The following is a 114,731-nucleotide window of genomic DNA, read 5'->3' on the forward strand; positions in this document are numbered from 1 at the left end:
TAGGAGCGGCTGCCCGGCGCATTGCCGTGCGGGTCGCCCAGGCTGGCCACGTCCACGCCCATCAGTTTGAGCTTGGTGCTCATGTCGGCGCCCTTGAACGTGGCTTCGCCCTCTTCCTGGAGCACATGGCGCGCCGCGATGCGGGCCATCTCGTAGCCTGGCGCCACCAGGCCGAAGACCAGGCCGCCCCACAGCGCGCATTCGCCGATCGCGTAAATATCCGGGTCGGACGTGACGCAGCTGTCGTCTATGGCGATGCCGCCGCGCGGTCCCACCTCCAGGCCGCAGGCGCGCGCCAGTTCATCGCGCGGGCGGATGCCGGCCGAAAAGACGATCATGTCCGCTTCCAGGTGGCTGCCGTCGGCGAACTGCATGCGGTGCGTGGCCGATTCGCCGTCGACGATGGCCAGGGTGTTCTTTTGCGTGTGCACGGTCACGCCCAGCTCTTCGATCTTGCGGCGCAGGACGCGCGCGCCGCCTTCGTCGACCTGCACGGCCATCAGGCGCGGCGCGAATTCCACCACGTGGGTGTCGAGCTTCAAATCGCGCAAGGCTTTCGCGCATTCAAGGCCCAGCAATCCCCCGCCGATCACCACGCCCGTGGTGGACTTGGCGCCCCAGGCCAGCATGGCTTCCAGGTCTTCGATGGTGCGGTAGACGAAGCAGCCTTCTCTATCCTTGCCCGGCAGCGGCGGCACGAACGGCGTCGAGCCGGTGGCAAACACCAGCTTGTCGTAGGCCAGCACTTCACCGGTGCTGGCCGTGACGGTTTTCGCCACGCGGTCGATGGACACGGCGCGCGCATTGAGCTTCAACACAACGTTGCCCTTGTCGAAGAAGCCGGGCGCCACCAGGGACAGGTCTTCCGCCGATTTGCCGCTGAAAAATTCGGACAAATGCACCCTGTCGTAGGCGGGGCGCGGCTCTTCGCACAAGACCGTCACGGACAGGCGCGTGTTGTTTTCCAGCGCCAGCCGTTCAAGGAATTTGTGTCCGACCATGCCATGGCCAAGGACGACGATGTTCAAGGTGTGGTTCATGCTTGTCTCCTCAGGCCGCGGCCATGTTCGGTTCGGCCGCTGCACGGGTAAAGCGCACGGCGATGGCGCACAGGGCCGAGATCACCACCAGCGCACTGAGAATGATCAATGTCTGGCGGATGTCGCCCGTGCCCTTCATCAGGAAACCGGCCGCCACGGCGCCCACGTTGCCGCCGGCGCCGATGATGCCGGCCACGCCGCCCAGGGCTTTACTGTCGATGAAAGGCACCAGCGCGTAGGTCGCGCCGCACGCCATGTGAGTGAACAGGCCGAAGACCAGCATGGCGATGACGGCCCAGGTGACGCTATCGACCTTGGCAAACCACAGCAGGCCCACGCCTTCGCCGATCATCAGCATGAACAGCAGGGTGACGCGGCTGTTCAGGTTGCCGCGCAGGGCCAATTTATCCGACATCCAGCCGCCCAAGGCGCGGGCAAACAGGGCCAGCAAGCCGAAGCTGCCGGCGGCCAGGCCGGCCGATTTCAATGACAGGCCGAAATGGTCGACGTAGTACACGGCGGCGATATTGTGGATGAAGATTTCGATGCCGAAGCAGGCGCCGTAGGTGACGAACAGCAGCCAGACGCGGTAATTGGAACTGGCCGCCTTGAAGCTGTCCCAGCCCCCCTTTTTACCACCCTCGATGGCGGTGCCTGCGGCGCGCAAGTCCGAGTAATTGCCTTCAGGGCAATCCTGCGTATAGCGCCAGTAGAGAACGGCCATCACCAGCATCAGCACGCCCGGCACCAGCAGGGCCATGCGCCAGCCCAGCGATTCGGACACGCCCAGCATCACTACGGCGCCCAGCAGCAGCGGCATCAGCGCCTGCGCCGCACCGCCGCCCGCATTGCCCCAGCCGGCTGCCGCCGCGTTGGCCGTGCCGACAACACGCGGGGCGAACATCACGGAGGTGTGATATTGCGTGATGACAAAGCTGGCGCCGACGGCGCCGATGCCCAGGCGGAAGAACAGAAAGCTTTCATAGCTTTGCGAAGCGGCCACGCCCAGCACGGGAATGGCGCCCAGCAGCAGCAAGCCCGTGTAGGTCTTGCGTGGGCCGTAGCGGTCGCACAAGGGCCCGACGATCAGGCGCACGAGGATGGTGATGGCGACGGCCGCGATATTGATGTTCGCCACTTGCGCCAAGGAAAGACCAAACTCGCCCTTGATGACCGGCATCAGGGGAGCGCAGGCGAACCAGGCGAAGAAACACACGAAAAATGCCATCCACGTCAGGTGGAATGCGCGCATGGGTGGCGTGGCGAGGGAGAAGAGCGCGATGCGCGTTGCTTTTTGGCTGGCCATATAGGTTCCCGAAGTATCCCGAAAATAACAAAAATGCAAACAAAAACGGCGCCCGCCCCCGCCGATGAAAAATCAGCCTGGGCGGACGCCGTTGTCCATGTGGTCCGTCGTTGGACCGTTGTGCGTTTATTCAGGGGATCGCCGTTGATCCGTACCTCTTGTGTAGCAAGCGCCGTGCCAGCTTGCCGCACGGGCAGACGCCCTTATCGATACGAGGTTTGCGCCAGATCATGGCCAATCACGGTGCAAGCACGCCACTTGCTGGTGCATGCGGGAACCAGTACGTGGCATTTCTTGTCTAAACCACATCTGAAGCAGTAGCGGGAGGCCACGATGGTCAAGACACTGCGACGACGACGCTTAAGGCCACCTTGGCCGCCATGGCTGGCATGTGCGTACGCCGGGCTGTTGCTGATGGCGTGGAGCAACACTGCCGCCGCGCAAGAGCCGAAGGAGCACAGCGAACTCGATGCCACCGTCGTCGCGCCCTTTCACGCCGCGCGCGGCGAGCGGGTCACGCAGGCGCGCACATTTGTTGTACGGCTCACCTATCCCGACGAGGGGCGCAGCCATGCCGTGCGCTGGAGCCTGACCCTGTCCGGCCCGGGGCCGCAAGGCGCGGTGCTGCGGCGCTGGTCGGGCACGGAACAGGTGGGGGCTGACGGCAAAAGCGTGAACTTGCCCTGGGATGGCCGCGCCGACGCCGATGCGCGCGAACGGCGCGTGCTGGCGCCGGAAGGCTTGTACGAACTGCGCCTGCTGGCCGTGGCCGATGCCGGCACGCCGCAGCAAGCGCAGGTGGAACAGCAATGGCCCGTCCAGGTGAAGCGTGGCGCCAGCACGGCGCCCAGGGTGAGCGCCTTCCAGGCCGGTCTGCAACAACTGCCCAGTCTGGAAGGCCAGCCCGCCTACCGCATCGTCTACGCCAACCTGCATAGCCAGACGCGCCACAGCGATGGCGGCGCGGCGCTCGACGCCTGCCGTGGCGCGCAAGACCCGCAAACGGCGCCCTTCGGCCCCATCGATGCCTATAAATATGCGCAAGAACACGGACTCGACGCCCTGCTGACATCCGAGCACAACCACATGTACGACGGTTCCGACGGTACCAACGCCGCTGCCACTGCCGCCGAAGCGACAGCCCTGTACCAGACGGGCCTGGCCGAAGCGGCCGCGTATTCGGCCGCCCACCCCGGCTTTCTGGCCCTGTACGGCATGGAATGGGGCGTCATCAACAAGGGCGGCCACCTGAACATTTTCAATAGCGAGCAATTGCTGGGCTGGGAAAGAAATGCCAGCGGCGAATTACTGGCCGACGTGGAAACGCCGAAGGGCGATTACGCTGGCCTGTACAGCTTGATGCGCGAACGGGGCTGGATCGGCCAGTTCAACCACCCGGCGCCAGCGGGCCAGTTTCTCGTCAACGGCCAGCCGCTCGGCTACACGCCGGACGGCGACGCGGCCATGGTGCTGTGCGAAGTCATGAATACGTCCGCGTTTTCCACGAATGACGAGGAAACGGAAAACCGGCGCAGCAATTACGAGGCAGCCTGCAACCGGGCCCTGGCGGCCGGCTACCACGTGGCTTTCAGCAGCAACCAGGACAACCACTGCGCCAACTGGGGCGCGGCGTATGGCAACCGCACGGCCGTGCTGGTGAGCAGTCCGGCCGCCGGCATGCCCGTGTCACGCGACGGTTTCCTCGACGCGCTGCGCGCGCGCCGCGTCTACGCCACCATGGACAAGCACGCGCAACTGCTGTTCACGGCGAATGGCAGGCTGATGGGCGAGCGCTTCGACAACCACGGCCCCCTGCGCCTGGCCACCCATTTCAGCAACAGCGCGGGACGGCAAGCGGCCGATGTCGCCATCTTCCACGGCGTACCGGGCGGCAACGGTTCCGTTACCCCCATCTCGGACCAGGCCGAGCTCACCGTCACGCCCGCGCCCGGCCCCCATTTCTATTACGCGCGCCTGACGCAGGACGATGGCAACATCGTCTGGTCGGCACCCGTGTGGGTCAATCAGTTGCCGTGATGGCGGCAGGGCGGGCGGCAGGGTGGGCGGCATTCTGGGCCATCAATTCGGCCACCCAGTCGATAAAGACGCGCAGTTTCTTGCTGACATGGCGGTTCGGCGGATAGGCGAGATAGAGCGGCATGGGATCGACCGTCCATGCCGGGAACAGCGGCAGCAGTTCGCCCCTGGCCACGTGCGCACGCGCCATATAATCGGGCAGCCACAGCACGCCCAGCCCCGCTACCCCGGCCGCCAGGTAGGCATTGCCGTCATCGATCGACAGCACGTACTGGCCATGGATCTTGACGCTCTGGCCCTCGCGGTGCATCACGTAGGGAAAGCCGTTGCCGCCGCGTCCCCAGCGAAAGCGCACGATGCGGTGCGCGCTGTCCTGCAAGTCCAGCGGATGCAAGGGCGTGCCCACCCGTTGCAGGTAGGCTGGCGCCGCATACACGCCCAGCGGCAAGTCGGCGAGCTTGCGCGCCATCAGCGACTGGTCGGTGATGGCACCACCGCGTATCACGCAATCGACATTGTCGGCGATCACGTCGACCATGCGGTCGCTGGCGCCCATGTCGAGCACGATATCGGGATACAGCGCATGAAACCCGGGCAGCGCCGGCATCAGCAGCAAGGCGGCGAGCGGACTGGGCACGTCCACCCGCAACTGGCCCCGCGGCAAGGCGGCGGCGTGCGGCAAGCTCGTTTCGATTTCTTCCAGGGTATCGAGCACCTGCACGATGCGCTCGTAGTAGGCGACGCCATCGGCCGTCACATTGACCTTGCGCGTGGTGCGGTTCAGCAGTTTCAGGCGCAGCCGCGCCTCGAGCTGCTGCACCAGCTGCGTCACCGTAGTGCGGCTCATGTGCAAGGTCGCGGCCGCCCGTGTAAAACTGCCCGTCTCGACCACCCGCACGAACGCCTTCATCGCATCAAACCTGTCCATCCGCACCTCCGCCATTCGATTGTTTGGATTATACAAACAGTGCAGATGATTCTAGCCGCTTTATCAGCAGGCCGGCAGCAGATAAAGTGTTCTCCAGGCAGCAACTTCGCTGCATCAACAAAGGAAAGCTGATGAAACGCGACGTCGTATTCCCTCCGGGCCGCCAAGCCCTGTATGAACAGAACCGTTATTCGCCCGCCGTGCGCGCCAACGGCCTGCTGTTTATCTCCGGCCAGGTCGGCAGCCGCGAAGACGGCTCGCCCGAACCCGGACTCGAGGCCCAGATCCGGCGCGCCTTCGACAACCTGAACGCCATCCTGCAAGCCGCCGGCTGCACTTTCGACGACGTGCAGGACGTGACCATTTTTATCGTCGACCCGCAGGCTAACTTCCAGCGCATCTGGGATATCGTGCAGGCAGAGTATTGGGGCCAGGCGCCGCACCCGACGGTGACGGCCGTGGGCGTGACGTGGCTGTATGGTTTCCAGTTCGAAATCAAGGTGGTGGCAAAGTTGCCGGGCTAGCACACTGCATCCGGAAGCGTGCAGGGAAGTGGCAGCAGGCTTTCCCTCGCACGATTGCCCGCCGCAAGGTGCGCTGGCACTGATCTATGGCAACATTGCGCAACCGCCCCATGCCAGGAAACGGAATGAAACCAAAAGCGCTGATCATCGCCAATATTGAAGAATGCTTGCTGGAGCCGCTGAGCGCAGCGGGCTTCAAGTTCTCGCCTAGCCAGCTGACCTTCAAGCGCGCACAGGACGAATTCGTCCAGGCCATCCATTTCCAGGCCAACCGCCATAACGAAGAGGATGTCTGCGTGGCATTCTGGAGCCACTATCAGGTCTCGTCCAGATCCTGTACAAGCTGGCACAAGGCGCGTTACGGCTATGAACCTGTCAACAATATCGTTGGCGAGGTGGCGGACTGGAATATCAAAAACTGGCAATTCCCTGTCATCGATGGCAAACAGGACAAAGAACACCAGCTCGTCGATCCGGCCCATCGGGCAACAGTCATGGCCTGTCTGCGGGACAATCTGCTGCAGTTGGCGATTCCCTGGCTAGACCACCATTCCAACTGGGAAAATGCAGCCCTGGCCCTGGTCGAAGCGCATGACTCGCATGCCAGGGCCTGCGATTTTTATCTGATGGCCGGCAAGCAGGAACAAGCCTTGTTGGCCTTGAACGAAGGTATTGCCTACTGGGAAAGAAACCCCAAGGCATCTTATCCGCAAGAAAAAGAGGAAATCGCTTTGCGGATGGAGAAATACGCCTATGCTTGACATCACGTGCCCCTACGATGGCGACTGCGGGCGCCGCTTCGCCCCCAGCGCAATGGATGCCGCGGATGGCGCGTTTTTAACAACGGCCATCGCCAAAAAAATGACCTTCATGTTCCTGCACTGCCCCGCATGTGCAAGGATGTTCCAGTTCAATCCCGTCGCCTGGACGGCGCAGGCTTGCGAGGCCGTCGCGCCGAAGGCCGCCCGGCCAGCGAAGAAAAGCGGCAAGCAGCTGGAAAAATTGCTGGCAAGGGAAAAAGTGGCCCTGCCCCTGGCCTATCTCGAGCACCTGCGCAGTGGCAAGCCGCGTTCCGATGTGGCGGTTGTCAGCGATGAAGATCACTTCACGCTGTACAGCCTGGACGAGCTGTGTCAGGACGTCGATGTGGATGGAACAAACTATCTGGCAGTCCGGCAACTGGCAGGCTTTGCGCTGGCCCTGGCACAAGCGGCGGGAACGGATTCGAAGCAGGCGGCACCGTTCAGTCCTGCCGAGCTGGCCGCTTGCCTGGCCATCGGCGAGGAAGCCACGCGCATCCTGTTCATCGACAGCCGCGACAACGATACATTGTGGATTTATCACCTTGACGGCGGCGATGTCGACAGGACGCGGCTCACAGTGAGTGCATTGCTCGGGCCTGGCGCCCCTTGAGAGCGCAACACGCCGCAGATTCTGCGGCCTGACTCTATTCCAGCAAACAATATTTGAAAAACATGTTATTTTTAAAATAGTCGTTCACAGACACTGGTTCCCCGCAGCAATCCATGGCACCATGGATGCGCCGTTTTGCCTGCAACGCGGCCTCCATCGGACCAACCAGGAACCCTCTATGTCGTCATATCGCACTCTCGCCGGCAGCATGCTGCTCGGCCTGGCCGCAGCGGGCATTGCCCATGCGCAAGCTCCTTCCCCCGCCGCCGCCACTGCTCCGGCCGATCCCCATTTGTGGCTGGAAGAAGTCCTCGGCGACAAGCCGCTGGCCTGGGTCAGGCAGCACAACGCCGTCGCCACCAAAGAGCTGGAGGCCCAGCCCGGCTTCCCGGCCCTGCAGGCGCGCCTGAAAACCATCCTCAACTCAAAGGAACGCATTCCCTACGTCAGCAAGGAAGGCGAGTTTTACTACAACTTCTGGCGCGATGCCCAGCACGTGCGCGGCATCTGGCGCCGCACCACGCTGGCGCAGTATCAATTGGCCGAACCCGCATGGGAAACCGTGATCGACCTCGACCAGCTGGCCGCCGGCGAGAGTGAAAACTGGGTCTGGGGCGGCGCCTCCTGCCTGTATCCGAAAGGCGAACGCTGCCTCATTTCCCTGTCGCGCGGCGGCGGCGACGCCAAGGTGGTGCGCGAATACGACGTGGCCAAGCGCGCCTTTGTCGACGGCGGCTTCACCCTGCCCGAAGCGAAAGGCAGCGCCAGCTGGATCGACCAGGATACCCTGTTCGTCTCCACCGATTTCGGCCCCGGCTCGATGACCAGCTCCGGCTACCCGCGCATCATCAAGCAGTGGCAGCGCGGCACGCCGCTGGCGCAGGCGCAAACCTTGTACGAAGCCAAACCCGACGACCTGAGCGCCGGCGCCTACAAGGATTTCACGCCCGGCCACGAACACCAGTTCATCGAGCGGCAAATCGATTTCTATAGCGGCGAAATGTTCCTGCGCGACGGCGCCGAATTGAAAAAAGTGCCGAAACCGGACGACTCCACGGCCTTCACCGTGCGCGACCAGCTGGTCATCACCCTGCGCTCGGACTGGAAAGTGAACGGCAAGACCTATGCGCAAGGCTCCTTGCTGGCCACGGATTTCAAGGCCTTCATGCAGGGCAAGCAGGAACTGGAAGTGCTGTACGCGCCCACGGCCACGTCGTCGCTGGACAATGTCACGCCGACCAAGTCGGCCATCCTCGTGACCACGCTGGACAAAGTGAAAAACCGCCTGACGGAACTGCGCCACGTGAACGGCAAGTGGCAGCGCCGCGCCGTCGATGCGCCGAAGCTGGGCACCCTGGCCGTCAGCGCGCTCGATCCCGTCGACTCGGACCAGTACTTCCTGACGGTGACCGACTTCCTCAACCCGACCACCCTCTACCTGGCCACGGCGCAAAGCGACAAGCGCACGAAAATCAAGTCGCTGCCCGCCTACTACGACGCGGCGCCGTACAAGGTGGAGCAGTTCGAATCGACGTCGAAGGATGGCACGAAGGTGCCGTATTTCGCCATCATGGGCAAGAAGACCAAGTTCGACGGCAGCAACCCCACGGTGCTGTATGGCTATGGCGGCTTTGAAGTGTCGCTGAAACCGAGCTACAGCGGCACCACGGGCGTGGCGTGGCTGGAAAAAGGCGGCGTGTACGTGCTGGCGAATATCCGCGGCGGCGGTGAATTCGGTCCCCGCTGGCACCAGGCGGCGCTGAAGGAGAACCGCCAGCGCGCGTATGACGATTTCATCTCGGTGGCGCAAGACCTGATCAAGCGCAAGGTCACCAGCCCTCGCCACCTGGGCATCATGGGCGGCAGCAATGGCGGCCTGCTGACGGGCGCCGTGCTGGTGCAGCGTCCCGACCTGTTCAACGCCGTCGTCAGCCAGGTGCCGCTGCTCGACATGCGCCGCTATAACAAGATGCTGGCGGGCGCCTCGTGGATGGGAGAATACGGCGACCCGGACGTGGCGGAGCAATGGGCCTACATCAGCAAGTACTCGCCGTACCAGAACGTCTTCAAGGACAAGAAATATCCGCGCGTGCTGTTTACCACCTCGACGCGTGACGACCGGGTCCACCCCGGCCATGCGCGCAAGATGGTGGCGAAGATGGAAGAGCAAGGCCACGATGTGCTGTACTGGGAAAACACGGAAGGCGGCCATGCGGGCGCGGCCAATAACGACCAGCAGGCGCTGATGTGGGCGCTGACCTACACCTTCCTGCTGGAGCAACTGAAGTAAAGTGGTGGTGTCGGATTACGCGTTCACGCGCCTCGGCGGCCCCGCTAATCCGACCTGCCCGGCTACTTCGCCTGCGCGCTGGGGCGCTCGGCGATGCGGTCGCGGTAGGCCTGCAAGTTCTGCAAGCCTTCCGCGCCTGGCCGGTACTTCATCAGGCCGCGCGCGAATTCCAGCGCGCAGAAGGCCGTGATGTCGGCAATCGTAAACCGGTCGCCGGCGATGTACGGCTGCTGCGCCAGCACCTGGTCCAGCCATTGCGCCGTCTCGCGCAACTTGCCCGCCTGCGCCGTGGCGAAATCGGGAAACTGCGGGTTTTCCAGCGCCACCAAGGCCGGATGGCCATGGCGTACCCAGTTGGCGGCGGCGCTGAACAAATGCAATTCCACGCGGCGGTCGGCCATCTCGATAAACGCGCGCTCCTCGTAACCTTCGCCCATCAGGTTCGGCTGCGGCTGCAAGCCTTCCAGGTAAGTGCAGATGGCGCGCGTCTCGGTCAGCACGCGCCCGTCCGCCAACTCCAGCACCGGCACGCGGCCCAGCGGGTTTTTCGCCAGGAAAGCGGGATCGCGGTGCTGGCCCGCCATCAGGTCGAGCGCCACTTCCTCGATGCCGGTGATGCCCTTCTCGGCGATGAACATGGTGACGCGGCGCGGATTGGGCGTGCGGGGGCTGATGGTCAGTTTCATGTGCTTGGGTCTCGTCTCGTTATGGTGTTGGACTATCGGCTGCGGCACCAGCCTGTGGCAATGCAGCCAGGCGCCCATCATACCAGCGCACCGCCATGGTGCGGCATCCCTGGCGCGTTGACTTTGGCCCCGTTTCCACTTAGATTGCTGTACGGGAACGCTGGCTGTCAGTTCAGCGATGTCCCGCTACCGCCATCCACGCTCGCGGCCTACCCGGCTGGCGGGCGTTTTACCCATGAACGAAGGGCATACCATGCATCGCACACCGACTCCGCGTTTCCGCCGCAGCCAACTGGCCGCCGCCGTCCTGGCACTGACCGCCGTCACCGCCTTTACCACGGGCCACGCCGCCCCCGCCGCCAAATACGCCTCGGCCAGCCACGCCCTCGGCACCACCACGCAGCTGCCGCGCGGCGTCACGCCCTTGCACTATGCGCTGTCGATCACGCCGGATGCCGCCGCCTCCACCTTCAAGGGCGCAGCCGCCATCAAGGTCGCCGTCGACGCGCCGACCAGCAGCATCACCTTCAATGCCCTGAACCTGGCGTTTGCCGGCGCCGCCATCGAAGGCGCGGGCGGCAGCAAGCAGGTGATGCGCAAGATCGATATCGATGCGGACAAGCAGACGGCTACCGTGCATTTCGCCCAGCCGCTGGCCAAGGGCGAGTACCTGTTGCGCATCGACTACAGCGGCAAGATCGGCACGCAGGCCACGGGCCTGTTCTCGCTCGACTACGACACGCCGCAAGGACGCCAGCGCGCGCTGTACACGCAGTTCGAAAATTCGGACGCGCGCAGCATGCTGCCGTCGTGGGATGAACCGGACTACAAGGCCACCTTCGCGCTGGACGTGATCGTCCCGAGCAGCCAGATGGCCGTCGGCAACATGCCGGTCGCCAGCAGCGAAGACCTGGGCAATGGCACCAAGCACGTGCGCTTCGCCACCACGCCGCGCATGTCGACGTATCTGCTGTTCTTCGGCCTGGGCGACTTCGAGCGCGCCACGGCCATGAGCGACGGCACGGAAATAGGCGTCATCACGAAGAAGGGCGCGCTGGCGCAAAGCCGCTTCGCGCTCGACGAATCAGCCGCCCTGCTGCGCGAATACAACGATTATTTCGGCGTGCGCTACCCGCTGCCCAAGCTCGACAACATCGCCGCGCCGGGCCGCAGCCAGTTCTTCGGCGCCATGGAAAACTGGGGCGCCGTCTTCACCTTCGAATACGGCCTGCTGCTCGACCCGACCATCTCGACGCAGACCGACAAGGAAAACATCTACACCACCCTGTCGCATGAAATGGCGCACCAGTGGTTCGGCGACCTGGTCACCATGCGCTGGTGGGACGACCTGTGGCTCAACGAAGGCTTTGCGTCGTGGATGGAAAGCCGCACGACGGAGCGTTTACACCCCGAGTGGAACACGGCCCTGTCCAACGTCGGCGGGCGCGAATCGGCCATGAGCCAGGATGCGCTGCGCACCACGCACCCGGTGGTGCAGCGCATCGCCACCGTGGAACAAGCCAGCCAGGCCTTCGACGGCATCACCTATCAAAAAGGCGAAGCGGTGATCCGCATGCTCGAAGCGTATGTCGGCGCCGACACGTGGCGCACGGCCGTGCGCAACTACATGCGCAAGCATGCGTATGGCAATACGGTGTCGGACGACCTGTGGCGCGAAGTCGATGCGGCCGCCGGCAAGCCCGTCAGCGCCATCGCCCATGATTTCACCCTGCAGCCGGGCGTGCCGATGATCACCGTGAGCGACGCCGTATGCAGCAAGGGCAGTACGCGCGTGACCTTGACACAGACGGAGTTTTCCAAGGATCAGCCGGACAAGAAGCCGCTGTCGTGGAAAGTGCCGGTGATCGCCTCGACGGTCGGCAACGGCAAGCTGGCCAAGGTGGTGCTCAAGGATGGCAAGGCGACCCTGAACGTGCCCGGTTGCGGCGCCCTGCTGGTGAACGCGGGCCAGAGCGGCTACTACCGCACCCTGTACGCGCCAGCCGGCACGCGCGCGCTGGCGGGCAGCTTCGCGCGCCTGGCGCCGATCGACCAGCTGGGCTTGCTGGCAGACAGCCAGTCGCTGGGCATGGCGGGCTTGCAGGACCCGGCCGGCTTCCTGGAACTGGTGAAAGCCACGCCACTGTCGGCCGATCCGCAAGTGCTGGGCCGGGTGGCCGCTTCGCTGAACAGCCTGTATGAGCAGTACGCCGGCGATGCCGCGCGCCAGCAGGCTTTCGGCCGCTTCGCCATGGCGCGCCTGGCGCCGATGATGGCGCAGACGGGCTGGGAAGCGCGCGCCGGCGAAGCGTCGAGCGTGGCAACCCTGCGCGGGCGTCTGATTGCCATCCTCGGCGACATGGGCGAACCGGGCGTGATCGCGGAAGCGCGCCGCCGCTACGCAGCCAGCGAACAGGCAGGTGAGCAAAATCCGTCCGCCATGCCCGCGCCGCTGCGCCGCACCATCCTGGGCGTCGTGGCCCAGCATGCGGACGCCGCCACCTGGGAGCAGCTGCACGCCAAGGCGCAGCAGGAAAAGACGCCGCTGGTCAAGAACCAGCTGTACGACCTGCTGGCGTCGACCGACGATGCGGCCCTGGCGCAGCGCGCACTGGCGCTGGCGCTGACGGATGAACCGGGCGTGACCAACAGCCCCGCCATGATCTCGCGCGTGTCGCGCACGCATCCGGAACTGGCCTTCGACTTCGCGCTGGCGCACCTGGAGCAAGTCAATGCGCGCATCGACGCCAGCTCGCGCAGCCGCTACTTCCCGCGCCTGGCCGCCGGTTCGGCGCAGCCGGACATGATCGCCAAGCTGGAAGCGTATGCACAGGCCAACCTGCCGGCCGGCGCGCGCGGCGACGCCGACAGTTCCGTGGCCGGCATCAAGTACCGCATCAAGGTGCGCGCCGAGCGCCTGCCTGCCGTCGATGCGTGGCTGGCGAAGCAAACGGGTTGACAGGGGAGCAAACCAACCTCCCGGCGCCTGGCGTCGGGAGGAAGAAATCGCAGGCAAAAAAAAACCGGCTTCGCAAAGTGCGGTAGCCGGTTGAAACGCTGTATCAGAGCGCAGGGATAAAACGGAAAACACATGAAAAAGTGGAAATCGTGCCGGTCATTGAGGTGTCCGGCAACCTTGCGCCCGGGGTTTCCGTGCGCCATGTATCCACTATGCCAGTCCTTCCCTCGGGCAGGCTTAGGACTTCATTAAAGCCCCCGTATTTTCCCGCTTTTACCCCGCATGCCTTGCCATCGCAGCAATTTCACGCTGCGCCAGCCTGTCTGGTGCCGATGGTTGAGCTCACCGGCTAAGCTGTTGAGTCATGCCTGCATCCTATCGCTCCCGGAACGTAGTGACTTGCGCACCGCATGCTGTGTGCCAACGAAAGCATCATAACAGCGCCATATGACCGCCTTATGACGTAGCTCTAACATTGCACGCGCGCCGCTGCGTGGATCGCGTACCATTCCCCCATCGCCCTTGTTCCTGCCGCCCCATGTTCAGACTGCACCTTCGCACCGTTTTTCTGCTTGCCTGCGCCATGCTGGCCGCTTGCACGCCCTTGCCGCCCGCCCCTGCCCCGGCTTCCACTCCTGCCCCCCCTGCCGCCATGCCCGCGCCAGCGTGGCAGCGACAAGGCGTGCAGCTGCTGCACATCGCGCCCGAAGAATCGCTGCTGACCATCACCGTGCGCCGTGGCGGCGCGCTGGCGCGGCTCGGGCATGACCACGTGGTGGCCAGCCGCAGCCTGCAAGGCGTGGTGGCGCCCGCGCTGGGACGCGCGCAGTTCCGCTTCCGGCTCGACGCAATGAGCGTGGATGAAGCAAGCCTGCGCCAGGCCGCCGGCCTGACGACGGCGCCGTCGGCCGACGCCATCGCCGGCACGCGCCACAACATGCTGGTGCGCGTGCTCGAGGCGGAACGCTATCCGTGGGTGAGCATCGACGCCCGGCGCACGGGCGACAAGGAGGTGTTCGAGGCCGACATCACCCTGCATGGCGTGACACGCACGCTGCGGCTGCCGGTGCGCATCGAGCAAACGGTCGATGGCCGCCGCCTGCAGGCCAGCGGCAGCCTGCTATTAAAACAGAGCGACTTCGGCATCGTGCCCTTCGCCGTCCTGGGCGGCGCCATGGCCGTGCAGGATCAGATGGAGCTGGCTTTTCGCATTACCGCCCGGCAAGAGGTCAGCGCGCCAGGATCAGGCGCAAGCCCAGGCCGATGAAAATCGTGCCGGCCACCCGGTCGAGCCACAGGCCGGCGCGCGGGCGGCGGTTGAGCCACAGGCCGACGGCGCCGGAAAAGTAGCCGAGCAGGCCGAACAGCACGCAAGCCTGCGCCGTGAAGACCAGGCCCAGCTGCGCCGTCTGCCAGCTGGCATTGCCCTGGCCCGCGACGATAAACTGCGGCAGGAACGACAGGAAAAACAGCACGACTTTCGGATTGATACTGTTGGCAAACAATCCCTTGCCGAACAGGCGCAGCAAGGATTCGTCGGGCAAGGCCGCCGCGCCATCGACTCTGGCGCCGCCGCGGCTACGCAAGGCGCCGATGCCCAGCCACACCAGATATAGCCCGCCGGCCACTTTCAGCGCCGTAAATGCCGTGGGCGAGGCGGCCAGCAGGGCCGACACGCCGATGGTCGCCAGCACCGTGTGCGTGAGGCAGCCAAGGGCGCAGCCCAGGCCGAACGCCATGCCCTGGCGACGCCCGCGCGACATGCCCACGCCCAGCACCATCAGGTTGTCGGGACCGGGACTGGCGGTGATCAAAACGGCGGCGGCCAGGAAGGCCAGGAACTGGTCGGGACTGAGCATGAATATCTCACGGGCAAAGGCGCCATGATACCGGAGCGGACGCCATGCCGGCAGGACATGAAATTGCCGTATGTCACCGAGAGTCGATTAAAATGGGTACTCCACAGCAAACGGCGTTGCCGCCGGTTTCCGCGCGACCATCACCCAACCCATCGATGCCAGCCCACCCGCCCCTTTTGCGCCACCGCGCTTCCAGCTCCCGCGCCAGCGCCTGGCTATGCAGCTGGCCGCTGCTGATCGGCCTGCTGCTCGGCCTGCTGGGCCTGGCGGGCGCGGCGCAGGCGGATCCCTTACTCCTGAGCAAGCAAGGCATCCAGCATCTGGGTAACGGTGGACAACTGTTTCTCGCCGGCGGTGACGCCGCGCCTGCCGATGCGGCCGCCCTGCCCGCCTGGCTGGCGCGCCAGCGTCCAGCTGAACAGGTCGACCTGCTCGGCGGCGCCTACTGGCTGCATGCGCAGGTGCGCAACGACAGCAGCGAAGCGGCCTGGGTCATCGACCCGAACGATACCCTGATCGACCTGGTCGACCTGCACGTGTATGGCCCCGGACCGCACACGGCGCCGCGGACCTTGCTGACGGGCTACCAGCGCCCGCACGAGTATTTGTTGCACTACGGCAGGAACGTGCAGCTGGCGCCGGGCGCCACGTATGACATCCTGATCCGCTTTTCCAGCCCGTATTACGCGCGCGCGCCCCTGTTCGGCGTGAAAACGCAGCAGGACTACCGCAAGCTGGTGGGCAAGGAAAACTTCCTGATGGTGGCCTCGATCGGCGCCCTGTTGGCGCTGGGCCTGTTCAATTTTTTCATCTTTTCCATCACCCTGGAAAAAGCCTCGGCCTATTACGCGCTGTACGTGCTGACCTATGGCCTGGCCTGGGCCATGACTTTCCACGTCTTTGCCGACCTGTTCGACTGGCATAGGCTGCAGCTCCATTACGTGCCGTTTTTCCTGCTGCCCGTCTTCAGCACCCTGTTCTACATGCATTTTCTGCGCCTGCGCGACTACTCGCCCCTGCTGTACCGCATCAGCAAGGTCAACCTGGTGCTGCCCTTGCTGCTGCTGCCCAGCTGCTTCTTCGCCCTGTCGTATGCGCACACCCTGGCCACCATCGCCATCAGCATCTGGATGCTGCTGGCGCTCATCTGCGGCATCGTCGTCTGGTGCCGCGGCTATCAGCCGGCGCGCTTCTTCGTGCTGGCCTTCGTCGCCCTGATGCTGCCCGGCTTTCTGATCCTGCCGGCCAACCTGGGCCTGATGCCGGCCATGGTGGCCAACGCCCAGCTGGTCACCCTGCTCGGCGGCACGTTTGATGGCTTGCTGCTGGCCTTTGCCCTGGCCGACCAGATCCGATTGCTGCGCAACAACCTGGAACAGCGGGTGCAGGAACGCACCCTGGCGCTCACCCTCAGCAACGACGCCTTGCTGAAGGCCAAGGAGCACGCGGAAGTGGTCAGCCGCCACCGCATCGATTTTCTGTCCGCCATGAGCCACGACATCCGCACGCCGCTGGCTGGCGTGATCGGCATGCTGAAATTCGCCCTGCGCGACCAGTCCGTGCGTGGCCGCACGCAGGAATACCTGCGCATCGGCCTGCACAATGGCGTGTCGCTCCTGACCATCCTCAACGACATCCTCGATTTCTCGAAGATCGACGCGGGCAAGCTGACCCTGGAAACCGTGGACTTCGACTTGCTGGCGCTGATCGGCGACGCGGCCGGCATCGTGCAGGGCCAGGCCGACGCCAAGAGCCTGCTGCTGCGCCGCGAACTGGCGCTGGACCTGCCGCGCTACGTGCGCGCCGACCCGACGCGCCTGCGGCAGATCCTCATCAACCTGCTGGGGAACGCGCTGAAATTCACGGCCAATGGCGAAGTGCTGCTGGAAGTGCGGCGCGCCCGCACGCCGCCGCGCCACGACGGGCGCAGCGAGATCGAATTCATCATCAGCGATACGGGTACCGGTATCGACGCGGACACCTTGCCGCGCCTGTTCCAGAAATTCGAGCAGGCCGACCATTCCACCACGCGCCGCTACGGCGGCACGGGCCTGGGCCTGGCCATCTGCAAGGAACTGGTCGAACTGATGCAAGGCACGATCGGCGTGGAAAGCCGGGTCGGCATCGGCTCGCGCTTCCATTTCACCTTGCCGCTGACGCCCGCCAGCGCGCCGGCTGCCGACGCGCGCCGGCCGGCACGCCAGGCGCGCCACGCCTGCCGCCTGCGCATTCTGTGCGCCGAAGACGTGCGCACCAACCAGATCATCATCGGCACTCTGCTCGAAAGCATGGGGCATGCCGTGACCATCGTGGAAAACGGCGAGCAGGCGCTGCGCGCGCTGGGCACGGAACCCTACGATTGCGTGCTGATGGATGGCCGCATGCCGCTGATGGATGGCGAGCAGGCCGCGCGCCTGATCCGCGACGGCGGCAACGCGCAATTCCCCATTCCCGACGCGCACATCCCCATCCTCGCGCTGACGGCCAACGCCAGCGAACATGACCGGCAACGCTACCTGGCTTGCGGCATGGACGATTTCCTCAGCAAACCCGTCGACGAAGCGCTGCTGTTCGAAAAAATCGACGCCCTCATCGACCTGCTGCTGGCGCGCGGCCAAGCGCTGCCGCCGGCCGCGCCCGTCGAAGATGACGCCCTGGCGCGCCAGTTCGGTCTGGACGACGCCAACGACGAGCCGCCCGCACCGGCCGATCCCATGACGGCGCCCGTGCACATTCTGCCGCTGGCAGGCCTGTCGCCGCAGCACTTGCAGCGCATCGCGCAAGCGTTCCTGACGGAAGCGCCACGGCGCCTGGACCTGGCCTGCCACGCCGTACGCGATGGCAACGCCAGCGCCGCCGCTGCCGCCTTCCACGCCTTGAAGGGCAGCGCCGGCTACCTGAGCCGACCCACCCTGCACGGCCTGTGCCACCAGATGGAAACCCTGGCGTCGAACGGCCAGCTCGACAACGTGGAGCAGTTCCTGCCGCAGCTGCAGGCGGCACTCGACGTGGCGCGGCGCGACCTGGAAGCTCAGCCCGCCGGCTGAACCATCCAGCCCTGCGCTTGCAGCCACGCCAACAGCAGTTGCGGCCACGCGGCCGGCTCGCTGCCCGGCTTGCCCAGGCCCCAGCCATGGCCGCCGTGCTGGAACTGGTGCAGCTCGACGGGCACGCCCGCGCGGCGCAGGGCGGCGGCCATCAATGCACTGTTCTCGGGCGGCGACACGCTGTCGTCGAGCGCCTGCGCGATGAAGGTGGGCGGCGTGCGCGCATCGACGTGCAATTCCACCGACAAGGCGTCGCGCGCCGCCTGCGCGGGATGGGCGCCCAGCAGCTCTTTCTTCGCGTGCGTCGTGTCGAACGGACGCTGCATGGTCAGCACGGGGTACAGCAGCACGACGAAATCGGGCCGCGCGGAGACGCCATCCATCGCATCGACGGACGCATAGCGGGGGGCGTCCGGCAGGACGGCCGTCATGCCGGCCAGGTGCGCGCCGGCGGAAAAGCCCAGCATGCCGATGCGCGCCGGGTCGATGCCCCATTCGGCCGCGCGCGCACGGATCATGCGCATGGCCCGCTGGCCATCCTGGAATGGCGCGGCCACCCCACCGCCCTCCTGCGGCAAGCGGTACACGAGTTCAAACGCCGTGACGCCGTGCGCCTGCAGCCAGCCGGCGGCGGGGCCGCTCTCCTTGCCCGCCTCGATATGCGCATAGCCGCCGCCGCTGACCACGAGCATGGCGATACCGTTCGGCTGCGCCGGGCGGTGCGCGATCAGATACGGTTGTTCCACCTGCGTGATGGAGCCTTTGGCGCTGTCGCGCTGCGGCCCCGGCGCCGCGCCACCGGGCGGCGCGCCGGGCCAAAGCAGCATCGCGCTGGGTGGCGCGGCGCCCGCGTGCAGGTGGAGCAGGACCAGGCACACCAGCATCAGGCGTTTCATGCCTTGAAATCCGTCTCGCCCTGGATCACGGCCGGATAGCCCGTCATGGCGCGCGACGTCTGCATGCCCGCCATCACGGCCGCCTCGACGCAACCCGCGTTGAGGCCCGTCTTGATCCAGTCGCCCGTCAGGAACAGGTTGGAAAAGCCCGACTGGTCGGTGGCCAGCCGGTACTGGGTGCTGCCCACCACCGACATCACGTAACGCTCGGACGGGTCGACGTTGGCGCGCCAGTACTGGCTGTCGAAGCGCGCCGGGCCCGCCCCCTCCTTCGCGTCGACCAGCCATTGCCATGGAAACGCGCCCGGCGCGCCCGCCTCGGGCCACAGCGCGCCGATCTCGCGTTCCAGCTGGTGCAGCGCGCCCTGCTTCGCCCTGGCCGCGCAGCGGGCGGGGAAGTCCGTGTCGGTGACGGGCGGGTAGCTGTCGACGGGGAAGGCGCTGCAAAAATACGACACGTTTTTCGGTTCCAGCCCCGCCGGCCAGTCTTCGTGCGCCAGCAACTGGTCCATCGGCGCCCACGTGTCGTACGGCTCAGTAAAAGCCGACAGCACCGGCTGCTGGCCCTTGGGCTGCGTGGTCCAGCCCATCTGCGCCAGGTTCTTGTTGAGCCACACCTGATAGGCCTGCGTGGCCACGGTTTGTACCTTGTCGGCCGCCAGTTGCAGGGCCGGGCTTTGCGCCAGCAGTTGCGGGCACAGGGCTTGCAGCGAGCCGATGGAAATGCCGAACACCACCTTGTCGAAATCGACACCCTTCTTCAACACCGTGGCGGGCAGCGCGCGGCCGAACGCCTGCTGGTACTGCTGCGGCCAGCCGCTCCAGTACGATTCCAGGTTGACGTCCTGCGCCTGCAGCAGCGCGGCCTGGGCCGGTTCGATCTGCGCGTAATCGGGCGCGCTGGGCCAGCAAGCCAGGCCTTTCACGTCCACCAGCGGCGCGTAGCCGGCGGCCGGGTCCTTCAATTGCACCTGCTGCGTGATGCGGATGCTGGCTATGTCGCCCGCGCCCGGCACCAGTTCTTCCACGCGCTGGAAGAATTTGAATTCCACGCCCCTTTTCTTCAGCACTTCGTACAGCGGCGTAAAAATCGTGTCGCCCATGCCGGCCTGCATCTTGAACATGATGCCGCCCTTGTAGGCCAGGCCGATGCGCGCCATCGAGCGCAAGAGCGTCCCCGCCTCGATGTTCGGTTTCGAAAAATCGCCGCCTTCATAGGCGAAGACCAGGTCGTAAAAGCCGCGCACGGGCGCCGAGTTGACGCTGAACTGCTCGTCGCCGCCATGTTTTCGCAGCCAGGCGCGGAAATCGATGTCGTTGATGACGTCAAAGCCGTGCTTGAACACGCCATCCTCGAACATGCCTTTCATGACCGTGATGCCCAGGTCCAGGCAAATGAACAGGCGGCGCAATTCATCGTCGCCATCGATCAGGGCCCGGTAGCGCAGGCGCAGCCACGCGCGAATGCCGTTCAGGGTGCTGGCCAGCAGCTGGTGGCGCGCCTGGTCGTGGCGCGTGGAGTCGGGCGCCAGGTCAGCCACCAAGGCCGCCAGGGCGCCGACGGACAAGCCCACGTCCAGCCCCAGTTCATCGGCCTGCCCCACCACTTCATCGGCCAGGCGGCGCAGCCAGCCCGGCCACACGCCTTCGCCTTGCGAGGCACTGGCGCTGGCACTGGCACGCTCTATGCGCGCGTCGGCGTCCGCCACTTGCCGGATCTGGCGTATCCACTGTTCGATCCAGCCCACCATGGCGATGGCCATCTGCCACAGCGTGATGTCTTCGCCGCCCTCGCCCGGTTCGCCCGGCAAGGTGGGAAAGACGATGGACCAGTTGCGCCATTGTCCCTTGACGTCTTCCGACAAGGCTACGTAATCGTGCTGCTTGAAAGCGTCGCGCCAGGTGGCCAGCGGCGCGCCCGGCGGACGCTCCAGGCTCGCATACGCTTCCTTGATCATCTTGAAAGCGTTCGCGTAGAAGCCGAACCAGATGTGCAAGCCGTGCTCCTCGATGCGCTGGCCCACTTGCGCATTGCGCCCGCTGGCGCCCTTGCCGCCCAGGCGCCAGCCCAGCTGGTAGACGGTGATGGCATGCCTGTTTTGCCAGCCCGGCTGGTTCGTCAAGTAATACGCGGTGGTCATGGCCGCCACGCCGCCGCCGAGGATGGCGATCCTTTCCGGCGCGATGCGGGAATTGTCGACCAGTTCCTCGCCCGGCATGGCCGTGAAATCGAAGTTCACATTGAACGGCAAGATCGCCGCCTGCGGCCCCAGTTGCAAACCCAGGGTCTGGTCCAGCGGGAAGCTGTCGAACGCGTGCAAGGTACATTCGTATTCATAGCCGAGCAGGCGCGCGCTGTGCAGGCGGTTGATCTCGGCCGGCGCGGTCACCAGGGCCTGGTACACGGCTTTCACGCCCGCGCTGTCGGGGAATTGTTTGAGGAAAATCTGGTCGATGCGGGGCTTGCGCAGCAAGGACAGAATATCGGCCCAGCCAGCTTGGTCCATGTCGAAGAAATCGGGGATGGAGAGGAAAATCTGGAATGCCTGCTCGATGAGTTCCAGGAAACTGTTGATGGGTTTGTGCGGCCCCGTCTGCACGGTGGCGTTGACTTCCAGCAACGGGTGCAGCGCCAGTTTCGTTTCCGGCGAAAAATGCTGGAAGCCCTTGGCGGCCACGGAGCAGCGCAGCGGCTCGCTGCCGGCGGCGGGAATCTCGTAGTCGCACAGGTATTTCGGATAGCCAAACAGTTCGCGCCCGTTGATCAAGGCCATCGCGTCATCGACGAAAATATGGCACGGGTACCAATAGACATGCGCGAGCTTGCCCGCGTCATCCATCTGGCCGACCATGATCCAGGTGACGATGTCGACTTCCGTGATCCAGCCCTTGGCCTGGTCGACGGGATTGGCGGAGTCCGCATGGTTGACGCGCGTAAAGGTCAGCATCACATACGGCGACAGGGCTTTCAGGGTCATCTTGCTGCCCGCCACTTGGTTCAGGGTGGTATTCACGGTCGCTTGCAGTTTCGCCAGGTCGCCCCGGACGAAATAGCCGTACATTTCCGACTGTTTCAATTGCAGCGGCGCATGCATCATCACCGAACCGCCCTGATAGATATACGAAGGTCTTGCCGAAGGTGTCGCCGTCATTGCCCTGTCCCCTTTAAGTTTCAGTCAAACAAGATTTCTACAGTGTATTTGAGAAAGATCAATGAATGATATGAAATAAATTAAAGGATTTGCCAAGATGCATAGGCTCATCCGGAAAGCTGCCTGCGCACGTCGGCCGGGGCAAGTCCATGCCATCGGGTGTACGATGCAGCATCTTGAGCGTTACGAGCACCATGCCATGGCAATGATTACCACCGACTACGTTTCCACTTATTTAGGCAACCGTTTTTACCCCTTGCGCCCGCATATCGACAAGGTCGCCATCGAGGACATCGCCCACGGCCTCGCTTACCAGTGCCGCTTCAATGGACAGACGCAAGTGTTTTATTCGGTCGCCCAGCACAGCCTGATCGTCGCCGAACTGGTGCCGCCCCATTTGCGCCTGGCCGCCCTGCTGCACGACGCGGCCGAAGCCTACCTGGGCGACATGGTGAAACCCTTGAAAGTGCTGCTGCCGGAGTTTGCCGTGCTGGAAGACAAGGTCAGCGCCATCATCGCCGCCACGTACGGGCTGGATTTTTCCGATTACGCGCCCATCAAGCAGGCCGACCTGATTGCGCTGGCCACGGAAAAGCGCGACCTGATGCCGCACTCGGCCGAGCGCTGGGCTTACCTTGACGGCATCGCCCCCTTGCCCGGTATAATCGAAGCCATGGGTCCGGCCGAAGCCAAGCAGCGCTTCCTGCACGCCTTTGCCCGGTTGAGCGGACTTGGCCTCGCCGCATGAATGCTGGCACCTTGCCGCACGAACGGGCGCTAAGCCACGGTTTTTGCACGGCTTTTTTAGATATCCACAGCAACTGTGGATAAAGTTGTTGATAAGCCCCTCTTGACAAGCCGCAACACCAGTATTGATGCGGGTTTCAACAATTTGCTGATTTCACAGGCAATTTTTTACCCCAATGAAATCAATGACTTGCAATCATGAATTTGCGCTTAAGCAAACTTACTCTGCCACCATGAAAATATATTTTTCTGTGCATAAGCATTCCTGGCGACACGGCGTCTTGCTTGAACCGCATTGTTTTGACAAACCCCGCAGACTGGCATAGTGTGGAGTAGCGAGCACGATCAACGGTGGATAAACGCATGAATATGGATAGCGATAGCGCCGCCAAGGGGGCGGACGAACCGGACTGGCTGGTCGATGAGCCGCTGGAACGGACAGACGCGACGGCAGAGCCTGCCACCGCGGCGCCATGGCGCGTGCTGATCGTTGATGACGATGTCGACGTGCATGTGGTCACCAAGTTCGCCCTCAGCCAGGCCAGCTTCCAGGGGCGCCGGCTGAGCTTTTTGCACGCGTATTCAGGTGCCGAGGCCCTCAGCTTGCTGCGCGGCACGCCCGATATCGCTGTCGTGCTGCTCGATGTGATCATGGAAACCCAGGATGCCGGGCTGCAAGTGGCGCGCCAGGTCCGCGAAGAATTGCACAACAGCGCCGTGCGCATCATCCTGCGCACGGGCCAGCCCGGCCAGGCGCTCGAGCACCGCATCATCATCGACTACGACATCAACGATTTCTGGTGCAAGACCGACCTCACCACACGCAAGTTGTTTACCACCGTGATCGCCTCGCTGCGCACCTACGCCACCTTGCGCGAAGCGCAGCAGCAAGTCGCCGAACTGGCCGCCGCCCTGGCCCAGTGCGGCAACACGCCAGCGGCGCCAGCCGGCGGCACGCCCTGAGCATCGGCCGCTACTTTCAGTCATAAAAAACAAGAACACTGGATAGGCATACAGGCTTGCGGCATGCCCCATTTTGGCCCCTTTTTCCCGCCGATGGCGTGTGCTGAGCGGCGCCAATTTCCTAAGTGGCGGATTGTTAAGCGCTTTTTCAGATATCCACACGGACTGTGGATATCTTTGTGGATAAGGGCCTATTGACAGCCTTCAAAGCCACAGCCCATGCGGCTTTCAATAAACTGCCCAATCAAACAGCAAAAATAAAATCCATTAAAATCAAACACTTATAAACTCACACATAATCACGGGAAAATTATTTCGTCAATTTCGTTATCCCATCATTTGTGCATAACTGAGCCGTAATGATCAAACCGACAACACCAGGCTAACGCTACCGGCAACACAGTTGCCGTGCGGATATTCAATGCAGGCTCTGGCGGCGCTGCTCCGGGTGCAGCAGCACTCTCTCGATCAGTTCGGGGGCGACATTGTATGACTTCAGGTATTCCAGCGCGCACAAGGTGCTGAAGGCGGCCTGCACGGCAATGCCCAGATTGACGATATCGCACATCTTCTGGTCGACGCGCACATGGCGCACCACTGGTATGGCAGGCATATGCAGCGTTTCTGTGGAATGAGGCATGATGGACAACTCCTGCGAAGGGGACGGAGGGGGGAGACGGCGTAGCGGTGCGAACCGCGACAGCGCGAAATGGGACAGTGCTCGTGTTGCCGCTAAAAGTATTGCCGATAAACTCTCGATGTCAATGGCAGGGAAACATGAGCCACGGTTTTTTTCTTGCAGGCACAAGCGCTGCCGAAAGCGATGGACAAGCGCGAACGGCCACGGCGATAATCAGCTATGCCCTCACCCTCCTCCCTTCCGCCCGACCAGCCCCGTCCGCAACCCGCCTCGCTTGCCGACCTGTTCTTCTCGTTCACCTGGCTGGCCCTGCAAGGCTTTGGCGGCGTGCTGGCCGTGATCCAGCGCGAGATGGTCGAGCGCAAGCGCTGGCTGACGCAGGAAGAATTCCTGGAAGACTGGGCCGTGGCGCAAATCATGCCCGGGCCAAATGTCGTCAACCTGTCGCTGATGGTGGGCGGGCGCTATTTCGGCTTGAAGGGCGCGCTGACGGCGCTGGCCGGCATGCTGGCCGCGCCCCTCATCATCGTGCTGGTGCTGGGTGTGCTGTACACGCGCTTTGGCGACAATCCGCAGATGGCGGGCGCCTTGCGCGGCATGGCGGCCGTGTCGGCCGGCATGATCGCCGCCACGGGCGTGAAACTGGCGACCGCGCTGACCAAGCATCCGCTGCCCCTGTGGCTGACCTTGTCCATCACCGTGCTGGGCGTACTGATGGTGGCGATCTTGCGCTGGCCCCTGCTGTACATCCTGCTGGGCCTGGGCGGCATCGGCTGCCTGCTCACCTATCGAAAGCTGTCTCCATGAATCCGCCCTTGCAACTGGTGTTGAGCACGGGCGACTGGCTGAACCTGTTCGGCCACTACCTGATGCTGTCGCTGATGTCGATCGGCGGCGCAATTTCCACCACTTCCGAAATGCACCGTTTTCTCGTCGAGCAGCATGGCTGGCTGACGCAGGCGCAATTCAACGAGTCGATCGCCATCGCCCAGGCCGCGCCGGGCCCGAACGTGCTGTTCGTCGCCCTGATGGGCTGGAACGTGGGCATGAACGCGGGCAGCTACACGGCCGCCTACCTGGGCGTGTTCATCACCATGGTGGGCATCATGCTGCCCAGCACCACCCTCACCTACGTGGCAGCCCAATGGGGCTACCGCAACCGCGACCTGCTCCCCGTGCGCGCCTTCAAGCAAGGCATGGCGCCCATCGTCGTCGCGCTGCTGATTTCCACGGGCATGATACTGGGCGGCGCCAACCATGACCTCCGCACCGACTGGCCCCTGTGGAGCCTGTCCATCGTGGCTGGCCTGATCATCTGGCGCACGAAGATCCATTTGCTGTGGCTGCTGGCGGCAGGGGCCGTGCTAGGCTGGTTCCAGCTCGTCTGACCTTACACGGCCAGGTGCCGTTTTACCTCGTCACCATCCATCTGCGCCGCCGGTCCGCTGGCGACGACACTGCCGCGCGACAGCACGATGAATTCGTCGGCCAGCTCGCGGGCAAAGTCGAAATACTGTTCGCATAGCACGATGGCCATGTCGCCGCGCTGTTTCAACAAGGAAATGACGCGGCCAATATCCTTGATGACGGAGGGCTGGATGCCTTCCGTTGGCTCGTCGAAGATGATTAATTGCGGCTCGGCCAGCAGGGCGCGGGCGATGGCCAGCTGCTGCTGTTGTCCGCCGGACAAATCGCCGCCGCGCCGCTGCAGCATCTCTTTGAGCACCGGAAACAGTTCATACACATGGGGATCGATGCGCGACGCTTGCCTGCCCCGCTTGCTCGCCATACCCATCAGCAAGTTTTCCTCGACCGTGAGGCGCGCAAAGATGTCGCGCCCCTGCGGCACGTAAGCGATGCCCAGCTTGGCCCGCGCATGCGGCGCCAGCCTCGTGATGTCGCGACCCTGGAACACCACCGTGCCCTGCGCCACGGGCAGCACGCCCATCAGGCATTTCAGCAAGGTCGTCTTGCCCACGCCGTTACGCCCCAGCAAAGCCAGACACTCGCCCTTGCGCGCCGACAGATTGATGCCGCGCAAGGTGTGCGAGGAACCATAGTATTGATTCAATTGCTCGACTTCCAGCATATGTGTTCACCTTCCCAGATAGACTTCGATGACCCGCTCGTCGGCCTGCACTTCGTCCATGCGGCCCTGCGCCAGCACGGACCCTTCATGTAGCACGGTGACGATGCCTTGCTGGGCAATGTCCGTCACAAAACCCATGTCGTGCTCGACCACCATGATGGAATGCTTGCCGCGCAATTCATTGAGCAATTCCGCCGTGCGCGCCGTTTCCGCATCCGACATGCCGGCCACGGGTTCGTCCAATAGAATCAGCTGCGGCTCCTGCATCAAGAGCATGCCGATTTCCAGCCACTGCTTTTGCCCGTGCGACAGCAAGCCGGCCGGCCGCGCTTCCTGGCCGTTGAGGCGGATCAAGCGCAATATCGCCTCGATCTTGCCTGCCTGCTCCGACGTGAGGCGTGCAAACAGGGTGGGCGCCACGCGCTTGTCCGTCTTCATCGCCAGTTCCAGATTGTCGAACACCGTGTGCTGCTCGAACACGGTGGGGCGCTGGAACTTGCGGCCAATGCCAGCGTGGGCGATTTGCGCTTCCGTCATGGTGGCCAGATTCATGGTCTGGCCAAACCAGGCCGTACCGGACGTGGGCCGCGTCTTGCCGGTGATCACGTCCATCATCGTCGTCTTCCCCGCGCCGTTCGGGCCGATGATGCAGCGCAATTCACCGACGGAAATATCGAGACTGAGCTTGTTGATGGCCTTGAAGCCGTCAAACGATACGCTGATGTCTTCCAGGTACAAAATCGCGCCATGCGTCGTATCGACGCCCTCGCCTTTCACGCGCGCATACGTGGGGCCAGCTTCCGCGCTGGCCATGCCGGGCAACATGCGGATGCTCATGCGGCCTCCTCTGCCACGACGGCCGTTTTTTTGCGTTTGAGCTTGCTCAACACACCGAGCATGCCCTGCTGCATGAACAGGGTCACGACGATGAACAGCAGCCCCAGCGCGAACAACCACAGTTCCGGCAAGGCGGCCGTGAACCAGCTTTTCAAGCCATTGACGGTGAAGGCGCCCAGCATGGGACCGATCAGTGTGCCCCGTCCGCCGACGGCCACCCACACGACCATTTCGATGGAATTGGCCGGTGACATTTCGGACGGGTTGATAATGCCCACTTGCGGCACGTACAGGGCGCCGGCGATGCCGCACAGCACGGCCGACAAGGTCCAGACGAACAGCTTGAACCACAGCGGGTTGTAGCCGAGGAACATCAAGCGCGCTTCGCTGTCACGCACGCCCTGCAGCACCCGGCCCAGTTTCGAGCGGACGATGGCGCGCGCGCCGATCAAGGCGGCCAGCAGGAAGGCCAGGGTCAGCAGGAACAGCACGGCCCGGGTGGCGGGCGCCGTGATGCTATGGCCCAATATCGTCTTAAAATCCGTGAAACCGTTGTTGCCGCCAAAGCCTGTGTCATTGCGGAAGAACAAGAGCATGAAGGCATACGTCATCGCTTGCGTGATGATGGAAAAATACACGCCCTTGATGCGCGAGCGAAACGCAAAATAACCGAAGACAAACGCCAGCACGCCGGGCACCAGCACGACGAGCGCCATGCAATACCAGAAATGTTCCGTGAACGCCCAGTACCAAGGGTAGGTTTTCCAGTCGAGAAAGACCATGAAATCGGGCAAGCTGCTGTGGTACTGGCCCTGGTCGCCGATGGCGCGCATCAGATACATGCCGTGCGCATACGCGCCCAGCGCAAAGAACACGCCATGGCCCAGGGACAGGATGCCCGTGTAGCCCCAGACGAGGTCCAGCGCCAGCGCGGCCAGCGCGTAACACATGAACTTGCCCACCAGCGCCACCGTGTAGGCGGACACGTGCAGCGCATGCCCTTCGGCAAACGTCAGATTAAACATCGGCAATAGCGCTGCCAGCAGCGTGCAGGCGGCAATGGCCAGCCAGACGGGCCGCGTGAACAGGCCCTGCTTTATCGGATAGGAGGTAGTCATTCGACGCTGCGTCCCTTCATGGCAAACAGGCCCTGCGGCCGGCGCTGGATGAAAATGATGATGAACACGAGAATGGCGATCTTCGCCAGCACGGCGCCCGCCACCGGTTCGAGGAATTTGTTCACTTCACCCAGGCCCAGCGCGGCGATCACGGTGCCGGCCAGTTGGCCCACGCCACCGAGCACCACCACCATGAAGGAATCGACGATGTAGCTTTGGCCCAGGTCCGGTCCCACATTGCCCAGCTGCGACAAGGCCACGCCACCCAGGCCCGCGATGCCGGAACCGAGGCCGAAGGTCAGCATGTCGACCTTGCCCGTGGCCACGCCTACGCAATCGGCCATGCGGCGGTTTTGCGTGACGGCCCGCACGAACAGGCCCAGGCGTGTCTTGTTCAAAATCAGCCACACGGCCACCACGACAACGACGGCAAAGCCGATGATGGCCAGCCGGTTGTACGGCAGCACAAGGCCACCGAGCACGGTGACGCCGCCCGACATCCAGGCCGGATTGGCCACTTCCACGTTTTGCGCACCAAAGATCGTACGCACCGTCTGCATGAGGATCAGGCTGATGCCCCAGGTGGCCAGCAGGGTTTCCAGCGGCCGACCATATAGCCAGCGAATCACCGTGCGCTCGAGCGCCACGCCCACCAGCCCGGCAACGAGAAAAGCGGCCGGTAGTGCGGCCAGCAGGTACGCATCCTGCAAGCCAGGCAGGAAGTTGCGGAAAAACAGCTGGCACAGGTAGGTCGTGTAAGCGCCTATCATCAGCAGTTCGCCATGCGCCATATTGATGATGCCCATCAAGCCGAAGGTGATGGCCAGCCCCAAGGCGGCCAGCAGCAGCACGCTGCCCAGAGAGATGCCGTAAAACACATTGCCGGCGAATTCCATGCGCGCCACCCTGCCCTTGATCTGGCGCATGGTCTCGATGGCGGCCAGCTGCACGGCTTCGTCGGGCTCGCCCCCTTTGTCCAGCATGGCTTGCAGCACGGGCAGCAGCCGGGCATCGCTGCTGCCGGCCAGCGCCTGCACAGCTTGCTTGCGTGTGGCCGCATCGGGCGCATGCAGGTTGGCGCTGGCGATCAGCACTTGCAATATCTGTTTAATCTCAGCATCGTTTTCCTGCGCCAGCGCCTTGCGGATCAGGGGAAGCTGCGCGGGATCAACCGCCTTTTGCAAGGCCTGCGCGGCTGCCAGGCGCGTGGCCCGCTCCGGCGCCAGCAGCTGCAAGCCCGACAAGGCGCCCGCCACGGCCGAGCGCAAGCGGTTGTTGACCATCACGCCATCGATGCCGTCCGGCAACGGCACGTTCTTGCCGCTTGCCGGGTCATATGCCTGCTCGCCATCGACGATATACACCGTGCCGTCGGGTGCGGCATACAGGGCATCGCCCTGCAAGGCTTGCAGCACACGGTCGGCCTCGGGCGTGGCCAGGGCGGCGATCTGCGCGACGGCGGCGACCCTGGCATCGGGGTCGTCGCCGGCCAGCGGTTTGAGCAAGGATGGATCGATGGCGGCCTGGGCCATGGATGACAGGCACAGGCAGGCGAAGACCAGCAGCGATGTGAATAGCCTCATTGATATCCCGGAAAAGCGTTGATGGTCGGCACCACCGGACGCATTGCCCGATGGCGCTGGCGTGGCTCTTTACAGCTTTTGTTTGCCCTCATTGCCCTTGATGAACGGGCTCCACGGCTGGGCGCGTATCGGTTCCTTGGTTTTCCACACGACATTGAATTGCCCATCAGCCTTGATCTCGCCGATCATCACGGGCTTGTGCAGGTGGTGATTGGTCGTATCCATGGTCAGGGTGAAGCCCGACGGCGCCTTGACGCTCTGGCCGGCCATGGCGGCGATCACCTTGTCGGTATCGGTCGACTTGGCTTTTTCCACGGCTTGCGCCCACATGTGGATGCCGACATAGGTCGCTTCCATCGGGTCGTTCGTCACGACCGAACCCGCGTTCGGCAGCTTTTGCGCCACAGCATACGCTTTCCACTGCTTGATGAAGGCCGTATTCACGGGATTCTTGACGGACTCGAAATAATTCCACGCCGCCAAGTGGCCAAGCAAGGGCTTGGTATCGATGCCGCGCAACTCTTCCTCGCCCACGGAAAACGCGACGACGGGCACGTCCGTGGCTTTCAAGCCGGCATTACCCAGTTCCTTGTAGAACGGCACGTTCGAATCGCCATTGATGGTGGAAATGACGGCCGTCTTGCCGCCCGTGGAAAACTTCTTGATGTTGGCGACGATGGTTTGATAGTCGGCATGGCCGAACGGCGTGTAGACCTCGCTGATATCGCTATCCTTGACGCCCTTGCTTTTCAGGAAGGCGCGCAGGATCTTGTTGGTGGTGCGCGGATACACGTAATCCGTGCCCAGCAGCACGAAGCGCTTGGCGCCGCCGCCATCCTTGCTCATCAGGTATTCCACGGCGGGGATCGCCTGCTGGTTCGGTGCCGCGCCCGTATAAAACACATTCTTTTCCAGCTCCTCGCCCTCGTATTGCACCGGGTAAAACAGCAGGCTGTTGAGTTCCTTGAACACTGGCAAGACGGATTTACGGGACACGGAGGTCCAGCAGCCAAACACGACAGCTACCTTATCCTGTGCCACCAGTTGTCTCGCTTTTTCCGCGAACAAAGGCCAGTTCGATGCCGGATCGACGACGACGGCTTCCAGCTTCTTGCCCAGCACGCCGCCCTTGGCATTGATCTCGGCAATCGTCATCAAGGCTACATCTTTCAGCGACGTTTCGGAAATGGCCATGGTGCCCGACAGCGAGTGCAAAATGCCCACCTTGATGGTGTCGGCGGCCAAGGCTGCCTGCATATAAATGGACGTGGCTAGGGCCAGTGCGCCGGCGGCGGCCGCTTTCAGGATGATGCGTCGTGACATGGGGACTCCTGTGATAGGTTCGTGGGGTCAAAGCTGGGCATACGATGTTGTTAAAGCAGAATGCATGCCAGGGCTATACGCCAGCATGCCAGCTTACGACGCCACGATTTGGTGCAGCGGCGACTTTGTTGCACGAAAAAATGCCGGCTGCACAATGGTTGTGCGAACGGCGAACCTGCGTTCTAAATTGACGAAAATGAAAGACTAGAAGTTAAGTATTTGCAAGAATAGTTATCCGTGGGAAATTATCATATAATATATCCTTTAATGAAACTTCAGTGCGCAGTCCTTTATCTAGTTAACGATGAGATCGCGCCCCGGAACACACGCATGCAACCAGTTATCGATAAAGCCGTTCTGTCTGTTCAAAGTCTGCTGAGTCTTGAACAGCTCGAAGTCCCCAGCTACCAGCGCCCCTACAAATGGACACTAAAAAACATCAGCGAACTGTTTTCGGATATTGACAGTCATCGCGACAGATCCGCTTACCGCCTGGGATCTGTCGTCTTCCACCTGCGCCTGGCTGACGAACAGCATTGGCTCGATATTGTGGATGGCCAACAGCGTACGCTAACGCTCCTGCTGGCGATCAAGGCCATTATCGAGCGCAGACGTGGTGCATTGATAAGGCAAGACCTTAGGCAGACCCTTGGCGATCTCGAATACAAGGTCAATGCCTTCATGAAGCGCCAGCACTTTTCCAGCCTGATCTCCCAGCACAATCTGCGGCGCAATTTTCAGGAGCTACTGCGCCTGGTTGATCGCCCCGAATTCACCGAAGAACATATCGACTTTCTCCTCAATCGATGCGAAGTCGTAACCTTCGTGCTTACAGATGTATCGGAAGCCTTTCAATTTTTCGACTCACAGAATGCACGAGGGCGCGACTTGGCCCCACATGACCTGCTCAAGGCATATCATTTACGCGAGTTTGCGGAACATGAGGTGCCACTCAAGGCAGAGACCGTCGCTCACTGGGAAAACCTGCAAAGCGACAACCTTGCCACTTTATTTGCCACTTACCTGTTCCGGGTACGCCAATGGGCCGAGGGCAAATCGGCTCGCTATTTCGGCAAGGAAGAAGTTGATCTTTTCAAGGGCGTCAGCCTGCATCGGAAGGAGCTTCCTCCCTACGCGAAATCGCTGCAAATTGCGCACCATTTCGTGGATGAGTATAACCGTCAGTACCAGCGTCAGATTGACGGCCAGAAAGCGGAATTTCCCTTTCAACTGGATCAGATGATCATCAACGGACGACGTTTCTTTGAAATGGCAGAGCATTACCAGCGCATGGTATCTGCCATCGTCAAGGACGAGCATGCAGCCGATGAGGCGCATATTCTGGGCGAAAGGTTGAGTGAGCAGGCAAGCCGCATCATCAAGACACTCAACACCTATCAACGGCGCTATCGTACCGGAGACCAGTATGTACGTTCGATGTTTGACTGTGCTCTCATCTTCTATATCGACAAGTTTGGCGCCGAGGGCATCTCGGCTGCCATCGAAAAGTGCTTCATCTGGGCCTACCGCTGCCGTATCCGCCAGCAGGTCGTACAGCTAGCCACCATGGACAACTACATGCTGGAGTACAACCTGATACGAATTATCCGCGATGCCAGACACGCACGGGATCTGCTGTCTATGCCCTTGCAAACGCTCAATGCATCGCAAAACAAAAACAATCGCCATGGCGGCAAAGATAGTGAGGACGAGTTAATCGTCCTCTTCAGGGAGATGAATTATTATGAATGACAAGGCCGTACGACCCTTCCGTATCAAGGAACTGCTCAACAGCGGGGCCAGCTATCTGGTGCCTATGTATCAACGCAACTATGCGTGGGGCGAGGCAGAAGTCATGCAATTATTGCAGGACATACATGATTACCAGCAAAAAGCATCTGGCAACGAAACACCGCAGACCTACCATATTGGTACGTTGGTCGTATTTTCCCGGGAGCACGGTCGCTATGAAGTTATTGATGGCCAACAACGCTTTACAACATTTTCCCTGCTGGCAAATTGGCTGAGAAATCATGCTGCTTCGGCAGTGGACATGCATTGGTATGAACGCATCAATCTTGAATTCGAGAGCCGGCCTATATCGACCAAAACCTTTAACGCCCTATGGCAAGGGGTAACGCCGCACCAGATGCGCGGCGATGTATTCAACGAAGGATTGGTGAATGGCTACGAACTGATAGGCAAGGCACTTGATAACCTCAAACTGAGCGGTGAGCGCCTGACAGCCTTTTGCAGCTACTTGCTTGAGCATGTACAAATCAGCCGGATCGAGGTACCTGTAGATACCGATCTTAACCACTTCTTCGAAGTGATGAACAACCGAGGTGAACAGCTGGAAAAGCATGAAGTGGTGAAAGCCAGTTTGATGGAAGTTCTATACCGAATTACCGATAAAACCGTGCGTCTTAAAAGTATAAACGCCATGGCACACGTTTGGGATGCCTGTGCAAACATGGAGCGCTACGTACAATATGGTTTCACTCCAGAAGTGCGGCACGTCCTTTTTGGTCAAGACGATTGGGGGCAGTTGATACCTGAGAATTTCCAAGAACTGGTTGATCTGCTTGATTCCTGTGCGCAAAAGCAGCACAAAGAATCGAATCATGATAAAACGCAAGTCGACGCCAATGTCGAATCTCGATCCCTGTCCGAAATCCTGGAAGGCACAACGCTTGATGCAGGCTCGAAACAAGTTGAAGAGGCCGCAGGATCCGAGCGGTTCAATAGCGTTATCAATTTTTCAAATTTCTTGTTGCATGTCTTGAGGGTGATTACCCATGAACCCGGTGAAACAGAAGGTGTGCCTCTGGACGACAAGCAACTTATCGCACAATTCGAACTGAAAGTGCTGAAACAGGAAGACCCGATCACCGCGGCACAGTCCTTTGTTTATGCACTTTTAAAAGGCAAATTCCTGTTTGATCAGTGCATACTCAAGAGGGAATTTTCCCAAGGCAGTGACGGCTGGAGCCTGAAGCGGCTGCACTGGTACTCTGCCAAGAGCATCAGCTACATCAACAGTTTTGACGATGGCGAGGACGAGGACAAGCGTGAGGGAAGCAATCGGCAGATTCTGATGTTGCTATCTGCTTTCCATGTATCCTCGCCAACCCAGGTCTACAAGCACTGGCTTAATGGCGCCCTGCGCTATCTGTTCCTGGCCTACAAAAAGGATAGCCCGATATGCGCCAGCGAATACCTTGAGCATTTGGAGCAGCTTGCGCGACGCTTCGTCTTCTTGCGCTTTCTGCCCGAAGGAGAGGGACAATCTTATTACAGCATGATCTACGGCGAGGCCAGCCATCGATCAGTACTTGAGCACAACGCTCTGTCGCGCAACGAAGCACGGGAAATGCTGCGTTTTGGCGCCATCAAGAATAACTTGGTTTTTAACTTTATCGATTACCTGCTCTGGCGCCGTGACATTGGCAAAAATGAGGTAACAAGGCGCTTCGAATTCACGTTCCGTAGCTCTGTTGAACACCTATCTCCCCAACATCCGATGAACGGTTATGTGGTGATGCCAACGGCCTCTCTACACGCCTTTGGCAATCTATGCCTGATCAGTCACAGCAAGAACTCACGCTTGAGCAATTACCAACCCAAACAGAAATACGAACACTTCGAAGCAAGCATCAAGAATCATCAGATCGACAGCCTGAAGCTGTTGTCGATGCTCAATCTGATGAAAAAAAATGATTGTTGGACCCAAGAGGAAGTCAGCATGCATGAAGAGGAAATGTTGGATCTGCTATTTCCCCTGCATCCTCAGTAGGCTCTACGTCTGGCGCCGGCCACCACGCAGGCGGCGCCAGCCCTTGCGTCCCAGCGGGAACAGCAGCACGAAAGCGATCAGCCATGGCAGGATATAGGCCATGGCCGTGATGGCGTTGGCCACGCCTTCCGACAGATTTTCCGTGAAATTGCCCAGCGCGCGCTTGACGGGCCGCCAGAACGATTGCTTGCCTTCAGCACTGATGACGACGTTCAGCAAGTCCGTGTCTATGCGCTGCATCAACAGCGCATAGGCCGCCGTCGCCTGTTCCAGCTCCACTTGCACGGTGGCCAGTTCCTTGCTCACCTTGATCAGGGCATCGACGTTCGTGCCCGAACGCTTTTCCAGGTCTTGCAATTGCGCCTGGTATTGCTTGAGCATTTCCAGGCGTTTCTTGCTGTCGAGCACAGGGCGGCCCAGGTCTTCCACCTTGGTGCCCTGGCTGGTGACGTCGCCTTCGGCCGTGACCAGCGCGACGAGCTTCTTGATGCCGGCCGGCTTGGCGCGCATGCTGATGCGCGCATGCACATAGCGGCCGCTGTCGACGCTGGAATCGAGCAGCAGGCAGCCGTTTTCCGTGTCGGCCTTGCAGGCGGCGACCACCTTTTCATACAGGGGCCGCACTTGCGCCTCATTCGTATCGACGCTGACATTATGTTCATAGGCAAGAAACTCGCTGCCCTTTTCCTTGCCCTCAAGGCGCGCGGCGCTCGATTGCCCGCCGCTCTCGCCTTTGCTGCCGCAACCGGCCAGCAACATCAGGCCGATCAGGCCAATACAGATTTTTTTCATGATTTCTTTCTATGGATTATTTTTGCAGAGGCAACAATTCGATATCGGGCAAGTGCGCCGCCACGTCCTGCACCGTCACATGGCCGGTCAGGGACGCCACCACCTGCGGCAGCGGTTCCGCCCAGATTTCCGGCAAGTCGCGCTCCTCGGGCGCCAGCACGGGAAAGGCCAGCTGCTCGCGCGGCGGCGTGAAGGCGGCATCGACGCCGGGCTTGTTGCCACGCGCATCGATGCGGTACCAGCCGAAGTCCTGCAGATATACTGCGTTCAAGCCATGCAAGCAGAACGGCGGCCCCACTTCGCCGACGGCCAGGCGCTGGTAGCACAGGCCGGCAGGAATGCCGTTGGCGCGCAGCAGCGCGGCCAGCAAATGGCTCTTCGCATAACAGTATCCCGTGCCATGCTGCAAGACGTCGGAAGCGCGGCAAGTGACGGGATTGCGCTGGTAGTCCCAGCTGTGGGCAATCTCGTCGCGCACAAAGGCAAAGCAGCGGGCCGCAATGGCCGCGTCGCCCACCGCGCCTGCCGCCAATGCGGCTGCCCTGGCGCGCACGGCCGGATGGTCGCTGTCGATATACAGGCTGCTGGCTAGATATATGGAAAAGTCGGGGGAAAAGTCGGTAGACATGGCATCCAGGTCATGCAAAAAGATAATGCGCGATTCTAGTCGAAACAGCATGAAATCGAGCGTTTCCTTGCGCAGGAACAAAGAAAATCCACGCGTCAGGCTCTCTGCGCGGGGGGCGGCGACTTTGGCGCCGGCCCGGTAGCTGGTATCATGCGGGCAAACGCAACCGGCCACACAGACCCGGCACAAGCACTACCCTGCGAAGCGGCCCCGCCACTGGGCGCGCCGCCGACGCCACCCTACAGATCAGAGAAACGAGTTCCCTATGAGCACATCATCGTCCCACCCATCGTTCTGGCGCCGTGTCCCGCTGGCTTTCGGTGCCTTCTTCAGCACCCTGTCGGACGCCGCCTATGCGGCCCGCGTGGAAAAGCTGTCCCTGCCCGAGGCCGCTCCCGTCGCGCCAGTGGCACCTGCGCCAGCGCCCGTGCCGACGCCAGCCGCCGCACCCGTCATTTTGAAAGAAGCGACGCCCGATGCCGCCCTGCAATTGCTGGCCCTGCTGCAACGCGAAGCGCGATTGATCGACTTCACCCAGGAAAACCTGGGCAGCCATGCCGATGCCGACATCGGTGCTGCCGCCCGCGTCGTGCATGAAGGCTGCGCCAAGGTCATGCGCGAATACTTCACCATCGAGGCCGTGCGCCAGGAAGCCGAAGGCAGCCGCATCGTCCTGCAAGAGGGTTTTGACAGCGCGCAAGTACGCCTGACGGGCAACGTGGTCGGTTCGGCGCCATTTACGGGTACCCTCAGCCATCGCGGCTGGCGCGCCTCCAGCGTGCGCCTGCCGAAACTGAGCGAGCAGCACGACGCCGCCATTCTGGCACCGGCCGAGGTGGAACTGTGAACGATACAAGCAACCCAAGCCCGCGCTACGCCATCGGCATCGACCTGGGCACCACCCACAGCGCCCTGTCGTATGTGAACCTGGTCGAGAGCGACGGCGAGCAATCCAGCCACGGCGTGCTGAAAGTGCCGCAACTGTCAGCGCCGGGCACCGTCGAAGAATTGTCGCTGCTGCCATCGTTCGTCTACCTGCCGCACGCCGATGAAGTGGCGGCGGGCGACCTGGCCCTGCCCTGGGTCACCGAGGAAGCGCAAGCGCCGTTCGCCGTCGGCGAAATGGCCCGCAGCCGCGGCGCCACCACGCCGATCCGTCTGGTGTCGAGCGCGAAAAGCTGGTTGTGCCACCCGGGCGTGGACCGCCGCGCAGCCATCCTGCCGAACGACGCGCCGGCCGAAGTGGCGCGCATCTCGCCCATCACGGCCGCCACGCGCTACCTGACGCACTTGCGTCAGGCCTGGGACAACGCCCACCCGCAAGCGCCGTTCGCGCAGCAGGAAATCACCGTGACGATTCCCGCCTCGTTCGACCCGGCCGCGCGCGAGCTGACGATGGAAGCGGCGCAGGCGGCCGGCTACACCTCATTGACCTTGCTGGAAGAGCCGCAGGCGGCCCTGTACAGCTGGATCCAGACCAGCGAAGGCCGCTGGCGCAAGGAAGTCAAGCCAGGCGACATCATTTTAGTGGTCGACGTGGGCGGCGGCACCAGCGACTTTTCGCTGATCGCCGTGCTCGAGCGCGACGGCGTGCTGGAACCGCATCGCGTGGCAGTCGGTGAACACATCCTGCTCGGTGGCGACAATATGGACCTGGCGCTGGCCCACCTGGTGGCGCGCAAGCTGGCCGCCAACGGCACTCAGCTCGACGCCTGGCAAATGCGCGCGCTCACGTATGGCTGCCGCAGCGCCAAGGAAAGCCTGCTGGCCGACAGCGGCCTCGATGTGGCGCCGATCGTCGTGCCGAGCCGCGGCTCGAAATTGATCGGCGGCTCCATCCGCACGGAACTGACGCGCGCGGAAGTGTCCACCTTCATCCTCGACGGCTTCTTCCCGCAGGTGGAAGCATCGAGCCGCCCTGCCGTGCGCACGCGCGCGGGCCTGACGCAACTGGGCTTGCCGTATGCGCAGGACGCGGCCATCACGCGCCACCTGGCCGCGTTTTTGGGCCGGCAAGTGGCGGCCACCAGCGAGCTGGAAGGCTTCGCCGGTCGCCAGGCGGACGGCGCCAGCTTCTTGCACCCGACGGCCGTGCTGTTCAACGGCGGCGTCTTCAAGTCCGACTTGCTGGTCCAGCGCATCATGGCGACCGTCAACGACTGGCTATACATGGAAGGCGCGGAACCGGCGCGCATGCTGGCCGGGGCCGACCTGGACCTGGCCGTGGCGCGTGGCGCGGCCTATTACAGCTACGTGCGGCGCGGCCATGGCGTGCGCATCCGCGGCGGCACGGCCAGCTCCTTCTATGTCGCCATCGAATCGGCCATGCCGGCCATCCCCGGCATGGAACCGCCGATCCAGGCCCTGTGCGTGGCGCCGTTCGGCATGGAAGAAGGCAGCGAACTGGAACTGCCGGGCCAGCAATTCGGCCTCGTCGTGGGCGAGCCCGTGCACTTCCGCTTCTTTGCCTCGTCCACGCGCCGCAACGACCAGATCGGCGACTTGCTCGACTTCTGGGGCCCGGACGAATTGCAGGAACTGAGCGAAATCCAGGCGACCTTGTCCGCCGAAGGCCGGTCGGCCGGCGACGTGGTGCAGGTCAAGCTGCATGCGCGCGTGACGGAGGCGGGCACCCTGGAACTGCTGGCCGTGTCCCCTGACGGCGCCGAGCGCTGGAAAGTGGAATTCGACGTGCGCGGCACGCCGCAGCCATAAGCATGCGCGGCGCGAAGGTGCGGCCGGCCTTCCTGGTCGGCATCGACCTGGGCACCACCAACACGGTGGTGGCGTATGCGGCGGCTGGCGATGCGCAGGCGGAAATAAACCTGTTCCCCATCGAGCAGCTGGTCGCCCCCGGCGAAGTGGCTGCACGCCCGCTGCTGCCGTCCTTGCGCTACCACCCTGCCGCCGGCGAACTGGCGGCGGGCGACTTGCAGCTGCCGTGGCCGCAGCAGGACCCAGCGAGCGTCGACCATGCAGTACTGGGCGCCCTGGCGCGCCAGCTCGGCGCCCAGGTGCCGGGCCGGCTCGTCTCCAGCGCAAAGAGCTGGCTGTCGCATGCGAACGTGGACCGCCAGGCGCCCATCCTGCCGTGGGGTGCGGATGCCGACGTGGCCAAGGTGTCGCCCGTGGCGGCCAGCGCCAGCTACCTCGCGTATGTAGGCGCCGCGTGGAATCACCGCTTCCCCGATTCTCCGCTCGAAGAGCAGGAACTGGTGCTGACCATTCCCGCCTCGTTCGACGAGGGTGCGCGCGCACTCACCCTGGAAGCGGCCCGCATGGCGGGCTTGCCCACCTTGCGATTGGTGGAAGAACCGCAAGCGGCCTTCTACGATTTCCTGCAACGCCGGCGCGCCACCCTGCGCGACGACCTGGCCGACACGCGCCGCATTCTGGTATGCGACGTGGGTGGCGGCACCACGGATTTCAGCCTGATCGACGTGGCCTTCGATGGCAACGGCGAACCGCAGCTCACGCGCAGCAGCGTGGGCAACCATTTGATACTGGGCGGCGACAATATGGACCTGGCGCTGGCCCACCTGGTGGAAACGCGCATGGCCGCTGGCAGCGAAGGCGGCATGAAGCTATCGGCCGCGCGTTTGTCGCAGCTGATGGAACGCTGCCGCGCCGCCAAGGAATTGCTGCTGTCGCACGATGCGCCGGACAGCGCCACCGTCACCCTGCTGGGCGCGGGTTCGCGCCTGATTGGTGGCAGCCGGTCCGCCGACGTCACGCGCGAGGAAGTGACGGCCATGGTGGTCGACGGCTTCTTCCCGAAGGTGGAACTCACAGAGACAGCGAAAAAAGGCCGCGCCGGCATCGTCGAATTCGGCCTGCCGTATGCGCAGGACGCGGCCATCACGCGCCACCTGGCCAGCTTTCTGCAACAGCACCAAGGGGTACTGCCCGATACCCTGCTGCTCAATGGCGGCGTGTTCCGCGCCGACGCGCTGGCGCGCCGCCTGGCCGACACGCTCGCCCACTGGCGCGACGCTCCGCTCACCATTCTGCATAACGATAATCCCGACGTGGCCGTGGCCCGTGGCGCCGTCGCCTACGCGCTGGCCCGCCGTGGCCAGGCACCGCGCATCGGCGGCGGCTCGCCGCGCAGCTACTTCCTCGTGCTGGGCGAGGCGGGCAAGGACAAGCGCGCCGTCTGCATCCTGCCCCGTGGCAGCGCCAGCGGCGAAGAGATCCGCCTGACGGAGCGCCTGTTCGCGCTGCGCCTGGGCCGGCCCGTGCGCTTCCACCTGGCCACGTCCCTCTTTGAGGCGGGCACGCCGCCGCAACTGGGCGAAATCGTCGATCTGGATGCCGGAGAATACTTGCGCCTGCCGCCGCTGGCCAGCGTGCTGCAAGCGGAAAGCGGTGACAAGCGCGACATCACCGTGCAGCTGGTGACAGTCATGACGGAAGTGGGTACCCTGGAAGTGCATTGCGTGGCAGCAGCGGATGCCGGCCAGCGCTGGCTGCTGGAATTCCAGCTGCGAGGCGAAGAGGACGTAGCAAGCGAAACGTCCAGCGTATCACCACGCGTGAAAGAAGCCATCGAGAAAATCGAGCGCATCTTCGGCGGCAAGGCGCAAAAGGTCGAAACCAAGGAAGTGCGCCAGCTGCGCCAGCACCTGGAACGGGGGCTGGGCGGACGCGAAAGCTGGGACACGCCGCTCTTGCGCCAGCTGTTCGACGCCCTGCTACAACGCGCGCGTGGCCGGCGCCGCTCCGCCGAACATGAGCGGGTCTGGCTGAACCTGGCCGGCTACTGTTTGCGGCCCGGCTATGGCGACGCGCTCGACCCGTGGCGCATCGAGCAGCTGTGGGCCCTGTTCGACGCGGGCGTGCAGCACCACAAGGACAACCAGGTATGCGCCGAATGGTGGACCCTGTGGCGCCGCGTGGCCGGCGGCTTGAGCACGGAGCAGCAACTGCGCCTGCTCGACGACTTCGCCTTCAACCTGCAAGCCGATGCGGCCCAGCGCGGCAGCCGCCCCGTCACCCTCGTCAACGGCAGCGATGAAGACATGTTGCGCCTGGGCGCCTCGCTCGAGCGCATCCCCGGCGCCTACAAGGCCGAAGTGGGCGCCTGGCTGATCAAGCGTCTGCAGAAGGCTGATAAAAAGGGCGAAGTGGCGGACACGAATACCCTGTGGGCGCTGGCCAGGGTCGGCGCGCGCCAGCCCTTCCACGGCAGCGCGCATGAAGTGGTCGACAGCGCCACCGTGGCCGAATGGCTCACGATGCTGCTGGCGCTGGACTGGAAAAAGACGGAACCGGCGGCATTTGCCGCCACCCACCTGGCGCGCATGACGGGCGACCGTTCGCGCGACATCGACGACGCGCTGCGCGCCACCGTCCTCGCCCGCCTGAAAGCCGTCGGCGCCCCGCCCCTGTGGCAGGCGATGGTCAGCGAAGTGACGCAGCTGGACGAAGCGAATACCAAGCGCATGCTGGGCGAGGCGCTGCCGCCGGGGTTGAAGCTGATCGGGTAAACACCGTCCTTGATTATCAGATTACATGAATCTACAATGTAGATACATAGGAGGTCATATGGAACTATCGATCCAAAAATGGGGCAATAGCGCGGCCGTGCGCTTGCCAACGGAACTGCTGGGCATGCTGAAGGTGTCGCTGGGCGACAAGCTGGCGGTCGATGTGCGTCCGGACGGCGTATTCCTGAAAGCCAAGCGCCCTGCCTTCACGCTCGATGATCTGGTTGCCCAATGCGATGTCACGGCGCCAGAACCGGCCGACATGGCGGCATGGAGCCAGATCAAACCGGCTGGCCGCGAAGCATGGTAAAGCGCGTCCAGTTCGGCCGTGGCGATATCGTGATGGTCAATCTGGAGCCAACGGAAGGCCGTGAACAGCGCGATGCGTCCCGGCCAGCGCTGGTGCTTTCCACCAGCGCCTTCAACACGCTCGGCGTCGTGCTGGTCGCCCCCATCACGCAAGGCGGCGATTTTGCCCGCCACGCGGGCTTTGCCGCGTCATTGAGCGGCAGCGGCACGGCAACGCAGGGGGTGGCGCTGGTCAACCAGATCCGCATGCTCGACCTTGAAGCACGCGGCGCAAAGCGCATCGAAACCGCGCCTGAATTCGTCGTGGAAGACGCGCTGGCGCGCCTGCGCGCCATTACCGACTAAATTGACGCCAGTAGCATGTCGGATTACGCGCTTGCGCGCCTCGGCGGCCCCGCTAATCCGACCTACCCCTCGCTACGCGCCCCACGATACCGCGGCAAGCCATCGGCCAATCTCACCCACTCCAGTTGCGTGTCCGTATAGATATGGCTGTGCGGTGGCAGTTGTTCGGGGTCGTCCAGGCTGCTGGTGGTCAGGCCAACCTCGTCCAGGTCGCGCGCATCCTCGAACGTCAGCTGCGTGCCGCAGCGGGGGCAAAAACTACGCGTGCAGTGTTCGCTGGACGCGTATGGCGTGGCCTGTCCCCGCAGCCAGCGAAAGTTCGCCCGTGGCACACTGAACCAGGCGACAAACGGCGCGCCCGACGCGCGGCGGCACATCGAGCAATGGCAGGCCGTTTCATGGAAGGCGCCCGTGCCCGCTTCGTAGCGCACGTCGCCGCATAAACATCCTCCGCTCAACATGGCATCCTCCTGCAAATGAAAAAGGCGCCCAGTTTAGCGCCGCTGCGGCGCCACGGTTTGCGCTAGATCAGGGCGATGATCAACAGCAGCACCGCCAGCGGCGCCTGCACCAGCACGATGCCCGGATGCGTGCGGCGCAGCTGGGCCCACACGGACAGGCCCGGCACTTCCTCGTGCGGATGGTGGGCTTCGTCGCGCAGCGACATCGCGTGCAGGAACATGCCGGCGATCAGGGGGCCGGGATTGACCCACCAGCCCTGCTCGAGCAAGCCGCGCGACAGGTAAATGGCCAGCGCGCCGATGGCAAACGGCGAGGCCCACACCAGCGCCAGCATCAGGCGGATGCCATAGAATTCCGCCAGGGTGCCCATGCGGTGCAGGCGGCCGAAATCGTGGCCTTCCATGCGCTTGTCGATGGCCAGTTCGGCGCGGCCGTACAGGGTCCACAGACCGCCGAACAGGCAGCCCAGCAGCACGCCGATGACGATGTCGGCCACGAACACCGCATATTTGTTGACGTCGGCCGTGCCGATGCCCAGCGACGTGTGGGCGGCCGCATGCAGGTGCAGGCCGGCCTGCTCGCCTTCTGCCGTCGTGTAGCGGTCGCGCACGTCATACGTGCTGCCGATATACACGACGTTCTTGCGCAGCGCGCCGGCATCCACGCCAGCCTGGCCGTCGCTCAGTTTGACGCGCGTGCGCGTGGGGTTCAGGAATGCCGGCGCCACGGCGGCCGGGTGAAACGGCGCGGTAACGGCGTTCTGCTCGGCCGCCGCCTTGGCGTCGCCGCGGATGACGGGTTCGAACGCCCAGCGCGCCAATTCCTTTTCGCTGCCCGTGCGCCGCGCCAGCTGGCACACGCGGCCGGCCAGCGCCATCACTTCCTTTTGCTCGGACAAGGCGGCCGGCATGGGCTGCTTCTGCTCCTGCTCGTCGGCGCCATGCGCCAGCTCAAAGGCCACGGCCGCCAGCACGGGGCTTTTCAGCTCGATGCGCGTGACGGCGCCCATGCGTTCGCGGATCCGCGGGCTGGCAAAGTGGATGCCGGCCGCGCAGCGCGCGCGTATCCACGGCAGGTTCGCGTTGCGGTCCGATTGCTCGGGCAGGATCAGCACCAGTTGCCGGCCATTCGCGGCCAGCCGGTCAAGCAGGCGGTCCAGCGGCCGCTCGCCCGCCTTGTGCTGTTCATATACGGCCGGCGCCAGGTCCAGGTCGATGGCCAGCACCTTGCTGCCGCGCGCGGCGGCGCTGGCGATCAATTGCTCCAGGCGCGTGCGCTCCAGCGGTTCGCGCTCGTCGAAGACCTGTTCGAACGCGGGCTGGTCGATTTCGATGATGCCGGGCCGGTAGGCGGCGCCCGGGTCCTTGCCCCGGTCCAGCAGCCGCTCCTGCGCCGCGCTGGCCCGCAGCATGGCCGCATCGAGCCATTCGAGCACGTGAAAACCCTCCAGCGCCAGCATCAACGCGGCGATCAGGCTGGCGCCGATCACGTGGTGCAGCAGATGCGTGCCAGTCAGCTTGAAAGCCGAACCAAGCTGGGCGACCGGCCACAGCAGGCGCCGCCAGAGTGGCGGGCGCGGTTGATCCGGCTGACTGGTTTCCACGGTGCGTACTCCTTGCGTGCGGCGCATGAATTATCACCCAAACAACAAATGATGACGAAAGGATAGTGTATTGCAGTTGAGTCCGTTCCGCCGCACGGCTGGCAAGCTACTGCGGCTTGGCCAGCAGTAGCTTGCCCAGCGCTTCGAAGGCCGGCGTGGTGGTCGGGTCGTTGGCCGCGTTGGCCGCCGTCGGCGTGGAGGCGAAACGCACGATCACCATTTCCGCCTTCGGATCGATGTAGATGCGCTGGCCGTACACGCCGCGCGCCATGTAGGCGCCATGCTCGTTATGCGTGACCCACCACATGTCGCGGTAGCTCCAGCCCTTGAGCAAATCGTAGCCGCCCTTGGCGAACAGCTGCTTGTCGCCGCCACGGCGGATATCGTCGACGGCCGCCTTGGGCAGTATCTGCTGGCCGTTATAGCGGCCATCGTTGCGCAGCATTTCGCCGAAGCGCGCCAGGTCGCGCAAGCCCGCATTCAAGCCGCCGCCGGCAAACGGCGTGCCCGTCGAATCGACCGTCATGTAGGCATCCTGCTCGGCGCCCAGCTTTTGCCAGACATGCTCGGACAGGTATTCGTTGACGCTCTGCCCCGTGACGCGGGCGATGATCCAGCCCAGCACGTCGGAGTTGACCGTACGGTAGCCGAAGCCCTCGCCATGCCTGCCCTCGTGCCGCACCGTCTGCAGGTACTCGAAATAGCTGCGCGGTCCCGTGTAATCCTTCGGCTTGGGCAGCGGGCTGCCGGCCGCCGCGTGCTGCCACACTTCCGCTTTCGGGTCGGCGTAATCTTCGCTGAATTGCAGGCCCGTGGTCATGTCGAGCACCTGGCGCACGGTGGCGTCGCCAAACGCGGACTTCGCCAGCTCCGGCACGTACTCGGCCACTTTCTTGCCGGGATCGAGCTTGCCTTCGGCCACCAGGGCCGCGCCGATGGTGCCCATCACGGACTTCGTCACGGACATGGCGCCATGCTGGCCGCCCTCCTTCAACACGCCGAAATAGCGCTCATACACGATGCGGCCCCGGTGCAGCACGACGATGCCGTCCGTGTAATTGGCGCCCAGCGACTGCTCCCAGGTCATCGTCTCCTTCGCGCCCAGCGGGGTAAAGCGCAGGCTGTCGATATCGTTGCGCAGTGCGCGCGGCAAGGGCACGGGCGCTTTCAAGCCGCGCGCCACCGCCACCGTCGGCATCAACTGGCGGAAGTGCGACACGCTCCAGCGCAGCTGGGGGAAATTGAAATAGCTGCCATCGTCGAAGCGGATGATCTTATCGGCCGGCGGCGGCGCGCCCACCATCCATTGCAATGCAGCCGGGTCGCTGGCGGCGGCCGACAGCGGCGCCGTTGTCTCTGCCGCATGGGCGCCGGCGGCCAGCGCCAGGCAGGCGGCGGCCAGGGCCAGGCGACGGATGGGTGGCAATGTCTTCATGCATATCTCCTGTCATGGCTGACGCCGGCAACGGCGCTCGCTTCATGCGATGCATGCTAACAGAGAAACTTTTTATCTTGTCCTGCGGCATCCTATTGTGCGGGCCACGCGCTGAGACTAACGTCTCACGCGCGCGCCATGCTGCAGCGCAGGATGCGCGACCCGGCGCTTCGTGCTAAAAACGGGGCGACAAGCAAAACACCATAAAAACCAGATACCGAGACACTGGAGAGCACCATGCCCTACGTCCGCCAGACCAGCCATATCGACCGCGTGCGCGACCTGATCGCCGGTCGTATCGTCAATCCGGGGGCCGACACCGCCCGACTGGCCTCGTCCTACCGGCGCTCGCTGGACGACTACCGGCTCGATCCCGCCTCGACGACAGGGCCGCGCATCCTGACGGGCGCCGAACTGCGCGCCATCCAGCAGTCCGAGGAAGATTTTTTGCGCTCCACGGGCCAGTGCCTGCCGCGCCTGCACGCCATGGTGCGCGAAGCGGGCTACTGCGTCATCCTCGCCAATGCGCGCGGCGTGACGATCGACTACGTGGTCGACACGGACCAGCGCAAGGATTTCAAGAAGGCGGGCCTGTACCCCGGTTCGTGCTGGTCGGAAGAAGAGGAAGGCACATGCGGCATCGCCTCCGTGCTGCTCGACCATGAAGCCATCACCGTGCACAAGACGGACCATTTTCGCGCCGCGTTCACGGGCCTGACCTGCAGCGCGGCGCCGATTTTTTCGCCGCACGGCGACTTGATCGGCGTGCTCGATGCGTCGGCCTTGAACTCGCCCGACGCGCGCGACAGCCAGCGCCTGGTGAAACAACTGGTGCGGCAAGGCGCGACCCTGATCGAGGACGGTTTTTTTCTCAAATCCTACAGCCATTGCTGCATCCTGCTGGCGCACCGCAACCGCCACTTCGTGGAAGTGCAGCCGGAGATGCTGCTGGCCATCGACGAGCATGGCGACATCGTCGCCGCCAACCGCTGCGCGCGCGACGTCATCACGGGCCTGGATAGCCTGCCGCGTCCTGTCGGCGACGTGCTGGAAGTGCGCGCCGAGCGGCTGTTCGATGCACGCGCGGGACACAATCTGCTGTCCTTGCGGCTGGCCGGCGGCAGCACCTGGCTGCACGCCCGCGTGCGCGCGCCGCTGCGCCCGGCCAAGGCGCGTGCGCGCGCCACCCGTGAGGCGACCGTCGCGCCCAATGTGCTGGAATACACGGCGCCGGAACTGGCCGAACGCACGCGCATCGTCCACGCCATGAACGCCGCCAAATGGCGCCCGCTGCAGGCAGCCGCCATGCTCGGCATCTCGCGTGCCACCCTGTACCGGCGCCTCAAGCAGCTGCACATCGTGGCGCCGCACCGGCAATGATGCGCCAAACGCGCTGAGACTTCCGTCTCAATAGCCGTCATGCTGCGCTGCGCAATGCGGCGCCGGAACGCCAGTGTTACAACATCGTCAGCGGCAACACAGCCGCATCCCATCATAAAGTCAGCAGACTTGGAGGAGACACGATGCAAACCGATATCAACCCGCACGACCTGGCCGTGGCCGGCATCCTGGAGCAGCTCGAAGGCTGTCTTCGCGCCAGTGACGGCACGGGCGCCGCGCAACTGTTCGAACAGGACGGCTACTGGCGCGACCTGGTGCTGTTTACCTGGAACCTGAAAACGCTGGAGGGCCGCGAACAGATCGCCGCCATGCTGGCCGCCCAGCTGGGCGCCGTGCAGCCAGTCTCCATCCGCATCGCCGATGGTGAACATGCGGTGGAAGCGGGCGGCGTGCTGCAAAGCTGGATCACCGTGGAAACGAACGCGGCGCGCGGCGTGGGCTTCATCCGCATCCGCGACGGCAAGATATGGACCCTGCTCACCACCATGAGCGAATTGAAGTGTTTTGAGGAAGCCAAGGGCGGCCGGCGGCCCATGGGTGCGGAACACGGCGCGCGCACGAATCGCAGCAGCTGGCTGGAACAGCGCGAGCAGGAAGCGACGGAACTGGGCTATACGCGCCAGCCCTATTGCGTCATCATCGGCGGCGGCCAGGGCGGCATCGCGCTCGGCGCGCGGCTGCGCCAGCTGAACGTCCCCACCATCATCATCGAGAAAAATGCCCGCCCCGGCGACAGCTGGCGCAAGCGCTACAAATCCCTGTGCCTGCACGACCCCGTCTGGTACGACCACATGCCGTACATCCCCTTCCCCGACAACTGGCCCGTCTTCACGCCGAAGGACAAGGTCGGCGACTGGCTGGAAATGTACACCAAGGTGATGGAGCTCAATTACTGGGGCTCGACCTCATGCGAATCGGCCAGCTTTGACGCAGCCACCGGCGAGTGGACGGTGCAGGTGCTGCGCGAGGGCCAGCCCGTCACCCTAAAACCGAAGCAGCTGGTGCTGGCCACCGGCATGTCGGGCAAGGCCAACATGCCGAAGTTCAAGGGCATGGACGTGTTCCAGGGCGAGCAGCAGCATTCGTCGCAGCATCCGGGTCCGGACGCGTATGTGGGCAAGAAGGTGGTGGTGGTCGGCGCGAACAATTCCGCGCACGATATCTGCGCCGCCCTGTGGGAAGCAGGCGTGGACGTGACCATGGTGCAGCGCTCGTCGACGCACATCGTCAAGTCCGATTCCTTGATGGACCTGGCGCTGGGCGACCTGTACTCGGAACGGGCGCTGGCGGCCGGCATGACCACATACAAGGCCGACCTGACGTTCGCCTCGATTCCGTACAAGATATTGGCCGACTTCCAGAAGCCCGTCTTCAAGGCCATCCGCGAACGCGACGCCGATTTTTACGCGCGCCTGGAAGAACGGGGCTTCATGCTGGACTTTGGCGACGACGATTCCGGCCTGTTCATGAAATACCTGCGCCGCGGCTCCGGCTACTACATCGACGTGGGCGCCTCCGAGCTGGTCGCCGAGGGCAAGATCAAGCTGAAAAGCGGCGTCGGCGTGCAGGAACTGAAAAGCCACTCCATCGTGCTGTCGGACGGTACGGAACTGCCGGCCGACCTGGTGGTGTACGCCACCGGCTACGGCTCCATGAATGGCTGGGCGGCCGACCTGATCTCGCCGGAAGTGGCGAATAAAGTGGGCAAGGTGTGGGGATTGGGTTCGTCCACGACGAAAGACCCTGGCCCGTGGGAGGGCGAACAGCGCAATATGTGGAAGCCCACGCAGCAGCAGGCGCTGTGGTTCCACGGCGGTAATCTGCACCAGTCGCGCCACTATTCCCAGTACCTGTCGCTGCAGCTGAAGGCGCGCATGGAAGGGTTGAACACACCCGTGTATGGACAGCAGGAGGTGCATCACCTGGCGTGATGTCGACTACCTGGACGAAAAAAACGGCGGGCTATTTGCCCGCCGTTTTTTTCAGCTTCAACCCAAGAGCAAAAACTGGGGTCGGACCCTCAGGGTCCGACCCCGGCAGTGCAGATGTCGGGTTTAAAAATTACTGCTTGATCGCTTCGATCGCAAACGTCAACGTCACATCATCGCTGACCGCTGGCGCATATTTGCCGGCGTTGAATTCCGAGCGTTTGATCTTGGCCGTGGCGTTGGCGCCGCAAGCGTCTTTTTTCAGCATCGGGTGCGGTGCGCAGGTGAACGAGGTGACGGTCAGGGTGACTGGCTTGGTCACGCCTTTCAGGGTCAGGTTGCCGTCGACGGAGGCCAGCTTGTCGCCATCGAAATTGAACTTGGTCGACTTGTAGGTGGCGACCGGATACTTGGCCGTGTCGAGGAAGTCTTCGCCCTGGATGTGCGAGTTGAACAGGGTCGAACCCGTGTCGACGGACTTGGTGTCGATCAGCACTTCGACGGCGCCCGTCTTGGCGGCGCGGTCCAGGGTGACCTTGCCGGTGGTGTTATTGAAACGGCTTTGCTGCGTCGAGAAGCCCATGTGGGTGTACTCGAAACGGGGGAAAGTGTGGCTGCCATCGATGACATAGACTTCAGGCGCGGCAACAGCGGACAGCGAGAAGCCGGCGGCGGCGATAAAAGCGAGCAGTTTTTTCATTGTAGGTTCCTGATAGAAAGTGGAGGATGTCAAAACCGCAAGCAGCTGCAGGCGGTGGCGCATGCGGCTGATTGTCTGGCTTCAGTTGCAACAGATTATGCATGGCATGAAGATCGATGTAAAACGGAAAATATACCTAGTTAGCATCGATAAAATCGATAATAGCGGGCAATACGGTCCGCGACAGCGCCTTCTGCTGCCGATTATTGTCTGCATTGCCAAAAATATCCAGCGTTATCCAGCACCTCGAATATGACATCAGATGAGAATGATTCTTGTTATTATTTGATGGGCTTGCTATCATTGCCGGCTTTGATAACGAGGAAACGCGCGGTGCTTGAACGCTATTACCAGGAATTGCTGCGCTTGATTTCGCGCTCCACCGGCTGCCGCGACAAGGCGCAGGACGTGGTGCAGGAAGCCTACGCCCGCATCCTGGCGCGCGAACCGCTCGGCGGCGCACCTGCCCTGCACAGCGGCGCGGCGCCCGATAGCGGCCAGCGCGCGCTGCTGTACGTGACGGCAAAGAACATCGCCATCGACGAACAGCGCTTGCACCAGCGCCGCCCCCACGACGACATCGACACGCCCCATTTCCAGCTGCGCGCGCCACGCGCCGACGAACCCGAACAACGGCTGCACGACCGGCAAACCATGGAGCGCCTGCTGGCCATCATCGACGCCTTGCCGCCGCGCTGCCGCCAGGCGTTCGCACTGTACAAGTTCGATGGCCTGAGCCAGATCGAGATCGCCGCCCAGATGGGCATCTCCGTCAACATGGTGGAAAAACACATCATCAACGGCATGCTCGCCTGTAAAAAAGGCATGCCCGAGCGGGATACGCTATGAAACAGCGCATGACATCACAAGACACGACGGCCGACGACATCGATTTCCTGGCGGCGCAATGGCTGCTGCGCCACGACGCGGGCCTGGCCGCGCACGAACTGGCGGCGCTGGATGCATGGCTGGCCGCCGACGCGCGCCACCAGCAAGCCTGGCAGGCGCTGGCCCGCACCGATGCGCTGCTGGCCAGCCTGCCGGCGCAGCGCGTGGCGGCCTTCAGCCAGCCTGCCCCGGCGGCGGGCGCGCTGTCATCGCTGCTGCGGCGGCTGCGCCAGGCAGCCTCCTTCCCGCCACGCGGCGCGCTGGCCGGCGGCTGTCTGCTGCTGTGCGGCCTGCTGGCCTGGCCGCTGGCCAGTCATTGGCAGCAACCGGGCTTCCAGCACGATTACAGCACGGCGCGCGGCCAGTTCGCCACGCAAGTCCTGCCCGACGGCAGCCGCATCGAACTCGATAGCGGCAGCGCCGTCGACGTGGCCCTGTACCGCGACCGGCGCAGCGTGCGCCTGCTGCGCGGCCAGGCCATGTTCCATGTGCACGCCGACCCTGCGCGTCCGTTCCAGGTCATTGCGGGAGCGGCCACGGCGACGGTGCTGGGCACGCATTTTTCAGTGCGCCACGTGGGCGCGACGACACAGGTGAGCGTGGCGCAAGGCACGGTGCGCGTGGAAAGCGAAGCCGGCACACATGCCGAAGTGCTGCAGGCGGGCGACACGGTCACCGTCACGCCGCAGGGCGTGACGGCGCTGGCCAGGGTCAACGCGCAAGCGGTGGGCAACTGGCGTGCGGGGCGCCTCGATTTCGAGGACGCCACCCTGGCCGAAGCGCTGGCCGAATTCGAGCGCTATGGCGATACGGGCCTCGTGCTCGGCGATCCGGCCCTGGCCGGCCTGCGCCTGAACGGCAGCTTCGACGCGAAACTGCCGGCGCAATTTGCCGCCGCCCTGCCGCTGGCCTTGCCCGTGCGCGTGGTGCGCCGGGACGGCAAGCTGCATATCGTCGCCCGCTGATTTGTCCCCATGACGCGAAATAAAATTCATCCGCACGTCAGGGTAAATGAGACTCATTCGTTTTAACTATGAAGGACCACCACATCACCATAGGAAAAACCTGCATATGAATCCGCCGCGCCCTCCCCTGCACGCCCGCCTGTCTCCCCGCCTGTCCCCCCTCTTCCTGGCCATCGGCCTGGCCTTCGCCACGCCCGCCATGCATGCCGCCGCCGCGCCGGTGGCGCAGGTGGAATGGCAGATTCCCGCGCAGCCGCTGAACCGCGCGCTGAACGAGCTGGCGCGCCAGGCCGGCATGGTGCTGCTGGCCGACGCGCGCCTGACGCAGGGACGCCACAGCGCGCCGCTGCAAGGCCGGCACTCGCTGCCCGAGGCGCTGCGCCAGCTGCTGGCCGGCAGCGGCCTGCAAGCGCAGCTGCAAGGCGGCACGACCATCATCATCAGCGCGCCCGCGCCTGTCTCTGCCGGCGCGGTGCAGATCGGCACGCTGCGCGTGAATGGCCAGGGCGGCAGTGGCAGTTTCGAGGCGGACGACACGGATCCGGCCGACCTGCCCTACCTGACGCCGGCCGCCTCCGTGTACATCGGCCGCGAGCAGATCGAGCGCTTCCGCGGTACCTCGCCAGCCGACATCTTCAAGGGCGTGGCCGGCGTGCAGGTAGGCGACAGCCGCAACAGCGGCGCCGTCGACGTCAACGTGCGCGGCATGCAGGGCCAGGGCCGCGTGCCCGTGCTGATCGACGGCAGCCTGCAATCATCGACCGTCTACCGCGGCTACGCGGGCGTCGCCGACCGCAGCTACATCGACCCGGACCTGATCAGCGCCATCCGCATCGACAAGGGCCCGAACCTGTCGGCGCAAGGCGCGGGCGCCATCGGCGGCATGGTCAGCATGCAGACGCTGCGACCGGAAGACATTTTGCGACCAGGCCAGCGCACGGGCGTGCGCCTGCGCGGCGGCATCCAGGACAACAGCGTCTCGGCGCCCGCCGATTTCGGCAGCACGCCGCGCACGCAGCGCAACAAGCTGGACAACCCGCGTAGCGGTTTTGGCAGCATCGCCGTGGCCACGCGCCAGGACGACTACGACCTGGTGGCCGCCATCAGCCAGCGCAGCATCGGCAATTATTTTTCCGGCACACGGGGCTTCGAACGCTATCAAATGCTCAATGAATGGGGCGACGACAATGGCGTGACGCAGTTCTTCAAGAAGGGCGACGAAGTGCTGAACACGGCCAACCGCACCACCTCGGCCCTGCTGAAAGCCAGCCTGCGCCTGCCGCACGAACAGAAGCTGGAACTGGGCTACCGCTATTTCGACAGCAGCTATGGCGAAATCATGCCCTCGCAAATCTACCGCAACAGCACCGGCAGCATTCCCCAGTGGGATCCGAGCCAGGTGCGCACCAACGCGCTGACGGCGCGCTACGAGTGGAAACCGGAAGGCCAGCAGCTGATCGACCTGAAGGCCAACCTGTGGCTGACGGACATGCAGAGCAAGTCGCGCAACGGCGACATCTTCAGCAATCCGCTCGAAGGCAAGACCAATCCAGGCGACCATGAATGCAAGGAGTGCGTGGAAGTGCTGTACCTGGCGAAGAACCAGGCGCGCAGGGTCGGCGCCGACCTGACGAACACCTCGCGCTTCGCCACCGGCATGGGCGCGCTCAAGCTCGATTACGGCCTGTCCCTGCAGAACGAGGATATCGGCCCGGCCGACAGCGTGGCCATCCTCGATGACGACCTGAATGCCAACCACACCCTGCGCAACGGCAAGCGCCACGAGCAAAGCGTGTTCGCCTCGCTGCAGTGGCAGGCGCGCGACTGGCTGACGGTCGAGGCGGGCGGACGCTTCCAGCGCTTCGATTCGCGCGACCGCAACCGCCGCGCGGAACAGCAATACCAGCCGCAGGGCTGGCAATGGGTCACCATGTGGGACAAGGACGGCGGACAGCTCGGCGCGTCGAAGTGGTACCAGGATGCGCAGGGCCAGTTCACGGCGGCCACCAATCCCGCGCTGGTGGGCGGCATGGTGGAACGCTATGGCGAGGAACCAGCGCCGCTGGACGTCTCGCAGGTCGCCGACTGGAGCGGCAACGACTATGTCTTCCGCGACGCCATCCCCGGCCTGTTCACCTACAGCAAGCCGATCCGCCGCAAGGACCACGGTTTTGCGCCCACGTTTGCGCTGACGGCGCGCCTGTCCGACAGCGTCAGCGTGTTTTTGCGCGACGCGCGCGGCTTGCGCATGCCCAGCCTGTACGAGTCGACGATGGGTTTCTCGGCCACCTATTCCTCGCCCCTGAACGCCGAGCGCAGCCACAACCGCGAGATCGGCGTGAGCGTGGTCAAGGATGGCGTATGGAGCGCCGCCGACAAGCTGCGCCTGCGCGTGGCGTATTTCGACAACGTCACGCACGGCTACATCACGCGCCGTCCGATTCCCGACTTGCCGGCCCATGCGCAGAATTTCTCGATGGCCAATACCGACAAGTACAGCGTCTCGGGCGTCGAACTGCAGTCATCATATGACCGGGGTAGCGTGTTTGCCGACTTTTCCGGTACCTGGAACCGCAAGACCCTGATCTGCGACGCGGCCACGGCGGCCTATTTGCGCAAGGCCAGCAAGTGGCAATCGGAGATCTGGAACACGCCAGACTGCTCGCCCATCGGCTTTAGCAGCTCCTACGTGAGCAACCATATCCAGCCCAAGCTGAGCGCCAACCTGACCCTGGGCACGCGCTGGCTGCAGGAAAAACTCACCATCGGCACGCGCCTGACGCACGTCGGCCACCCGCTGGCGCGCCAGGACGACAAGGCCGTGTGGCAGTCGTGGACGGGCACCTCGCCGCAGGTGCTGACGCAGGCCTACACCCTGGCCGACCTGTTCGCCAGCTACAAGATCACGCCCAACGCCACCATCGACGTGGCGGTGGACAATCTGACGGACCGCTACTACCTCGATCCGCTGACCCTGAGCCTGATGCCGGGACCGGGCCGCACGGCGCGCGTCACGCTTGGCCTTCGTTTCTGATTTGATTCATCCTTATAATAGAGAGCAGATATTCCATGCATGCAGCAAGCGACACCACTTTGAACGCCGTTCCGACCAACGCGGCCCCGACCCGCAGCCAGCGCCTGAAAGCCGACACCATGGCCACCCACGAATTGCTGGACCAGCGCATCATGGCCAGCGCGCCGTTTTCCAGCCGCGAGAACTATGCGCGCTTTTTGCAGGCGCAGTACGCTTTCCTGCGCGACGTCGACGCGCTGTACGACAACGCGCAACTGGCCGCCCTGCTGCCGGACCTGGAACAGCGCCGTCGCTACGACAGCATCGCGGCCGACTTGCGCGACCTCGAGACAGCATTGCCGGCCGATGCGGCCACGCCGCCGTTCGACGCGGAACTGGACCTGGCCACGGCGCTGGGCTGGCTGTACGTGAGCGAAGGCTCGAAGCTGGGCGCGGCCATCCTGTATAAACTGGCCGGCAAAATCGGCCTCGATGAACACCATGGCGCGCGCCACCTGGCCGGCCATCCGGACGGACGCGCGCGCCACTGGCGCGAGTTTACCTCCGTGCTCGATACGGCCGTGCTTGACGATGCCGGTGAAGCGCGCGTGATCGATGGCGCGCGCGCCGCCTTCCTGCGCATGCATGGCCACGTGGAGGCGTGCGCCTGATGGAGGAGCCAGTCATCCAGGCAGTTGCGGAAGCGCATACGGCACGCCTGCGCCGCTGGGCGTGGACGGGCGCCGGCATGCTGATGGTGGCGCTGGGCGTGATCGGCGCCATGCTGCCCGTCATGCCAACGACGATCTTCCTGATCCTGGCGCTGGCCTGCTTCAGCCGCGCCTCGCCGCGCCTGGAGCACTGGCTGCTGCACCACCCGCGCTTCGGCGCGCCGCTGCGCCAATGGCGCGAACACCGCGCCGTGTCGCGCCGCGGCAAGGTCCTCGCTTGCCTGGGCATGGCCATCGGCTTTGTCGCCATGTGCCTCGGCCATCCGCCCTGGTGGGTCATCGCCCTCGTGGCAACGATGGAAATCGCCGTCATCATTTACCTGCTGCGCCGCCCGGAAGGCCCGGCGCCTGCGCCAGAAAAGACGCCGCCGGCGGACTGGCACAAGCCGCTGACCATCGCCACCGTCTTCGCCATGCATGGCGCCCTGCTGGGATGGGCGCTATACCACCGCGCGCCAGCGGCGCCCCTGCTGGCCATCGCGCCCGACTCAGCGCAGCCGGCCATGCTGTACTTGCCGGCGGCCGCCCCGCCCCGGCCTTTGGAGCAGAATCTTGCTGAACGGGTCAGCGCGGCCGCCGCGCCATCCGCCGCCATTGCCAAAAAGGCAGTGCCGGCAATCAGACGATTCGTGCTGCCGCAGCCCGATGCCGCGCCCATGGCGCCGCAAGCCGAGAGCATCGCGGCCGTTGCCGAGGTGCGCCATGCGCCCGTGATACCGGCACCGGCGGCGGCACCATCCATCGCGGCGGCGCCGCCCTCGCCTGCGCTGCCGCCCGCGCCGCAGGAGCTGCGCAGCGGCGTATCTAGCTGGGAAGGCAAGGTTTTGGCGCGCATGGAACGCTTCCGCCGCTATCCGACGGCGTCGCGCGCGAAGCGGGAACAGGGCGTGGTGTATCTGCGCTGCCGCATCGACCGCGATGGCCAGGTGCTGGCGGCCGCCATCGAGCGCAGTTCCGGTTCCGCAGCGCTGGATCAGGCCGCGCTCGACACTTTGCAACGGGCGGCGCCGCTGCCGCGCATTCCCAAGGAACGGCCGGACCCGCTGGAATTATCGATTCCCGTCGAATTTTCCATCGGCTGATCGCATAAAAACCGCGTTTACTCTCGCCAAACACCCATATAGACATTATTTGCATATTCAAAGCAAGATTCTGTCGTAGGAGTAATAACACGATCGGAGGTATACTACGCAACCGACGTAACAGGCCGGGCGATTTGGCCCCTGCAAGCGCGCCTGTCACGGTCCAATAAAAAAGGAAACACTGCATGACCACACCACACCGTACGCCGGTGATTCGCATCGATGGCGCAAACAAGACCTTCGCGCTGCCCAAAGGCGAACAATTCCACGCGGTCAAATCGGTCACGCTGGAAGTCTATCCCGGTGATATTTTCGGCCTGATCGGCAAGAGCGGCGCCGGCAAATCGACCTTGCTGCGCCTGATTAACCTGCTCGAACGTCCTGACAGCGGCACCATTACCGTGGCCGGGCGCGAACTGACGCGCCTGGGCAAGAGCGAATTGCGCGACGCGCGCCAGAACATCGGCATGATTTTCCAGCAGTTCAATCTGCTGCAAAACGCCAGCGTCTTCGACAACGTCGCCTTCCCCCTGAAAATCCATGGCACCACCAAGCGCGAGGACATCGCCGCCAGGGTCGAGGAATGCCTGGCGCTGGTGGGCCTGTCCGACAAGCTGCACAGCTACCCGGCGCAATTGTCCGGCGGGCAGAAGCAGCGCGTGGCAATCGCCCGCGCCCTGGCCAGCCACCCCGACGTGCTGCTGTGCGACGAGCCGACGTCCGCGCTGGACGCGGAAACGACGCGCGCCCTGCTCGACACCCTGCGCGACATCAATGCGCGCCTTGGCGTGACCATCGTCATCGTCAGCCATGAACTGTCGGTGCTGGGCGCCATCTGCAACAGGGTCGCCGTCGTGGAAAACGGCGCCATCGCCGAACAATTCGAGTTGAGCGACACGGCCACCCCGCGCAAGACGGCGCTGGGGCGCGAGCTGGCGTATTACGGCACCGAGGCGTTTGAAGCCACCGCATGGAAGGATGCAACACATGTTTGAAGAATCGATCAATAACGTCATCAAGCTGCTGCCGGAAATCTGGGTGGCGCTGGGCCAGACCATGACCATGCTGGGCATTGGACTGACGGCCGCCATCCTGATCGGCGGCCCGCTGGGCATCCTGCTGTTCCTCGTCTCGGAAGGCCAGTCGCTGGAAAACCGTCCGCTGTCGATGATCCTCGGCTGGCTGGTAAACACCGTGCGCAGCTTCCCCTTCATCATTTTGCTGGTCGCCCTGACGCCGTTTACGCGCATCATCGCGGGCACCTCGATCGGCCCGCTGGCCGCTGCCGTGCCGCTGTCGTTCGCCGCCATTCCCTACCTGGCGCGCCTGGTGGAACAGAATCTGCGCGAAGTGCCGCGCGGCGTGATAGAGGCGGCACACGCCATGGGCGCGTCCGAGATGCAAATCATCTTCCGCGTGCTGCTGGTGGAAGCGCGCTCCGGCCTGGTGCTGGCCCTGACCGTGCTGTCGATCAGCTTCCTGTCGTATTCGGCCGTGGCCGGCGTCGTGGGCGGCGGCGGCATCGGCGACCTGGCCATCCGCTACGGCTACTACCGCTTCGAGACGGACATCATGGTAGCCACCGTGGCCATCCTGATCGTGCTGGTGCAAACCATCCAGTTCGCCGGCACGCGCATCGCCAAGCGCCTCGACAAACGTTAATTCATCTTCAGTATTTCAGTACAAGGAAAAGCATGAACCATATTCGCCGCAACCTGCTCCTGGCCGCCGCCAGCCTGGCCTTCGCCACCGCCGCCCACGCCAAGGACCCGAAAGAACTCGTCATCGGCACCAGCTCCGGCCCGTATTCGGACCAGCTGAAGCTGGGCATCAAGCCCATCCTGGAAAAACAGGGCTACAAGGTCAAGATCGTCGAATTCAACGACTACGTGCAGCCGAACTACGCGCTGGCCGAAGGTTCGCTGGACGCCAACGTGTTCCAGCACATCGTGTATCTGACCAAGTTCGCCACCGATAACAAGCTGCCATTGAGCTCCCTGATCACCGTGCCGACCATGCCGATCGGCCTGTACGGCGGCAAGCAAAAGTCCCTGGCGGACGTGAAGAGCGGCGCCACCATCACCATGCCTAACGACCCCACCAACCAGGCGCGCGCGCTGGTCATGCTGGCCAAGATGGGCTGGATCAAACTGAAACCGAACGTCGACCCGCTGCGCGCCTCCGAACGCGACGTGCTGGACAACCCGAAGAAGCTGAAACTGGTGCCGCTGGAAGCGGCGCAGCTGCCACGTTCGCTGGCGGACGCCGACTACGCTTTCGTCAACGGTAACTTCGCCCTGGCCGCCGGCATGAAGCTGACGTCGGCCCTTAGCGTGGAAAAGATCTCGGACAGCTACATCAACCTGGTGGCCATCCGCACGGCCGACAAGGCCAAGCCATGGGTCAAGGACCTGGAAGCGGCCTATCGCTCGCGCGCCTTCCTCGACGCGACGAACAAGTATTTGGCCGGCTACGAAAAGACGGACTACCAGCTGGCGCTGGAAAAGACGCTGAAAAAATAAGACGGCGCATGGAATGCAAAAAGACGGCCAGGTTCACACCTGGCCGTCTTTTTTATTGTCCGCGCCGCGGGGGCGCAGTCGATCAATGCTTAGAAACGGTAGCCGACACCGACACCGATCAGGACAGGATCGATCTTGACTTCGCTGATCTTGGCGCCAGCAGCCAGTACGTCGCTGCGGATCTGCACTTTCTTGATGTCGAAGTTCAGCGACCAGTTTTTGTCCAGCTTGTAGTCGACGCCAGCTTGCAGCGAGACGCCCCAGCTGTCATGCTCCAGGCGGCCGGCGCCGCTCAGCAATTTCACGTCCGAGATATTCGTGTAGTTCACGCCGGCACCCACGTAAGGGCTGAACTGTTTTTCAGGCATGAAGTGGTATTGCAGCGACAGGGTCGGCGGCAAATGCTTGAAGCTGCCGATCTTCGTGCCGGACAGGGTGACGTCATGCTTTTGCGGATACGTCAGGATCAGCTCGGCAGCGATGTTCGGGGTGAAGAAATACGAAATATCAATTTCGGGAATCGTCTTGCTGCTGACATGTATCGTGTCCGATGCGCCAGCGCCAAAGACCGGCGTGGATTTGTTGGCCGGATCGATATGCACGGCGCGCGCACGGACCAGCCATGGGCTTTCCTGTGCCATTGCGTTGCCGGCGAATGCGCCGATGGCGGCCAGGACGATTGCTGCTGCAGTTGCGGACTTTTTCATTCTAGTTCCCTCTTTTTGTCGTTAAGTAACGCTGCGAAGTCTAAGAGTGCAGTGCAACAAAAACTTTGATCCACATCAAATAGTGCTAGATGGCATCATTAGAGGCATTTTTTCCTTTGCCCAGATCAAGAAAATGCGGCAATGCAGCGTGACCGCGTGCACGACTCCCATGTCGGCACGCCATGCTGACGCAAGTTGCCCGCCACGCAATCGCCACTTGCGCCGATGTCACTGGATTGCCACCGCCCTGCGCAGCATAATATTTCCACTTCGCACGCTACAAATGAGAATAGTAATGATTATCATTTGCGATATAATGAATGACCTCGCTAGGCGACTATAAAAAGGAATGGGAGACATGGATATATTGAGGGAACTGCGTGAATCGGGCTTGAAAGTGACCATCCCCCGCTTGCGGATTCTGCAGCTGTTTCAAGAAGGCACGATCAAGCACCTGAGTGCGGACGATGTCTACAAACTCTTGCTGGCCGAAAAAATCGACGTGGGCCTGGCCACCATCTACCGCGTGCTGATGCAGTTTGCCGAAGCGGGCATTCTGTTTCGCCGCCACTTCGAATCGGGCCACGCCGTCTTCGAGCTGAACGAAGGCCAGCACCACGACCATCTGGTCTGCACGGGTTGCGGCAAGGTCGATGAATTCGTCGACGAAGGCATCGAACTGCGCCAGAACGAGATCGCCGCCGAGCGGGGCTTCGTGCTGCACGAGCACGCGCTGTCGCTGTACGGCACCTGCGCCGAGTGCACTGCCAAAAAAGTGCCGCCGCGCAAGCCCTCCTGAGGCAGCGCGCAAGGTAGCGCCTGGCAAGCCACCTGCGCTACACTGCGTGCGCCGCAGTTCAACAAGGAAGAAGCATGTATATCGGAGAAATCGCCCGCCTGGCGGGCACCTCGCCCAAGGCCTTGCGCCACTATGAAGCGCTGGGCTTGCTTGGCGACGTGCGCCGTTCCGGCGCCTATCGCGTCTACACGCAGCAAGACCTGGCGCAAGTCAAATTGATACGCCAGGCGCAGGCCCTGGGCTTCCGCCTGGCCGAACTGCTGCCCATCCTGGCCGGCGACGATACCGACTGGGCCGCCCTGTCGCAGCACATCGCTGACAAGCGCGCACAGATACAGCAGGAGTTCGCCCGCCTGCGCCAGCTCGACGCGCAACTGGCCGACATCGACACGGAAATCCACGACTGCCTGGCGCAGCAGCGTCTGCAAAAGGCCGCTTGACTCTGTCACTAGGGGCAAGCTTTAGCATGCAAGCTCTTCTTTAACGGACAGCCTGCATCATGACCACGACGACACCCAAGCGCATTTTGATACTCCTCGGCCACCCGTCCAGCGACAGCTTTTGCGCCGCCCTGGCCGATGCCTATGCCGCCACGGCCCGCAGCGCAGGCCACACGGTGCGTGAGCTGCGCCTGGGCCAGCTGGACTTCGACCAGAACTTGCATGAAGGCTACCGCCAGGTGCAGCCGCTGGAAGCGGACTTGCTGGCCGCGCAGGAAGCCATCAGCTGGGCCGAACACCTGGTCTTCGCCTACCCGATCTGGTGGGGCGGCGCGCCGGCCCTGCTGAAAGGCTTCGTCGACCGCATCTTCCTGCCCGGCTTTGCCTTCAAGTATCGCCCGGGCAAGGCTTTCCCGGCGCAGCTGCTGAAAGGCCGCACGGCCCAGCTGCTGGTGGCGATGGATACGCCGCCCTGGTATTTCCGCTGGGTCTACCACATGCCCGGCATTCACCAGCTGCGCAAGACGACCCTGGAATTTTGCGGCGTCAAGCCCGTCAAGGTGGCCAGCTTTGGTCCCATGATCGATTCCACCGCAGCGCAGCGAGCGCGCTGGCTGGAACAGGCACAGGCGCTGGCCCGGCGCCTGTAAGTTGCTTGCCATGTAGCCATCATGCATACGGTTTTGACAAGCTGGTAATCAAGCCGTCACATTCCAAGGCTACCATGATGATATTGCCTGTTTGTCAGTCGCCTTGCTGTTGCGACAACAAGGGTCCGATCGTCATGTAAAGGTAGCCGCTGTGGAGTTCAACGCTTCTCGATTGCATCTTCCCCGTTATCGCACGTCCGTGGCGGCTGACCTGTGCATCCCCACGGAATCCGTGCAGGCCGACGCCAGCAATTTCGCCGTGCTGGAACTGTTCACGGAACGGCGCGACATGATGAGCTTGCCAGTCACGGAGCAGCAGAAGCCCATCGGCTTGATCAGCCGCAACATCTTCATGTCGCAAATGTCCAAGCCCTTTTATCACGAGGTGTACGGCAAGAAGAGCTGCATCGCCTTCATGGACAAGGAGCCGCTGATCGTCGACGGCGCCATGAGCATCGAAGACCTCACCTTCCGCGCCGTGGAAGCGGGCGAGAAGGCGCTGGCCGATGGCTTCATCATCACCGCCGATGGCGCGCTGGCCGGCGTGGGCTTCGGCTTGCAGCTGATGAACGTGGTGGCCACCATGCAGGCTGAAAAGAACCGGCAGATCATGCACAGCATCGATTACGCCAGCGTGATCCAGCGCGCCCTGCTGCGCACCTCCGATGCGGAACTGCGCGCCACCCTGCCCGACGCCCACCTGGAATGGCAGCCGCGCGACGTCGTCGGCGGCGACTTCTACTTCTTCGAACGCCATGCGGGCGGCTGGTTCGCCGCCATCGCCGACTGCACCGGCCACGGCGTGCCGGGCGCCTTCATGACCCTGATCGCCTCGTCGGCCCTGAGCCAGGCCTTGCGCGAACTGGGACCGCACGATCCGGCCGCCCTGATCGGCGCCGTCAGCCGCTCCATCAAAACCCTGCTGGGCCAGGACGGCGCCAGCAGCGGCGCGGCCACCGGCCACGCCGGCTCGAACGACGGCATGGATTGCGCCTTCCTGTGCTACGACACGGCCAGCGCCAGCCTGCGTTTCGCAGGGGCGAAACTGGCGCTGCACGTGGTCGCGCCGGGCGAGGACAGCGTGCGCGCCATCGACGGCGCGCGCATGGGCGTGGGCTATGTCGACACGCCGGCTGGCTACTGCTGGCACAACGAGACGCTGGCCATTCCCGCCGGCAGCCTGCTGTTCCTCACCACCGACGGCTTGCTCGACCAGATCGGCGGCGCGCGCGACATCGCCTACGGCAAGCGCCGCATGCGCGAGCAGCTGCTGGCGCGGCGCGACGCTCCCGCCGGCGACGTGGCGGCGGCCCTGCTGCAGGACAGCGCCGCGTGGCAGGGAGCGCAGCCGCGCCGCGACGACCTGACCTTTTTCTGTTTCCGCCTGTAGTTTTGGCGCCATCGCGCCACCTTATCAACAAGAAACCGGGTCACCGGCTAGCCAGGAGCACGGACGTGCTGTACGAAGAATTCAACGAGTTTTGGGATGTGGCACGCAAGCGCAACATCATCTTTTTTTACGTGGGCTATTTCTCGCAGCACGTGGTGAACGCCATTTCCGAAACCATCAAGGCGCGCCTCGATACGGCCGGCGCGGCCGGGCCCACGCGGCGGCGCATCTTTTCCTCGTTCATCGAAATGTCGCAAAACATCATGCATTATTCCGCCGACAGCCTGACGCCCGATGCGCAGCTGGACCAGCAGATGCGGCGCGGTTCATTCTGTATCGGCACGCGCGGCGACAGTTTTTTTCTGCTGTGCGCCAACCCCGTCTCGACGGACAACGTGGCGCAGATCCGCGCCCGCCTGGAACCGCTGCACACCATGACGATGGAAGAAATCCGCCTCGCCTACAAAAAGGCCTTGCGCGAGGAAGCGCCGGCCGACAGCAAGGGCGCGGGCCTGGGGTTTCTCACCATGGCGCGCGACGCCAGCGAGCCGCTGGAATTCGAATTCGTCCAGGATCCCCAGGAACCGGGCCACACCATCTTCTGCATCAAAGCCATCATTTGAAAGAGCCGACTCAGGAAAGCATATGCAATTACCGTCACCACTGTTCATCGCCGCGACCCCGAGTTCGCCCGAAATCGACTTCCGTTTCGAGCAGCACACCCTGTCGATCAAGGGCGAGTCGTATCCGGAAAACGCGGCCGCCTTCTATGGCCCGCTGATCGCCGCCGTGCGCGCCTACCTGGAAGGCTGCCGCGAGGCGGCCATCACCGTCAACGTCTCGCTGGCCTACTTCAACAGCTCCAGCACGAAGATGCTGTTTACCCTGTTCGACACCCTGAACCAGGCGGCCGTCGATGGCAACCAGGTGCGCCTGAACTGGTATCACGACGAGGATGACGACACCATCCTGGAATTCGGCCAGGAGCTGCAGCAGGACTTTACGGCGCTGGACTTCCGCGACCATCCCGTGCAGGGCAGCTAGGACATGCGCGCCGCCCTCTCCGAGGCTGGACTGGAGCCAGACCTGTTCACCGTGGAAGCGGCGGCCCTGGCTGCCGCGCGCCGCATGCACGCCGACGCCAGCGCGTCGGGCGCGGAACAGCGGCGCGTGCTCGGTGAACTGATCATCCACTACGAGCGGCTGATGCGCGAGACGCGGCGCCTGATCGGCCGCAGCGACCGCGCCGAGCGCGACATGCATCTGCTGAACCGCCAGTTGCAAACCCTGGCCGGCCAGCTCGAATACCGCGCCACGCACGACCCGCTGACGGGCGCCCTGAACCGCGGCGCCGTGATCGACCACGCCTCGCGCTGCCTGGCGCAGGGCGACATGGCGCTGATCGTGCTCGACATCGACCTGTTCAAGCAGGTCAACGACGACTTCGGCCATCCGGCCGGCGACGGCGTGATCCAGGCCGTGGTCGACTGCCTGAAAGGACTATTGGGACAGGAGACGGCCATCGGCCGGGTCGGCGGCGAAGAGTTTTCCGTCGTCTGGCCCACCTCCTCGCGCGACGACGCGGCGCAAGTGGCGCAGCGCATCTGCGAGACCGTCGGCCGCCAGCGCCATGCGGCGCCCATCACGCGCGCCATCACCGTCAGCGTGGGCCTGAGCTGGAACCGCGCCGGCACGCCATTCGAAACGGCCTATAGCCATGCCGACCAGGCCCTGTACCAGGCCAAGCGCGAAGGACGCAACTGCGTGCGCCAGTGGCTGGAAAGCTGAAGCGGGCCTCAGCGGATATGTTCGCGCGCCATGCTGCCGTCGCGGCGCATGGCCGCCGCGGCGCGCTGCATGGCCGCCACCTGCGCCTCGGGTAATTGCTTGTTGCAGGCGAGGTAAGTCTGCACGCGGTTAAAAGTCAGCAGCGGCACCACCTTGCCCTCCCACTCCTTGCCGACGAAAGGCTTGCTGCCCACCGCCAGGCCCACGGCCCACAGGTCGATGCGCCCGAGCAGCAGCTTTTGCGGATTGAGCCACTCCTGCGTCACGGGCGCCACGTTCATGCCGCGCTGGCGCAGGTAATCGTCGCGCGCGTCGCCGAGCACCGTGCCGATCACCAGGCCGCGCGCATCATCGAGCGTGCGCAGCGCCAGGTGCCGCTCGGCCAGGCCGTAGAGTATCCATTCCGCTTCGTTGAGGGGGCCGATCCAGCGAAATTGCGCTTCGCGCTCCTGCGTGCGGCTGGTGGAAAAGATGCAGGTATCAGGCTCGCGCAGCGCCTGCGCGTACGCGCGCTTCCACGGCAGCAGCTCGATGCGGTAGGAAAGACCGGCGCGCGCCATGATGTCGCGCACCTTGAGCGTTTCCCGTCCCACGACGACATTGCCTTCCATCATGCTCGACGGCGGCAAATGCTCGCCGACGATGCGCACGTCTACCGCCGCGGCCAGCGCCGGCATCAGCAGCGCCACTGCCAGCAGCCACGCCATGCTTGCTTGTTTCATGCTTGCTTTCATCTGCTACAGGGGATTGAAGCCGATGTTACCATCGGCTCACCCTGGCATCGCCGCATATTGCCAATTAAACCATATATTTTCCGCAGCGTGGCAACAGGCCAACGCCGGGAGAACGCCATGCGGAAGGGGATGGGAGAAATGTAACTGGCGGAAAACAGTAGGAGTCGAACCTACGGGAGAACGTCTGACGCCCTCCACCGGGTTTGAAGCCCGGCCACATCACCGGATGAGTGTGCTTTCCGCGGTGCCTGAGCTAGCTGCTGGGCAAGGCTGGCGTATAGGACCACAGCGCTTGCGGGCGTAATAGATGCCCATTGCCAACACGGCGAGTATAACCGACGCGGTCAAAGAATTCCAAGACCTGGATCGCCCGCTTGCGGCCCAGGCCGCTGGCGTCGCGGAAGGTGGCCGCGCCCACAGCGCCGGAACCGGGCGCCAGGCCCTCGTCCAGCTCCGTTTTTTCGGCCAGTGCTCTCACCAGTTGCGCCAGCTCGGCCAAGGCCGACGGATGGTAGAACAGGTCGTGCACGACCTGGCTGATCTGCCCTGCCTTGGCGAGTTTGCGTAACAGCTTGCGCGTCTCGTCCTCGGCCAGGCCGAAGCCGCGCGCCAGGTCGCGCGTCCACGGTGGATCGAAGCGCCCCTGCTCCAACGCGGCCAGCAAGGGTTCGGCCACTGCCTGCTCCTGCGGCGTCAGTTCCACGCTGTGCGCCGGCAAGTGCAGGCTGGCGCCGCGTGCGAGGATCTCGCCACGTGCCAGCAAGCCTTCGACCAGATGGCTCCACAAGGCGTCTTCCATCTCGGCGTCGACGATGCGTTTCAAACGCCACAGTTCCGGCCCCGCCTCGTCGGGCGCGCGCGCATGGAAGGTTTCCAATGCTGCCATCACGCGCGCCTCCAGCGCCAGCAACGCGGCCGGCGCCAGCAGCAGGGCGTCGCCACCGCGCAGGGCGATGCGCCGCGTGTCGGACGGCAGCGCCAGGGCGTCCGCCGGCAACAGGGACAGGCGCACCAGCAGCGATTCGCGCAGCCCCAGCGGACTTTGCGCCAGCAGGGCCGCATAGTCGCCGTGCGCGATGAACGCGGCCAGCGCATCGAGCCACGCCAGCCTGGCCGGACTGCGGCGCTTGCGCGCGGGGCCGAACGGATCGAGCACCATGCCGCCGCCCACCGTTTGCGTCGCTTGCGCATTGCGCACGACAAAGCGGTCGCCCGGCACGCCGTGCATCGGCGCGTCGAACACCAGCTGTACCCTGCCCGTCTGCCCCGGCGACAGGGTTTCGCCATCGAGCATGACGGCGCGCGCCAGCTGGTGCGCCGCACCCAGGTGCACGTGCAGCGGCGACCAGGCTTTCAGCTGCACGCCCGCGTCGGGCAGCAGGGTCAGTTCCACGTCGAGGCGTTCGGAGCACTGCGCCAGCGCGGGCGCGACGATCCAGTTGCCCCGCTCGATGCGCTCGCGGTCGATGCCGGCCAGGTTCAGCGCCAATCTCTGGCCCGCCATGCCCGTCCCGGCTGCGCGGTTCTGCGCATGGATGCTGCGCACGCGCGCCTGTGCATCGCCGGGCGCCAGCTGCAGCATGTCGCCCACCTGTACGCATCCCGCCAGCGCCGTGCCGGTGACGATGGTGCCCTGCCCCGACAAGGTGAACACGCGGTCCACGCCGAGGCGAAACAGGCGCCGCTCGTCACGCTGCGGCAGGCTGCGCGCCACCTGCGTCAGGTGCGCCAGCAAGGCGGCCACGCCCGCATCGTCGTCGCGATTGGCGGCGGTGGGAAAGATCGGACTGCCCGCCAGCGGCGTGCCAGCCAGCAGTGCTTCGATGTCCGCCTCCACCTGCGCCACGCGGGCGCCGTCGGCGCGGTCGATCTTGGTCAGCGCCACGGCGCCGCGCGTCACACCGAGCAGCTGCAAGATGGCCAGGTGTTCGTGCGTCTGCGGCATGATGCCGTCGTCGGCCGCCACCACGAGCAAGGCGAAATCGATGCCCGTCACGCCGGAAGCCATGGTGCGGATGAATTTTTCGTGACCGGGCACGTCGATCACACCCAGCACGGTGCCATCCGCCAGCGGCAGGTAGGCGTAGCCCAGTTCTATCGAAATGCCGCGCGCCTGCTCTTCCTTCAGGCGGTCCGTGTGCACGCCCGTCAGCGCACGCGTGAGGGTCGTCTTGCCATGGTCGATATGGCCCGCGGTGCCGACGATCATGCGGACAACTCGGCGAGCTGCGCGATGAAGGCCGTCTCGTGCGCCGCTTCCAGGCAGCGCAGATCGAGCCACAGGGTGTCTTGCCCGATGCGCCCGATCACGGGGCACGGCAAGGCGCGCAAACGCTGTTCCAGCACGCCCAGGGGATTGCTCAGACGCGAGCCAGGCGCGCTGCGGATGGCCAGGCCAAAGCTGGGCAGCTGGTCGACGGGCAAGGCGCCGCTGCCGATCTGGCTTTTCATCGCTTCGGCGGTGACCACATAGGCGGCACCAAGTACGCCTTGCAGCAGCGGCAGCACGGTTTGCGCCTGCGCGCGCATGGCGCAAGCGGGACGCGTCAGCAAACGCAAGGTGCTCAAACGTTCGGCCAGCAAGTCCGGCGCGCGGTACAGCTGCAGCACGGGCGCCAAGGCGGCCAGGGTCAGCTTGCCGACCCGCAGTGCGCGTTTCAATGGATTGCGCTTGATCTTCGCGATCAGATCGGCGCGCCCGACGATGACGCCGCATTGCGGACCACCCAGCAGCTTGTCGCCGCTGAAGGTCACCAGGTCGGCGCCCGCCTCGATGGTTTCGCGCACCGTCGTTTCATGCGGCAGCCCGTATTGCGCCAGGTCGACCAGGGTGCCGCTACCCAGGTCGACGGCCGTGGGAATGGCATGTTTTGCCGCCAGCGGCACCAGTTCGTCCAGCTCCACACTTTTCGTGAAACCGGTGATCGCGTAATTGCTGCAGTGGACCTTCATCAGCAGGCTGGTATGTTCATTGATCCCGTTCGCATAGTCGGCCAGGTGCGTGCGATTCGTGCTGCCCACTTCACGCAGCACGGCGCCCGCGCGCGTCATCACATCGGGGATGCGGAAGGCGCCGCCGATTTCCACCAGCTCGCCGCGCGAGACGACGACTTCCTTGTTCTGCGCCAGGGTGTTCAACATCAGCAGCACGGCGGCCGCATTGTTGTTGACGATGGTGGCCGCTTCGGCCCCCGTCAGCTCGCGCAGCAATTCCTCGACCAGGTCGTCGCGGTCGCCGCGCTTGCCCGTTTCCAGGTCGAATTCCAGATTCATCGGCCACTGCAGCGCTTCCACCACGGCTTGCACGGCCGTATCGGGCAGCAGTGCGCGGCCCAGGTTCGTGTGCAGCACGGTGCCCGTCAGGTTGAAGACGGCGCGCAGCTGCGAGCGCGATTGCGCCTGCAGCCGGTCGGCCACCTGCGCGACGATGGCGGCAATCGATGCGTCCTCCTCATCGAATTCACCAAACACTGCGCCCGCCAGCATGGCCGTGCGCAGTTCGGCCAGCACGGCGCGCGCGCAGGCCAGGGTCTGCACGCGGCCGTAGTGTGCTATCAGGGCCAGGCAAGCCGCGTCGCCCAGGATGCGGTCTACCGACGGCAGGCGCACGGTTTGCCCCGTCGTCATGACTGCTGGCCCTCGCTGTTTTCATTCTTTCCCAGCCACAGTAACGGATTGCCGCTGGCGCGCTGGTAACCCGCCTCACCCACCAGCAGGTCGAGCATCAGGCTGGCCAGGTCGTCGGCCAGCGGTTCGACGTTGTAATCGTGTTCCTGGTTGAAGACCTTGCGATACGTATGGCAATCGTCGCAGGTTTCCGCGCGCGCCACTTTTTTCGGATCGTTCGCCTTGTTGAGCAATTTGTCGTCCTTCGCCGTCACCGGGTCGAACGGCTTTGCGTCGGCCGCGTCCAGGCCCTGGTAGGCGATCTTGCCATTCTGTTCGCAGGTCGAGCACTTGACGCGCACCATATGCCATTCGCTTTCGCAAATGCCGCAGTGCAGGTAGCGGTAACCTTGCGACTGGCCGCCGATGCGGATCACGCTGGCGACGGGGTGCGAACCGCAGACGGGGCACAGGGTGCCCGTTTCCAGGTCCGGCACGCGCGCGGCGCGCAATTGGCTGGCCGACACCGACCACAAAATTTGCAGCGCGGCCGCGACGAACGGCGCATGCATGGGATTGAGGTTGTCGCCGTTTTCATCGAGCACGGCGTCGGCGCAGGCGTCCAGCGCTGGCGCGTCGAGCGCGCGCAATTGCGCCAGCACCTGCGTCAGGCCGCCCGACAGGGCCGGCTGGCTTGCGGCCGTGGTGGCCAGTTCATCGAGCAGGCTGGCGAAAATGTCGCGCCAGACGGGCGGACGGGCGCCGCTGACGGGCAGCACGGGCATGCGGTGCTGGATGGCGCGGCGCAGCGCGTCCGGGTCGGCGGCAGGCACGGCGCCGGGCGCCAGTTTTCCCACCACGACGGCTTGCGCATCGGCCAGCGCGGCCATCAGCACCAGGTAGCCCTGCATGCCCGCGTCGACGGGGATGCCCTTGATCTTACCCTGCGCCAGTTCGCGCAAGCGCAAGGCGCGCGCCGTAAACAGGCTGTCAGGCTGCGGCAGCAGCAGGCGCGGAATCGCGTTGTGATCCAGGCCTTCGATTTCGCCTGGCTGAAGAATGCGTTGTACCAATGGAGTTTTCCCATCAAAAAAGGCAAGGCAGAGCCAGCGGATTTGGCTGTGCTGTCAAAGTATTTTAATCGATAAAAAGAAAGGGGCCAGTCTTGGGGGACTGGCCCTGGCATACGAAAACGCCGGCGGCGGAGCATGTCGGCTTACGCGAAGCTAAGCCGACCTACCCTACTGCCTACTTTCTCGTATTACGCACCACCGATTCAAACCACTTCGGATGATGCTTGCGCGCCCAGCCATAGGTGACGGTGCCGCGCACCATGGCGCCGATCGAGCCCTTGACCCACAGGGCCGCATAAATGTGCACGATGATGGCGCAGATGATGGCGAACGCGCAACCGGCATGCAGCAAGGCGGCAAAGCGCACCACGTCGATCGGGAAATAGAACGCGAAATACGCGCGCCAGATCACGACGCCCGACAGCAGCAAGCCGATCATGCTGGCCAGCAGCACGAAGAACAGGATCTTCTGGCCGGCATTGTATTTGCCGATCTTTGGAAGCTTCTCTTCGCGGTTATTGAGCACGTCGTCCATCTGTTTCAGCCACTGCTTGTCACCGTCCTCGAACTTGTTGTGGTGCCAGAAGCGCACCACGAGGATCGCGAACGAGACGAACATCACCAGGCCGGCAAACGGATGCAAAATGCGCGTCCATTGCCCGCCGCCGAACAGATTCGCCAGCCACGCCATCGACGGATGGAACATGGCCAGACCGGACAGGGCCAGCATGACGAAGGTGATGGCGGTCACCCAGTGATTCGTGCGCTCGTTGGGGTTGTAGCGTTCGATCAAGGGATTGCCATCCTTGTCGCGCAGCTTGCCATCGTGAAGTTCACTATGCTTCATGCTGTTCCTCCCGGATGCGCTTGGCCTCTTCCAGCGCTTCGTGCTCTTCATCCTTGCTCACTTCGTTCGGACCGACACGCGTGTAGTGGAACAGGCCCGCCAGCGCCGTGGCAGCCATGCCGGCCACCGCCAGCGGCTTGGACCAGCCCTTCCAGAAGCCCACCATCGGGCTGATGCGCGGGCGTTCCGGCAAGTTCGAATACAGCTTCGGCTTGTCGGCATGGTGCAGCACGTACATCACGTGCGTGCCGCCCACGCCCAGCGGATCGTACAGGCCTGCGTTTTCGAAACCGCGCGACTTCAGGTCGACGATGCGCTCTTCCGCATGCACCTTCATGTCTTCCTTGGTGCCGAACACGATGGCGCCCGTCGGGCACGTTTTCACGCAGGCCGGTTCCTGGCCCACGGCGACGCGGTCCGAACAGAGCGTGCACTTGTAGGCGCGGTCGTCCTTTTTCGAAATGCGGGGCACGTCGAAAGGACAGCCGGCCACGCAGTAGCCGCAACCGATGCAGTTTTCCTGGTGGAAATCCACGATGCCGTTCGTGTACTGCACGATGGCGCCCGGCGCCGGACAGGCTTTCAGACAGCCCGGATCCTCGCAGTGCATGCAGCCATCCTTGCGGATCAGCCATTCGAGGTTGCCGTCGTTGTTTTCGTGTTCGGCAAAACGCATCACCGTCCACGATTGCGGCGTCAGGTCCGTCGGATTGTCATAGGTGCCATGGTTTTCGCCGACTTCGTCACGCAAGTCGTTCCATTCCATGCACGCCGTCTGGCAAGCCTTGCAGCCGATGCATTTCGACACATCGATCAGCTTGGCCACGGTGCCCGTCACCGGGCTGCGCGCTTGCGGCGGGGTCACCGTGGTCGCCGACAAGCGCCGGATATCTAAGGATTGCAGTGCCATTATTGAGCTCCCATCATGCTTTTTCCACCTTCACGAGGAAGGACTTGAATTCCGGCGTTTGCGAATTCGCATCCCCCACGCCCGGCGTCAGGGTATTGATCAGATACCCTGGCTTGGCCACGCCCGTAAAGCCCCAGTGCAGCGGCAGGCCCACGGTATGCACCTGCTTGCCCTCGATCGTCAACGCCTTGATGCGCTTGGTGACGACGGCCTTGGCGATGATGTGGCCCCGCTTGGAACTGACGCGCACTTCACCGCCGGCGACGACGCCGATGCTCTTGGCCAGCTCTTCGCCGATTTCAACGAATTGCTGCGGCTGGATGATGGCATTCAGGCGCGCATGCTTGGTCCAGTAATGGAAATGCTCGGTCAGGCGGTAGCTGGTCGCCACATGCGGATATTCCTCGTGCGTGCCGAACATTTTCCGGTCATCGGCGAACACGCGCGCGGCCGGATTGCTGGTCGCCTGCGGGTTTTTCGGATGCATGGGGTTGTAGCCCAGCGGATTTTCAAACGGCTCGTAATGCTCGGGGAACGGGCCTTCGGCCATGGCGCCGCGCGCAAAGAAGCGCGCCACGCCCTCGCCCAGCATGATGAACGGACCCATGCCGTTTTCCGGCGGTTCGTCGACCTTGAAGTCGGGAATATCGGCCCCGCTCCAGTTCGTGCCATTCCACTCGATGAGCTTGCGGGTCGGATCGAAAGGCTTGCCCTTCAAGTCGCATGAAGCGCGGTTGTACAGCACGCGGCGGTTCGCCGGCCACGCCCAGGCCCAGCCCAGCGTCTGGCCGATACCGGTCGGGTCGCTGTTGTCGCGCCGTCCCATCTGGTTGCCCGCCTGCGTCCAGCTGCCGGCGAAAATCCAGCAACCGCTGGTGGTCGTGCCGTCGTCGCGCAATTGCGCAAACGAGGCCAGCTGCTCGCCCTTTTTCACCAGCAGCTTGGTCGGATCCTTCAGATCGTACAAGTCAACCAGCGCCTTGCCGTTGAATTCGCGGGCGATTTCTTCCGGCTGCGGGTTATGCGGCTGCGCATAATTCCACGTCAGGTTGAGAATCGGATCGGGGAACTTGCCGCCCTCTTTCTGGTACATGCTGCGCATGCGCAGGAACAGGCCCGACATGATCTCCAGGTCGCTGCGCGCCTGGCCCGGCGGTTCGGCCGCCTGCCAGTGCCACTGCAGCACGCGCGAGGAACTCACGAGCGAACCGCGTTCTTCGGCGAAGCAGCTGGTCGGCAAGCGGAACACTTCCGTCATGATCTTGGTCGGATCGACTTCGTGATACTGCCCGTGCGCCTTCCAGAATTCGCCCGTTTCCACGGCCAGCGGATCCATGATGACGAGGAACTTCAGCTTCGACAGCGCTTCCGTGACCTTCTGCTTGTTCGGCGCGGACGCCAGCACGTTGAAGCCCTGGCAGATATAGCCCGTCATCTTGCCTTGGTGCATGTTCTCGATGGCTTGCATCAAGTCATACGGCTTGTCGAGCTTTGGCAGGTAGTCGAAGGCGTAGTTGTTTTCCGCCGTGGCGAAATCACCCCACCACGTCTTCATGAAGCTGACGTGGAATTTGCGGTAATTGCTCCAGTAGCTGAGCTGGTTCGGCCGCAGCGGCTTGGTGGCGCGCGCGGCGATATAGCCATCGAAATCCTGCTCGGCCTCGTTCGGCAAGGTCATATAACCCGGCAACAGATTCGACATCAGGCCCAGATCGGTCAAGCCCTGGATATTCGAGTGGCCGCGCAAGGCGTTCATGCCGCCGCCCGCGATGCCCATATTGCCCAGCAACAGTTGCACCATGGCGCCCGTGCGGATGGTTTGCGCACCCGTCGAGTGGTGCGTCCAGCCCAGCGCGTACAGGATGGTACCGGCGCGTCCCGGCACAGCGGTCGAAGCCAGGGCTTCCGCCACTTTGTGGAACTTGTCGGCCGACACGCCGCACGTACGTTCGACCATTTCGGTCGTGTAGCGCGCGTAGTGCTTCTTCATCATCTGGTAGACGCAGCGCGGGTGTTCCAGGGTCGGGTCGACCTTGGCATAGCCGTCTTCGCCGATCTCGTAATCCCAGGTGGCCTTGTTGGTGTACTTGCCTTTTTCCTTGTCGAAACCCGAGAACAGGCCATCTTCGAACGCATAGTCTTCGCGCACGATGAAGGGCATGTCCGTGTAGTTGCGCACGTACTCATGCTGGATCTTGTCGTTCGTCAGCAGATAATTGATGATCGCGCCGAGGAAGACGATGTCCGTGCCGGTACGCGTGGCGCAGTAGTAATCTGCCACGGATGCGGTACGGGTAAAACGCGGATCGACAACGATCAGCTTGGCCTTGTTATGCGCCTTCGCTTCCGTTACCCATTTGAATCCGCAAGGATGTGCTTCTGCTGCATTGCCGCCCATGACCAGGATCACGTCGGCATTCTTGATATCGACCCAATGATTCGTCATCGCGCCACGGCCAAACGTCGGGGCAAGACCTGCCACCGTCGGTCCGTGTCATACACGCGCCTGATTATCAAAGGTCAGCATCCCCATGCTGCGCACTGTCTTGTGGGTCAGATACCCGACCTCGTTGCTGCCGGCGGACGCGGCAAGCATGCCGGTGGAGAGCCAGCGGTTGACGGTCTTGCCGTCGGCATTCTTTTCGATCAGGTTGGCGTCACGGTCATCCTTCATCAGGCGCGCGATCTTGTCGAGCGCCACATCCCAGGAAATCGGTTGCCATTCCGTGCCGCCCGGCGCGCGGTACTCGGGCACTTTCAGGCGGTTCGGGCTGTGGATGAAGTCGACCAGGCTGGCGCCTTTCGGGCACAGGGTGCCGCGGTTCACCGGGTGATCGGCATCGCCTTCCACGTGGATGATGCTGGAGACGGCGTTTTTCGCGCCATCGCCCAGTCCATACAGCAGGACGCCGCATCCTACCGAACAGTAGGGACAGGTATTGCGTGTCTCGGTCGTGCGAGACAGCTTGTATTGCCGCACTTCCGCCATCGCCTGGCCCGGTGCGAAACCGAGCAGGGCGAGGCTGGAACCAGCAATGGTCGCGCCAGTTACCCGAAGGAACTGGCGCCTGGACATCTGAACCATATTCAGGCCTCTATGATGTGAGTAAATAAAAAGTCATACGGCGTCGTGGTCGTGTCATATCACTAAGATATAAGCACCATGCCTGTGCCGTATGACACTATTTTACCCCTCAAACTCAGTCAAGGCTCAGTCCGCCCTAAAAAATTGCACATAGTCAACATTATTTTATCGGTACCGAACAGTTCCTCTAATCAATACGAGCCTGCCCGGCGCAGCGCCCGTCCATGAAAAAAACCCGCTCGCGAGCGGGTTGTGAGGAGTGACAAAAATTACAGACTGTAGCGCAAGGTCAGCGCCACATTGCGCGGCGCGCCCGGCAAGCTCAGGTTCGGGCTGGAACCGTGGCCCGACACGATGTAGCGCGTGTCGCCGATATTGTTGATGTTCAGCTGCACTTCATAGCGGCCTGTGCGGTATGCGGCCATGGCGTCGGCCGTCACGTAGCCGGGCAAGACCACCGTGTTGCCGGCATTGGCGAAACGGCTGCCGACGGCATTCGCGCCGCCGCCCACGGTGAAGCCGTGGCCCAGGTCTTTCGTCAGCCACAGATTGGCCATGTTGCGTGCCGTCAGGGTGGCGCGCTTGCCTTTGACGTCAACGGAGCCAGCCGCACTCACGCTCGTGTCCTTGGCGATGGAGTCCGTGATGGTGGCGTCCAGGTAAGCGTAGCCGGCCATCATTTTCCAGCCATCGTGCAAGTCCGCGTTGAAGGTCAGTTCCAGGCCATCCGTGCGCTGCGTGCCGATGGGAATGATGCGGTTCGTGATCGGTTCGCTGCTCTTGATATTGTCGCGCTCCAGGCGGAACAGCGACACGGTGGCGTTGGCGCGGCCGCCCCACAGATCGTACTTGGCGCCCACTTCCGTGTTGCGCGTGGTTTCCGGCGCCAGGTCGGCATTGTTGGCGGCCAGGGCGAAGTTTTCGCCGCTCGGCTGGAACGAGCGGCTCCACGACGCGTAGTACGATTGCACGGCGCTCGGTTGCCAGACGAGGCCCGCGCGGGGGCTGTAGGCCGAATCCGTGCGCGACAAATCCGCCGTCGTCACGCCAAGCGCATTGGCCAGGCGCGACTGCTGCTTGTAGCGGTCATAGCGCAGGCCGGCCAGCGCCTTCCACTCATCGCTGAAGCTGATGGCGTCCTGCACGTAGGCGGCGGCCGTGTCATAGGTACCGAAGGTATCGCCGCGCGCGCCCAGCTTGCTGCGGCTGACCTGCGGCAGGACGGGATGGAAGATCGATACGTTCGACGCCACCGCGGTCGAGGCCCAGCTCGACGCATCCTTGTTTTGCTTGCCGAATTCGGCGCCGTACAGCACTTCATGGCGCAAGGTGCCCGTGACCAGCTTTTGCGTCAGTTCCGTCTGGTTGAACCAGCCGCTCTCGTCGCGGTTGAGCTTGGCGTGGCCCAGGCTCATCGTGCCCTTGACTTCGTTGACGTTGCCGGAAATATTCGTGTTGTTGCGGTCCAGGTGGTAATCGTAATAGCGGAAGGCATTGCGCAGCGACAAGCTGTCGCTGAACTTGTGCGTCAGGGTGGCGGCCGTGGAGACCACGCGCGACTGGCTGAAGTCCGCATCGCGCGCATTGGCGGCGCCGTAATAAGTGCCCGCATCGACGGCGACCGGGCGGCCGTGGTAGGACGGGATGCCGAAGTCCGTCAGGCGGCGGTCTTCCAGGTAATCGCCCTGCAGCAGCAGTTTGGTGGCGCTGGACAGGCGGATGGCCACGGAAGGCGACAGCGCCGTGCGGTTGATGAATTGCTGGTCGCGATAGCTGTCCGACAACTCGCGCGCGCCCGTAAAGCGCCAGTCCACCGTCTCGCCCACGCGGCCCACGTCGACTTCGCCGCGGCGCCCTTTTGTGTTCGTCAGGCTCAGGGCCAGGTCCGTGATATCGATACCCGGTTTTTTGGTGATGCGGTTGACCAGGCCACCCGAGGAACCGCGGCCGTACAGCACGGCGGCCGGTCCCTTGATCACTTCCAGGCGCTCCACGTTCGACAGGTCGCGGAAATACAGGGCGTCATCGCGGAAGCCGTCGACGAACTGGTCGCCGATGGCCGTGAAGCCGCGGATGAACACCTGGTCGCGCTGGCCGTCGCCCGTGGACAGGCCCACGCCGGGGATGTTCTTCATGATGTCCTGGATCGACATGGCGTTCTGGTCGCGGATGACGGCGGCCGGCACCACGTTGATCGTCTGCGGCACGTCGCGCAAGGCCATTTCCGTCTTGGTGCCGCTGGCCGAGGTGGCGGCGACATAGCCCTCCTTGTCCTTCGACGCCGTCACGGTGACGGCGGGCAAACTTTGCTGTGCCCAGCTTGCCAATGGCGTGGCGCCGAAGGTCAAGGCGCCCAGTACGGCGATGGTGATCGGTTTACATCCTGGCTTGCGCTGTTGCTGCATACAATTCCCTGGTCGATGTTTTAATACGAATGATTATCATTAGTATTTTATCAGCGAGTGATGCCTAAAGTAAGGGTTACTGTAAGTGATAGTACTTATGGACTAGGTACTTGATGTAAAAACACAACAGGAAATCAATATCAAAAAACAATTAAAATTGCTTTGAAAAACTATTTCTCTGCGTCAATGCTATACTTGCGGCTTGCTGGGCAACGGTCAGCCTGACCGACATGCCCCTTGCTTTACCTCCATCGCCACGCTCAGCGTGGCGCGCCGCACAGCCATCACGCGGCACCCGAAGACCCCGATCCCCTGCGCCTTGCGGCGCCTGTCCGCCCCTGCTGGCGGCGGCGATCATGACTATTAAACTGTTAGGAATTACATGAAAAACCTGAACATCGGCAGCCGCCTTGGCGTCGGCTTTGCTGTCGTATTGCTGTTGCTTGCCGCCTTGACCGTCACCGCCCTCGTGCGCATGCAAACGGCCAGCGACCTGACTTACCGCCTCATCAATACCAGCATCAAGAACCAGCGCATGGTGGCCGAATGGTCGAAGATCATTGAACTCAACAGCGTGCGCGGCGTCGCCTCGTTTGAAATCACCGATCCCGTCGTGCGCGCCAAGATCGAGGAAGACTTGAAAGTCGATGCGGAGCGTTCCAGCAAGCTGCAGGATGACATCATCGCGTCCTTGCTCAACCCGGCCGTGATCGAGCAATTCAAGGTCGTGCGCAAGGTGCGCACCGACTACGTGACGACGCGCGCGCGCGCCTTCAAGATGAAGGCCGACGGCGACATGGCAGGCGCCAAGATCGTGTTCGACAAGGAAGTCGCACCGATCACTGTGGCTTATCTGGCCGAAGTGAAACGCTTTGCCGGCATGCAGATCAAGGCCGCCGACGGCGTCGGCAACAGCATCATCGAAGCCTACAGCGGCACCCGCGTTTTCCTGATCACCATGGGCGTGCTGGCTGTGCTGATGGGCATCGGTTTCGCCTGGTGGATCACGCGTTCGATCACCGGCCCCATCCGCGCCGCCGTGAAAGTGGCGGAAACCGTGGCAGCGGGCGACCTGAGCAGCGTCATCACGGCGCAAGGCCGCGATGAAACGGGCCAGCTGATGCACGCCCTGAAAACCATGAACGACAGCCTCGTCGGCATCGTGGGACAAGTACGCAGCGGCACCGACACCATCGCCACGGCGTCCGCGGAAATCGCCGCCGGCAACCAGGACCTGTCGTCGCGCACGGAGCAGCAAGCCAGTTCGCTGGAAGAAACGGCCTCGTCGATGGAAGAACTGACCTCGACCGTGAAACAGAATGCCGACAACGCGCGCCAGGCGAATAAACTGGCCGGCGACGCAGCCGGCATCGCCAGCCGCGGCGGCGCCGTGGTGGCCGAAGTGGTCGCCACCATGGGCGAGATCAATACCTCGTCGAAGAAAATCGTCGACATCATTTCCGTCATCGATGGCATCGCCTTCCAGACCAACATCCTGGCCCTGAACGCGGCCGTGGAAGCGGCACGCGCCGGCGAACAGGGCCGCGGCTTTGCCGTGGTCGCCACGGAAGTGCGCAACCTGGCACAGCGTTCGGCAGCGGCGGCGAAAGAGATCAAGGGCTTGATCGACGACTCCGTGCAAAAAGTCGACGTGGGCACGGACCTGGTCGACAAGGCAGGCAAGACGATGGAAGAAATCGTGCAAAGTATCGGCTTCGTCACCTCCATCATGAGCGAGATCAGCAACGCCAGCGAAGAACAGAGCGCGGGCATTGAGCAAGTCAACCAGGCCATTTCCGAAATGGATCAAGTGACCCAGCAGAATGCAGCCCTGGTGGAAGAAGCGTCGGCAGCGGCCGAAGCGATGCAGGAACAGGCGAGTGAACTGGCGCAAGTGGTCAGCGTCTTCCGCCTCGACGCCAATGCGGCGGCCACCGACCGTTTCAGCGTGAAAACCGCACAGCGCAGCGCGCCGGCCGCGACAGCCCCTGCCGCGCCAGCCCGCAAGGCCTCCACCCCTGCCCTGCGCCTGCCCGTGATGCGCAACAGCGGCAAGGCCGCGGCGCCGGCCGAAGGCGAGTGGGAAGAGTTTTAAGTCCGCGTCAACAGCAAGAACAGCTATTGCCGGCGTATCTCGGCAATGGCTGCCTCCAGCACCTCGTCGCGCCCGGCCCGTATGCCGGCAAGCGTGGGCCTGACCTCGATATCGGGAATGATGCCCACGCGCTGCGTGGGGCGCCGGTCCGGATAAAACACGCCGATGCCGCTGATCAGGGTGCTCAAGCCGCCGGGCAGCGAAAACGTCGAAATATTCCCATCCGCGCCAGCCGTGGTGCTGCCGACCACCTTCGCGCGCGGCGCCACGCGCAAGGCCATGGCCGTGTATTCGGCCTGGCTCTGGCTCACTTCATCGACCAGCAGCATGACCTTGCCCGCATAGCGCGGCGCTTGCGGGTACAAGGCCACAGGCTGGGTCCAGTGAAAGGCGCCGGGGTTGCCAAGGTCGCCTTTGGTAAAGCGGGCAAACGCCGTGGGCCGCTCGACCAGGTAAGCGCCCAGGGCAAAGACGACAAACTCGCGCGGGTAGTTGCGTATATCGATAATCAGGCCGCGGCTGCCTGCCGCCGCTGCCATATGCGCCGCCACGTCGGCCCGCTTGAGGCTCGACAGCTTGAGGTAGGCGATATCGTCGCCCAGGCGCTGAAACGTTTCCCCTTCCCTGTCATGCGTATCCGGACCCGCTTGCCGCCCGGCTGGCACGCGCTGCGCCGTCAATTCCACAGCCTCCTGGCCGCGGCGCACCTGCAGCCGGATTGCACCGCAGGCGCCAGCCGTCAGCCTGCCCGCCATGTCGCGCAAGCGCGCCGCCTCATTCGATGCCGCATAGTGGGGCCGCCAGGTGGCGACCAGTTGCGCCACCGGCACGCCATCGACGCTGTCAATGACATCGCCGACCTGCAAGCGCGTCGCCGCCCCGGCTTCCCGGTAACCCACTACCACCGCGCTGCTGTCGATGAAGCGAATCTTGACTGGCAGCCGGCATTGCCCCACGGGCGGACGCACGTGCATCGAACTCCACAGATTAGTATGGGTATCGTGCAGGCGCGCGATCACCGCCATCATTTCCAGCTGATAGCTGGCGCGGTCCCTGGCCAGCGCGATGCGCGGCAGCGACTGGCGCAGGACGTCATCCCAGTTTTCCCCTGTCAGATCGCGGTAGGGCGCCCAGTATTCGATGATATTCCAGAAGCGAAACAAGGCCAGCAACTGAAAGCCGGCATCGGGCAGCGCCAGGTCCGGATAGGCTGGTTCATGTTCAAAAACGGGATTGCCCACCTGCTCCTGCATGCGCAGATAAAATTGGCTGGCCGACGCCGGCCGGTGCAGATAAATGTGCCGCAGATCGGCGCGCAAGCCCGCGCCCAGCAAGCTCGCATCATCCATCCATTGCAGCGCGGGACGCAGATGCAGCTCACCCTGCGCCGGGACGGCACAAGGGTCGCAGCCGGCAAGCGACCCCAGACCGGCGATCCAGTCCCGCAGCACGGCATCGCCCGCCGCCCTGTCGGGCGCGGCCAGCATTTTCGGCATGACACGCAGGAGTTCATAGTCCCACTGCCGCCCGCCCGCGGTGATCAAGGGGTGATGGTATTTCAGGAAGCCCCATACCTTGCCGAGCACGGCGAGGTTGTCGACTTGTGCCGGCGTCACGGCGTCGAGCGCGATGCGCGAGCCGGCATCGAAGGCGTGATCCGTTTCAAACGCGGTGTGGCGGCCATCCTGCGAAAAAGCCGGTGGCGCCGTAGCGACGAACAGAAAGGCAATGGCTGGCATGCACCAGCGCGCCAGTCTCAGACAGGGTATCCATTTCATCCAGCTTCCTTGACAGGGGTTACGACAGCCATTCAGCTCAGGCGCGCTTGCGCATCCGCGACCAGGGTGGCCAGCTCGCGCGGCACCGCTTGCGCCAGGAAATCGAGCGCCAGTTGTTCCGGATCGATGGCCGCGTCCAGCGGCAAGCCATGCTCGAAGCCGCCCACCATGATACGGCAAAAATGCGGCGATTCCGCCCGCGTTTCCACATACCAGCAGCCCGCATGGCCCTGCACGAAGTATTCGCCGATAAAGTAGCCCAGCATGGTTTTCACCCACTGCCAGCTCTCGTCGCGGATGACGATGGTGCGCATGGCAGCATCGATGTACGGCAGGTATTCGGCCGCGTTGGTCAGCACTTCGTGCGCCGGCTGAATGCCCAGGCGCTCGACGAAATTCACCAGCGAGGCGCCCAGCGCGTCATAGTAGGCATCGAAATCCGCCTGGCTTTGTTGCAGTAATTTTTCTTGTTCGTTCGACAGCATTCACACTCCACAGACATTCAACAATCCCCTATTTTACGCCACGCCCACATCGACTCCGGCCCGCTGCAGCAAGGCCTGGTTGCGGGCCGACAGATGCGTCACCTGCAGGTGCTTGCCTGCCTTGTCATAGCGTTCATACAGGGATTCGATGGCGGCGATGGCCGAGTGATCGGCCATGTGCAGGTGCCGGCAATCGAGGATGACGCGGGCCGGGTCGGCCGCTGTCTGGAACAGTTCCAGGAAGTGCGTGGTGGAAGCAAAAAACAAGGTGCCGTGCGGCAGGTACACGCGCAGGCCCGCGCTGGCGTCATCGATATCGGCACGCATGTCGCGTGCATGCTGCCAGGCAAAATTCAGGGCGGCGATGACGATGCCGCACAGCACAGCCATCGCCAGGTCCGTGAACACCGTGATCACCGTCACGGCAACGATCACCAACGCATCGTGCAAGGGCACCTTGCCCAGCACGCGCAAGGAACCCCAGGCAAACGTCTGTTGCGCCACGACGAACATCACGCCGACCAGAGCGGCCAGCGGGATGCGTTCGATCAGCGGCGACAGAAACAGGATGAACAATAAAATCATCACGCCGGCCGTCACGCCCGACAGGCGCGAGCGGCCGCCCGAGCTCAGGTTGATCATCGTCTGCCCGATCATGGCGCAGCCGCCCATGCCGCCAAACAGGCCAGAAACGACGTTCGACGCGCCCAGGGCGATGCATTCGCGGTTAGGCTGGCCCCGCGTTTCAGTCATCTCATCGGTGAGATTAAAAGTGAGCAAAGTTTCCAGCAAGCCCACCATGGCCATCAGCGCCGCATACGGGAAGATGATGTGCAAGGTGGCCATGTCCAGCGGCACGGTGGGCCAATGCAGGGCCGGCAAGCCGCCGGCGATATGCGCGAGGTCGCCCAGGGTGCGCGTGGGCAGGTGCAGGAAATGACTGAGCACGCCCACTCCCAGGATGGCCACCAGCGCGGGCGGCACGGCTTTTGTCAGGCGCGGCAGCACGTACACGATGGCCATGGTGAGCAGCACCAGCCCAGCCATCACAAGCAAGGGCGTGCCTTGCAGCCAGGTTTCTCCTTGCGGCGTGGCTTGCCGAAAATGTTCCAGCTGGGCCATGGCGATGACGATGGCCAGGCCATTCACAAAGCCCAGCATCACCGGGTAGGGCACCATGCGGATCAATTTCCCAAGACGCAAGATGCCGAACAGCGTCATGATGATGCCGCTCAGCACCACGGTCGCCAGCAGGTATTGCACGCCATGCTGGGCCACCAGCGCCACGATGACGACGGCCATGGAACCGGCGGCGCCCGAAATCATGCCGGGGCGCCCGCCAAAGATGGCCGTGAAGGCACAAATGATGAAGGCGCCGTACAGGCCCATCAGGGGATTCAATTGCGCCACCAGAGCGAAGGCGATGCATTCAGGCACCAGGGCAAACGAGGTGGTCAGGCCGGCCAGGACGTTTTTTTGTATGTTCGAGAACCACTCATCCCGAAAAGTTGCGTTGATCATCGAGTCGTATCCAAAGTCGGAACAGGAAAATGCCGGCCTGATGGGCAATCATCAGGCGCAGCCATGCAGCGGGCGTCACAGAAAAGCTGCGCTGAGGTCGAACGGAGCAGGAAAGTCGTCAGTGACTACATGGGTATGGCGGAAAGGGGAAGTTTCATAAGGCGCCAGGCGGCGCAGCTGAGCTTGCCTGCATTATACAAGATGCGCAGCCGGCAAAAGGTAAGCGTCGGCCCTGCACCGGTTTGCTGGCACATGTCCTGGTGGAGAAATTCGCCGACCACTTGCTGCTCTACCGCCAGAGCGCGATCCATGCACGCGAGGGCGTGGACCTGGAACCTCGGCAGCCATCCTGTACTCGCCCAAGCCATGGCCGGCTCTGACACGCTACTGCGATGATGGCGCTATCGACATCGACAACTCCCCCGCCGAGCGTGCCCTGCGTGGCGTTGCTATTGGCCGCCACAACTATTTGTTTGCGGACGCTGACCGTGCCGCCGCCATCTATTCGCTGACCGGTACGGCCAGTCGGCGTCCATCCCGCCAACGCCGGCTTCCTCCGCGATTTGCAGGCATTCGTCGCATGAGAGAAGACACGGGCATCCGTGCCGCTAGAATGGTGGGCGAGTTAAACACAAGGAATTTGATGAGATCTCCCCCATTTTTGCCATTCAACGCGCCTCCCGTATCGGAAGTCAAGCACGACCGCCACCTTGTGCGCCGCTACTTGCTGCAGTCGGCGCTGCGCTTAAACGCCGGTTCACTCTTGTTCCTGTCGCTGGCGATCGCGCTGCTGCCGCTCTGGCTAAACCACGCCCCGGCGGCGCCGGGCGAAATGGAGACCCGCAAGCTGACTCCGTACATTGTTAGCGGTGTTGTAGCGGCGGTGATGGTCTGGCTCGCGCTGATGTCGAATGGGATCGCACGCGGCTTTCTAGCGCGGCTGGGCGAAGAGGGCAAGGCGCTGAGCGTCGAGGCGATGGCGTCCTTGGTTACGCGTCACATCCATGCGCCGTTCAATCCCTACACCACCTTTGACCTGTGCACCGAGTCCCTGTCAGGGCTGGCGCTCGGCACGGCACTTGGCTACTCCGGTCCGCCTGCGTTTTTTCACGACCCTTTCAAGGGCCGGATCGTGCTGGGTCGCTGGCGCCCGTTGGCGCTGGGGCGCCATGTCGAGGTGAGAATATCGTCCGATTTGGGCCCCAGTTGCGACATTGAGCTGCGCTGCCGACCGGGCCTGGCCTGGTTCGCGATCCAGCAGGGTGAGTCGCTAAAGACTGCCGAGATGGTGTCTACCCAACTGCACCAGCACCTCGCGCGCCATGCAAGCGCGCTAAACGCGGCTCGGCGTGAGCGCGAGCTGGAACGCACCTCTCTGCAGGCACGCCTTTCAGCCTTGCAGGCCCAGGTAGAGCCGCACTTCCTGTTCAATACCCTGGCAAATCTCAAGTATCTGATCCGCACCGACCAGATGGCCGCGCAAGAGATGCTCGACCATCTGGTCGGCTACCTGCAAAACGCGATGCCCGATATGCGCTCGGTGTCCTCGACCCTGGGACGAGAAATGGATCTTGTTAGCGACTACCTGGCGGTGATGCGCATCCGCATGGGCACGCGCCTGCGCTACGCTGTCGAAGTGGCCGAGGAATTGCGCAGCCTGCCATTCCCGCCGGCGATGCTGATCTCGCTTGTGGAGAACGCCGTCAAACACGGTTTGGAGCGGGCCAGCCGACCGGGCCTGATTACCATCAGCGCAAGGCACGAAAGCGACAGCACGGACGGGCTGCTGAGCGTGTCTGTTGTCGACGACGGGGTCGGCTTGACCGAACAAGCCGGGCAAGGAACGGGATTGGCGAATATTACAGAGCGCTTGCTGCTGCTATATGGACGGAAGGCTAGCCTTTTTGTGGAGCCAGGCGACGGACAAGGCGTATGCGCAGTGTTGACGGTGCCTATTGTCGGGAGCCACGCCTGATGCCAAGCGCTCTGATCGTCGAGGACGAGCCTCTGCTAAGGGCGGAGCTGGTGGACCAGCTGCATGCCTTGTGGCCCGAACTGCAAATCGCCGGCCAGGTCGAAAACGGCATCGACGCGGTGGCAAGCATCGACATGCTGAAACCGGACATCGTATTCCTGGACATACAGATGCCCGGCCTGAACGGCATGGAGGTGGCGCGCCATATTCCCGAGTCGTGCCAGGTAGTGTTCGTTACAGCGTATGCGGACTATGCCTTGGCCGCTTTCGATGCCGGCGCGTCCGACTATCTGGTCAAGCCGGTGACGACCTCACGCCTGCTGCAGACGATCCGCCGTCTGAAGTCGCGCACGGCCGCTAGCCCGCCGCCGGCCGTGTGGGAACAGCTCTTTGAACAGGAGAGCGTACCGGTGTACCTCAAGTGGATCAAGGCCTCAAGCGGCAATTCGGTGCGGCTGGTGATGGTGAGCGAAGTGCTGTACTTCCAGTCGAACGAAAAATACACGCGGGTGGTGACGGACAACGGCGATTCGCTGATTCGCTTGCCTCTCAAGTCCCTGCTCGATCAACTGGACCCGCAGTTGTTCACGCAAATCCACCGCAGTGCCGTCGTCAATCTGCAGGCCATTGACCGGATTGAACGCATTGAATCCGGGGTGCGCAGCGGCCCTGGGCTGGAGGTCATCCTGAAAGGCCGGACCGAGCGCTTGACCGTTAGTGAGGGATTTGCCAAGCAGTTCCGCCAGATGTAGCAGGGATCTTAAAGCCGCCCTGCCGATTGGCCGCCTGCGTGACGACGGCGGATTTGTTGGTTCAGTTCGCAGTAAATCATTACAACATATTAAAAAAGGACAATAATGAAAAATAAATGGAGAGTCTCCCTGGCTTTGTTATTGCTGACCGTGACAGGGGCAATCGCAGCCACACCCCCGGTGGCGCCGACAGTGGAGGTCAATCCGGCAGTCCGGTTGGAGGTCATCGATACGCTGATTGCCAAGCTCAATGCCCACTACGTTTTTCCAGACAAAGCCAAACAAGTCGAGCTTGTCTTGCGCCAGCATCAGCGCGAGGGCAAGTACGATAGGGTCACGGATGGTCAACAACTCGCCAAACAGCTATTCGATGACATTGATGGCGTTATCCACGACAAGCATATGTTCATCGATGTCAGTGCCCACCCGGTGCCGCCCGATGATGCAATGCCGCCGCCGCCACAGACGCGGGCGGAATGGGAAAAACAAGTGCCGCCTGCCGTGCTTGAAAGGGTTCTTGCATCAAACCTTGGCGTGGAAAAGGTGGATCATCTTAGTCCCAATATCGGCTACCTGGAGATTTCCTCATTCGGGCCGGTTTTCCTCGTATCCGACAAGTTTGCCGCAGCGATGAATAAACTCGCTAACACCGATGGCCTCATCATCGATCTGCGCAACAACGGCGGTGGCGGCGAAGACTCAGTGGCGCTACTGATCAGCTATCTTGTTGACGGGCGCACCCGCCTCAACGACATCTGGGAACGTGCGACCGGTATCACCACGCAGTATTGGACGCAGGATAAGCTCGACGGCAAACGCTATGGGGGCAAGAAACCGGTCTTCATCTTGGCAGGCCCCGATACGAAGTCCGCCGCCGAATCATTCGCGTACCAAATGCAGGCGCTGAAACGCGCCAAGGTGATCGGGGAACGCACTTGGGGCGGCGCCAACGCTTCGCGCCCATATCGTCTCAGCGAGCATTTTGCTATCTTTATCCCAAGCAAGCGTCCGATCAACTCAATTACCCATACAAACTGGGAGGGCACGGGCGTCACTCCGGATGTAGCGGCAAAGGTGAACGATGCGCTCGCGGCGGCTAAAGTTTTGATGCAGCGACAAGTTCATGGGGACGCGCCACGTGCTACCAAGGATCACTAAAAACTATGGTCGATATGCCGGGGGGCGAAGTTCATATTTGTCACGTCGGGCTGGCCTTCGATGCGCACTTGGACTTGGCCCAGCTCAAGCATGATCGTCCGGCCCACATCGATGGTGGCGTTGCCCGGCGCCGGCGCAGTGCGCGCCAGCACCACCGGCAAGAGGCCATCATCGCGCCTCAACGCAGGCACGCCGAGGCGTCCTTGTGATAGAGGCTGCGCCAGCTGAATACCTGGTTGGCGTTGACGCCGTGTTCGCGCGCGATGCGAGCGACCGAGACGCCCGGTTCGAGCGACAACGCCGCCAAAGCGCGCTTGAACTCCAACGAGCGCTGCCGATAATGGCCGCGCGTATTCGCCGAAATGATCGATTGACAATTTTTGTCCATAATCATAATTTGTGGGCGTAAATATTATGCCAAAATTCGATCATGGATGACGGTGGTCAGGCCGTCCAGACGGCGCGGGGAAAACGCTGACAGCAAAAGTCAGGCAAATGCACGGACAAAAAAATAGCCCACTCGAAAGTGGGCTATTTTTTTCATCTGGAGGCGAGGACGGGAATCGAACCCGTCTAAACGGCTTTGCAGGCCGCTGCATAACCTCTTTGCTACCTCGCCAGAGGAACTGCTAGGGTGCGCCTTGCGGCCCACCTTGAAAACTGGAGCGGGAGAAGAGTCTCGAACTCTCGACCTCAACCTTGGCAAGGTTGCGCTCTACCAACTGAGCTACTCCCGCATTGGAGCTTGGTTACTATACTTAATCACGCCTGCTACTTCAGCGGATAAAAAAAGGAAGCCAGCTTAGCTTCCCTTTAGAATTCTGGAGCGGGAGAAGAGTCTCGAACTCTCGACCTCAACCTTGGCAAGGTTGCGCTCTACCAACTGAGCTACTCCCGCATTGGAGCTTCTATTTTCTGCTACTGCCATCTTGCTGTACTGCTTCAGCTTTCGCTGGAGCGGGAGAAGAGTCTCGAACTCTCGACCTCAACCTTGGCAAGGTTGCGCTCTACCAACTGAGCTACTCCCGCATACGAACCGCTATTTTACTGCTTTTTGCTACCGTTTACCAGTGCTGCTTTACTGCTGATCCAGTATTTACTGGAGCGGGAGAAGAGTCTCGAACTCTCGACCTCAACCTTGGCAAGGTTGCGCTCTACCAACTGAGCTACTCCCGCAGTGGACAACATTGTATCAGAAGCTCTACTACATCGCCAGTACTACTTTTTACTGCATTCGCTGTTTTTACCTATGACACGATCCAGAAAACTGGAGCGGGAGAAGAGTCTCGAACTCTCGACCTCAACCTTGGCAAGGTTGCGCTCTACCAACTGAGCTACTCCCGCGTCATCAACAACAGGCCAGCATTATAGAGGGATTACAGGGGCTGTCAACGGGCAATATCTGGTCTTTTGCAAAATATTCCGCCGAAAATAGCCGCCTGCTTATTCTTAGTGCAAATTCTTAGTGCAAATTTCCCGCTTTTTCTTTAATAAGCGGCCATGCCAGGCGCAAGTAATAGAACATCGACCACACGGTCAGCACGCAGGCGATCCACAGCAGCTTCTCGCCCCACACGTGGGTGTCGATCGCGCCGAAAATCACTTCGTGGTACAGCAGCAAGGGAATGGCCGTCATTTGCGCGGCCGTCTTGATCTTGCCGATCGAGCTGACGGCTACCGATTTCGATGCGCCGATCTGCGCCATCCATTCGCGCAGCGCGGAAATCGTAATTTCACGGCCGATGATGATGAAGGCCAGCACGGCATTGACGCGGTCCAGCTGCACCAGCACCAGCAAGGCGCCCGCCACCATCAGCTTGTCGGCCACGGGGTCGAGGAAGGCGCCGAAGGCCGAGGTCTGGTTCCAGCGCCGCGCGAGGAAACCATCGAACCAGTCGGTCACGGCGGCAACGATAAAGACCAGGGTGGCAACCAGGTTCTGGTCGCCATGCAGCAGCATAGACGGAGGCAAATAAAACACGCCGACGACGAGCGGTATCAGGGCCACGCGCAGCCAGGTCAAAAGGATGGGAATATTAAAAGGCATAAGGGTGCAATCGGCCGACGGGTAAATTGAATATGAAGAAAGTGTGAAGAAAGCGCCACTAGTCTACATGGCCCCGGGATATTAGCCTAGTCCGGTTGCCGCAGCACCGGACCAGGCCATCTATCCATCAATGCAACTGCTTGTAGATTTCTTCCGCCAGTTGCGTGGAAATCCCCTCCACCGACATCAGGTCCTCGACGCTGGCGTCGACCACGCCGCGCAAGCCGCCAAAGCGCGACAGCAGTTTCTGGCGGCGCTTGGCGCCGCATTGTGCCCCTTTCGATCTCTTCCAGGCGCGAGGTCTGGCGCGCCCGTTCGAGCATTAATGCAACTGCTTATATATCTCTTCCGCAAGTTGAGTCGAAATCCCCTCCACCGACATCAGGTCCTCGACGCTGGCGTCGACCACGCCGCGCAAGCCGCCAAAGCGCGACAACAGTTTCTGGCGGCGCTTGGCGCCGATGCCCTCGATTTCTTCCAGGCGCGAGGTCTGGCGCGTCTTGGCCCGCTTGGCGCGCATGCCGGTAATCGCAAAGCGGTGCGCCTCGTCGCGAATCTGCGCGATCAGCATCAGGGCCGCCGATTCCTTGCCCAGTTCCTGCGCCGCGCGGCCATCGACGAACAGCAGGGTTTCCAGGCCCACCTTTCGCCCGTCCCCCTTGGCCACGCCGACGATCAGGCTGATATCGAGCCCCAGCTCGGCAAACACCTGGCGCGCCATTTCGATCTGCCCCTTGCCGCCGTCGATCAGGACCACATCGGGCATCACGCCATCGCCATTCGCCACCTTTTCATAACGGCGCATGAGGACCTGGCGCATGGCCGCGTAATCGTCGCCGGGGGTGATGTCGTTGATGTTGTAGCGCCGGTATTCGCCGTTCTGCATGGCGTGGTGGTGGAACACGACGCACGAGGCCTGCGTCGCCTCGCCCTGCGTGTGGCTGATGTCGAAACACTCGACGCGCAGGCTGTCGAGGTCTTCCGTTTCGAGGCGCAACGCCTCGGCCAGCGCGCGCGTGCGCGACTGCTGCGAGCCCTGCTCGGACAACAAGCGCGCCAGCGAAATCTCGGCGCCCTTCTGCGCCATTTCCAGCCACTGGCGGCGCTGCCCCTGCGGCTGGAAGATCAGGTTGATGCGGTGACCGCACTGCTCCATCAACGCCACCATCAGGGCTGGCTGGTCGAATTCGATATTCAGGATCAGGGTGCCGGGGATGAATTTTTCCGTGTAGTGCTGGGCCAGGAAGGCGGCCAGCACTTCCACCTCGATGGCTTCCTCGGCAATCGCCGCCGCATCGCTGAGCTGGCTGGGGAAGTAGGCGCGGTCACCCAGGTGGCGTCCGCCGCGCACCATGGCCAGGTTGACGCAGGCGCGCCCGCCCTGCACCAGCACGGCGAGGATGTCGACATCGGCGTCGCCCGTCGTTTCCATGCTTTGCTGGTGCAGCACGCGCGACAGCGAGGCGATCTGGTTGCGCACCACCACGGCCTGCTCGAATTTCAGCTCGGCGGCAAACGCATGCATCTTCTTTTCCAGGTCGGCCAGCACTTCGCTTTGCCGCCCACGCAGGAAGCGCGCCGCGTTTTCCACGTCGTTCTTGTAATCTTCCTTGCTGATCAAGTCCACGCACGGCGCGCTGCAGCGGCCGATCTGGTGCAGCAGGCAGGGCCGCGTGCGGTTCGCATAGACGCTGTCTTCGCAGGTGCGGATGAGGAATACCTTCTGCAGTATCTGCATCGATTCCTTGACGGCCCAGGAACTGGGGAACGGCCCGAAATACTGGTTTTTCTTGTCCACCGCGCCCCGGTAATACACCATGCGCGGCGCATCGCCGTTGGTGATTTTCAGATACGGGTACGACTTGTCGTCGCGGAACAGGATGTTGTAGCGCGGTTGCAGCGCCTTGATCAGGTTGTTTTCCAGGATCAGGGCTTCCGCCTCGCTGTGCGTGACGGTCGTTTCCAGGCGCGCGATGCGCTCGACCATCATGGCGATGCGGGGGCTGGCCAGGTTTTTCTGGAAGTAGCTGGAGACGCGCTTTTTCAGATCGCGCGCCTTGCCGACGTACAGCACCTTGTCAGCGGCGTCGAAATAGCGGTACACACCGGGCAGGTTCGGCAGCTTGGCGACGGTGGCCAGCACCTGCGCGCGCGGGTCGGGCGGCGTCTCCGCCAAGGAAGATTCTGGGCTTGCTTCGGTCATTGCTGGCTCATTGCGCACTTATAGTTACCCTGCTTGCTCCACGATCACAAACGCGACCGCATATTCTTCTTCATCGCTGATGGTCACTTGCGCGCTCAGCCTGTGCTTTTCCATGAACTCGGCCAGCACGCCGCTGCAGACGATCATCGGCTTGCCGCTGGGGTGGTTCAGCATCTGCGCGGCGGGCCAGGTCATCGGCATGCGCAAGCCCAGGCCGATGGCCTTGGAAAACGCCTCTTTTGCCGCGAAGCGCGTGGCGAGGAAACGCACGCCGCGCACGGCATTCCTGGCGCTGCGGGCGCGGAATTTTTCCAGCTCCTGCGGCCCCAGTATTTTTTTGGCGAAACGCTCGCCATGAAGCGCCAACGCCGCCTCGATGCGGGGTATCTTGCAGATATCGGTGCCGATGCCGTAGATCATGCTGCCTCCTTGCTATCTGTTATCAGGCCCTGTGCCCGAGGCGCGTGGCCACCATGATGGCCTTCATTTCACGCACGGCATTTTCCCAGCCGACAAACACGGCATGCGCGACGATGGCGTGGCCGATGTTCAATTCAGCAATGTCGGGAATGGCGGCGATGGCCTGCACATTGGTGTAATGCAAGCCGTGGCCTGCGTTCACTTTCAAGCCGCGGCCCACGCCGAACAGCACGCCCGCCTTGATGCGCTCCAGCTCCGCCAATTGCTCGGCACCCTCGGTGTCCGCATAGCGGCCCGTGTGCAGTTCGATCACGGGCGCGCCGAGCTCGGCGGCGGCGGCGATCTGCTGCTCGTCCGCATCGATGAACAAGCTCACGCGGATGCCCTCGCCTTGCAATTGTTTCACCGCCGCCTGCACTTCCTTGAAGTAGCGCACCACGTCCAGGCCCCCTTCGGTCGTCACTTCCGTGCGTTTTTCCGGCACCAGGCAAACGTCCGCCGGCTTGATGCGGCAGGCGAAATCGATCATCTCGGCCGTGACGGCCGCTTCCAGGTTCATGCGCGTGAGCAACTGCGGTGCGATGGCGATGACGTCCGCATCCTTGATGTGGCGGCGGTCTTCGCGCAGATGCAGGGTGATGGCGTCGGCGCCGGCCTGCTCGGCCAGCAGGCCCGCGCGGACCGGGTCCGGATAGGCGGTGCCGCGCGCATTGCGCAAGGTGGCCACGTGGTCGATATTGACGCCCAGGTCGATGACGGGGCCGGAAGGCTGCAAAAAGCTCATAGTGATGGTATCCGTAAAGTGCTGTCGTGCGGCAAACCGCCGCTACAGCTGCATTAAATCGATCAGTATCTGTCGCGTATTCAAGGTGGCGCCGCCCAGTTGATGGGCCAGCAAAAAGCGCATCAGCAGCTTGCTTTGCGCCTGCGTGGCCACGTCAAGATAATCTTCGCGCTCCATGTCGAGCAGGGTCTTGCCCGTGATCTTCGGCCAGGCATCGCTGGCGCGCGCCGGGCGCGGTCCGCGTTCCGGGTCGACCACGTATACCTGCCCCGCATCGACGGCCTGGCGCGTGCCCGTGCAGCGCGTCAAGTCGGCCGCCACGCCCGTTTCCTTGAGCAAGGCGCGCTCGAACTTGCGCAGCACGATGGGCGGCGGCTCATTGTGCGCCAGTTGATTCAAGGTGGCAACGTAGTGGTCGAACAGGACGGGATGGGGGTCGTCGCGCGCCAGCAATTTCACCAGCAATTCGTTCAGATAAAAGCCACACAGCAAGGCGGTCTTTTCCAGCGGCAACATGCCCCCCACCCATTCCGCGCCGGTGAGGATGCGCAGCTCGGACTTGCCCGTCCAGCCCGCCTGCAGCGGCTGGAACGTCTGCAGCACGCCGCGCAACTGCGAATGGGGCCGCTTGGCGCCCTTGGCGACGAGCGCGATGCGGCCGTATTCGCGCGTAAACACGTCGACGATGAGGCTGGTTTCTTTATGCGGATAGCTGTGCAGCACGAAGGCTGGCTGTCCCGTGACCTTGCCGTCGCGCGCGGGCGGACGGCTGCGGCGGGGCGCGGCGGATGCGGCCGGCGGCGGAATGGCCACCGGCGCAGGGACAACGATGGAGGCTGGCGCAGGATGGTGCAGCGCTGGCGTGGTGGTGCTCATGCGTGTGGCGTCGCCCCCGGGTTGCGGATTACTCGTAGCCGTAGGCGCGCAAGCCCGCCTCGTTGTCGGCCCAGCCCGACTTGACCTTGACCCAGATTTCCAGGTACACGGGGCCGCCGAACAACTTTTCCATATCCAGGCGGGCCTGGGTGGAGACTTCCTTCAGGCGCGCGCCCTTGTTGCCGATGATCATGGATTTATGGGTATCGCGCTCGACCAGGATGGCGGCAAACACGCGGCGCAGATCGCCTTCCTGCTCGAATTTCTCGATCAGCACGGTGCTCGTGTACGGCAGTTCGTCGCCCACGAAGCGGAACAGCTTTTCGCGCACGATTTCCGAGGCGAGGAATTTTTCGCTGCGGTCGGTGATGTCGTCCGGTCCAAAGATCGGCTGGTTTTCCGGCAAGAAGCGCTTGATTTCGTTCTGCAAGCCTTCCAACTGGAAGTGCAGCTTGGCGGAAACAGGCACGATGGCGGCGAAGTCGCGCATGGCGGCAATCTTTTGCGCGAACGGCAGCAGCACGGCCTTGTCTTTCACGCGGTCTGATTTGTTGATGACGAGAATGCACGGCACTTCCTTCGGCAGCAGGTCCATCACTTGCTGGTCGGCCGGGCCGAACGTGCCCGCCTCGATCACGTACAAAATCACGTCCGAGGAAATCAGGGTGTTCGTCACGGTCTTGTTCAGCGTCTTGTTCAGCGCGTTCGAGTGGCGCGTCTGGAAGCCAGGCGTGTCGACGTAGATGAATTGCGCGTCCGGCACCGTCTGGATACCCGTGATGCGGTGGCGCGTGGTTTGCGCCTTGCGCGAAGTGATGCTGACCTTCGCGCCGATCAGCACGTTCATCAGGGTCGATTTGCCCACGTTCGGGCGGCCCACGATGGCGATATAGCCACAGCGGAAGTTGTCGGGCATTTTGGTGGCTGTCATGCTAGTGTCGATTCTGTTTAGTGTGAGCGGCGATCGCCGGGGCAGCCGGGGCTTGCGCGTCGTCGCTCTGGATGGTGGCAATGCCGGCCAGCTTGAGCTGGGCGGCGCGCGGTTTCGGCTTGCGGCTGGCGGCAGGCGACTTCAACAACGCCTGCTCGGCCACGTCCAGCGCCAGTTTGGCGGCGGCTTGCTCACCGGCGCGGCGGCTTCCGCCACGACCGTAGACCTGGATATTCAATTTCGGCACCAGGCATTCGATCTCGAATTCCTGGCTGTGGGCGGCGCCGTGGGTGGCCACCACGTTGTACTGTGGCAGCGAAATTTTCTTGCTTTGCAAAAACTCCTGCAGCAGGGTCTTGGCATCCTTGCCCAGGGTTTGCGGATCGACCGAGTCGAGGATGGGGATGTAGAAGGCGCGGATCACCGTGCTGGCGGCGTCAAAACCCGTGTCGAGGAAAATCGCGCCCAGCAAGGCTTCGAGGGTGTCGGCGAGGATCGATGGGCGGCGGAAACCGCCTGATTTCAGTTCGCCTTCGCCCAGGCGCAAAAATTGCGACAATTCCAGCTTTTGCGCGATTTCATACAGCGACTGCTGTTTCACCAGATTGGCGCGCAGGCGCGACAAATCGCCCTCGTCGATGGACTTGAAGCGTTCGTACAGGATGGACGCGACCACGCAGTTGAGGATGGAGTCGCCGAGAAATTCCAGCCGCTCGTTATGCAAACTGCTGTGGCTACGATGCGTCAAGGCTTGCTGCAACAGGCCAGCATCCTGGAACGTATAGCCTAAACGGGTTTGCAATAACTGAAGATTCATTGTTGTTTCTGTGTCATCTGAGTAATTCGGCTGGCTGCCGCGCGGGGAATCGGCGCGGCAGCCATGCGGACGGCTTAGTGTATGCCGCCCACTCTTTTCGGATTGCTGAAATTCATCCACACCAGGAAAGCCTTGCCGACGATGTTCTCGTTCGGCACGAAGCCCCAGTAGCGGCTGTCCGCGCTATTGTCGCGGTTGTCGCCCATCATGAAGTAATTGCCTTGTGGCACTACACACGTAAAACCGTCTTCGTTGTAGTTGCACGCCTCCTTGTGCGGGAAATCCTTCACTTCGCGCAAATTCAACGTAGGAGCAGGCTCGTCGTTGAGGATGCGGTGGCTCACGCTCGTCAGGTTTTCTTCCAGCTGCTTGTGGTAGACCGTGCTTTCATCGTCCAGGTAGTCGTCCAGCGGCGTGTACGCCACTTCCTTGCCGTTGACCGTCAAGCGCTTGTTTTCATAGGTGATTTTATCACCGGGCACGCCGATCACGCGCTTGATATAGTCTTGCGACATATCTTTCGGGTACTTGAACACCATCACGTCGCCGCGCTGCGGATCGTTGACTTCAATGATGCGCTTGTTGACGATAGGCAGACGAATGCCATAAGTAAACTTGTTCACCAGGATCAGATCGCCCACCAGCAAGGTCGGCACCATCGAGCTCGACGGGATCTTGAACGGCTCGTACAGGAACGAGCGCAGGCAGAACACGAGAGCGATGACGGGGAAGAAACTGCCCGAATACTCGACCCAGGTCGGCTGACGCAACAGGGCCGCCTCGATGCTGGCGCGGCTGCCGCCCGCATCGGACTTGATGCCCTCGGCGGCCAGCTTGGACTGGCGCGCATCGAATTCAGCCAGAGCGCGGTCGGCCGCCTTGCGGCGCTGCTTGGACAGATAAAACACATCCAGGCACCAGACCAGGCCCGTCAACACCATCAGCACGAACAGGATTAAAGCGAAATTTCCTAAAATCACTTGCAGGTTCATTGATTAACCATCCACTTGTAAAATTGCCAGGAATGCCTCTTGCGGGATCTCCACGGAACCCACTTGCTTCATGCGTTTCTTACCCGCTTTTTGTTTTTCCAGCAATTTTTTCTTGCGGCTGATGTCGCCGCCATAGCACTTGGCCAGCACGTTCTTGCGCAAGGCTTTCACGTTCTCGCGCGAAATGATGTTGGCGCCGATGGTCGCCTGAATGGCCACGTCGAACATCTGGCGCGGGATCAGTTCGCGCATCTTGGCGGCCACCTGGCGGCCACGGTACTGGCTATTCGAACGGTGGACGATGATGGCCAGCGCATCGACTTTTTCGCTGTTGATCAGCATGTCGACCTTGACCACGTCGGCCGCGCGGTATTCCTTGAACTCGTAATCCATCGAGGCATAGCCGCGCGACGTCGATTTCAGACGGTCGAAGAAGTCCAGCACGATCTCGGCCATCGGCATTTCATACACGAGCTTGACCTGGCGGCCGTGGTAGCTCATGTCCATCTGGATGCCGCGCTTGCCGATACACAAGGTAATCACGGAGCCGACGTATTCCTGCGGCATGTACAGATTGACCGTGACGATAGGCTCGCGCACTTCCTCGATGCGCGACGGATCGGGCATCTTCGATGGATTGTCGACGTTGATCATGGTGCCGTCGCGCTGGATCACTTCGTACACCACGGTCGGCGCCGTGGTGATCAGATCCATGTCGAATTCGCGCTCAAGGCGTTCCTGCACGATTTCCATGTGCAGCAAGCCAAGGAAGCCGCAGCGGAAGCCGAAGCCCAGCGCCTGCGACACTTCCGGCTCGTACATCAGGGCCGCGTCGTTCAATTTCAGCTTTTCCAGCGAGTCGCGCAGCGCGTCGTACTGGTTCGCTTCCACAGGGAACAGGCCGGCGAACACTTGCGGCTGCACTTCCTTGAAGCCAGGCAATGGCGCGGCGGCAGGACGGCCGGCCAGGGTGACGGTGTCGCCCACTTTCGCCGCTTTCAATTCCTTGATGCCGGCGATGATGAAACCCACCTGGCCTGCCGACAATTGCGGCAAGGATTGCGAACGGGGCGAAAACACGCCGATGTCTTCCACCAGCTGAACCGAATCGGTGGCCATCAGGCGGATCTTGTCTTTCGGTTTCAGGGTGCCGTTGACCACGCGCACCAGCATGACCACGCCCACATAGGCGTCATACCAGGAGTCGACGATCAGCGCCTGCAGCGGCGCGTCCGGGTCGCCCTTCGGCGGCGGTACCTTGACGATCAGTTGTTCGAGCACGTCCAGCACGCCGAAGCCCGTCTTGGCCGAGCAATGCACGGCGTCGGCCGCGTCGATGCCGATCACGTCTTCGATCTCGGCAATGGCGTTCGGAGGGTCCGCGTTCGGCAAGTCGATCTTGTTCAGGACGGGCACCACTTCCACGCCCAAGTCCAGCGCCGTGTAGCAGTTGGCCACTGTTTGCGCTTCCACGCCTTGCGACGCGTCAACGACCAGCAGCGCGCCTTCGCACGCCGACAGCGAGCGCGACACTTCATAGCTGAAGTCGACGTGGCCCGGCGTATCGATCAGGTTCAGGTTGTAGATCTGGCCATCGCGCGCCTTGTAGTGCAAGGCCGCCGTTTGCGCCTTGATGGTAATGCCGCGCTCGCGCTCCAGATCCATCGAATCGAGCACCTGCGCCTCCATCTCGCGGTCGGACAAGCCGCCGCACAATTGAATGATGCGGTCAGCCAGGGTCGATTTACCGTGGTCAATATGGGCGATGATGGAGAAGTTGCGTATGTTGTTCATTAACTAATATAAGTGCGAAGTTGACGACACTGCTTTAACAGGAATCATGGGGATCATGCTCGGGCCAAACAGGGCCAAAACCGGGCGCCCCACTCATGATGAAAAAAAGCGCTCCGGGCAGGACATCTGCATGCCCAGGCGAGCGCTTTTGAAGCGACAGAAGCTGCTGCCTCGGACAGTAGCTTTTTCGACCTCCCCATTTTACCGGATTTCAGAGTAGAAAGCCCGTCTTATGAGGCCGGCACGGGGGCAAGCCGACATTTTCGGCGGTTTTCGGCACCAGAATGGTGCAATGCAGTGTCAATATTGCCATTCAAGCTACGCCAGGCGGCGGCGCACGGCCGCTTCGTCAAGGAAATAATGGCATAGCTCGGGCTGCGCCAGATCGCCAAACAGCACCGGCACCAGCTCATCGAAACGGGCCAGCAGCGAAGCGTCGGGCGACGCATCGATGTCGATCACGTCCACCGTGAACGGTTTTCCGGGCGGCTGCAGCAGGAGCAAGGCGTCGAGCATGTCCTGGCAAAGGTGGCAATAACTGCGGGAATAGAGGGTGAAGTGCATGGCGGGCAGGATACCGCATTCCAGCTGCAGCCGGAATGCGGGATGATCACATAGTTACTTCGCCGACGGACGCAGCGAAACGAATTGCGCCACGTCGCCACGGCGCACCAGCACGGCCGACGTCTTCTTCGGATCGAGCTTGGCGACCAGGGCGTTGAACTGCTTGGCGTCTTTCACGGCAACGTTGTTCAACTGCAAGATCACGTCGCCAGGCTGCAGGCCGGCCTGGGCCGCCACGCCATCGGCATCGTCGACCAGCACGCCCGCGTCGATCTTCAATTCCTGCTTCTTGGCGGCCGGCACGTCACTGACCTTCAGCCCCAGCGCATTGACGGCTTGCGCTTCCGGCTCCTTGGCGCCCTTCTTCGCCGTTTTCTCGCTTTCGAGCTCGACGACGGTGACGGGAACATCCTGCTGCGCACCCTTGCGCCAGACGGTGATCGTGGATTTGCCGTTGACGGCGGCGCCGCCAACCAGGCGCGGCAGGTCGGATGAACGCTCGATCTGGGCGCCGTTGAATTTCAGGATGATATCGCCCGGCTTGATGCCCGCCTTGTCGGCCGGGCCGCCCGGTTCCACCATCGATACTTGCGCGCCCTTGGCGTTCGGCAAGCCCAGCGATTCCGCCACGTCCTTGCTCACTTCGCCGATCTGTACGCCGATGCGTCCGCGCACGACCTTGCCCGTCTTTTTCAGCTGCTCGCCCACGCGCATGGCTTCATCGATGGGCACGGCAAACGAAATGCCATTGTAGGCGCCGGACAAGGTGGCGATCTGCGAATTGATGCCGATCACTTCGCCGCGCATATTGATCAAGGGACCACCGGAGTTGCCCGGGTTGACGGCCACGTCGCTCTGGATCAGAGGCAAGTAGTCGCCCGTGTCGCGTGATTTGGCGGAAATGATGCCGGCCGTCACCGTGTTTTCCAGGTTGAACGGCGAGCCGATGGCGATGACCCATTCGCCCACGCGGATCTTGTCCGAGTCGCCAATGGTCAGGCGCGGCAGGTTGCCGCCTTCGATTTTCAGCAGGGCCACGTCGGTGCGCGCATCGGCGCCGATCACCTTGGCCTTGAATTCGCGCTTGTCCGTCAGGGTCACGTACACCTCGTCGGCGCCGTCGACCACGTGGGCATTGCTCAGCACGTAGCCATCGGCCGAAATGATGAAGCCGGAACCGACGCCGCGCTGCACTTCCTGCTCCTGCGGCACGGCGCGGCGGCCGCCGCGTGGCGCCTGCTGGCGCGGCGTCGGCATGGCGCCGCCAAAGAAGCGGCGCAGGAATTCCTGCATTTCCTGCTCGTCCTGGCCGCCCGCGCCAGGCCCGGCGGCGCCCATCTTCAGGCGCTCGGTGGTGCGGATATTCACCACGGCCGGGCCGACGGCGTCGACCAGGTCCGAGAAATCAGGCAGTTTTATGGCGGGCACGGCGGCCTGCGCCTGTGGCGCCAGGCCCAGCATGGTGGGAGCAAGGAAGACGCCAGCCGTACCGAACAATAAAGCGGAAAGTGTCTTCACTGAAAACGACTTGCTGGCGGCACACATGGTTTTTTTCATGGAAAGGATCTTTTCGAATATATAAACGGATCAAAACGCGAATCAGGCAATTGCCTGCGCGCATGATTGGCCATCATGACGGCAATCCAGGGGTAAACCCACCTGACAACGCGCATGGCAGCAACAATATATCGCAAAAGCAAGATATTGCCTGCCCACAGTGTCAATCGTACCGAAGGCCAGTGCCAAGGGGGCGAAGAGGATGTTAAGCCTGGCATAAGATGGAAAACGCGACAGCTAGCGCTGCGCCAGCGGCTCGGCCACGCCCGGCGGCACGAGGGGCGGCAACGGCTCCACATGAGCTGTCCCCTCAGGCGACGGCTCCGCGGCCAGACGGCTGGCCATGCGCGCATCGAAGTGGGCGCTCAGTGCATGGCCGTACTGCTCCGAGCGCAGCACGTCACCGATATGGCGATAGGCGTCCCAGGCCTGCCGCCCCGATGGCGTATCGAGGGCAGCAAAAGCCAGTTCGAGTTCGCTCGCCGCCAGCTCGCCATCGGCCAGGGCGGAAATAGTCTCGTGCAATCGTGTATGCGTATCCATGATGGGTCCTGCCATTTCAAAAGGATCGGTGCGGAAACCGGACGCAGCCATGCCAGCCTCATACTCCCCAGATTACCAGCGCTTGTCAATCGGCATGTCCAACAACGGTTTCAATTTCTCCGCGATCACTTCGCGCGCGCGAAAAATCCGGCTGCGCACGGTGCCGATGGGGCACGCCATGATTTCCGATATTTCTTCATAGCTCAGGCCCTCGATTTCGCGCAGCACGATGGCCGTGCGCAACTCGATGGGCAGCACATCCATGGCCGCATTGACGGTGGCCGCGATCTGCTTGCTGGCCAGCACCGATTCGGGTGTATTGTTGTCTCGCAATTTATTGCCATCATCGAAGGACTCCGCCTGTTCGGCGTCGGCATCGCTGGATGTGGCGGCGCGCCGCCCCTGCGTGACGAGATAATTCTTGGCCGTATTGATGCCAATGCGATACAGCCAGGTATAAAAGGCGGCCTCGCCGCGAAAATGGCGCAGCGCCCGGTATGCCTTGATAAAGGTTTCCTGCACCACATCTTCGGCCTCCGCCGGATCATGCACCAGCCGCGACACAAGACGCATCAAGCGGCGCTGATATTTCGATACCAGCACATCGAATGCCCGTTTGTCGCCAGCCTGCACCCGCTCGACCAGTAACTGATCATACTCGCGCTCTGTCCTCACGCCCAATGTCCCTGTAGTCATGCAGCGTGGGCGCCTGTATGGATATAGAGTTGGCCCGCTGCAAGAAGTTCAGTGTTCGCCCCACTTTTATTCTTCCCTGTTCCGCGCCGCGATAGCCCGGCAAGCCACGGCCAGCGGGCGGAAGGCGGCGCAACTGCCGCCGCGCTGTACCAGCACTTCCGTGCGACGCCCGGCGGCATCCGCCAGGCACAGCACCAGCAGCGACGACCACAAGGTCGAGCCCGGCAACAGGCGCAGCCCCGGCGCCGCCTCAGCCGGCTCCGCCACCCCGGCAACACCGGTTCCAGGCACCCCGCCATGCTCCAGATATACCGCCAGCCGCAACTGGCCAACCGGCGAAATATCAAGCGCCTGCGGCTTTCTGCGCCAGCGCAGCAAGGCCAGCAAAAACACGCCGCCAGCCGCACTCAGCAAGGCTGCAAACAAGCCCAGCGCATAGCCACCCACCAGTTGGCCAGGCGCGGGCAGGCTGCGCCAGACACCACTCAATGGCCAGACAGCCAGCAAGGCGCACAGCCCCAGCAGCGCTTGCAATAGGCGCAAACAGACAGGCGTGCGAATGACAGCCACTACCGCGATCGACATACTTCATGGGAAAAAAAAGGCGCGCCGGCAACATGCCGGGCAAATTCAGGCGCCAACGAACGTTGGCGCCGAATCAGCGCTCACTACGATTTGACCGTAGCGAGCGCTTGAAAGTTCCTGCTTATTTCGCTTTACCGAAAATCAGCGTGCCATTCGTTCCGCCGAAGCCGAACGAATTCTTCACTGCATAATCGATCTTCATATCACGCGCCGTGTTGGCACAGAAATCGAGATCGCACGCCGGATCCTGGTTGAAGATATTGATGGTCGGTGGCGACACCTGATGGTGCAATGCCAGGACCGTAAACACCGCTTCCAGACCGCCCGCGCCGCCCAACAAATGGCCCGTCATCGACTTGGTCGAGTTGACGACAATATGCTTGGCGTGATCACCGAAGGTGCGCTTGATGCCCATCACTTCCGCCACATCGCCTTGCGGGGTCGATGTGCCGTGCGCGTTCAGGTATTGAATCTGATCCGGGTTCAAGCCTGCGTTGTCGAGGGCCGCGATCACCGATTTGCTGCCGCCGCTACCATCTTCCAGCGGCGAGGTCATGTGATAAGCATCTGCGCTCATCCCGAAACCATGCACTTCGGCATAGATCTTGGCACCACGGGCCACCGCGTGCTCGTACTCTTCCAGCACCATGACGCCAGCACCCTCGCCCAGCACGAAGCCGTCGCGGTCGGTATCCCACGGACGCGATGCCGTTGCCGGATCGTCGTTGCGGGTCGACAAGGCACGCGCCGAAGCGAAACCGCCCAGGCCCAGTGGCGACACGGTCGATTCAGCACCGCCGGCGATCATGACGTCGGCATCGCCGTACTCGATCATGCGCGCTGCGGCACCGATGCTGTGCAGACCGGTGGTACACGCTGTAACGATCGCCAGGTTCGGGCCCTTCAGACCATATTTGATCGAAAGGTTGCCAGAGATCATGTTAATGATCGAGGCAGGCACGAAAAATGGCGAGATACGGCGCGGACCGCGCTTTTCGTACTCGGACTTGGTGTCTTCGATCAGCGGCAAGCCACCGATACCGGAACCGATGATCACGCCGATGCGCTCGGCGTTTTCTTCGGTGACTTCCAGACCGGAGTCCTGGATCGCCTGGATGCCCGCAGCCATGCCGTAATGGATAAAGGTATCCATATGGCGGGCTTCCTTACCGGAGATGTACTCTTCGATATTGAAACCTTTGACTTCACCGGCAAAATGCGTGGTGAATGGCTGTGCATCAAACTTGGTAATCGTGGCAATGCCGGATTTACCTTCAACGATTGCGCCCCACGCCTCGGCAATAGTATTGCCGACAGGTGAAACGCAGCCCAGGCCGGTGACAACAACACGACGGTTTTTAGAACGGCTCAAGCGATTCTCCTGAAGTCGGTCAGACAGGCTTAGGCCTTGACGTGTGCGGTGGCGTAGTCGATCGCCTGTTGCACGGTGGTGATTTTTTCAGCTTGTTCGTCAGGGATTTCCATTTCGAATTCGTCTTCCAGGGCCATGACCAGTTCCACGGTGTCCAGGGAATCGGCGCCGAGATCGTCGACGAAGGAGGATTCGATTTTGATGTCTGCTTCTGCAACGCCCAGTTGCTCAGCGACGATTTTCTTAACGCGTTGTTCGATATCCGACATGTTATGGCTCCAAAGTGTGTGTTACGGAAAGTGCGCGCATTTTATCAGGTTTGCGCGTCCGAATACTAATTTCGGTGTCTGCTGCTAATTCGACCGAAGCTGCTGCTAAAAGATGCGATTATAGACAAAAACGACCGTTGAATCATGCCACAAACGCCCGTCCCGTCTACCTTTCACATCAATTCATGTACATTCCACCGTTCACGTGCAGGGTCGTGCCCGTGATATATGCCGCTTGCGGCGAAGCCAGAAAGGCCACCGCCGCCGCCACGTCTTCCGGTTTGCCCAAGCGGGACAGGGGAATTTGCGTCAACAGGGCCGCGTGCTGCTCTTCGCTCAGGGCCTTGGTCATGTCGGTATCGATGAAGCCCGGCGCGATGCAGTTCACGGTAATGTTGCGGCTGCCGATTTCGCGCGCCAGGGCGCGGCTCATGCCTTCCACGCCAGCCTTGGCCGCCGCGTAATTCATTTGCCCCGGATTGCCCGACGACGCCACCACCGACGTGATATTAATGATACGCCCAGTTTTGGCTTTCATCATGCCGCGCAACACGGCGCGCGACAAACGGCCGACGGCCGACAGGTTCGTGGAAATGACGCTATCCCACTCTTCATCCTTCATGCGCATGGCCAACTGGTCTTGCGTGATGCCCGCATTGTTGACCAGGATCGACAGGCTGCCGTAGGTTTTCTGCACTTCATCGACGACGGCCGCGCAGCGCGCCGCATCGGTCACGTTCAGGACCAGCCCCTTGCCCGCCACGCCTTCGGCGGCCAGGTAATCGGTGATGGCTTGCGCGCCGCTTTCCGAGGTGGCGGTGCCGACCACGGTGGCACCCTGCTTGCCCAGTTCGGTGGCGATGGCGCGGCCGATGCCGCGCGAGGCGCCCGTGACCAGCACGACTTGATTTGCTAAATTCATGAGTATCCTTAAAAGCAACCGCGGCAGGCAAGCTGCCGCGATCTGATGTTTATTTGAGCTGCGTCAAAATGCGTTCCAGCGATGCCTGGTCGACGATGGCGTCGCCCACCAGCACCGGATCGATGCGCTTGGCCAGGCCCATCAGAACCTTGCCCGGACCGCATTCGATCACTTGCGTGATGCCGTCCGCCGCCACTTTTTGCATGGTTTCCACCCAGCGCACGGGGCTGGCCGCCTGGCGCACGAGCGCATCCTTGATGCCGGCCACGTCGTTGACGATGGCCACGTCGACGTTGTTGATCAGGGCGATTTGCGGCGCCGAGAACGTCAAGCCGGCCATATACTCGCGCAAGCGGTCCGATGCGGGCTTCAGCAGCGACGAGTGGAATGGCGCGGAGACGGGGAGTTTCATGGCGCGCTTGGCGCCCTTGGCCTTGGCCAGTTCGCAGGCGCGCTCAACGGCGGCCGTATGGCCGGCGATGACGACTTGCGCTGGCGCATTGAAATTGACGGGCTCGACCACCAGGGCCGGGTTTTCCGCCGCCGCTTCCGCACAGGCGGCGCGCACGTCGTCGTCCGACAGGCCCAGCACGACAGCCATCGTGCCCTGCCCGACCGGCACGGCTTCCTGCATCGCTTGCGCGCGGAAACGCACGAGCGGCACGGCGTCCTTGAACGAGATGACGCCAGCGGCGACCAGCGCCGAATATTCACCGAGACTGTGACCGGCCACGACCGTCGGCACGGGGCCGCCAGCCGCCAGCCAGGCGCGATAAAAGGCCACGGCCGCCGTCAGCATCACCGGTTGCGTATTGGTGGTCAGATCCAGCTCTTCCTTCGGACCTTCGGCGATCAGCTTGCCCAGGTCGAATTGCAGGGCGTCCGACGCTTCGGCGACGGTCTGCGCAACCACAGGGTTGCCGGCGAAACCGTCGAGCATCGCAATCGCTTGCGAGCCTTGGCCTGGGAAAACAAATGCAAATTGTGTCATGGTGACTCCGTTTTTTAATATTGTTGCGGGATTACATGCGCGCCAGCACGGCGCCCCAGGTAAAGCCGCCGCCCACGCCTTCCATCATGACATTGTCACCCTTCTTGACTCTGCCATCGCGCACGGCGATGTCGAGCGCCAGCGGGATCGAGGCGGCCGAGGTGTTGCCATGCTGGTCGACGGTGACGACCATCTTTTCCAACGGCAAGCCGAGTTTCTTGGCCGTACTGTTCATGATGCGGATGTTCGCCTGGTGCGGGATCAGCCAGTCGATCTGGTCCGACGTCATGTTGGCGTGCTCCAGGGCTTCGTGCGCAACTTTCTCCAGCACGGACACGGCCAGCTTGAACACGGCCGGGCCATCCATGTAGAGGAAGGCGCTGCCGTCCAGCGCGCCGCCAGCCAGGCTGCCCGGTACGCTGAGGATGTTCGAGTGGCGGCCGTCCGCATGCAGCTTGGTGGCCAGGATGCCCGGCTCTTTTGACGCCGTCATGACGATGGCGCCGGCGCCGTCGCCGAACAGCACGCAGGTGCCGCGGTCGTCGAAATTGAGGATGCGCGAAAACACTTCGGCGCCGATCACCAGCACGTTTTTATGCATGCCCGACTGGATGAAGCTGTCGGCCGTGGCCACCGCATACACGAAACCGCTGCAGACGGCTTGCACGTCGACGGCGGCGCAGTTGTTCGTGATGCCCAGCTTGTTTTGCACGATGCAGGCCGTGCTGGGGAAGCTGCCGAAGAAATCGGGGGTCGAGCTGGCGACGATGATCAGGTCCAGGTCGTTGCCGTTCAAACCGGCCATTTCCAGAGCCTTTTTGGCCGCTTCCACGCCCAGGTCCGAAGAATTTTGCGTTGGCGCCGCGTAATGGCGCGCCGAAATGCCGCTGCGCGACACAATCCATTCATCCGACGTCTCGATGCCCTTGGCGGCGAGCTGTTCGGTCAAATCCTGGTTGGTGACGCGCTTCTCCGGCAAGTAGCTGCCGGTACCGATAATTTTGCTGTAAGTTTTGCTAAAAACAGTCATGCAAATACCCGTCCACTAAATGGTAGAGCTTGTTGATGTAGGTTCGTCCGGTACTGGCGTGCGCGGCATCAGCTCGGCGATCAGGCTGGCCAGGTGTGCTTGCACGTCATTTTTTGCCGCATCAAAGGCGCGGCGCAAGGCCCATTCGAACGAATAGGCATCGGCGCTGCCATGGCTCTTGAAGACGAGACCACGCAAGCCCAGCAGGCTGGCGCCGTTGTAACGCGAAGGATTCAGGCGGTTGCCGATGGCTTTCAGGGCCCCGCGGGCGATCAGCGCGCCCAGCATGGTAATCGGATTGCGCTTGAATTCGGAAGTGAGCACGTCTTTCATGAAGCGCGCCAGGCCTTCGATGGCTTTCAGGGTCACATTGCCGACAAAACCGTCGCAGACGACGATATCGGTCGTGCCCTTGAAGATATCGTTGCCTTCCACGTTGCCGTAGAAGTTCAGCGCGCCACGCTCGTGGTCGGCCTGAAGCAGCTTCGAAGTGAGTTTCACCACTTCATTGCCCTTGATATCTTCCGTGCCCACGTTCAGCAAACCGATCGTCGGGCGTTCGATACCTTCCATGGCGGACACGAGCACGGAACCCATGATGGCGAACTGGTGCAAGTGATGCGGTTCGCAATCGACGTTCGCGCCCAGGTCCAGCATGTAGGTCGGGCCGTTCTTTTGATTCGGCAAGATGCTGCAGATGGCCGGACGGTCGACGCCGGACATGGTTTTCAGTACGTAGCGCGACACGGCCATCAGGGCTGCCGTATTGCCGGCGGAAACGGAGGCTTGCGCCACGCCGTTCTTGACCTGTTCGATGGCCACGCGCATGGAGGAATCCTTCTTGCGGCGCAGGGCCACTTCCAGGGGATCGTCCATGGTAACTTGTTCGGAGGCATGCAATACCGACAGGCGCGGATGCGTGTCGGCTTTATGTTTTTTCAGTTCGGCACGGATCACGTCTTCCAATCCAACAAGGATCAGTTCGGCTTCAGGCTCATGTTTTACGAAGGAAATTGCTGCGGGGATAGTGACTGAGGGACCGTGATCTCCGCCCATGCAGTCGATAGAAATTTTGATTGTCATTTGTGTTGATTCAATACCGCTGCGGGCGTGCGGCAAGATGTGAATCGGACTGGAGCATATGCAGGGCGCAGCATGTCATGCACCGCCTGAGCAAGCTTGATTCAAAATGACGGGTGCGCAAGATGAATTGCAGCCGATAAAAAAGAAGAAGCGGCGCCACGCCGAATAACCACGCAACACCGCTTTCATCTTACCCAACAAAAACGTCGATTACTCGTCGTTTTTGGTCTTCAACACTTTACGGCCACGATAGAAGCCGTTAGGGCTGATATGGTGACGCATGTGTGTTTCGCCGGTAACTGGCTCGACGCTCAATTGCGGCGCGACCAGGAAGTCGTGCGAACGGTGCATGCCGCGCTTGGAAGGGGTTTTCTTGTTCTGTTGAACTGCCATGATGACTCCTAATACATAAGTTCTAAAATTTTAGCACAATCGATTGGCAAATACATGCGAATCGAGTATCCCAGCGGCAAAGACTACCCGAAAATAGCCCGGACCGACATCGTTTATTACAATTACATTTCACTACACTTGCCATACTCGATTACAACACGCGTTTGACACGTTCCTTGATGGGGAAAACCCCTTTACTACTTTATTCTGGCTTCAAGTCTTTCAGTGCCGCAAACGGCGACTTCTTTTCAGTCTTGAGAGCATCGAGCTGCGCCGTATCGGGGCAGACGTCGTGTTTGGGTACCTGCGGCAGGGCCAGCAAGGCTTCATCTTCGATCAGGGCCGCGGCATCCATGCTGCGGCTGCCGACGATCACGTCGATCGATTCATCGTTGATGATTTCTTCGATCTCGTCCGCGTGCTCGTCATCCTTGCCCAGCATCAGAGTGGTCGTCGAATCAATTGCGTAAGCATACGGAGTCAGGCAGCGCTGGCAAACCAGCTGAACGGTGCCGTTGACCGACAAGGTCAGTTGTGGGTAGCCCAGCTTGCTGGTGCCGCCGACGATCTTCCAGGCGATCTCGCCGGAACTATCTGCACAATCCTTGGTCAACCGGGTCATTTCAGCGACAGGAGTTACACCCTCGCGGCTCCCGCTGATACGACAAAAATCAAAGGCGTCGATCACAAAAGCATTCATTGGTAGAAAATTTCCCCGGAAAACCTGCGATAATAACAGGGTTTTTAGCACGGAGTCAAAGGCTAAGCATCTTTTTTGACGCAATCATTGCCATCAACATGACAACTTCATCAACACCGTCATGCCGCATGGAGCCTCGTTGTGGGCTCTGCGCCTTGGAACCACGTGAAATTCCACTGACATCGACCAGCGCGGCCATGCCGGCCGCCATCCACTACCGAATGATACCAACTTCCGCCCCATTGCGCTTGATTCTTGCATCGAGTTCGACCTACCGCAAGGAATTGCTGGAACGCCTGCGCCTGCCTTTCGAGGTGGCCGTGCCCGATCTCGATGAAAGCCCCCTGCCCAGTGAAAGCCCCAGCGCCACGGCCCTGCGCCTGGCCCAGGCCAAGGCGCAAGCCGTGCTCGACCGCTACCCCGGCAGCCTCGTCATCGGCTCCGACCAGGTCGCCACCCTGGACGGCGCGCAGATCGGCAAGCCCGGCAACCATGCGTATGCCTTGCTGCAACTGCAAACCATGCGCGGACGCCAGACCGTGTTCCACACGGCGCTGTGCCTGCTCGACGGCCGCCAGAATCCTCCCGTGGCGCAAGTGGAAGACGTCCAGACCCTCGTCACCGTGCGCGACTTGCCCGATGCCGAGCTGGACGCCTACCTGCGCATCGAGCAACCGTACGACTGCGCCGGCAGCGCCAAGAACGAAGGCCTGGGCATCGCCCTGCTCGAACGCATCGCCACCACCGACCCGACCGCCCTCACCGGTTTGCCGCTGATCGCCCTCACCGGCATGCTGCGCAAGGCTGGCGTCACGTTTTTCACCATTTAATTTACCGACAATAACAATATGACCGGCACCCTATACCTGATTCCCAACCACCTCGGCCTCTCCGACAGCCCGGCCGACCCGCTGGCCCACATCATTCCAGAGCAAGTACGGCAGATCACGTCGCAACTCGATTATTTCGTTGCGGAAAACGCCAAGACGGCGCGCGCCTTTTTGAAATTGATCGGCAACCAGCATCCGCTGGCCAAGCCGCTGCAGGAAATCACGATTTCCGAACTGAACGTGAATACCCCCGCGCAAGCGCTGGCCGGCTTGCTGGCGCCCCTGCTGGCGGGACGCGATGCGGGCCTCGTGTCGGAAGCGGGCGTGCCCGCCGTGGCCGACCCGGGCGCCGACCTCGTGCGCCTGGCGCATCAGCACGGCATTAAAGTGCGCCCGCTGGTGGGCCCGTCGTCGATCCTGCTGGCCGTGATGGCCAGCGGCTTGAATGGCCAGAGCTTTGCCTTCAACGGCTACCTGCCCACGGACGCCGCCCTGCGCGCCAAACGCATCAAGGAACTGGAAAGCCGCTCGCGCAATGAAAAGCAGACCCAGCTGTTCATCGAAACCCCGTACCGCAACGCCGCCATGCTGGAAGCCCTCGTGGCGCAATGCGCACCGTCCACCCTGATCTGCGTCGCCACCGACCTGAGCCTGGACACGGAAAGCGTGCAGACGTGGAATGGCGGCCAGTGGAAGAAACAATTAGCCGCCGGCAAGGCGCCCGACTTCCACAAGAAACCGACCGTGTTCCTGTTGCTGGGACAGTAAACGACAAACGCCACGGAAATATTTGCCGTGGCGTTTATTTACTTTGCTCAACTACGATAGTTACGACACCTGACAAAACCGTAGCGAGCGGAAGGGAGAGGTGGCTAAGAAGCGCAACCGTACTCTGTACGGGGGCGCCGAGCCGGTGAGCATCGCAGGCCGCCTATACCGACGCGCAGTAGGTTTGGTCAGGTGTCTTCAGACTCGACGGGTGCCCGTGTTCTTTTGTCCGCCCTTACCCGTTTCCAATACGAACTTCGCGCCATCGTCGCGGCCCAGTACCTTCACCAGGTACGGCATGACTTCGCGCAACATCGGCTCCAGCGTGTACGGCGGGTTCAAAATGAACATGCCGCTGCTGTGCAAGCCAAAACCGTCCGGCGACGGGGTGTTGACCGTCAGGGTCACATGCAGCCAGTCCGAGCTGGGCAATTGCTTGAGCTTGTCGGCGAACTGGCGCGATTCCATGCGCTGCAGCACCGGGTACCAGACGGCATACATGCCCGACGGGAAACGCACGAGGGCATCGGCCAGGGTGTCCTTGACCTTGCGGTAATCCATCTTGTCTTCATACGGCGGGTCAATCAGCACCAGCGCGCGGCGCGATGGCGGCGGCAGCAGGGCTTTCAGGCTCTGGAAGCCGTCGGCCTTGGTGATGAGCACGCGCTTGCCGCGCACGGTAGGACGCTCGCCCTGGGCCAGCGCATGCGCCTCGACCTTGCGGAAGTTGTCCGCCAGAATCTTTGCATCGGCGGGATGCAGCTCGAACAGGCGCAGACGGTCTTGCTCACGGCTGACCTTGTCGGCGCAGTACGGCGAACCCGGGTAGTAGCGCATCTTGCCGCTCGGATTCATTTCCTTGATCAGTTTCATGTACTCGGCCAGCGAGGCCGGCAGGTCCGTGCGGTCCCACAGGGGCGCGATGCCCGTTTCGTACTCGGCATTTTTCGAGGCATAACCACCGTCGAGCGCATATACGCCCGCGCCGGAGTGGGTATCGATATAACTATAGGCGGTATCTTTTTGATTCAGATATTGCAACAACTGAATCTGCACATAATGCTTCAACACATCGGCGTGATTACCCGCGTGAAAGGCGTGGCGGTAACTCAACATAAGCTGGCTAATTCCATAATAAAAATAAATAAAGGCGGGAGCGCTGACACCGGGCAGGGCATGAAAACAGACTGGAGGGGTCAGGCTGCGGGGCCAGGAAACAGCATGGACCAGCGTAATCAGCGCGCAATTACCAGCATTATCCACCAGAAAGGTCGATTGCATCAAAAAACACGGCTAAACAAGCTCATGCATTACCAGGACTGGCGTCGCCGGGCGCGGTAGAATACGCGCATCGGGCGCCCGGCGCCCATCCGCCCCACTATATAGATACGACCATGCACAGCCTGACCCTCACGACCGATAACCGCGCCGACGTCGCCACAGCCCTGGCCGGCCCGCGCTGGACGGTGGCCTGCCTGTGCGCGCTGTGGTGCGGCACGTGCGGCAGCTACCGCGCCACGTTCGAGGAACTGGCCGCGCGCCACCCGGACACCGTCTTCGTCTGGATCGACATCGAAGACCAGGCCGACGTGGTGGGAGACCTCGACATCGACAACTTCCCCACCCTGCTGATCCAGCGCGAGGACAACGTGGCCTTCTTCGGCACCGTGCTGCCCGACGGCGGCCTGGCGCACCGCATGGTGCAGGCACAGCAGGCGCTCAGCGCCGAGGAGCTGGTGGCGCTGGCCGGCAGCACGCAGGAACGGCGCGACTGGCAGCGCGACTGCAATCTGCGTCATTTACTGGCCGCCACCCTGGCAGAGTAAAAGTCACGCCAGCCGCAGCGGCAGGCTGCGCAGCCTTTTCCCCATCAAACTGAACACGGCGTTGGCCACGGCCGGCGCAATTGGCGGCGTACCCGGTTCGCCCACGCCTTCCGGATGTTCGGCGCTGGCGATGATGATGGTTTCCACCTCGGGCGTTTGCCCCATGCGCAGCACGGGATAGTCGTGGAAATTGCTCTGCTCGACTTTCCCCTCCTTGAAGGATATCTCGCCGCCCAGCGCCGCCGACAGGCCGAACAGCACGGCCGATTCCATCTGCTGGGCGATGATGTTCGGATTGACGGCGATGCCGCAATCGATGGCGCACACCACGCGCTGCACGCGAATTTCGCCGTTTTCCACCGACACCTGCGCCACTTGCGCAACGATGCTGCCAAACGACTGGTGCAAGGCCACGCCATGCGCATGGCCGGGCGGAGGACTACCTGCCTTGGCAACGGCCGCGTCGAGCACGGCCAGGTGGCGCGGATGCTTCACCAGCATGGCGCGGCGGAAGGCAATGCCATCCTGTCCCGCCGCGTGCGCCAGTTCGTCGATAAAGCTTTCCTTGAAGAACGCGTTGTGCGAGTGGCCCACCGAGCGCCAGTAGCCGATCGGCACGGGGCTGTCGGCGATCACGTGGGCGATGCGCTGGTTGGCGATTTCATACGGCATGTCGAATTCGCCTTCGGCCGTGGTCTTGTCTGGCCCCGCCCCAGGCAAGCCGAAATTACGCTGCAAAAACTGGTGCGTGATGGAGCCGCTGACGGATTTATTATCCCAGGAAGCGATGCGGCCATGCTCGTCGAGGCGGGCCGCGAAGCGGGCCAGCGCGGCGGGACGGTACATATCGTGCCTGGTATCCTGTTCCCGCGTCCACACCAGCTGCACCGGCGCGCCACCGCACTGCAGCGCGATGGCGACGGCCTGGGCAATCATGTCCACTTCCAGGCGCCGGCCAAAACCGCCACCGAGCAGCAGCACCTCGATCGTCACATCTTTCGCGTCGACGCCGGCCACTTTCGCCGCCACGTCGACGGCGATGCCGGGCGCCTGCGTCGAGACCCACAGCATCACCTTGCCATCCTTGACTTGCGCGGTGCAGTTGACGGGTTCCATGGCGGCGTGCGCGAGGAACGGGGCGCGGTACTCGGCGCTGACCTGGCGCATGCCCTGCACGGCTTTACCTTCCACTTCGCCGCTGGCGTGGTAGGCATAACCGGCTTCACTATCGAGCAGGCGGGCAAACTCCGCATACACGCCAGCGCTGGACAAATTCGCCTGCGGGCCAGCCTTCCATTGCGTCGGCAAGGCGGCCGCCGCCTGCTTGGCGCGCCACCAGGTGTCGGCCACCACGGCGGCGCACGAGACGCTGCGCTGGGCCAGCTGCGGCGTCAGGTCCAGCACCTTTTTCACGCCGGGCATGGCCAGCACCGGCGCCGCGTCGAAGGCGGACAGGGTATCGCCCAGGCGCGGCGGCAGATGCAGGGCCGCGTACAGCATGCCGGGCGGGCGCGCATCGATGCCGAAACGCGCGCTGCCATTGACTTTCGATGGCGTGTCGCGGCGCGGCGCCGGCTGGCCGATCAGTTTGAAATCCTTGGGCGACTTCAGCACGGGCGTGCCCGGATCGATGGCGGCGGCGCGCTGCGCCAGGCTGGCGTAGCTGGCGCGCCGGCCATCCGGGTGCAGCACTTCGCCATTTTCCGTGCGGCACTGCGCGGCCGGTACTTGCCACAGCGCGGCAGCGGCCCCCACCAGCATGGCGCGGGCCGACGCTCCCGCCTCGCGCATGGGGCCCCAGCCATCCTTCACGCTTGACGAACCGCCCGTGACGATCACGCCCAGTTCGCGCGCCGCCTTGGCGACCGTCCACTGGGCCAGCGCTTTGACGCGTCCGTGGTCGTCCGGGTGGAATGGCAAGCCATCCTGGAGCATGGCCACATTGCCGAAGATTTTATCCATGGGCGCCTGGATCAGCTTGACGCTGGCCAGCGGCACGTCGAGTTCCTCGGCC

General features: G+C 62.6%; 101 protein-coding genes, 7 tRNA genes and 3 pseudogenes (2 of these 111 running past the window's edge). 45 read left to right on the forward strand and 66 right to left on the reverse strand.

Annotated features, from left to right (window positions below):
- Together nirB and P9875_RS20010 are read right to left on the reverse strand one after the other, a co-directional pair.
- A protein-coding gene (gene nirB / locus P9875_RS20005) for a nitrite reductase large subunit NirB (RefSeq protein WP_278316403.1) crosses the window boundary here: on the reverse strand, nt 1-1,040 show its 5' end (the start). It extends 1,513 nt beyond the left edge of the window; the window shows 1,040 of its 2,553 coding nt (coding positions 1-1,040); the start codon lies at nt 1,038-1,040; the stop codon falls past the left edge of the window.
- 10 nt (nt 1,041-1,050) lie between these two features.
- Nucleotides 1,051-2,346: an MFS transporter gene (locus P9875_RS20010; RefSeq protein ID WP_278316404.1), complete on the reverse strand. Its 1,296-nt coding sequence runs from the start codon at nt 2,344-2,346 to the stop codon at nt 1,051-1,053.
- A gap of 414 nt (nt 2,347-2,760) precedes the next feature.
- On the opposite strand from P9875_RS20010, the gene P9875_RS20015 reads away from it, so the two are divergent.
- Nucleotides 2,761-4,383, forward strand: a complete 1,623-nt coding sequence (locus P9875_RS20015; RefSeq protein ID WP_278316405.1) for a CehA/McbA family metallohydrolase — start codon at nt 2,761-2,763, stop codon at nt 4,381-4,383.
- Here the strand turns inward: P9875_RS20015 and P9875_RS20020 are convergent.
- Nucleotides 4,367-5,311 (reverse strand): LysR family transcriptional regulator, encoded by a 945-nt coding sequence (locus tag P9875_RS20020; RefSeq protein ID WP_278316406.1) that lies wholly within the window; start codon nt 5,309-5,311, stop codon nt 4,367-4,369. The genes P9875_RS20015 and P9875_RS20020 overlap by 17 nt on opposite strands.
- A 128-nt stretch (nt 5,312-5,439) precedes the next feature.
- Here P9875_RS20020 and P9875_RS20025 point away from each other — a divergent pair, with 128 nt between their 5' ends.
- The 4 genes from P9875_RS20025 (at nt 5,440) to P9875_RS20040 (ending at nt 9,538) form a co-directional block, all read left to right on the forward strand.
- Entirely contained in the window at nt 5,440-5,835 is a 396-nt protein-coding gene (locus tag P9875_RS20025) for a RidA family protein (protein WP_278318856.1), read from the forward strand.
- 125 nt (nt 5,836-5,960) lie between these two features.
- Nucleotides 5,961-6,596, forward strand: coding sequence for a DUF4304 domain-containing protein (locus P9875_RS20030; RefSeq protein WP_278316407.1), 636 nt, complete (start codon nt 5,961-5,963; stop codon nt 6,594-6,596).
- Entirely contained in the window at nt 6,589-7,248 is a 660-nt protein-coding gene (locus tag P9875_RS20035) for a hypothetical protein (RefSeq protein ID WP_278316408.1), read from the forward strand. The genes P9875_RS20030 and P9875_RS20035 overlap by 8 nt, the downstream gene beginning before the upstream one ends.
- A 178-nt stretch (nt 7,249-7,426) precedes the next feature.
- Nucleotides 7,427-9,538 (forward strand): prolyl oligopeptidase family serine peptidase, encoded by a 2,112-nt coding sequence (locus P9875_RS20040; protein WP_278316410.1) that lies wholly within the window; start codon nt 7,427-7,429, stop codon nt 9,536-9,538.
- 62 nt (nt 9,539-9,600) lie between these two features.
- Here P9875_RS20040 and P9875_RS20045 read toward each other — a convergent pair whose 3' ends face one another.
- On the reverse strand, nt 9,601-10,224 hold the full coding sequence (locus P9875_RS20045; protein ID WP_225241809.1) for a glutathione S-transferase family protein: 624 nt from the start codon (nt 10,222-10,224) through the stop codon (nt 9,601-9,603).
- Between the two features lie 253 nt (nt 10,225-10,477).
- Here P9875_RS20045 and P9875_RS20050 point away from each other — a divergent pair, with 253 nt between their 5' ends.
- Complete coding sequence (locus P9875_RS20050) at nt 10,478-13,183, forward strand: M1 family metallopeptidase (protein ID WP_278316411.1); 2,706 nt, start codon at nt 10,478-10,480, stop codon at nt 13,181-13,183.
- Between the two features lie 538 nt (nt 13,184-13,721).
- Complete coding sequence (locus P9875_RS20055; protein WP_278316412.1) at nt 13,722-14,450, forward strand: YceI family protein; 729 nt, start codon at nt 13,722-13,724, stop codon at nt 14,448-14,450.
- On the opposite strand, the gene P9875_RS20060 is transcribed toward P9875_RS20055, so the two are convergent.
- Nucleotides 14,413-15,042 (reverse strand): LysE family translocator, encoded by a 630-nt coding sequence (locus P9875_RS20060; protein ID WP_034754929.1) that lies wholly within the window; start codon nt 15,040-15,042, stop codon nt 14,413-14,415. The genes P9875_RS20055 and P9875_RS20060 overlap by 38 nt on opposite strands.
- Nucleotides 15,043-15,197: 155 nt before the next feature.
- Between P9875_RS20060 and P9875_RS20065 the strand changes: the two genes are divergently transcribed.
- Nucleotides 15,198-18,089 (forward strand): hybrid sensor histidine kinase/response regulator, encoded by a 2,892-nt coding sequence (locus P9875_RS20065; RefSeq protein ID WP_278316413.1) that lies wholly within the window; start codon nt 15,198-15,200, stop codon nt 18,087-18,089.
- On the opposite strand, the gene P9875_RS20070 is transcribed toward P9875_RS20065, so the two are convergent.
- Both P9875_RS20070 and P9875_RS20075 read right to left on the reverse strand, forming a co-directional pair.
- Complete coding sequence (locus P9875_RS20070; protein WP_278316414.1) at nt 18,074-18,985, reverse strand: alpha/beta hydrolase; 912 nt, start codon at nt 18,983-18,985, stop codon at nt 18,074-18,076. The two genes, P9875_RS20065 and P9875_RS20070, sit on opposite strands and share 16 nt — an antisense overlap.
- Complete coding sequence (locus P9875_RS20075; protein ID WP_278316415.1) at nt 18,982-22,137, reverse strand: NAD(P)-binding protein; 3,156 nt, start codon at nt 22,135-22,137, stop codon at nt 18,982-18,984. The genes P9875_RS20070 and P9875_RS20075 overlap by 4 nt, the downstream gene beginning before the upstream one ends.
- Before the next feature lie 199 nt (nt 22,138-22,336).
- Here P9875_RS20075 and P9875_RS20080 point away from each other — a divergent pair, with 199 nt between their 5' ends.
- Complete coding sequence (locus P9875_RS20080; RefSeq protein WP_278316416.1) at nt 22,337-22,885, forward strand: phosphohydrolase; 549 nt, start codon at nt 22,337-22,339, stop codon at nt 22,883-22,885.
- A 362-nt stretch (nt 22,886-23,247) separates the two neighbouring features.
- A complete protein-coding gene (locus tag P9875_RS20085; RefSeq protein ID WP_255206157.1) occupies nt 23,248-23,847 on the forward strand; it encodes a hypothetical protein in 600 nt (199 codons plus the stop codon).
- Nucleotides 23,848-24,265: 418 nt separating this feature from the next.
- Here the strand turns inward: P9875_RS20085 and P9875_RS20090 are convergent, their stop codons facing one another.
- Nucleotides 24,266-24,460 (reverse strand): hypothetical protein, encoded by a 195-nt coding sequence (locus tag P9875_RS20090; RefSeq protein WP_035827717.1) that lies wholly within the window; start codon nt 24,458-24,460, stop codon nt 24,266-24,268.
- Between the two features lie 246 nt (nt 24,461-24,706).
- Between P9875_RS20090 and P9875_RS20095 the strand changes: the two genes are divergently transcribed.
- A complete protein-coding gene (locus tag P9875_RS20095; RefSeq protein ID WP_176388452.1) occupies nt 24,707-25,294 on the forward strand; it encodes a chromate transporter in 588 nt (195 codons plus the stop codon).
- On the forward strand, nt 25,291-25,875 hold the full coding sequence (locus P9875_RS20100) for a chromate transporter (protein ID WP_278316417.1): 585 nt from the start codon (nt 25,291-25,293) through the stop codon (nt 25,873-25,875). Before P9875_RS20095 ends, P9875_RS20100 begins: the two co-directional genes overlap by 4 nt.
- A gap of 2 nt (nt 25,876-25,877) precedes the next feature.
- Here P9875_RS20100 and urtE read toward each other — a convergent pair whose 3' ends face one another.
- From urtE to urtA, 5 genes are all read right to left on the reverse strand, one after another.
- The gene (urtE, locus tag P9875_RS20105; RefSeq protein ID WP_278316418.1) at nt 25,878-26,576 is read right to left on the reverse strand and encodes an urea ABC transporter ATP-binding subunit UrtE; all 699 of its coding nucleotides are present in this window, start codon (nt 26,574-26,576) and stop codon (nt 25,878-25,880) included.
- A gap of 6 nt (nt 26,577-26,582) precedes the next feature.
- Nucleotides 26,583-27,413, reverse strand: a complete 831-nt coding sequence (gene urtD / locus P9875_RS20110; protein WP_278316419.1) for an urea ABC transporter ATP-binding protein UrtD — start codon at nt 27,411-27,413, stop codon at nt 26,583-26,585.
- A complete protein-coding gene (urtC, locus tag P9875_RS20115; protein ID WP_035820141.1) occupies nt 27,410-28,531 on the reverse strand; it encodes an urea ABC transporter permease subunit UrtC in 1,122 nt (373 codons plus the stop codon). Before urtC ends, urtD begins: the two co-directional genes overlap by 4 nt.
- Nucleotides 28,528-30,114 carry an urea ABC transporter permease subunit UrtB gene (gene urtB / locus P9875_RS20120; RefSeq protein ID WP_278316420.1) on the reverse strand — a complete coding sequence of 529 codons (1,587 nt, stop codon included), beginning with the start codon at nt 30,112-30,114 and terminating at the stop codon, nt 28,528-28,530. Before urtB ends, urtC begins: the two co-directional genes overlap by 4 nt.
- 69 nt (nt 30,115-30,183) lie before the next feature.
- Complete coding sequence (gene urtA, locus P9875_RS20125) at nt 30,184-31,437, reverse strand: urea ABC transporter substrate-binding protein (RefSeq protein ID WP_278316422.1); 1,254 nt, start codon at nt 31,435-31,437, stop codon at nt 30,184-30,186.
- Between the two features lie 330 nt (nt 31,438-31,767).
- Here urtA and P9875_RS20130 point away from each other — a divergent pair, with 330 nt between their 5' ends.
- A complete protein-coding gene (locus tag P9875_RS20130; RefSeq protein ID WP_278316423.1) occupies nt 31,768-33,189 on the forward strand; it encodes a DUF262 domain-containing protein in 1,422 nt (473 codons plus the stop codon).
- Nucleotides 33,182-35,233, forward strand: coding sequence for a DUF262 domain-containing protein (locus P9875_RS20135; protein WP_278316424.1), 2,052 nt, complete (start codon nt 33,182-33,184; stop codon nt 35,231-35,233). The genes P9875_RS20130 and P9875_RS20135 overlap by 8 nt, the downstream gene beginning before the upstream one ends.
- A gap of 3 nt (nt 35,234-35,236) precedes the next feature.
- Here P9875_RS20135 and P9875_RS20140 read toward each other — a convergent pair whose 3' ends face one another.
- Complete coding sequence (locus tag P9875_RS20140) at nt 35,237-36,025, reverse strand: DUF4349 domain-containing protein (RefSeq protein WP_278316425.1); 789 nt, start codon at nt 36,023-36,025, stop codon at nt 35,237-35,239.
- Between the two features lie 16 nt (nt 36,026-36,041).
- Nucleotides 36,042-36,653, reverse strand: coding sequence for a transglutaminase-like domain-containing protein (locus P9875_RS20145; RefSeq protein ID WP_278316426.1), 612 nt, complete (start codon nt 36,651-36,653; stop codon nt 36,042-36,044).
- Between the two features lie 265 nt (nt 36,654-36,918).
- Here P9875_RS20145 and P9875_RS20150 point away from each other — a divergent pair, with 265 nt between their 5' ends.
- From P9875_RS20150 to P9875_RS20170, 5 genes are read left to right on the forward strand one after another with little or no spacing between them, the layout of a single operon-like run.
- Nucleotides 36,919-37,500 carry a DUF2760 domain-containing protein gene (locus P9875_RS20150; RefSeq protein ID WP_077406547.1) on the forward strand — a complete coding sequence of 194 codons (582 nt, stop codon included), beginning with the start codon at nt 36,919-36,921 and terminating at the stop codon, nt 37,498-37,500.
- A complete protein-coding gene (locus P9875_RS20155) occupies nt 37,497-39,368 on the forward strand; it encodes an Hsp70 family protein (RefSeq protein WP_278316427.1) in 1,872 nt (623 codons plus the stop codon). Before P9875_RS20150 ends, P9875_RS20155 begins: the two co-directional genes overlap by 4 nt.
- 2 nt (nt 39,369-39,370) lie before the next feature.
- Nucleotides 39,371-42,142 (forward strand): Hsp70 family protein, encoded by a 2,772-nt coding sequence (locus tag P9875_RS20160; RefSeq protein ID WP_278316428.1) that lies wholly within the window; start codon nt 39,371-39,373, stop codon nt 42,140-42,142.
- Between the two features lie 58 nt (nt 42,143-42,200).
- Entirely contained in the window at nt 42,201-42,452 is a 252-nt protein-coding gene (locus tag P9875_RS20165) for an AbrB/MazE/SpoVT family DNA-binding domain-containing protein (protein WP_099380726.1), read from the forward strand.
- The gene (locus tag P9875_RS20170; protein ID WP_278316429.1) at nt 42,446-42,796 is read left to right on the forward strand and encodes a type II toxin-antitoxin system ChpB family toxin; all 351 of its coding nucleotides are present in this window, start codon (nt 42,446-42,448) and stop codon (nt 42,794-42,796) included. The genes P9875_RS20165 and P9875_RS20170 overlap by 7 nt, the downstream gene beginning before the upstream one ends.
- A gap of 62 nt (nt 42,797-42,858) precedes the next feature.
- Here P9875_RS20170 and P9875_RS20175 read toward each other — a convergent pair whose 3' ends face one another.
- From P9875_RS20175 to P9875_RS20185, 3 genes are all read right to left on the reverse strand, one after another.
- On the reverse strand, nt 42,859-43,257 hold the full coding sequence (locus tag P9875_RS20175; protein WP_278316430.1) for a GFA family protein: 399 nt from the start codon (nt 43,255-43,257) through the stop codon (nt 42,859-42,861).
- A gap of 62 nt (nt 43,258-43,319) precedes the next feature.
- A complete protein-coding gene (locus P9875_RS20180) occupies nt 43,320-44,861 on the reverse strand; it encodes a CHASE2 domain-containing protein (RefSeq protein WP_158301388.1) in 1,542 nt (513 codons plus the stop codon).
- Nucleotides 44,862-44,967: 106 nt separating this feature from the next.
- Nucleotides 44,968-46,296 carry a serine hydrolase domain-containing protein gene (locus P9875_RS20185; RefSeq protein ID WP_099380722.1) on the reverse strand — a complete coding sequence of 443 codons (1,329 nt, stop codon included), beginning with the start codon at nt 46,294-46,296 and terminating at the stop codon, nt 44,968-44,970.
- Between the two features lie 237 nt (nt 46,297-46,533).
- On the opposite strand from P9875_RS20185, the gene P9875_RS20190 reads away from it, so the two are divergent.
- Nucleotides 46,534-47,676: a sigma-54-dependent Fis family transcriptional regulator gene (locus P9875_RS20190; protein ID WP_278316431.1), complete on the forward strand. Its 1,143-nt coding sequence runs from the start codon at nt 46,534-46,536 to the stop codon at nt 47,674-47,676.
- A 143-nt stretch (nt 47,677-47,819) separates the two neighbouring features.
- A complete protein-coding gene (locus P9875_RS20195) occupies nt 47,820-49,628 on the forward strand; it encodes an NAD(P)/FAD-dependent oxidoreductase (protein WP_278316432.1) in 1,809 nt (602 codons plus the stop codon).
- 130 nt (nt 49,629-49,758) lie between these two features.
- Here the strand turns inward: P9875_RS20195 and P9875_RS20200 are convergent, their stop codons facing one another.
- Entirely contained in the window at nt 49,759-50,325 is a 567-nt protein-coding gene (locus P9875_RS20200; protein WP_035820164.1) for a YceI family protein, read from the reverse strand.
- A 333-nt stretch (nt 50,326-50,658) separates the two neighbouring features.
- On the opposite strand from P9875_RS20200, the gene P9875_RS20205 reads away from it, so the two are divergent.
- The 8 genes from P9875_RS20205 to P9875_RS20245 all read left to right on the forward strand — a co-directional run bounded on the left by P9875_RS20205 (nt 50,659) and on the right by P9875_RS20245 (nt 59,526).
- On the forward strand, nt 50,659-51,174 hold the full coding sequence (locus P9875_RS20205; RefSeq protein ID WP_035820169.1) for a sigma-70 family RNA polymerase sigma factor: 516 nt from the start codon (nt 50,659-50,661) through the stop codon (nt 51,172-51,174).
- Between the two features lie 8 nt (nt 51,175-51,182).
- Nucleotides 51,183-52,178, forward strand: a complete 996-nt coding sequence (locus P9875_RS20210; protein WP_278316433.1) for a FecR family protein — start codon at nt 51,183-51,185, stop codon at nt 52,176-52,178.
- 106 nt (nt 52,179-52,284) lie between these two features.
- Nucleotides 52,285-55,212 carry a TonB-dependent receptor gene (locus P9875_RS20215; protein WP_278316434.1) on the forward strand — a complete coding sequence of 976 codons (2,928 nt, stop codon included), beginning with the start codon at nt 52,285-52,287 and terminating at the stop codon, nt 55,210-55,212.
- A gap of 35 nt (nt 55,213-55,247) precedes the next feature.
- Nucleotides 55,248-55,862 carry a biliverdin-producing heme oxygenase gene (locus P9875_RS20220; protein ID WP_278316435.1) on the forward strand — a complete coding sequence of 205 codons (615 nt, stop codon included), beginning with the start codon at nt 55,248-55,250 and terminating at the stop codon, nt 55,860-55,862.
- Nucleotides 55,862-57,004, forward strand: coding sequence for a TonB family protein (locus tag P9875_RS28710; protein ID WP_341353802.1), 1,143 nt, complete (start codon nt 55,862-55,864; stop codon nt 57,002-57,004). Before P9875_RS20220 ends, P9875_RS28710 begins: the two co-directional genes overlap by 1 nt.
- Before the next feature lie 185 nt (nt 57,005-57,189).
- On the forward strand, nt 57,190-57,999 hold the full coding sequence (locus tag P9875_RS20235) for a methionine ABC transporter ATP-binding protein (RefSeq protein ID WP_278316436.1): 810 nt from the start codon (nt 57,190-57,192) through the stop codon (nt 57,997-57,999).
- Complete coding sequence (locus P9875_RS20240) at nt 57,992-58,666, forward strand: methionine ABC transporter permease (protein ID WP_278316437.1); 675 nt, start codon at nt 57,992-57,994, stop codon at nt 58,664-58,666. Before P9875_RS20235 ends, P9875_RS20240 begins: the two co-directional genes overlap by 8 nt.
- Nucleotides 58,667-58,698: 32 nt before the next feature.
- On the forward strand, nt 58,699-59,526 hold the full coding sequence (locus P9875_RS20245; protein ID WP_278316438.1) for a MetQ/NlpA family ABC transporter substrate-binding protein: 828 nt from the start codon (nt 58,699-58,701) through the stop codon (nt 59,524-59,526).
- A gap of 89 nt (nt 59,527-59,615) precedes the next feature.
- Here the strand turns inward: P9875_RS20245 and P9875_RS20250 are convergent, their stop codons facing one another.
- Nucleotides 59,616-60,233: an OmpW/AlkL family protein gene (locus tag P9875_RS20250; protein ID WP_278316439.1), complete on the reverse strand. Its 618-nt coding sequence runs from the start codon at nt 60,231-60,233 to the stop codon at nt 59,616-59,618.
- 358 nt (nt 60,234-60,591) lie between these two features.
- Between P9875_RS20250 and fur the strand changes: the two genes are divergently transcribed.
- The 7 genes from fur to P9875_RS20285 all read left to right on the forward strand — a co-directional run bounded on the left by fur (nt 60,592) and on the right by P9875_RS20285 (nt 65,300).
- On the forward strand, nt 60,592-61,032 hold the full coding sequence (gene fur, locus P9875_RS20255; RefSeq protein ID WP_035820181.1) for a ferric iron uptake transcriptional regulator: 441 nt from the start codon (nt 60,592-60,594) through the stop codon (nt 61,030-61,032).
- Nucleotides 61,033-61,106: 74 nt separating this feature from the next.
- On the forward strand, nt 61,107-61,472 hold the full coding sequence (locus P9875_RS20260) for a MerR family transcriptional regulator (protein ID WP_219306971.1): 366 nt from the start codon (nt 61,107-61,109) through the stop codon (nt 61,470-61,472).
- A 59-nt stretch (nt 61,473-61,531) separates the two neighbouring features.
- Nucleotides 61,532-62,122 (forward strand): NAD(P)H-dependent oxidoreductase, encoded by a 591-nt coding sequence (locus tag P9875_RS20265; RefSeq protein ID WP_035820186.1) that lies wholly within the window; start codon nt 61,532-61,534, stop codon nt 62,120-62,122.
- Between the two features lie 172 nt (nt 62,123-62,294).
- Nucleotides 62,295-63,512 (forward strand): SpoIIE family protein phosphatase, encoded by a 1,218-nt coding sequence (locus tag P9875_RS20270; protein ID WP_278316440.1) that lies wholly within the window; start codon nt 62,295-62,297, stop codon nt 63,510-63,512.
- Between the two features lie 65 nt (nt 63,513-63,577).
- Nucleotides 63,578-64,135 (forward strand): SiaB family protein kinase, encoded by a 558-nt coding sequence (locus P9875_RS20275; protein ID WP_034756676.1) that lies wholly within the window; start codon nt 63,578-63,580, stop codon nt 64,133-64,135.
- A gap of 22 nt (nt 64,136-64,157) precedes the next feature.
- On the forward strand, nt 64,158-64,556 hold the full coding sequence (locus P9875_RS20280) for a DUF1987 domain-containing protein (RefSeq protein ID WP_034779193.1): 399 nt from the start codon (nt 64,158-64,160) through the stop codon (nt 64,554-64,556).
- Nucleotides 64,557-64,559: 3 nt separating this feature from the next.
- The gene (locus P9875_RS20285; RefSeq protein WP_278316441.1) at nt 64,560-65,300 is read left to right on the forward strand and encodes a GGDEF domain-containing protein; all 741 of its coding nucleotides are present in this window, start codon (nt 64,560-64,562) and stop codon (nt 65,298-65,300) included.
- Nucleotides 65,301-65,308: 8 nt separating this feature from the next.
- Here P9875_RS20285 and P9875_RS20290 read toward each other — a convergent pair whose 3' ends face one another.
- The 9 genes from P9875_RS20290 to P9875_RS20330 all read right to left on the reverse strand — a co-directional run bounded on the left by P9875_RS20290 (nt 65,309) and on the right by P9875_RS20330 (nt 77,960).
- Entirely contained in the window at nt 65,309-66,022 is a 714-nt protein-coding gene (locus P9875_RS20290) for a substrate-binding periplasmic protein (protein WP_255206283.1), read from the reverse strand.
- Nucleotides 66,023-66,179: 157 nt separating this feature from the next.
- Nucleotides 66,180-66,275 (reverse strand) — tRNA-Sec (locus P9875_RS20295).
- Between the two features lie 12 nt (nt 66,276-66,287).
- Nucleotides 66,288-68,243, reverse strand: a complete 1,956-nt coding sequence (selB, locus tag P9875_RS20300) for a selenocysteine-specific translation elongation factor (protein WP_278316442.1) — start codon at nt 68,241-68,243, stop codon at nt 66,288-66,290.
- Nucleotides 68,240-69,661, reverse strand: coding sequence for an L-seryl-tRNA(Sec) selenium transferase (gene selA, locus P9875_RS20305; RefSeq protein ID WP_278316443.1), 1,422 nt, complete (start codon nt 69,659-69,661; stop codon nt 68,240-68,242). Before selA ends, selB begins: the two co-directional genes overlap by 4 nt.
- A complete protein-coding gene (fdhE, locus tag P9875_RS20310) occupies nt 69,658-70,713 on the reverse strand; it encodes a formate dehydrogenase accessory protein FdhE (protein WP_278316444.1) in 1,056 nt (351 codons plus the stop codon). The genes selA and fdhE overlap by 4 nt, the downstream gene beginning before the upstream one ends.
- A gap of 175 nt (nt 70,714-70,888) precedes the next feature.
- A complete protein-coding gene (locus P9875_RS20315; RefSeq protein ID WP_278316445.1) occupies nt 70,889-71,560 on the reverse strand; it encodes a formate dehydrogenase subunit gamma in 672 nt (223 codons plus the stop codon).
- Nucleotides 71,550-72,470: a formate dehydrogenase subunit beta gene (gene fdxH / locus P9875_RS20320; RefSeq protein WP_035820208.1), complete on the reverse strand. Its 921-nt coding sequence runs from the start codon at nt 72,468-72,470 to the stop codon at nt 71,550-71,552. The genes P9875_RS20315 and fdxH overlap by 11 nt, the downstream gene beginning before the upstream one ends.
- Nucleotides 72,471-72,483: 13 nt before the next feature.
- Entirely contained in the window at nt 72,484-75,555 is a 3,072-nt protein-coding gene (fdnG, locus tag P9875_RS20325; RefSeq protein WP_081922499.1) for a formate dehydrogenase-N subunit alpha, read from the reverse strand.
- Between the two features lie 269 nt (nt 75,556-75,824).
- The gene (locus P9875_RS20330; RefSeq protein WP_278316446.1) at nt 75,825-77,960 is read right to left on the reverse strand and encodes a TonB-dependent receptor; all 2,136 of its coding nucleotides are present in this window, start codon (nt 77,958-77,960) and stop codon (nt 75,825-75,827) included.
- A 382-nt stretch (nt 77,961-78,342) separates the two neighbouring features.
- Here P9875_RS20330 and P9875_RS20335 point away from each other — a divergent pair, with 382 nt between their 5' ends.
- Nucleotides 78,343-80,055, forward strand: a complete 1,713-nt coding sequence (locus tag P9875_RS20335) for a methyl-accepting chemotaxis protein (RefSeq protein ID WP_035820218.1) — start codon at nt 78,343-78,345, stop codon at nt 80,053-80,055.
- Nucleotides 80,056-80,078: 23 nt separating this feature from the next.
- Here P9875_RS20335 and P9875_RS20340 read toward each other — a convergent pair whose 3' ends face one another.
- From P9875_RS20340 to P9875_RS20350, 3 genes are all read right to left on the reverse strand, one after another.
- Nucleotides 80,079-81,794: a S41 family peptidase gene (locus P9875_RS20340; protein ID WP_278316447.1), complete on the reverse strand. Its 1,716-nt coding sequence runs from the start codon at nt 81,792-81,794 to the stop codon at nt 80,079-80,081.
- Between the two features lie 71 nt (nt 81,795-81,865).
- On the reverse strand, nt 81,866-82,318 hold the full coding sequence (locus tag P9875_RS20345) for a hypothetical protein (RefSeq protein ID WP_099400498.1): 453 nt from the start codon (nt 82,316-82,318) through the stop codon (nt 81,866-81,868).
- A 33-nt stretch (nt 82,319-82,351) separates the two neighbouring features.
- Nucleotides 82,352-83,839, reverse strand: coding sequence for a SulP family inorganic anion transporter (locus tag P9875_RS20350; protein WP_278316448.1), 1,488 nt, complete (start codon nt 83,837-83,839; stop codon nt 82,352-82,354).
- A gap of 230 nt (nt 83,840-84,069) precedes the next feature.
- Between P9875_RS20350 and P9875_RS28760 the strand changes: the two are divergent.
- The 5 genes and pseudogenes from P9875_RS28760 to P9875_RS20370 form a co-directional block, all read left to right on the forward strand.
- Nucleotides 84,070-84,174, forward strand: a pseudogene (locus P9875_RS28760) (IS66 family transposase); the annotation flags it as partial.
- A pseudogene (locus P9875_RS20355) lies at nt 84,174-84,362 on the forward strand (IS66 family transposase); the annotation flags it as partial. The pseudogenes P9875_RS28760 and P9875_RS20355, both read left to right, overlap by 1 nt.
- A gap of 120 nt (nt 84,363-84,482) precedes the next feature.
- On the forward strand, nt 84,483-85,814 hold the full coding sequence (locus P9875_RS20360) for a sensor histidine kinase (protein WP_278316449.1): 1,332 nt from the start codon (nt 84,483-84,485) through the stop codon (nt 85,812-85,814).
- Complete coding sequence (locus P9875_RS20365) at nt 85,814-86,566, forward strand: LytR/AlgR family response regulator transcription factor (RefSeq protein ID WP_035820222.1); 753 nt, start codon at nt 85,814-85,816, stop codon at nt 86,564-86,566. Before P9875_RS20360 ends, P9875_RS20365 begins: the two co-directional genes overlap by 1 nt.
- 105 nt (nt 86,567-86,671) lie before the next feature.
- Entirely contained in the window at nt 86,672-87,724 is a 1,053-nt protein-coding gene (locus tag P9875_RS20370) for a S41 family peptidase (protein WP_176389545.1), read from the forward strand.
- On the opposite strand, the gene P9875_RS20375 is transcribed toward P9875_RS20370, so the two are convergent.
- The 32 genes and pseudogenes from P9875_RS20375 to P9875_RS20525 all read right to left on the reverse strand — a co-directional run bounded on the left by P9875_RS20375 (nt 87,721) and on the right by P9875_RS20525 (nt 109,492).
- Nucleotides 87,721-87,915 (reverse strand): hypothetical protein, encoded by a 195-nt coding sequence (locus P9875_RS20375; protein ID WP_176389544.1) that lies wholly within the window; start codon nt 87,913-87,915, stop codon nt 87,721-87,723. The genes P9875_RS20370 and P9875_RS20375 overlap by 4 nt on opposite strands.
- A complete protein-coding gene (locus P9875_RS20380) occupies nt 87,903-88,118 on the reverse strand; it encodes a transposase (protein ID WP_255206282.1) in 216 nt (71 codons plus the stop codon). Before P9875_RS20380 ends, P9875_RS20375 begins: the two co-directional genes overlap by 13 nt.
- Before the next feature lie 151 nt (nt 88,119-88,269).
- Nucleotides 88,270-88,343, reverse strand: a tRNA-Cys gene (locus P9875_RS20385).
- A 42-nt stretch (nt 88,344-88,385) separates the two neighbouring features.
- Nucleotides 88,386-88,461: transfer RNA gene (locus P9875_RS20390), tRNA-Gly, on the reverse strand.
- A gap of 85 nt (nt 88,462-88,546) precedes the next feature.
- Nucleotides 88,547-88,622 (reverse strand) — tRNA-Gly (locus P9875_RS20395).
- A gap of 55 nt (nt 88,623-88,677) precedes the next feature.
- Nucleotides 88,678-88,753, reverse strand: a tRNA-Gly gene (locus tag P9875_RS20400).
- 71 nt (nt 88,754-88,824) lie between these two features.
- Nucleotides 88,825-88,900: transfer RNA gene (locus tag P9875_RS20405), tRNA-Gly, on the reverse strand.
- A 92-nt stretch (nt 88,901-88,992) separates the two neighbouring features.
- Nucleotides 88,993-89,068: transfer RNA gene (locus P9875_RS20410), tRNA-Gly, on the reverse strand.
- Nucleotides 89,069-89,186: 118 nt separating this feature from the next.
- Nucleotides 89,187-89,771, reverse strand: coding sequence for a CDP-diacylglycerol--glycerol-3-phosphate 3-phosphatidyltransferase (pgsA, locus tag P9875_RS20415; protein WP_034749601.1), 585 nt, complete (start codon nt 89,769-89,771; stop codon nt 89,187-89,189).
- Nucleotides 89,772-89,898: 127 nt separating this feature from the next.
- Nucleotides 89,899-90,085, reverse strand: a pseudogene (locus P9875_RS28765) (helix-hairpin-helix domain-containing protein); the annotation flags it as partial.
- Nucleotides 90,086-90,093: 8 nt separating this feature from the next.
- Nucleotides 90,094-91,974, reverse strand: coding sequence for an excinuclease ABC subunit UvrC (gene uvrC / locus P9875_RS20420; protein WP_278316450.1), 1,881 nt, complete (start codon nt 91,972-91,974; stop codon nt 90,094-90,096).
- 24 nt (nt 91,975-91,998) lie between these two features.
- A complete protein-coding gene (gene acpS, locus P9875_RS20425; RefSeq protein ID WP_176389542.1) occupies nt 91,999-92,394 on the reverse strand; it encodes a holo-ACP synthase in 396 nt (131 codons plus the stop codon).
- 22 nt (nt 92,395-92,416) lie between these two features.
- A complete protein-coding gene (gene pdxJ, locus P9875_RS20430; protein ID WP_278316451.1) occupies nt 92,417-93,178 on the reverse strand; it encodes a pyridoxine 5'-phosphate synthase in 762 nt (253 codons plus the stop codon).
- A gap of 42 nt (nt 93,179-93,220) precedes the next feature.
- Nucleotides 93,221-94,054, reverse strand: a complete 834-nt coding sequence (gene recO / locus P9875_RS20435) for a DNA repair protein RecO (RefSeq protein ID WP_278316452.1) — start codon at nt 94,052-94,054, stop codon at nt 93,221-93,223.
- 28 nt (nt 94,055-94,082) lie between these two features.
- Nucleotides 94,083-94,985 carry a GTPase Era gene (era, locus tag P9875_RS20440; RefSeq protein ID WP_034749612.1) on the reverse strand — a complete coding sequence of 301 codons (903 nt, stop codon included), beginning with the start codon at nt 94,983-94,985 and terminating at the stop codon, nt 94,083-94,085.
- 1 nt (nt 94,986) lies between these two features.
- A complete protein-coding gene (rnc, locus tag P9875_RS20445; protein ID WP_034749615.1) occupies nt 94,987-95,802 on the reverse strand; it encodes a ribonuclease III in 816 nt (271 codons plus the stop codon).
- A 74-nt stretch (nt 95,803-95,876) separates the two neighbouring features.
- A complete protein-coding gene (gene lepB / locus P9875_RS20450) occupies nt 95,877-96,794 on the reverse strand; it encodes a signal peptidase I (protein ID WP_278316453.1) in 918 nt (305 codons plus the stop codon).
- Nucleotides 96,795-96,797: 3 nt separating this feature from the next.
- Nucleotides 96,798-98,588, reverse strand: coding sequence for a translation elongation factor 4 (lepA, locus tag P9875_RS20455; RefSeq protein ID WP_035820235.1), 1,791 nt, complete (start codon nt 98,586-98,588; stop codon nt 96,798-96,800).
- 318 nt (nt 98,589-98,906) lie between these two features.
- On the reverse strand, nt 98,907-99,152 hold the full coding sequence (locus P9875_RS20460) for a glutaredoxin family protein (RefSeq protein WP_035820236.1): 246 nt from the start codon (nt 99,150-99,152) through the stop codon (nt 98,907-98,909).
- A gap of 54 nt (nt 99,153-99,206) precedes the next feature.
- Nucleotides 99,207-100,709, reverse strand: a complete 1,503-nt coding sequence (locus tag P9875_RS20465) for a DegQ family serine endoprotease (RefSeq protein WP_278316454.1) — start codon at nt 100,707-100,709, stop codon at nt 99,207-99,209.
- A gap of 237 nt (nt 100,710-100,946) precedes the next feature.
- Entirely contained in the window at nt 100,947-101,252 is a 306-nt protein-coding gene (locus P9875_RS20470) for a sigma-E factor negative regulatory protein (protein WP_051959584.1), read from the reverse strand.
- A 72-nt stretch (nt 101,253-101,324) separates the two neighbouring features.
- Complete coding sequence (gene rpoE / locus P9875_RS20475) at nt 101,325-101,948, reverse strand: RNA polymerase sigma factor RpoE (protein WP_035820241.1); 624 nt, start codon at nt 101,946-101,948, stop codon at nt 101,325-101,327.
- A 66-nt stretch (nt 101,949-102,014) separates the two neighbouring features.
- On the reverse strand, nt 102,015-102,491 hold the full coding sequence (locus P9875_RS20480; RefSeq protein WP_158300001.1) for a hypothetical protein: 477 nt from the start codon (nt 102,489-102,491) through the stop codon (nt 102,015-102,017).
- A gap of 163 nt (nt 102,492-102,654) precedes the next feature.
- Complete coding sequence (gene fabF, locus P9875_RS20485; protein WP_219306991.1) at nt 102,655-103,905, reverse strand: beta-ketoacyl-ACP synthase II; 1,251 nt, start codon at nt 103,903-103,905, stop codon at nt 102,655-102,657.
- Nucleotides 103,906-103,934: 29 nt separating this feature from the next.
- On the reverse strand, nt 103,935-104,174 hold the full coding sequence (gene acpP / locus P9875_RS20490) for an acyl carrier protein (RefSeq protein ID WP_008449912.1): 240 nt from the start codon (nt 104,172-104,174) through the stop codon (nt 103,935-103,937).
- A gap of 178 nt (nt 104,175-104,352) precedes the next feature.
- Nucleotides 104,353-105,096 (reverse strand): 3-oxoacyl-ACP reductase FabG, encoded by a 744-nt coding sequence (gene fabG, locus P9875_RS20495; RefSeq protein WP_035820245.1) that lies wholly within the window; start codon nt 105,094-105,096, stop codon nt 104,353-104,355.
- A 49-nt stretch (nt 105,097-105,145) separates the two neighbouring features.
- Nucleotides 105,146-106,087, reverse strand: a complete 942-nt coding sequence (gene fabD / locus P9875_RS20500) for an ACP S-malonyltransferase (RefSeq protein ID WP_035820249.1) — start codon at nt 106,085-106,087, stop codon at nt 105,146-105,148.
- Between the two features lie 31 nt (nt 106,088-106,118).
- Nucleotides 106,119-107,117 (reverse strand): beta-ketoacyl-ACP synthase III, encoded by a 999-nt coding sequence (locus P9875_RS20505; RefSeq protein WP_128142573.1) that lies wholly within the window; start codon nt 107,115-107,117, stop codon nt 106,119-106,121.
- Between the two features lie 15 nt (nt 107,118-107,132).
- Nucleotides 107,133-108,200: a phosphate acyltransferase PlsX gene (plsX, locus tag P9875_RS20510; RefSeq protein ID WP_076566622.1), complete on the reverse strand. Its 1,068-nt coding sequence runs from the start codon at nt 108,198-108,200 to the stop codon at nt 107,133-107,135.
- 210 nt (nt 108,201-108,410) lie between these two features.
- Nucleotides 108,411-108,593 carry a 50S ribosomal protein L32 gene (gene rpmF, locus P9875_RS20515; protein ID WP_034749653.1) on the reverse strand — a complete coding sequence of 61 codons (183 nt, stop codon included), beginning with the start codon at nt 108,591-108,593 and terminating at the stop codon, nt 108,411-108,413.
- 202 nt (nt 108,594-108,795) lie between these two features.
- Nucleotides 108,796-109,293, reverse strand: a complete 498-nt coding sequence (locus P9875_RS20520; protein WP_034779242.1) for a YceD family protein — start codon at nt 109,291-109,293, stop codon at nt 108,796-108,798.
- Between the two features lie 55 nt (nt 109,294-109,348).
- Nucleotides 109,349-109,492 carry a hypothetical protein gene (locus P9875_RS20525; RefSeq protein ID WP_161784168.1) on the reverse strand — a complete coding sequence of 48 codons (144 nt, stop codon included), beginning with the start codon at nt 109,490-109,492 and terminating at the stop codon, nt 109,349-109,351.
- A 22-nt stretch (nt 109,493-109,514) separates the two neighbouring features.
- On the opposite strand from P9875_RS20525, the gene P9875_RS20530 reads away from it, so the two are divergent.
- Nucleotides 109,515-110,123: a Maf-like protein gene (locus P9875_RS20530; RefSeq protein WP_278316455.1), complete on the forward strand. Its 609-nt coding sequence runs from the start codon at nt 109,515-109,517 to the stop codon at nt 110,121-110,123.
- A gap of 18 nt (nt 110,124-110,141) precedes the next feature.
- The gene (locus P9875_RS20535) at nt 110,142-110,891 is read left to right on the forward strand and encodes an SAM-dependent methyltransferase (protein WP_035820257.1); all 750 of its coding nucleotides are present in this window, start codon (nt 110,142-110,144) and stop codon (nt 110,889-110,891) included.
- A gap of 198 nt (nt 110,892-111,089) precedes the next feature.
- Here the strand turns inward: P9875_RS20535 and P9875_RS20540 are convergent, their stop codons facing one another.
- Nucleotides 111,090-112,007 (reverse strand): 23S rRNA (adenine(2030)-N(6))-methyltransferase RlmJ, encoded by a 918-nt coding sequence (locus tag P9875_RS20540; RefSeq protein ID WP_034749665.1) that lies wholly within the window; start codon nt 112,005-112,007, stop codon nt 111,090-111,092.
- Between the two features lie 278 nt (nt 112,008-112,285).
- Here P9875_RS20540 and P9875_RS20545 point away from each other — a divergent pair, with 278 nt between their 5' ends.
- Entirely contained in the window at nt 112,286-112,717 is a 432-nt protein-coding gene (locus P9875_RS20545; protein ID WP_176389537.1) for a thioredoxin family protein, read from the forward strand.
- Nucleotides 112,718-112,720: 3 nt separating this feature from the next.
- On the opposite strand, the gene P9875_RS20550 is transcribed toward P9875_RS20545, so the two are convergent.
- Nucleotides 112,721-114,731, reverse strand: partial view of a xanthine dehydrogenase family protein molybdopterin-binding subunit gene (locus P9875_RS20550; protein WP_278316456.1) — the 3' portion only. 263 nt of this gene lie beyond the right edge of the window; only the last 2,011 of its 2,274 coding nucleotides appear in the window; its start codon lies beyond the right edge, outside the window — the gene reads right to left on this strand; it ends in the stop codon at nt 112,721-112,723.

The organism is Janthinobacterium rivuli (genome assembly GCF_029690045.1).
GTDB classification, from domain to species: domain Bacteria; phylum Pseudomonadota; class Gammaproteobacteria; order Burkholderiales; family Burkholderiaceae_D; genus Janthinobacterium; species Janthinobacterium rivuli.

What these genes read in the sequence shown, in the direction of transcription:
- P9875_RS28710 (WP_341353802.1), top strand. Translation starts at nt 55,862, where the DNA reads ATGGAGGAGCCAGTCATCCAGGCAGTTGCGGAAGCGCATACGGCACGC.
- P9875_RS20360 (WP_278316449.1), top strand. Translation starts at nt 84,483, where the DNA reads ATGAGATCTCCCCCATTTTTGCCATTCAACGCGCCTCCCGTATCGGAA.
- P9875_RS20140 (WP_278316425.1), bottom strand. Translation starts at nt 36,025, where the DNA reads ATGAAAAAAATCTGTATTGGCCTGATCGGCCTGATGTTGCTGGCCGGT.
- P9875_RS20195 (WP_278316432.1), top strand. Translation starts at nt 47,820, where the DNA reads ATGCAAACCGATATCAACCCGCACGACCTGGCCGTGGCCGGCATCCTG.
- P9875_RS20010 (WP_278316404.1), bottom strand. Translation starts at nt 2,346, where the DNA reads ATGGCCAGCCAAAAAGCAACGCGCATCGCGCTCTTCTCCCTCGCCACG.
- selB (WP_278316442.1), bottom strand. Translation starts at nt 68,243, where the DNA reads ATGATCGTCGGCACCGCGGGCCATATCGACCATGGCAAGACGACCCTC.
- P9875_RS20365 (WP_035820222.1), top strand. Translation starts at nt 85,814, where the DNA reads ATGCCAAGCGCTCTGATCGTCGAGGACGAGCCTCTGCTAAGGGCGGAG.
- P9875_RS20050 (WP_278316411.1), top strand. Translation starts at nt 10,478, where the DNA reads ATGCATCGCACACCGACTCCGCGTTTCCGCCGCAGCCAACTGGCCGCC.
- P9875_RS20250 (WP_278316439.1), bottom strand. Translation starts at nt 60,233, where the DNA reads ATGAAAAAGTCCGCAACTGCAGCAGCAATCGTCCTGGCCGCCATCGGC.
- P9875_RS20265 (WP_035820186.1), top strand. Translation starts at nt 61,532, where the DNA reads ATGACCACGACGACACCCAAGCGCATTTTGATACTCCTCGGCCACCCG.
- P9875_RS20145 (WP_278316426.1), bottom strand. Translation starts at nt 36,653, where the DNA reads ATGTCTACCGACTTTTCCCCCGACTTTTCCATATATCTAGCCAGCAGC.
- P9875_RS20535 (WP_035820257.1), top strand. Translation starts at nt 110,142, where the DNA reads ATGACCGGCACCCTATACCTGATTCCCAACCACCTCGGCCTCTCCGAC.
- P9875_RS20330 (WP_278316446.1), bottom strand. Translation starts at nt 77,960, where the DNA reads ATGCAGCAACAGCGCAAGCCAGGATGTAAACCGATCACCATCGCCGTA.
- P9875_RS20015 (WP_278316405.1), top strand. Translation starts at nt 2,761, where the DNA reads ATGGCGTGGAGCAACACTGCCGCCGCGCAAGAGCCGAAGGAGCACAGC.
- P9875_RS20520 (WP_034779242.1), bottom strand. Translation starts at nt 109,293, where the DNA reads ATGAATGCTTTTGTGATCGACGCCTTTGATTTTTGTCGTATCAGCGGG.
- era (WP_034749612.1), bottom strand. Translation starts at nt 94,985, where the DNA reads ATGACAGCCACCAAAATGCCCGACAACTTCCGCTGTGGCTATATCGCC.
- P9875_RS20185 (WP_099380722.1), bottom strand. Translation starts at nt 46,296, where the DNA reads ATGAAGACATTGCCACCCATCCGTCGCCTGGCCCTGGCCGCCGCCTGC.
- P9875_RS20190 (WP_278316431.1), top strand. Translation starts at nt 46,534, where the DNA reads ATGCCCTACGTCCGCCAGACCAGCCATATCGACCGCGTGCGCGACCTG.
- recO (WP_278316452.1), bottom strand. Translation starts at nt 94,054, where the DNA reads ATGAGCACCACCACGCCAGCGCTGCACCATCCTGCGCCAGCCTCCATC.
- P9875_RS20130 (WP_278316423.1), top strand. Translation starts at nt 31,768, where the DNA reads ATGCAACCAGTTATCGATAAAGCCGTTCTGTCTGTTCAAAGTCTGCTG.
- pdxJ (WP_278316451.1), bottom strand. Translation starts at nt 93,178, where the DNA reads ATGAGCTTTTTGCAGCCTTCCGGCCCCGTCATCGACCTGGGCGTCAAT.
- P9875_RS20020 (WP_278316406.1), bottom strand. Translation starts at nt 5,311, where the DNA reads ATGGACAGGTTTGATGCGATGAAGGCGTTCGTGCGGGTGGTCGAGACG.
- P9875_RS20160 (WP_278316428.1), top strand. Translation starts at nt 39,371, where the DNA reads ATGCGCGGCGCGAAGGTGCGGCCGGCCTTCCTGGTCGGCATCGACCTG.
- P9875_RS20090 (WP_035827717.1), bottom strand. Translation starts at nt 24,460, where the DNA reads ATGCCTGCCATACCAGTGGTGCGCCATGTGCGCGTCGACCAGAAGATG.
- P9875_RS20350 (WP_278316448.1), bottom strand. Translation starts at nt 83,839, where the DNA reads ATGATCAACGCAACTTTTCGGGATGAGTGGTTCTCGAACATACAAAAA.
- P9875_RS20170 (WP_278316429.1), top strand. Translation starts at nt 42,446, where the DNA reads ATGGTAAAGCGCGTCCAGTTCGGCCGTGGCGATATCGTGATGGTCAAT.
- P9875_RS20235 (WP_278316436.1), top strand. Translation starts at nt 57,190, where the DNA reads ATGACCACACCACACCGTACGCCGGTGATTCGCATCGATGGCGCAAAC.
- P9875_RS20465 (WP_278316454.1), bottom strand. Translation starts at nt 100,709, where the DNA reads ATGAAAAAAACCATGTGTGCCGCCAGCAAGTCGTTTTCAGTGAAGACA.
- P9875_RS20065 (WP_278316413.1), top strand. Translation starts at nt 15,198, where the DNA reads ATGCCAGCCCACCCGCCCCTTTTGCGCCACCGCGCTTCCAGCTCCCGC.
- P9875_RS20220 (WP_278316435.1), top strand. Translation starts at nt 55,248, where the DNA reads ATGCATGCAGCAAGCGACACCACTTTGAACGCCGTTCCGACCAACGCG.
- P9875_RS20315 (WP_278316445.1), bottom strand. Translation starts at nt 71,560, where the DNA reads ATGAAGCATAGTGAACTTCACGATGGCAAGCTGCGCGACAAGGATGGC.
- P9875_RS20370 (WP_176389545.1), top strand. Translation starts at nt 86,672, where the DNA reads ATGAAAAATAAATGGAGAGTCTCCCTGGCTTTGTTATTGCTGACCGTG.
- P9875_RS20060 (WP_034754929.1), bottom strand. Translation starts at nt 15,042, where the DNA reads ATGCTCAGTCCCGACCAGTTCCTGGCCTTCCTGGCCGCCGCCGTTTTG.
- P9875_RS20260 (WP_219306971.1), top strand. Translation starts at nt 61,107, where the DNA reads ATGTATATCGGAGAAATCGCCCGCCTGGCGGGCACCTCGCCCAAGGCC.
- P9875_RS20040 (WP_278316410.1), top strand. Translation starts at nt 7,427, where the DNA reads ATGTCGTCATATCGCACTCTCGCCGGCAGCATGCTGCTCGGCCTGGCC.
- pgsA (WP_034749601.1), bottom strand. Translation starts at nt 89,771, where the DNA reads ATGCCTTTTAATATTCCCATCCTTTTGACCTGGCTGCGCGTGGCCCTG.
- P9875_RS20030 (WP_278316407.1), top strand. Translation starts at nt 5,961, where the DNA reads ATGAAACCAAAAGCGCTGATCATCGCCAATATTGAAGAATGCTTGCTG.
- P9875_RS20540 (WP_034749665.1), bottom strand. Translation starts at nt 112,007, where the DNA reads ATGTTGAGTTACCGCCACGCCTTTCACGCGGGTAATCACGCCGATGTG.
- P9875_RS20245 (WP_278316438.1), top strand. Translation starts at nt 58,699, where the DNA reads ATGAACCATATTCGCCGCAACCTGCTCCTGGCCGCCGCCAGCCTGGCC.
- P9875_RS20240 (WP_278316437.1), top strand. Translation starts at nt 57,992, where the DNA reads ATGTTTGAAGAATCGATCAATAACGTCATCAAGCTGCTGCCGGAAATC.
- rpmF (WP_034749653.1), bottom strand. Translation starts at nt 108,593, where the DNA reads ATGGCAGTTCAACAGAACAAGAAAACCCCTTCCAAGCGCGGCATGCAC.
- P9875_RS20150 (WP_077406547.1), top strand. Translation starts at nt 36,919, where the DNA reads ATGAGCACATCATCGTCCCACCCATCGTTCTGGCGCCGTGTCCCGCTG.
- plsX (WP_076566622.1), bottom strand. Translation starts at nt 108,200, where the DNA reads ATGACAATCAAAATTTCTATCGACTGCATGGGCGGAGATCACGGTCCC.
- P9875_RS20135 (WP_278316424.1), top strand. Translation starts at nt 33,182, where the DNA reads ATGAATGACAAGGCCGTACGACCCTTCCGTATCAAGGAACTGCTCAAC.
- P9875_RS20290 (WP_255206283.1), bottom strand. Translation starts at nt 66,022, where the DNA reads ATGAAACAAGCAAGCATGGCGTGGCTGCTGGCAGTGGCGCTGCTGATG.
- P9875_RS20280 (WP_034779193.1), top strand. Translation starts at nt 64,158, where the DNA reads ATGCAATTACCGTCACCACTGTTCATCGCCGCGACCCCGAGTTCGCCC.
- urtC (WP_035820141.1), bottom strand. Translation starts at nt 28,531, where the DNA reads ATGACTACCTCCTATCCGATAAAGCAGGGCCTGTTCACGCGGCCCGTC.
- P9875_RS20055 (WP_278316412.1), top strand. Translation starts at nt 13,722, where the DNA reads ATGTTCAGACTGCACCTTCGCACCGTTTTTCTGCTTGCCTGCGCCATG.
- urtE (WP_278316418.1), bottom strand. Translation starts at nt 26,576, where the DNA reads ATGCTGGAAGTCGAGCAATTGAATCAATACTATGGTTCCTCGCACACC.
- P9875_RS20080 (WP_278316416.1), top strand. Translation starts at nt 22,337, where the DNA reads ATGGCAATGATTACCACCGACTACGTTTCCACTTATTTAGGCAACCGT.
- P9875_RS20175 (WP_278316430.1), bottom strand. Translation starts at nt 43,257, where the DNA reads ATGTTGAGCGGAGGATGTTTATGCGGCGACGTGCGCTACGAAGCGGGC.
- acpP (WP_008449912.1), bottom strand. Translation starts at nt 104,174, where the DNA reads ATGTCGGATATCGAACAACGCGTTAAGAAAATCGTCGCTGAGCAACTG.
- P9875_RS20545 (WP_176389537.1), top strand. Translation starts at nt 112,286, where the DNA reads ATGCACAGCCTGACCCTCACGACCGATAACCGCGCCGACGTCGCCACA.
- rpoE (WP_035820241.1), bottom strand. Translation starts at nt 101,948, where the DNA reads ATGACTACAGGGACATTGGGCGTGAGGACAGAGCGCGAGTATGATCAG.
- fabG (WP_035820245.1), bottom strand. Translation starts at nt 105,096, where the DNA reads ATGAATTTAGCAAATCAAGTCGTGCTGGTCACGGGCGCCTCGCGCGGC.
- P9875_RS20035 (WP_278316408.1), top strand. Translation starts at nt 6,589, where the DNA reads ATGCTTGACATCACGTGCCCCTACGATGGCGACTGCGGGCGCCGCTTC.
- P9875_RS20505 (WP_128142573.1), bottom strand. Translation starts at nt 107,117, where the DNA reads ATGACTGTTTTTAGCAAAACTTACAGCAAAATTATCGGTACCGGCAGC.
- fdxH (WP_035820208.1), bottom strand. Translation starts at nt 72,470, where the DNA reads ATGGCACTGCAATCCTTAGATATCCGGCGCTTGTCGGCGACCACGGTG.
- P9875_RS20380 (WP_255206282.1), bottom strand. Translation starts at nt 88,118, where the DNA reads ATGATTATGGACAAAAATTGTCAATCGATCATTTCGGCGAATACGCGC.
- P9875_RS20345 (WP_099400498.1), bottom strand. Translation starts at nt 82,318, where the DNA reads ATGCTGTCGAACGAACAAGAAAAATTACTGCAACAAAGCCAGGCGGAT.
- P9875_RS20460 (WP_035820236.1), bottom strand. Translation starts at nt 99,152, where the DNA reads ATGCACTTCACCCTCTATTCCCGCAGTTATTGCCACCTTTGCCAGGAC.
- P9875_RS20525 (WP_161784168.1), bottom strand. Translation starts at nt 109,492, where the DNA reads ATGGCCGCGCTGGTCGATGTCAGTGGAATTTCACGTGGTTCCAAGGCG.
- P9875_RS20075 (WP_278316415.1), bottom strand. Translation starts at nt 22,137, where the DNA reads ATGACGGCGACACCTTCGGCAAGACCTTCGTATATCTATCAGGGCGGT.
- P9875_RS20095 (WP_176388452.1), top strand. Translation starts at nt 24,707, where the DNA reads ATGCCCTCACCCTCCTCCCTTCCGCCCGACCAGCCCCGTCCGCAACCC.
- P9875_RS20285 (WP_278316441.1), top strand. Translation starts at nt 64,560, where the DNA reads ATGCGCGCCGCCCTCTCCGAGGCTGGACTGGAGCCAGACCTGTTCACC.
- P9875_RS20085 (WP_255206157.1), top strand. Translation starts at nt 23,248, where the DNA reads ATGAATATGGATAGCGATAGCGCCGCCAAGGGGGCGGACGAACCGGAC.
- lepB (WP_278316453.1), bottom strand. Translation starts at nt 96,794, where the DNA reads ATGAACCTGCAAGTGATTTTAGGAAATTTCGCTTTAATCCTGTTCGTG.
- P9875_RS20165 (WP_099380726.1), top strand. Translation starts at nt 42,201, where the DNA reads ATGGAACTATCGATCCAAAAATGGGGCAATAGCGCGGCCGTGCGCTTG.
- P9875_RS20530 (WP_278316455.1), top strand. Translation starts at nt 109,515, where the DNA reads ATGATACCAACTTCCGCCCCATTGCGCTTGATTCTTGCATCGAGTTCG.
- acpS (WP_176389542.1), bottom strand. Translation starts at nt 92,394, where the DNA reads ATGATCTACGGCATCGGCACCGATATCTGCAAGATACCCCGCATCGAG.
- P9875_RS20200 (WP_035820164.1), bottom strand. Translation starts at nt 50,325, where the DNA reads ATGAAAAAACTGCTCGCTTTTATCGCCGCCGCCGGCTTCTCGCTGTCC.
- P9875_RS20070 (WP_278316414.1), bottom strand. Translation starts at nt 18,985, where the DNA reads ATGAAACGCCTGATGCTGGTGTGCCTGGTCCTGCTCCACCTGCACGCG.
- P9875_RS20045 (WP_225241809.1), bottom strand. Translation starts at nt 10,224, where the DNA reads ATGAAACTGACCATCAGCCCCCGCACGCCCAATCCGCGCCGCGTCACC.
- P9875_RS20210 (WP_278316433.1), top strand. Translation starts at nt 51,183, where the DNA reads ATGACATCACAAGACACGACGGCCGACGACATCGATTTCCTGGCGGCG.
- fabD (WP_035820249.1), bottom strand. Translation starts at nt 106,087, where the DNA reads ATGACACAATTTGCATTTGTTTTCCCAGGCCAAGGCTCGCAAGCGATT.
- selA (WP_278316443.1), bottom strand. Translation starts at nt 69,661, where the DNA reads ATGACGACGGGGCAAACCGTGCGCCTGCCGTCGGTAGACCGCATCCTG.
- P9875_RS20215 (WP_278316434.1), top strand. Translation starts at nt 52,285, where the DNA reads ATGAATCCGCCGCGCCCTCCCCTGCACGCCCGCCTGTCTCCCCGCCTG.
- rnc (WP_034749615.1), bottom strand. Translation starts at nt 95,802, where the DNA reads ATGAATCTTCAGTTATTGCAAACCCGTTTAGGCTATACGTTCCAGGAT.
- lepA (WP_035820235.1), bottom strand. Translation starts at nt 98,588, where the DNA reads ATGAACAACATACGCAACTTCTCCATCATCGCCCATATTGACCACGGT.
- urtD (WP_278316419.1), bottom strand. Translation starts at nt 27,413, where the DNA reads ATGAGCATCCGCATGTTGCCCGGCATGGCCAGCGCGGAAGCTGGCCCC.
- uvrC (WP_278316450.1), bottom strand. Translation starts at nt 91,974, where the DNA reads ATGACCGAAGCAAGCCCAGAATCTTCCTTGGCGGAGACGCCGCCCGAC.
- fur (WP_035820181.1), top strand. Translation starts at nt 60,592, where the DNA reads ATGGATATATTGAGGGAACTGCGTGAATCGGGCTTGAAAGTGACCATC.
- P9875_RS20470 (WP_051959584.1), bottom strand. Translation starts at nt 101,252, where the DNA reads ATGGATACGCATACACGATTGCACGAGACTATTTCCGCCCTGGCCGAT.
- P9875_RS20340 (WP_278316447.1), bottom strand. Translation starts at nt 81,794, where the DNA reads ATGCCAGCCATTGCCTTTCTGTTCGTCGCTACGGCGCCACCGGCTTTT.
- P9875_RS20100 (WP_278316417.1), top strand. Translation starts at nt 25,291, where the DNA reads ATGAATCCGCCCTTGCAACTGGTGTTGAGCACGGGCGACTGGCTGAAC.
- P9875_RS20335 (WP_035820218.1), top strand. Translation starts at nt 78,343, where the DNA reads ATGAAAAACCTGAACATCGGCAGCCGCCTTGGCGTCGGCTTTGCTGTC.
- urtB (WP_278316420.1), bottom strand. Translation starts at nt 30,114, where the DNA reads ATGAGGCTATTCACATCGCTGCTGGTCTTCGCCTGCCTGTGCCTGTCA.
- urtA (WP_278316422.1), bottom strand. Translation starts at nt 31,437, where the DNA reads ATGTCACGACGCATCATCCTGAAAGCGGCCGCCGCCGGCGCACTGGCC.